A 115,343-nucleotide genomic window follows, 5' to 3' on the forward strand; every position below is an offset into this window, starting at 1 on the left:
AGGACTTCGGGGCGCGTCGGAGCGAACCGCCTCGGAGTACCGACCGGAATCCGCCGCCGCCACCGCGTACACCGCCAGCTCACCGGCCGGAGCACCACCGTCTTCGATATCGGTGGTGCGGGTACGGCCGACAACCTTCCACGAACCGTCCGGCTGCAATCGGGTGACGCGGTAGCTCACACCCGCGGTGGACGACGGCTCCCACCTGATCTCCACCGAGCCGCTCGGCAGGCGCGAGGCGCGCACCGCGCCGGGCGAGGCCAAAGGGGTGGCGGCGAGCGCTTCGAGCACACCGGGGTGGTCGACGCACATGTCGCGAGCGGCGAGCAACGTGCGGGAACGGTCGGCGGCCGGACCCGAATCAGCAGCCGCGACAAGGCGATCCACCTCGGCGACCGCACGCTCGGCATCGGCGATGAGCTGGTCCAGTCCCGACGCCGACCCGTTCGGCGGCGGCACGTCGGCCGCGGTGCGGCGCAACTGCCCGAGTCGGTCCAGCGCCTCGACGTAGCGTTTGGCGGCGACGGCGGCCAGCGCGACGCGCCAGTGCGTGGCGGCCTCCGACAGCACGCGCTCCACCTCGTCGGACACCGACCGGATCGGGGTGGCGCCATCACCGGCCGGGTCGAATTGCCGCGCCCGCGCGATGTGGCGGGCGGCTTCCTGCGCGCGGCCCGCCCGCAGCGCGGCGCGCGCCTCCTTCAGCGGCTCCTCCCACTGCCGACGTGACGGCGCGGGAGAACCAGCAGCGGGCGACCGGGAGTAGGAGCCAGGCCCGGGGGCCGGGGTTCGCGAGTGGGAACCGGGCCCTGGAGCTGGGGTTCGCGAGCGAGCCCCGGGGGTCTGCGAGTAGGAGCCGGACGCCGGTGCGGGTGCATGCGCGTGCGAACCTGGCGCCGCCGCCCCCTGTGAGAAGGAGTTCGGCCCGGTCGGTTCCCCCACGCGCGCACCGAGATCGGCGGCCAGTTCGGCCAGCAACGCGACTGCGCCCGCGTGATCGAGCCCGAGCTCGATCGCCTCGTCCCGCAGGAATTCGTAGTCCTCCCCCACGAGTTCGTCCTCGACGAGCACCGCCGCGCGCACCTTCGGCCGCAGTTCGGCCGCCACGTCCTCGCGGATCGCCGCGACGTACTCCGCCACCACGGCGCCACCCGGCTCCAGCAGATCCTGGACGTGCACGAGCAGTTCGTCCAGCACCGCGCGCATCCGCCCGGCGGGCAGTTCCCGCGCCCGCGCGCGCAAAGCTTCTGCGCGCAAACGGATCTCGCCGGTGTGGGTGGCTCGGGTGGGATCGAGACCGAGCAGCCCCAGCAAGGTCGGCGCGGGCGGGCCGTCGACCAGCCTTTCCCATTCGCCGAGTAGTTGCTTGATCTGTTTGCGCCGCTGGTCGGTGAGCACCGTGGCCGGAGCGGACGCGGCGGGCGCCGGGGCTTCCTGGATGACCCGATGCCTGCGCAACCGGGCGGCTATCTCGGCGGCGGTGAGCCCGCCCATCGCCCCGATCTCCTCGAGCCCGGCCACCTTGGCGGCGGGAATGCCGCCGTGGCGCTGCACGAGGCGGGAGATGGCGGTGTCGAGCATCTCGTAGCGTTCGGCGTCGCGCAGTTCGCGTTCCTGCCGGATCCGCAGGGCTTCGGCCCCCCGCGCCGACGCGTTGAGCAGCAGGTAGGACAGCCGGTCGTGGCTTTCCACCAGCAACCCGACGAGCACCCGGTACTTGGGGTGGTCACGTTGCTTCTGCCAGAACCCCCACACCTCGTCGACCCGCGCGGAAACCTCAGCGTCGCTGAGGGTTTCGGCCTCGTCCAGCGGAATGTCGTAGAGTTCGAACGGATCCGAGTGCTCGGGCCCGCCACGGCGCTCGACGGCGGCCAGGACGCGCTTGCGGTAGTCGTTCGGGTCGAAGGCGTGCATGGGGCGGCTCAGCTGTCGCGGCGGCGCGTGCGCTGCACCTGGTCGAGTTCGCGCGCCACTTCCGACTGCGAGAGCGTGGCCCCGGTCTGCGCCGACAAGGTGAGCGGCATATCGGCGTCCACGTGATGCGCCGTGACGTGCAGGACGCCGTCGAACCCCATCTCGAACGTCACGCGCACCTCGCTGCCCGCCGGATACCCGGGTGGGATGCCGCGAATACGGCCCTCCACAAGGACTTTCGTGTCCTCGGGGCGCACCGACGCGGCTTGGCCCTGCTGCTCGACGATGGTCAGCTCGATCTGGTCCTGATCTTCGCGGACCGTGCCGAAGGAGCGGCGGACCCGCACCGGCAGCGTCTGGTTGCGGTGCACCAGCCACGCCGCGGCCAGGCCGTAGTGCGAATCGAGCGCGAGCACACCGAATCCGCGCGACACCACCGTGTCGACCTGGATCTCCAGCATGCGCCGCACCAGGCTCACCGGCTGGCCGAACGACGCGGCGACCCGCGACACCGACTGTTCGAGATCGGCCGGTGCCGCCTCGTTCAGCGTGGCGCCGTCGCGCAGCCGGCCGCGGGTGACGAGGTCGGCGACGATGAGCCGCTCCATCTCCAGCTTCTCGCCGTAGAGCGCGGCACCGCGCGCCACCGACAGATCCGGGTCGCGCAGTTCGCCGACGAGGCCCAGTTCGTTCTTCAGCTCACGCGCCACCATCGGCATCCGCGAGGAGCCGCCGACGAGCAGCAGCCGATCGACGTGCGTGATGCCTCGTTTCGCGGCGGCCTCGAGGCAGTCGCGGGTGAGGTCGATGGTGCGGCGCAGGAGCGAGGCCGTCATGGACTCGAGCTGGTCGCGGGTGAGGGTGACGACCGCGCGGACGCCGTCGTGCGCGACGACCACCTCGGTGCTGTCGGCCTCACTGAGTTCACGTTTGGCGCGCTCGGCGGCCAGCACCAGCATCTGCGAACCGGCCGAATCGTCGAGCGGGTCCTCGGCGTCGGGGTTGGCGGCGCAGAACTGCTGCGACAGATACAGGGCGATGCGCTCGTCCCAGTCGGCGCCGCCGAGCTGGTGGTCGCCCTCCACGGCGAGCACCGAGATCCGGCGGTCGGCCAGTTCGATGACGGTGGCGTCGAAGGTGCCGCCGCCGAGGTCGTAGACGAGCACGGTCTCGCGGGCGCCGCCCTTGCCGACGTCGACGCTGCCGTCGAGCCTGCCGAAACCGTAGGAGAAGGCGGCGGCGATCGGCTCGGACAGCACGCCCGCGACGTCGAGGCCCGCGTAGGTGCCGGCCTGGATGGTGGCGCGGCGCTCCTCGTCTCCGAAGTAGGCGGGGACCGTGATCACGGCGCGGCGCACCGGCTCACCGCCGCCGAACTCCGCATCGGCGGCCAGGCTCTTGAGGATGAGCGCCGAGACGGCCGGGGCCGACCAGGTCTCCCCGTGCGCGGCGAACCGCCACTGCGCGTCACCCATCCGGCGTTTGACCAGCGAGCACACGTGCTCGGGGTCCAGCCGGGCCTGGCGGCGCGCGCCCTCACCCACCAGGTGATCGAACGCGGACGCGAACAGCACGACGGACGGAACCGTCGATTCACCGCTCATGCCGATGAGTACTTCTGGCCTGCCGTCGGCGTCGATTCGCGCGATCGCCGAATTGGTAGTGCCCAGGTCGATGCCGTAGACCCCCATGGGACGCGATGGTAGCAGTCCCCTCCGACACCGGCCCGTGACGGGCGAATCCGGCTGACGCGCAACCCGATCGGCGCGGCTACAGTGCGCCTATGACCGATCCCGTCGAGCAGACCCTCGCCCAACTCGCCGAACGCGTCGAGGACCTGACCCGCGTGGTCACCCGCCAAGCCGCCACCCTCGACCGCCTGGCCGACGAGGCGAAGGAGCGCGACCGCCGCGACCGCGCGGGGGCGGACCTGCCCTTGGTTGTGGAGCTCTTCGCCCTCCACGGCGACACTTCGGCCTGCGCCGCCACCGCCGAATCCGAGCGCGAACGCGCCGCCTTCGACGCCGTGACCACCCGCATCGAGCGCCTCCTCACCGGCCGCGGCGCCACCCTCCTCACCCCGGGCCCCGGAACAGCGTTCGACTCGCTGACCATGGAAGCCACAGACGTGGTGTCGACCACCGACCCATCCGAAGACCGCACCGTCGACGCGCTCATCGCCCCGGGCCTCACCGTCGGCACCCGCTCCCTCCGCCCCGCGAGCGTGGTGGTGCGCCAACTCGCCAAATCCGAGTCGGACTGACTGCGTACCGTCCCGACACGCCGCCACGAGCGTGAGGAGCACCGGGTCGTGGTGTCAGGCATCGCCGTTCACTCCGGACCATCCCCACGTGCGTGGGGAGCACCCCTGGATCACTCCGTGCGCGCCGGTCGCCAGGGGACCATCCCCACGTGCGTGGGGAGCGCCACAACGTCTGGGACGACTCACTGATGTTCATCGGACCATCCCCACGTGCGTGGGGAGCACGACCTCACACAAGCGACAGCATAACTGGAGGCGGGACCATCCCCACGTGCGTGGGGAGCACCCCGACGACGTGATGAGGTTGAACGCCTCCTTCGGACCATCCCCACGTGCGTGGGGAGCACGTGATGATCAGCGGTTCGACGTACAGGTGACCCGGACCATCCCCACGTGCGTGGGGAGCACGCACTGGGACCCACCACCCCCATCGGAACGGACGGACCATCCCCACGTGCGTGGGGAGCACTCCGGCAGGATGCGGGCGAGCAGCCCGTGCTTCGGACCATCCCCACGTGCGTGGGGAGCACACTTCCTGACCAGACACTCTACCGGTGGGTAACCCTATTTTCGACCACTACTCCGATTCGGCTTCCGGGAGGGCGGGGTGCTGGTGAGAGACGCGTCGGGGCGGTTCGTGAATTGTGCCGAGTTGGCGAAGTCTCGATGGGGTCGACTCTCGCACTCAGCGGATTCGTTCGTAGGAGTTCTCCGGTCGCTCGATCAAGCGAAAGTCGTGGACTGTCAGGGTCGGGGTCAGTTCTGGGTCGGTGGGGGCGCTGTTGGGGACTACCGTTCCGCGGACTTCGATCCAGGTGTCTTCGGGGAGGGGTTGGGGGAGGGCGGTGAGGTGGAGGCGGACGTAGCGGGCGTCGGCTACGCAGCAGCTGATGGCGACGCGGGCGAGGTCGAGGCCGTCGCCGTGTTCGGCGCGCAGGATGAAGCCGGAGAGGGTGATTTCGCGGCCGTCGAGGGAGTGGGTGGAGTCGAGGTTGGCGCGGTTCATCACCTCGATCAGGGTGAGGGTGGGGGCGGGTTCGGCTGGGAGGGGCGGGAATTCGCGCATTTCAGGGATCTCGGACACAGCTGCCGGGCGCGCCGAGCCGCCCGTCGGAGCTCCGTTCGCGCCCAGTGCGGGCGGTGTGAAGACCAGTAGGGCGATGACGGGGGCGAGAAGTAGCCATTGGACGCGCCCGTGTTCGTGGGAGTGGTCGGGTGATGTACCGGCGCCCTCGGCGGAGGCCGCTGCGTTGTCGGCTCCGTGAGCCGAGGCCTCCGCCGCGCCGATCCCACGGGCAGAGGTCACTGCCGCACCGACTCCGTGAGCAGAGGCCGCTTCCGCACCAGCCTTGCGGGTGGAGGCCGCCGCGGTGCCGGCCCCGCGGCCAGAGGCCGCGTCCATACCGACTCCGTGAGTAGAGGCCGCCACGCCAGCCCCGGAAGCGGAGGCGGCTCCTGTACCGACCGCGCGATCGGAGGCCGCCGTGTCAGCCCCGTCCGCCGAGCCGACTCCCGTACCAACCGCGCGATCGGAGGCCGCCGCATCAGCCTCGTACACCGAGGCGGCTCCCATACCAACCGCGCCGGCGGCGGTCGCGGAGTCTGCTCCGGCATCGGCCTCGTGGCCGGAAGCCGCTGCGGTAACACCCCGTTGGGCTGAGGACCCCACGGGTCCGTGCCGATGCACGAGAATCCCTGCCGGTCCGACCGCCGGCCCGATATCCGGTTCGTGCCAGGCGGATTCGTGAACCGGCGAACTCCCCAGCACCAGAGATCCATGGTGGTGTCCGCCCCCGAACCCCCTACGCCGAGAACGTTCGTCGACGATGTCGCGCACGATCGCATACACAGCGAGCCCGACGATCACCACCCCACTCACCAGCAGAAACGGATACAACCCTTCCTTCACATACCGCAGATACGTCCCATCCAGCGTGGTCCGCAGAACCGCCACGCCCACGATCAACAGCAGCAAATTCTGCGTCTCGCGCCTCATCGCGCACCGCCGAGCGTCACGTACCCGACCACCGTCGCGCACACAACGGCCACCACGAAGGTCACCGGTGCGAAACGCAGCGCGAACGCACGCCCGAAAGTCCCTGCCTGCATCGCGAACAGTTTCACGTCGACAGCGGGACCGACGACCAGGAACACCAGGCGCGGCAGCAGCGGCAGCGACGACATGCTCGCGGCGACGAACGCGTCGGCCTCCGAGCACAGCGCCAGCACCACGGCCAGGATCGCAAGCACCAGGATCGCCAGCAGCATCTGCGTGGCCAGCTGCTCGTACCAGTGCGGCGGCACGATCACGTGCAGGGCGGCGGCGATCGCGGCGCCCAGCACCAGGAACGCTCCGGCTTGCAGGAGGTCGTGACGCGCGGCCTCCACGAACACCGCCGCGCGGGTGCGCCCGCTGACGCAGTGGTCGGCACCGCCGCGCGGCAGCATCCACGATGGACTCCCGAACCGCGACCACAGCAACCCCATCACCACCGCCGTGGCCAGCGACGCGACGAACCGCCCCGCCACCATCCCCGGCTCACCGGGAAACGCGACGGCGGTCGACACCAGAACCACCGGATTCACGGCGGGAGCCGACAGCAGAAACGCCAAAGCGACGGAACTCGGCGCCCCCTGATCGATCAGCCGTCGCGCCACCGGCACCACACCGCACTCACACCCCGGCAGCGCGACCCCCGCCAATCCCCCGACACCGATGGCCGCCTTCTCATTGCGCGGCAACACCTTCCGCAACAGGTTCGGCGATATGAACGCGGCGATCACTCCGCTCACCACCACACCGAGCACCAGGAACGGGACAGCCTGCACGAATACGCCGACGAACATCGTCATGCCGGTCTGCAATCGCGCGCTCGGGTCGACCGCCGACATCAACCACGCCTGCGTCAGCACGCCCACGGCCAACAGGCCGATCAGGACATACGTGGAGGACACCTTGGTCCGCAGACCCCGCCCCGGTAGCTGCTCGAGCATGCCCACATCTTGCCAGGAATGAAAGTCGTTATCGAACGACGCGGCCGATCACGCCCGCCCGGCGGGCACCTCCGCGCCCACGCGCGCCCAGGCTCCCGACCGCGCCCGCCACACCACCGCGGCCAACCGCAGCAGCATGAACGCCGCCAACCCGGTCCAGATGCCGGCCAGTCCCCAGTCGAACGCCAGCGACAGCCAGATCGCGGGCAGAAACCCGAGCAGGGCGGAGGCGAGCGTCGTGGTGCGCAGGTAGGCGGCGTCGCCCGCGCCGAGCAGCACACCGTCGAGCGCGAACACCACACCCGCGACCGGGATCAGCGCGACGAAGAACCACCACGCCACACCGGCGCGCTCGAGCACGTCGGGGTCGTCGGTGAACAGGCGCGGGATCACGGCGTAGCCGGCGGCGAAGACCAGCGCCAGCCCCACCGCGAACACTTCCGACCACGCGGTGACGCGCCGGGCCAGCCGCCGCGCTCCCCCGGCGTTCCCGGCGCCGAGTGCCGCGCCGACCAAGGTCTGCGCCGCGATGGCGAGCGAATCCAGTGTGAGCGCGAGGAAATTCCACAGGTGCAGCACCACTTGGTGCGCCGCCACCGACGCCGCCCCGAAACGCGAGGCCACCGCCGCCGCCGACACGAAACAGGCTTGGAACGCCAGACTGCGCACGATCAGGTCGCGGCCGAGCACCAGCTGGGCGCGCATCACCGACCAGTGCGGCGCGAGCGGAACACCCGCGCGCAGCAGCGGACTCAGGAACAGCGCGGCCGTCACCGTCTGCCCGATCACGTTGGCGACCGCCGACCCGACCAGCCCGAGATCCGGCGCACCGAACAGCCCGTGCACCAGCAGCGGGCACAGCACCGCCGAAAGGCCCAGCCCGGCAACGACATACAACAGCGGACGGCGCACCTGCTGCACTCCGCGCAACCACCCGTTGCCCGCCATGGCGACGAGGATGAGCGGCACACCGAACAGCGCGATCCGCACCCAGTCCAGCGCCTCGGCCGCGATATCGCCCCCACCCGCGATGGCCGCGGTGACCGGCCCGGCCACGATCTGCATGACGATCAGAATCCCCGTGCCCATCAGCAACGCCAGCCACGTGGCCTGCACGCCTTCGGTCACCGCGCCCCGCTCGTCACCGGCGCCGTGCCGCCGCGCCGACCGCGCCGTGGTGCCGTAGGACAGAAACGTGAGCTGCGTGCTCACCACCGAGAGGATCAGTCCGCCGACCGCCAACCCGGCCAGCGCGAGCGCCCCCAGCCTGCCGACCACGGCGAGATCGAACAGCAGATACAGCGGTTCGGCGACGAGCACGCCGAGCGTGGGCAGCGCCAGCGCCAGCATCCGTTTCGGCCCGGCGTCGGACGGATCGGCTGCGGCCGCGCTGCCTTTCTCGATCTCATTGCTGCTCAACGATTCTCACCCCAGCGCCACGAGCAGCGCCCGGACCACATCCTCCGGCCCACCGTGGGTCGTGTACCCCGCCGCGTACCGGTGCCCACCCCCGCCGAGCGCCGTCGCGATCTCCGCGACGTCCACGCCGTCGCGCGCGCCCGGTCCGGTGTCGCGGGAGCGCAGCGAAACCGTCCAGCGGCCGTCCACGGTGCGAGATTCCTTGAACACGGCGGCGATTCCCGCCTCGGCGGTGGTGCGCACGATGTCGATGACGCTCTCGATCTCCTCCGGGCCCACGCCCGTCACGTCGTCGCGGCGCACGAACGCGTAGGCGAGGCCGGTGCCGCCGCGCGCGCCGGGCTCCAGCCGCGCCGAACCGAGCACGCGGGAAAGCATGGGCAGCCAGTCGAACGGGTGCGTGTCGAGCAAGGCGCGCGCGATCTCGGCGCCATCGATGCCGGTGGCGAGCAGCCGTTCGGCGAGCTGATGCGTGCCGGGACGCACCCAGCGGAACGATCCCGTGTCGGTGACGAGTCCGGCGTAAAGACAGTGCGCCACTTCGGCATCGATCGGTTCGCCCCACGCGTCGAGCAGCCGCGCGATCACGCTGGTGGTGGACTCCGCGCTGGGATCCACCAGGTTCAGCTGCCCGAAACGGGTGTTCGACCGATGGTGGTCGACCACCAGCGTGGTGCGCGCGCCGTCCAACCGGTCGGCGAGCGCGCCGAGCCGATTCGCGCTGCCGCAGTCCACCGCCACCACCAGATCCACGGCGCGCGGTACCTCGTCGGGCGGCACCAGATGCGTGACCCCGGGCAGCGTCCGCATGGACGCGGGCAGCTCGGCGGGCTCGGCGAACGACACCCACACCGGCACGCCCCGGCGATGCAGCACCAGCGCCAGCGCGAGCCCGCTGCCGATGGTGTCGGCGTCGGGCTGCACGTGGCACAGCACGGTGACCGATCGCGCACCGGTCAGCGCCTCGACGGCGGCGTCGAGGCCGGGATCACCGTTCGTCATCCGCGCCGCGCGCTACTCGTCGTCGTCGCGGTCGGTCTTGTACGGGTCGGCGTCGCCCGCAGGGGTGGCGTTGGCCGCCACCCTGGCCACCTCGTCGTCGGCCGCCTTGGCGCGCGCCAGCAGTTCCTCCATCTCGCGCGCGGCATCGGGCACCTTGTCCAGGACGAACGCCAGCGTGGGGGTGAACTTCACGCCCGTGCCCGCGCCGACCTTGGAACGCAGCACGCCCTTGGCCTTCTCCAGCCCCATCGCCGCCGCCTCGTAATCCGGTTCGGCGTCGATGGTTTCGCCCATCACCGTGTAGTACACCGTGGCCTCGCGGAGATCACCGGTGACCTTCGCGTCGGTGATCGTCACGAAACGCAGCCGCGGATCCTTCACCTCGTATTCGATCGCGGTCGCCACGATCGAGGAAATCCGCTTCGCGAGTCGGCGCGCCCTGGCTTGATCCACCATGGCCTGTTCCTCCTCACTTCGATGAGACGGCGGCGGAGGGCCCGCGTGCCGTCAGGTCAGTCTTCCGGTCCGAAGATGCGGCGGCGTACTGCCAGCAACTCTAACTCCGGACGGGCCGCCACGTGGCGTTCACATTTGTCCAGCACGGCCGTCAGGTGGTCCATGCCGGAGCTGACCATGGCCACCCCCAGCAACGTCCGCCGGTACCGGTCGTGTTCCCCCGCCTCGGCCACGCTCACCCCGAATTTCTGGAGCTCGGCCAGCACCGGACGGATCACCGACCGCTTCTCCTTCAGCGAGTGCACATCGCCGAGCAGGATATCGAACTCCAGCGCCCCCAGGTACACGCACACCTCTTCTTGTGTTGGTCGGACCGAGGCGAACGCCGCACCCCGCGTGGCCACCCCTAGCGGGGCGACCGCACGCCGGTGCGGCGTTCGGAACTCGGATCGGCCTCAGTCGCGCGGCTTTTCGCGCAGCTCGTAGGCCTCGATGATGTCGCCTTCCTTGATATCGGAGTAGGTCAGCGTCAGACCGCATTCGAAGCCCTCGCGGACCTCGGTGACGTCGTCCTTCTCCCGGCGCAGCGACGCGATGGTGGTGGTCTCCGCGACCACCACGTTGTCGCGCAGCAGGCGCGCCTTCGCGTTGCGCTTGACCACACCCGAGGTGACCATGCAGCCGGCGATATTGCCGATCTTCGAGGAACGGAAGATCGCGCGGATCTCGGCGCGGCCCAGCTCGACCTCTTCGTAGATCGGCTTGAGCAGGCCCTTGAGCGCCTTCTCGATCTCGTCGATGGCCTGGTAGATCACCGAGTAGTACCGGATGTCCACGCCTTCGCGGTTGGCCAGCTCGGTCGCCTTGCCCTCGGCGCGCACGTTGAACCCGATGATGATCGCGTTCGACGCCGAGGCCAGGTTGACGTTGGTCTCGGTGACGCCACCGACACCGCGGTCGATGACCCGCAGGCGCACCTCGTCGCCGACCTCGATGCCCATGAGAGCTTCCTCGAGGGCCTCGACCGTACCGGAGTTGTCGCCCTTGAGGATCAGGTTCAGCTCCGAGGTCTCCTTCAGAGCGGCATCCAGATCTTCCAGGCTGATCCGCTTGCGGCTGCGCGCGGCCAGGGCGTTGCGCTTGCGGGCGTTGCGGCGGTCGGCGATCTGCCGCGCGATGCGGTCCTCGTCCACCACCAGCAGGTTGTCACCCGCGCCCGGCACCGAGGTGAAGCCGACGACCTGGACGGGCCGCGACGGCAGGGCCGCCTCGACGTCGTCGCCGTGCTCGTCGATCATCCGGCGCACGCGGCCGTAGGCGTCGCCCGCGACGATGGAATCGCCGACACGCAGCGTGCCGCGCTGGATGAGCACCGTCGCCACCGGGCCGCGACCGCGGTCCAGGTGCGCTTCGATGGCCACGCCCTGGGCGTCCATATCGGGGTTGGCGCGCAGGTCCAGCGCCGCGTCCGCGGTGAGCAGGACCGCTTCCAGCAGGGCGTCGATATTGGTGCCCTGCTTGGCGGAGATGTCGACGAACATGGTGTCGCCGCCGTACTCCTCGGCCACCAGGTTGTACTCGGTCAGCTGCTGCCGGATCTTCTCCGGGTTCGCGCCTTCCTTGTCGATCTTGTTGACCGCCACCACGATCGGCACGTCGGCCGCCTGCGCGTGGTTGATCGCCTCCACCGTCTGCGGCATGACGCCGTCGTCGGCGGCGACCACCAGGATCGCGATGTCGGTGGCCTTCGCACCGCGGGCACGCATGGCGGTGAACGCCTCGTGACCCGGGGTGTCGATGAAGGTGATGAGCCGGTCTTCCTCGCCCAGATGCGTCATGACCTGGTAGGCGCCGATGTGCTGGGTGATGCCGCCCGCCTCGCCCTCGCGGACGTTGGCCTTGCGGATGGTGTCCAGCAGTCGGGTCTTGCCGTGGTCGACGTGACCCATGACGGTGACCACCGGCGGACGCTGCACGAGATCGTCCTCGCCGCCCGCGTCCTCGCCGTAGGTGAGGTCGAAGGATTCGAGCAGCTCGCGGTCCTCGTCCTCGGGGCTGACGACGTGCACGACGTAGTTCATCTCGCTGCCGAGCAGCTCGAGGGTCTCGTCGTTCACCGACTGGGTCGCGGTGACCATCTCGCCGAGGTTGAACAGCGCCTGCACCAGCGAGGCCGGGTTGGCGTCGATCTTCTCCGCGAAGTCCGACAGCGACGCGCCGCGGGCGAGCCGGATGATCTCGCCGTTGCCGCGCGGCAGCCGCACGCCGCCGACGGCGGGCGCCTGCATCGAGTCGTATTCCTGGCGCTTCTGGCGCTTGGACTTGCGTCCGCGACGCGGGGCGCCACCGGGACGGCCGAACGCGCCCGCGGCACCGCCGCGACCGCCGGGACCACCCGGGCGACCGCCGCCGCCACCGCCGGGACGACCGCGGAAGCCGCCGCCACCGGCCGCGGGAGCACCCGCACCGGCACCGGGCGCACCGCCGCCGCCACCGCGGTAGCCGCCACCGCCGCCACCGGGACGACCCGCGCCGGGCGCACCGCCCGGACGGCCGGGACGACCACCCGCACTCGGACCCGGACGGGCCGAACGAGCGGGCATGGCACCGGGATTCGGCCGCGGCGGCATCGAGCCGGGGCTGGGACGCGGACCGCCGGGACGGGCGCCGCCACCCTGCGCGGCCGCCGGGCGGGGACCGCCCTGACCGGCGCCGGGACGCGGGCCACCCTGGCCGGGGCCGGGACGCGGACCGCCCTGCGCGGGACCCGGACGCGGACCGCCGGGGGCGGGACGCGGGGCCGGGCGCTCACGCTCGGGAGCGGGCGCGGTGGAGTAGGGATTGTTGCCGACGCGCGGGGTCTTCGGACCGGGCTTGGGACCCGGGCGCGGACCACCCTGCGGACCGGCGGGACGCTGCTGCTGACCGGGACGCGGAGCGCCCGGGGCGGGCCGCTGACCGGTGGGACTCGGGGCCGCCTTGGCCGCGGGCGGCTGCGCCGGAGCCGCGGGAGCGGACTCACGGGCGGGCGCCGCCGGACCCGGCTTCGCGGACGGACCGGGGCGGGCGTCGGAAGGACGCGCCGTGGGAGCGGGTGCCGACGAGGCCGCGGGAGCGGCGGGGGTGCGCGGTCCGGGACGCGGACCACCGGGAGCCGGCTTCGCGGCCGGGCGGGCCGCCGTCGCGGGGCCCGGACGGGCCGCGGACTTGGTTCCGTTCGCGGGCGCCGACTTCGCCGCGAAGGATTCGCGCAGGCGGCGGGCGACGGGTGCTTCCACCGTCGAGGACGCCGACTTCACGAACTCGCCTTGCTCCTTGAGCGTTGCGAGTAGTTCTTTGCTCGTGACACCGAGTTCTTTGGCCAACTCGTGCACGCGGGCCTTGCCTGCCACTGCTCTCCTCACTGAGAGGTCGAGCAGCGCCACCGTTTCAGGGGACGGCGGCCCGCACGACCTCGGGTTATCTCCGATGGACGTTCATCGTTGGTACTTCACGGTGTGCTCATGAGTGCTCGTGCCTGTTCTCGAGGTACTGCTCCAGGGCTGAGATATCCAGTGTTCCGGACACTCGTAGTGCTCTGCCGATCGCTCGGCGCCGAACTGCCGTGCTCAGACAAGCCGAAAGGGGGTGCAACCAGGCACCCCTCCCGGGAAGTCTGCGCCGCGGATCGGGAACGATCATGACGATACGGGATCCGTCTCCGGATTCCCGATCTTGTGCCACGATCCGCAACAGGTCGGCGGCCAACTCGCGCTTCCGGCATCCCACGCACGTCCGCACCGGGGCCGAGCGCCGCGAGGGTGCGCGGTGTTGCTCGGTGGTGCGATCGGGCGTAGAAGCCGAAGGCTCGTGCTGAACCTTGGACCACTCTACCGCTGCCGCGTGCGGCGCGCCGCACCCCTCCCCCACAGATGTTGCCGACTTGTCATCGCCGGGCGTGGATCCGGTGTGCGCGGTGGGGACTCGGGTCAACTGCGGTGCGCCTCCGTCCGCATGCCGCCGCCCACGTCAGGGGCCGCGTCGCTGCGGATATCGATGCGCCAACCGGTCAGGCGGGCGGCGAGGCGGGCGTTCTGGCCCTCCTTGCCGATCGCCAGCGAAAGCTGGAAATCGGGCACCACCACGCGGGCCGCGCGGGCGTCGGCGTCCACGATCGTGACCGACACCACTTTCGACGGCGACAGCGCGTTGCCGACGAAGGTGGCGGGATCCTCGGCGTAGTCGATGATGTCGATCTTCTCGCCGGCCAGCTCGCTCATCACGTTGCGCACGCGCTGGCCCATCGGGCCGATGCACGCGCCCTTGGCGTTCACGCCGGGCACGGTGGAGCGCACCGCGATCTTGGAGCGGTGCCCGGCCTCGCGCGCCACCGCGACGATCTCGACCGAACCGTCGGCGATCTCGGGCACCTCCAGCGCGAACAACCGGCGCACCAGATTCGGGTGCGTGCGCGAGAGTGTGATCTGCGGGCCGCGCGGGCCGCGCGAGACACCCACCACGTAGCACTTGATGCGGTCGCCGTGCTCGTAGGTCTCACCGGGCACCTGCTCGGCCGGCGGGATCAGGCCCTCGGTGCCGTGCAGTTCACTGCCGATGCGCACCACCACGGTGCCGCGGGCGTTGGCGCGCGCGTCGCGCTGCACGACGCCGCCGACGATATCGCCCTCGTGGGTGGAGAACTCGCCGAAGGACTTCTCGTTCTCGGCGTCGCGCAGCCGCTGCAACACCACCTGGCGGGCCGTGGTGGCCGCGATCCGGCCGAAACCCTCCGGCGTGTCATCCCATTCGGACACGACGTTGCCGTCGGCGTCGACCTCGCGGGCCATCACGCGGACCACACCGGTCTTCTGGTTGATGTCGATCCGCGCGTTGGGCTGGTGGCCCTCGGTGTGGCGGTAGGCGGTCAACAGCGCCGACTCGATCGCGGATATCACCGTCTCGATCGAGATCCCCTTGTCGGCGACGATCGCGCGCAGGGCTTCGATTTCGATGTTCATTCCACGATCCCTTCGGTCGAACCGGACGCTGCTACGGGTACTGCATCGGTGGGGTCCGGGACGTCGTCCTGTCCCGGTGCCGGGCGGCCGGGAGCGACCCCGCCCGCGAGCTCCAGTTCCCGCGCCCCCGGCGGGGTGAACTCGACCTGCACCACGGCTTCGGCGATATCGGCCAGCGGCACGGTCACGCGGTGCGGATTGCGTTTGCCGCCGAGCACCAGCGCGACGGCATCCTCGCCCAGGGCGCCGATCCGCGCCTCGAACCGCGACGAGCCGCCGGGTTCGGGAGGCTCGGCGTCCGGGCGCAGGGTTATTCGGGCCTTGCGGCCCTGGGCCCTGCGCCAATGTCTGGCGGCGGTGAGGGGGCGGTCGATGCCCGGGGTGGTGACCTCGAGCAGGTAGGGCGTCTCCCCGAAATCGCCCGCGTCGTCGAGCACCGCCGACAGGTCCGAACTGAGGGTGGCGACGGCGTCCAGATCGGCGGTACCGTCGCTGTCGACCGTCACGATGACCCTGGCCTGCCCGCCCGTCGTGATGTCGACGCCCTCGAGGTCGAATCCTCGGCGTTCGACGAGTCCAGCGACGAGCTGGCTCACCCGTTCCTCCGTCGGCATGGGCATGTGGGCGGCTCCTGGTTCAGTTGTGACGCGGTCGGAATTTTCTGTACCGAAGGTCTAGCGTAACGCGCCACGAGAGTGTATAGGACCAGCGGGCCTGGTCATCGCGCCGGACACGGCGGGTCGCGCGCGGGTGTCGCGGTGCCACTTCCGCCGTGTACGGCCGGGGCGGGGTGGTCGGGGGCGTCGGGGCGGTCTGGCACGATAGTGCGGTGCCCATCCGTCTACCCCACCCGCCGCGCGCGGGGTTTCGCTCCGGCAGTCGCGCCGACCGGCACACCTCCGGGGGCCGCGTCGTTATCGTCCGTGACGAGTTCGCCTGTGCGGCAGCCGAACCCACGCGCCACAGCGTGTTCGATCGTCGGACCGCGTTCCGGGTCGCGGGGGCCGGCGCCGTGGGCGCGCTGGCCGTGGGAGCGGTCGCCGGGTGTACCGACGACACGATTCACGATCCCGATCCCCTTGCCGCGCAAGAGATCACGGCCCGGGCCGACGCCGCGGCCGCCACGGCGGCGATCGCGCTGGCCCCGGAGCGGCACGCCGCGCTCACCGCGATCGCGGCCGAACGCACGGCGCACGCCGACGCGCTGCGCGACGAGGTGGCGCGAGTGATCGGCGTCTACGGCGACGGCACCACGCCGGTGCACCGCACCCGCGAACTCACGCCCGTCTCGGCCGCCGCGAGCCCGGGGGCCACCGGCGCCCCGGTCGCACCGGCCGGCGTGGACGAGTTGCGCGCGCGGCTGACGAGTTCGCGGGATTCGGCCGCGCAACTGGCCGCCACCCTGTCCGGTTACCGTTCGGGCCTGCTCGCGTCGATCAGCGCGGCCTGCGCGGCCCACGCGGAGGTGCTGCTCGCATGACCGACGCCGAGAACCGCGCCCTGCTGGACGCCCTGGCCGCCGAACACGCCGCCGTCTACGCCTACGGTGTGATCGCGGCCTGGGCCTCGCCCGAACGCACCCGCCTGGTGTCCGAGAGCACCGCCGCGCACCGTGCCCGCCGCGACGCCACCGTCGACGCCCTCGAGGCCGCCGGGGTCACCGCTCCCCCGCCCGACCCCGCCTACACGATGCCCTTCCCGATCGAAGGGTCCATCGACGCCGCCCGCCTCGCCGCCACCGTCGAGAACGACACGGCCATCGCCTGGCGCGCCGTCGCCGAGCAGGGCGGCACCGAGCAGACCCGCCGCACCGCCGTCGAGGCGCTCACCGAATCCGCGCTCCGCCTCGCCCGCTGGCGCGTGATCCTCGGCGAGCCGACGGCGGCGTTCCCCGGGAAGCCCTGAGAACGCACCCCGGAGCCGTCTCGGGCTACTGCGGAGCCATCGCACCCACCGGGCGCCACCACGGAACCAGCCACACCCCCGGGCTCGACCACCGAACCAGCCACTCCCCCGGGCGTGGCTGCGGAGCTCTCGCGCGGGACGGGGGTAAACCGCGGGACGGGGGTGAACATCGCACCGCCGCAGCCGACCCCAGACCATCACACCGCCGTGCTCGACTACCCGGGCCGTAGGCACCATCGAGGGCCGGTTCATCGCCCAGCACCGCGGCGCCCAGCACGCGTACGGGTGGTTCCCGCCCAAGCGCTGCTGCCGGTCGCCGACATCACATGCCCGCGCCGGAACGTGTCCAACACAGGCGACAGCGGAGTCTCCCGATGTCAGCAGCGGCACCGGGTCATCCGGTCGAAGCCGAGCGGTCGGGCAGACAAGATCGTTCGGACGCGGAAGCTAGGCCCGGTCCGGCGATTCCACTCGGTCCGCGAGCCGCGCGTCCTCGGGGGCCGGCGGCTCCGGCCGGAAGCAGAGCCAGGTGCCGACGATCACCATGATCGAGGTGCCGAACGCGGCGACCCACCACATCGGCGAGACGAGGAACAGGATCACCGCGCACACGGTCATGGTGGTCACCGCCAGCCACTTGGCGCGGCGGCTGACGGCACCGTGCTCCTGCCAGTCACGGATCATCGGGCCGAACCGGCGATCGGTGAGCAGCCGGTGGTGCAGGCGCTCCGAACCGCGCGCGGCGGCATAGGCCGACAGCAGGATGAACGGCACGGTCGGCAGCCCGGGCAGCACCACCCCGAGCACACCGAGCCCGAACGCGGCATAGGCCAGTAACCACCAGGCCCACCGGAATCGCCGTCGCTCGGACATGCCCGAATTCTAGGCGCGGCCGCCCGATTCGGCCGCCCACGAGCGACCGGCCTCACACCCGATCCACCCGCGCGCCACCAGACCAGCCCGCTCGGCCTCGGCACCACGAGCACGCGTTCACCCAGCTGGTCGATGACACGAACTCTCGCCACCAGCCGCCACGGGCGCCGCCACCCGAACGGCCCCGAACGACGGCCGGACCGCGCCGCCCCGGATTCGCCCACGGCGACAACGCCACGCTGCGACCGCACCGCGCCACCACGCGCGCAGAATCGAGCGTCACCGGACCGCGCGAGGTGATGCGCTCAGCACCCACCGCCGCGCACCGGACATGGGCGGCAGCGGCGCACCGTCGCCGGGGCGGTCTACTCGCGCAGTCGGCATGCCACACGGCTCCTGCCCGACGCACCACCAAGCTGACACGCGCGCCGGGCCGTCACGCCCACCGGGCTCACCCCCGGAGTGCGCGAATCTCCTTGCTCAGGGCCGCATCTCATACGCGCCGTCATACGACGCGACCTGCGCCCACACGCGGTCGAAACGCTCCCGATCCGCGACCGGGGTGCGCAGGGCCGACAGCGCCCACTCCTGCTGCGCCGGGGTGGCGGAGGGCTTGCCGTAGAGGGTCGTGGCGTAGCCGTTGAAGTCGCGTACCTGGAAGTCGAAGATGCGGTCCAGCACGTCGACGTCGAGGCCGGTAAGGGCGGCCTGCTCCAGGATCAGCTGGCCGTAGACCACCAGGGAGAACAGGTGGCCGATGGTGAGCATGAAGTCGAGGTCCTGCTGCTGGTCGGCGTCGGGCGCGGCGGTGGCCAGCAGGGTGCGCAGGGCCTGGGCCTGCTCGTAGAAGCGCGCCACGTTCGGCACGTCGGAGTGCTTCTCGTACACCGGGCTCCAGTCGGCGAACTGCACCTTGCCCGCGCCGCGCGCCGGACCCTGCCGCCAGAAGAACTCGTCGTCGGCCGCGTCCTGGCGGGTGCCGACCTCCGGGTACTCCTTGGGGTTGAACAGGTAGTTGGGCATGAACTTCAGGATCTGCCCGACGTTCACGTGCACGGTGCCCTCGAGCCGGGGCAGCGTGTTGATGAGCCGCTGCACCTCGTTGAAGTAGGTGTTCTTCTCGAATCCCTTGGCCGCCAGCACATCCAGCAGCAGCGTGATCACCACTTCGCCCTCGGAGGTGACCTTGGACTTGGTCATCGGGTTGAACAGCAGGTAGCGCCGGTCGTCGAGGCTCGCGGTCCGGAAGTAGTCGACGGCGCGGTCGCTGAACAGCTTCATGGCCACGATGCGCGTGTAGGCGTCGACGAAATTGCTGCGCACGTGCGGGAAGTCGGTGACGCGCTTGCCGTAGAGGATGCGGTTGTTGGCGTGGGTGATGGCCTCGTAGAAAGAGTGCTCCACCATGCCGATACCGCCGTGGCACAGGTTGAACTTGCCGACGTTCACCGTGTTCAGCGCGGCCGAGAACGCTTCCGGGCCGGTGTGCAGGATGTCCTCGGCGCGCACCGGGTAGTCCTCCAGCCGGAACGTGCTCACGTACATCTGCTGGCGCACAACGTTATCGATGAGGTGGTAGTTCTCGTGCCGGCTGTCGGCCGCGAACCACACGTACCCCTCGGCGCCCTCCACGTCGGAGCGGCGGGAGAACACCGACACCATGCTCGCCACGTTGCCATTGCCGATGTAGTACTTGGACCCGTTGGCGCGGAACAGGATTCCGGCCTCGTGATCGGCGCTGCCCGGCTCGGTGGGGGTGAGCACCATATCGGTGTTGTAGATGTCGGCGCCGCGCTTCTGCTCCGAGAGCCCGAACGCCATGACCTGACCGTCGGCGAGGTCGGCGGCGGCGCGCCGCTTGGCGGCCTCGTTGTCGCTCTGCCAGATCGGGCCGAGGCCGAGGATGGTGACCTGTTCGGCGTACCAGTAGGCCAGGCCGTAGAAGCCGAAGATCTCCGACAGGGCCGCGTTGCGGGCGGCGTCCCAGCGGCGGTTCTCGTCGCCGTCGGCGTAGGCCGCCGGGGTGAGGAAGGTCGCGAACAACTTCTCCTTCGCGACGAAGTCGAGGAAGTCCGCGGTCCACACCGCGTTGTGGTCGTCGTCGAGCAGCTGCCGCTTGCCCCGGCTCTCGAACCACTCGATGGTGGCCTTCAGCAGTCGTCGCGTCTCGGCGTCGAACTGCTGCGGGTCGTAGGTGGCGGGGTTGAACAACAACGCATCGGTCATGCCGGTCAACTTACCAGTGGGTAACAGCCCCGCGCGCGCCCTTCCCGGGACGCTGACCAGCACTTTCACCTACGCGAGCGTAGGTTGACAGCCACTTTCCGACATCGGCGCAGGAAACGCCCCGCGCACTCCGGGCCTCGCGGTGCGGGAATTTCGCGCCGCCGGGATTTGTCGAAGCTGGACGGCAGTCGCGAGCCGGCCGGGCGACGCCGCGCGTCCGGGTGCGTGCGACTCCGAACCGGACCCGTCGCGGCCCCCGATCAGCGACCCTCCAGGGAGACGACATATGAGCACGAAGAGCACCCAGGTCCGACTCGCCAACCGCCCCATCGGCGAACCGAGCGACAGCGACTTCGAGTTCGTCACCGTCGAATTACCCGAGCCGGGGCCGGGCCAACTGCTGGTGCGCACCGTCTATCTCTCGCTCGACCCGTACATGCGCGGGCGGATGAGCACGGCGAAATCCTATGCCGCACCACTGGAATTGGGGGATGTGATCGTCGGCGGCACCGTCAGCGAGGTCGTGCGCTCGGAGTCGCCCGACTACGCGGCAGGCGACGTGGTGCTGGGCTACCCCGGGTGGCAGACGCACGCGGTGGTCGACGCCGCGACGGTCTCCCGCATCGACGCATCCGCGCCGATCTCCACCGCGCTCGGCGTCCTGGGCATGCCGGGGTTCACCGCCTACGCCGGTCTGCTGGAGATCGGCAAGCCGCGCCCCGGCGAGACCGTGGTGGTCGCCGCGGCGGCCGGACCGGTCGGCTCCGCGGTGGGCCAGATCGCGCGGATCCACGGCGCGCGGGCGGTCGGCATCGCCGGAGGTCCGGAGAAGTGCCGCCTGCTCATCGAGGAGTTCGGCTTCGACGCCGCGATCGATCACCGCTCTCCCACCTTCACCGAGGACCTGGCCGCGGCCACACCCGACGGGGTGGACGTGTACTTCGAGAACGTCGGCGGCGCCGTCACCGAGACGGTGCTCGAGCGGCTGAACATCTTCGCCCGGATTCCGGTGTGCGGCTTGGTCTCCGGCTACAACGCCACCGAGGCGCCCGTCGGCGTCGACCGGCTGCCCGGCTTCCTGCGGCGCGTGCTGACCCTCAGCCTGACCGTGCGGGGTTTCCTCCAGTCCGAGTTCGTCCCGACCCACCACGACGCCTTCGTCCGCGACATGAGCGGCTGGCTGCGCGACGGGAAGGTGCGCTACCGCGAGGACATCGTCGACGGGCTGGACCGGGCGCCCGAGGCGTTCCGCGGGCTGCTCACCGGGCGCAACGTGGGCAAACTGCTGGTGCGGGTGGGCGCGGAACCCGCGGGAGTACGTGACAACCGACCCTGAAACGCACAGCGCCCCGGCCCGTCGAACGGGCCGGGGCGCAACGCGCGATATCAGCCGCGAATCCGCGCGACCACGGTGGCGACCGCGTCGGCGGCGGGCACGTCCTCGGCCTCGCCGGTGAAACGGTTGCGCAGTTCCACCTTGCCCTCGGCCCAGCCGCGGCCGATGACCAGCACCCACGGCATGCCGAGCAGTTCGGCGTCCTTGAACTTCACGCCGGGCGAGGCGGTGCGGTCGTCGAACAGCACGTCCAGACCGTGGGCGTCGAGTCCGGCCACGACCTCCTCGGCGCCCGCGCGGGCGGCGTCGTCCTTGTTCGCGATGACGACGTGCACATCGAAGGGCGCGATCGCGGCGGGCCAGCGCAGGCCCTTCTCGTCGTGCTGCTGCTCGGCCACCACCGCGACCATGCGGGAGACGCCGACACCGTAGGAGCCCATGATGAGCCGCACCGGCTTGCCGTTCTCGCCGAGCACGTCCACCTCGAACGCGTCGGTGTACTTGTAGCCGAGCTGGAAGATGTGGCCGATCTCGATGCCGCGCGCCGACACCAGGGTGCCGCGCCCATCGGGCGAGGGATCGCCGTCGCGGACCTCGGCGGCCTCGATGGTGCCGTCGGGGGTGAAGTCGCGGCCCGCGACCAGGCCCACCACGTGCTTGCCGGGGCTGTCGGCGCCGGTGATCCACGCCGTGCCGGTCACCACGCGCGGGTCGACCAGGTAGCGGATACCGTTCTCCTGCAACGCCTTCGGGCCGATGTAGCCCTTCACCAGGAACGGGTTGGCGGCGAAGTCGGCCTCGTCGAGCAGTTCGACCTCGGCGGGCTCGACCGACGCGGACAGGCGCTTGTCGTCCACCTCGCGGTCACCGGGCACGCCGATGCCGACGATCTCGGTCTTGCCGTCGGGGTGGCGCAGCTTCACCATCACGTTCTTGAGCGTGTCGGCGGCGGTGGCCTCGCGGCCGAGGACGCCCGCCCGATTCGCCCACTCGACCAGCGTCGCGATGGTCGGGGTGTCGGGGGTGTCGTGGACGACGGCCTCGGGCTTGCCCTCGACCGGCTGCGGTTCGGGAGCGGGCGTGACCACCGCCTCCACATTGGCCGCGTAGCCGGACTCACGGCACAGCACGTAGGTGTCCTCGCCGACGGGGCTGTCGGCCAGGAACTCCTCCGACGCGCTGCCGCCCATCGCGCCCGAGGTGGCGGCCACGATCACGTACCGCACGTCGAGGCGGTCGAAGATGCGCTTGTAGGCGTCGCGGTGGGCGTTGTAGCTGGCCTTCAGGCCGTCTTCGTCGAGGTCGAAGGAGTAGGAGTCCTTCATCACGAACTCGCGCCCGCGCAGGATGCCCGCGCGCGGGCGTTCCTCGTCGCGGTACTTGGTCTGGATCTGGTAGAGCGTGACCGGCAGATCCTTATAGGAGTTGTACTCGCTCTTCACGGTGAGCGCGAACAGCTCCTCGTGGGTGGGGCCGAGCAGGTAGTCGGCGCCCTTGCGGTCCTGGAGGCGGAACAGGGCGTCGCCGTATTCGGTCCACCGGTTGGTGGTCTCGTACGGTTCGCGCGGCAGCAGCGCGGGCAGCGAGATCTCCTGCGCGCCGATGGCGTTCATCTCCTCGCGCACCACGTTCTCGACCTTGCGCAGCACGCGCAGGCCGAGCGGCAGCCACGAGTACACGCCCGGGGCGACCCGGCGCACGTATCCGGCGCGGACGAGAAGCTTGTGACTGGGTACCTCGGCGTCGGCGGGATCGTCGCGCAGAGTACGCAGGAAAAGGTGCGAGAGGCGGGTGATCACGGCTCTGAAGCGTAGTCCCTGGCCGCGCGGCGTCTGCAAGGCATTATCCCTTTCGCGGCCCGGCGGCGGGCGGCCGGTACCGTAACGGCTCGTGCTGGTGCTGCTTCCTCCCTCCGAAACCAAGTCCGACGGCGGCACGGGCGCGCCCCTGGACCTGGACGCGCTCGCGATGCCGCAGCTCACGGCGGTGCGCGACAAACTGGTCACCGAGGTGATCGCGCTGTCGGCCGACCCCGACGCGGCCCGCTCCGCGCTGGGGCTCGGCAAGGGGGCTGACGCGGAGCTCGCGCGCAACGCGGCGCTGCGCATCTCGCCGACCCGTCCGGCGCTGGAGCGCTACACCGGCGTGCTGTACGACGCGCTGGACGCGAAGTCGTTCACCAAGGCGCAGCGCGCCAAGGCCGACGCGCGGCTGGCAATCGGCTCGGCGCTGTTCGGCGCGGTGCGCGCGACCGATCCCATCCCGGCCTACCGCCTCTCCGGCGGGTCCAAACTGCCCGGCCTGCCCACGCTCTCGGCCGTGTGGCGCGACGACCTGCCCGCCGCGCTGCGCGCCGAAGCCGCCGACGATCTGGTGATCGACCTGCGTTCGGGCGTCTATCAGCAGCTCGGGCGGGTGCCGGGCGCGATCACCGCGAACGTCCTCACCGAGCACCCCGACGGTTCCCGCACCGTGGTGAGCCACTTCAACAAGCACCACAAGGGGTTGCTCGCCCGCGCCCTGGTGCTCACCCGCGCCGAGCCGGGCGATATCCGCGCCGTCGCCCGGGTGGCGGGCAAGGCCGGGCTGCGTGCCGAAATCGCTTCGCCTACGGAACTTCTCATCATCACCTGAGGGTTGGTCGCGGCGCGCACAGCCACGGGAACTTCCCCGGGCAGGTCCACCACCGCGGTGCCGTTTGTCGTTCGCGTACGTGGGTCCATCGCGCGGCACCCCGTTGCGATTCGATCGCGGCGATCCGAACGCGTGCGTCGCGAGGGTGTGACGGGAACGCTGGACCGGGTGCCCCACGCGAAAGCTGTTCCATGACACTGTCTCCCGACGGCGCACCTGTCGCCCTGATAACCGGTGCCGCGTCGGGCATCGGGCGCGCGACCGCCGAGCTGTTCGCCGAGCGCGGGTATCGGGTGGTGGCGGTGGACGTTTCCGAGGCGGGGCTCGCCACGTTTGGCGGCGATGTCGTCACGGTCGCCGGGGACGTCTCCGGCGAGGCGGTCAACCGGCTCGCGGTGGACACGGCGCTGTCTCGATTCGGCCGGATCGACACCGTCGGCAGCATCGAAGAACACGGCGTGGATCGACAGCGTCCGCCGGAGGGCGGCCCTGTGCGATCGGCCCCGCGTCGCCCGCGGGAATCGAGTCCGGTATCAGCCGGCGCGCCCCGAGAGCCGCGCCAATTCCGCCGCGAGATTGGCGCGCGCCACCGACTCATACCGTTCCCGCCCGGTGTCCGTGTGAAACAGCTGCGGCAGCGCGGCGAGGTTCGCCAGCACCGCCGACCGCCCCTTGCGGTACAGATCGTCCGGGACGTGCGCGTACTCCGCCCGCACCGCCGAAGCGTATGCGGCGTAAGCGGATTCGCCCGCCGCGAGGATCGCCAGGTCGGCGTCGCAGAGGACGCCGCCGTTGCGATCACCGGCCTCGGGGGCGTGGGCCGCGGTGACGAGCACCAACCGGACCACCTCGCGGACCAAGTCCTCGGGGAGCCCGAGTTCGCGCAAGGTGGTCTCCGCGAGTTCGGCGCTGCGCGCCTCGTTGTCGTCGCGGTCCACCGCGTAGATCGCGTCGTGGAAGAACGCGGCGTAGCGCACGGCGTCCGGGTCGTCGGCGCCGGCCGCGAGCTCGTCGATCACGCGCAGCATGGCCGCCAGGTGCTCGACCGTGTGATAGTGCCGGTGCGGTTCCCGATAGCGGCGCACCAGGTCCTCGCCCACGTGCTCGGTGCCGGGCCTGGCCAGCGCCGCCCATCGGGCGAGCAGATCCTCCTCGATCCCCATCGGCCCAGTGTCCCCGGCGATCCCGGCCCCGACAACGCCGCGGGAGTGTGCGATTTCCCACCGTCGACCGGCGGTTTCGAGCCGCCCGGCACAGGCACGGCACGGGCCCGCCGGATCCCTTTCGAATCATCGTGCGCGATACGGAATCCGCCCGTGCGCCACGTTGTTTCCACCAAGCGTGACATCGACACTCTCCGACGCACTCAAGAAGTACATCGACGATGAGAAGGTCTACGCGACCGTCGCCACCCTCGGCCCCGACGGTCACCCGCAGCTGAAGGTGATCTGGCTCAAGCGCGAGGGCGACGACCTGCTGTATTCCACCACCGCCACCCGCCAGCAGGCCAAGAACCTGGCCAAAGACCCGCGGATCACCATCTTGATCAGCCCGCCCGATCAGCCGCAGATCTACGCCGAGATCCGCGGCACGGCCACCGTGACCCCCGACCCGGACAAGCAGCTCCCCGACGAGCTCGCCCTGAAGTACACCGGTCAGACCTTCGACAAGATCAACCCGGACGCCGCGCAGGACGAGCGGGTGATCGTGCGGCTCACCCCGCGCAAGGTCGTCGGCCAGTTCTGACGGCCGCTCAGGCCCGCTGCGCCTCTTCCTGCGCGTGGTGGGCTTGGGCGACCTGCTGCGGCGTGAAGCGCAACGTGAGCGCGATCAGGCCGATCAGCACCGCGATGCCCGCGCACACCGCGAGGACGAACGTGTAGCCGCTGCCGAGCGCCGCGATCTCGGCCGGGTTCATCTCCGAGGCCTTGCCGGTGGTGCCGCCGAGCGACAGCGTGCGCGACACCGCGATCGGGGTGAGCACACCGATCGCCATCGGGGTGCCCAGGTTCATGAACATCTGCCCGACGGCGGCGAGCGGGCCGATATCGGACGGCGGCACGTTCACCAGCACGCACAGCGGCGCGACCACCATCGCGATGCCGACACCGAACCCGATGACGAGCAAGAGGATCAGCAGCGTCGGCAGATAGCTCACGTCGCCGTCGAGGGTGGAGCCGAACAGCAGGCCGATGGCGAGCACCGTCGCCGCGCCGGTCAGCAGCCAGCGCGGCGCGACGAGCATGGCGAGTTTGGAGGCCAGCGCGCCGCCGACGCCGATGCCGATGGTGAACGGGATCGAGGCCAGGCCGGCTTGCAGCGGGCTGTAGCCGATGACGTTCTGCATGAACTGGGCGACGAAGTACGTCATCGCGCCGAGCACGCCGCCGGCCAGCAGGATGAGTAGGAAGGTGGTGACGCGGTCGCGACTGTCGAACAGCGACCACGGCAGCAGCGGGTCGTTCACGTTGCGCTCCGCGAGCACGAAGATCACCAGCAGGATGAGACCGCCCGCGATCGACCCGATGATCACCGGACTGGTCCAGCCGAACTGCGGGCCTTCGGTCGCGCCGAAGACGATCGCCGCGCACGCCAGCGTGCCGAGCACAGCGCCCCGGATGTCCAAGGTGACGCGGTGGTGGCCGGTGTCGGCCAGGCAGTACACCGCGCCGAGCACGATGAGCGCGCCGATGGGGACGTTGATGAGGAAGATCCACCGCCACGACACCTCGGTGAGCGCGCCGCCCACGACGAGACCGCCCACCGAGCCGATGCCGACCATGGAACCGACGATGGCGATCGCCTGGTTGCGGGCCGGTCCGGGGGCGAAGGTGGTGGCCACCAGAGCCAGCGCGGCGGGGGCCGCGATCGCCGCGCCCGCACCCTGCACCGCGCGGGCCCCGATGAGCATGCCCGCCCCTTGGGCGAGGCCGCAGACCAGCGAGGCCAGCGTGAATACGCCGACGCCGACGATGAGCATGCGTTTGCGCCCGAACGCGTCACCGAGGCGGCCGCCGAGCAGCATGAGGCCGGCGAAGGTGAGACCGTAGGAGGTGACGGTCCACGCGCTACCCGCGCTGGACAGTCCCATCTGGTCCTGCAGGCGCGGCAGCGCGAAGATCACGACCGTGCCGTCGAGCACCACCATGAGCTGCAGCCCGCTCAGGACCAATATCGCGAGCCCGAAGGCCCGCTGCGTCACCGGATACTGCATCGTCGCCGCGGGTTTCTCGAGCACAGTGAGTCACTGTAAACCACGGTGCTGGTTACCCGATCCCACGGGCGAGCGGGAGGCGAGGGCGGTCCGCCGGGGCACGGCCGAGATCCCGCTACTCGGCCGAGAATCCCGCCGTCGGCCCGATGACGATGATCGCGGGCGGACGGATGCCCTCGTCGCGGACCCGCGCGGCGACGGTGCCGAGATCCGCGCGCAGCACGCGCTGGGTGCGCAGCGTTCCCTCCTGGATCACGGTAGCCGGGGTGTCGGCGGGCCTGCCGCCGTCGAGCAGCGCGGTGGCGAACTGCTCGGTCCGCTCCACTGCCATCATCAGCACCAGCGTGCCGCGCAGCCGCGCCAGCGCGGGCCAGTCGACCAGCGAGTCCGGATGATCCGGCGCGACGTGCCCGCTCACCACCACGAACTCGTGCGTCACACCGCGGTGGGTCACCGGGATGCCCGCGGCGGCGGGCACCGAGATGGGACTGGTGACGCCCGGCACCACCGTCACGGGCACGCCCGCCTCGACGCACGCCTCGAGTTCCTCGTACCCGCGGCCGAACACATACGGGTCGCCGCCCTTGAGCCGCACCACGAACTTGCCCGCCTTCGCGCCGTCCACGAGCGCGGTGTTGATCGCCTCCTGCGCCATCGCGCGGCCGTAAGGGATCTTCGCGGCGTCGATCACCTCGACGTCGGGCCCGAGTTCGGCCAGCAGTTCCGGCGGGGCGAGCCGGTCGGCGACCACGAGGTCGGCGCGCGCCAGCAACCTGCGGCCGCGCACGGTGATCAGGTCGGGATCGCCGGGGCCGCCGCCCACCAGCGCGACGCCGGGCGTCACGGGGATCGAATCATCGGTCACCACACCCGATTGCAGCGCCTCGAGCAGCGCGTTGCGCACGGCCGCGGAACGCCGGTGCTGCCCGCTGGCGAGCACGCCGAGGGTGAGCCCGTCGTAGCGGGCGGTGGCGGGGGTGACGGCGCTGCCGAGGCGGGCGACGTCGGCGCGGACGCAGAACACCCGCCGCCGGTCGGCCTCGGCGACGACGGCGGCGTTGGTCTCGGGTTCATCGGTGCACGCGATGGCGTACCAGGCGTCGGCCAGGTCGCCGTCGACATAGGCGCGCAGGGTGAGGGTGAGCTGACCGGAGGTCGCCATCCCCTCGACGGCGGGGGTCACCTCGCGGCTGATGACGTGCACGTCGGCGCCGGAGGCGATGAGCAGGCCGAGCCTGCGCTGGGCGACGGTGCCACCGCCGATCACGACGACGCGGCGACCGTTCAGGTCCAGCCCGACCAGGTAGTTCGGGTCGCCGGTCGGCTGCTGCTCGGGGGTGTCTGACGTGTTCGGCACAATCTTCGAGCCTACGGCGTGACCGGCCGGAACGAGCAATCAGCGCCCGGCCGACGCGCCGTGCCTCAGTTCTCGGGCGCGTTCTGCACCCAGTGGAACCGGTCGCCGCGCAGCGGCAGCGAGTCCAGATCGAACTCCTCGAGCGTGAGCGCGACCGGCCTGCCCTCGATCTCCCCGCGCAGCACGAGCCGGTCGGGGTCGGGACGGTCGTAGGTGAACACGGCGACCCGGGTGACTCCGTCCGCGGCGGAGTTCACGGTGATGGTGCGGGCTTCGGCGTCGATGTCGGTCACGGTGGGCACCATGGTGTCGTCCATGCGCTGGTAGCTGGTGAGCTGGGTGTCGATGATCAGTCGCTGCCACCGGTATTCGTCGGTGGTGAGCGGCGGCACCGGCGTACCCTCGACCGCGAACTCGGTGACGTCCCAGATGCCGTAGAGCTCGGGTTTCGGTGCGCCGTAGCCGTATTCGCGCCAGTTGACCCACGCCCCGTATCCGGCGCCGGCGCACACCCACAGCCCGAGCGCCACCTGAACCACGGCCGCGATCCGGTTGGCCCGCGCCGAGCCGAACAGCTTCGGCTGCACGGCGGGTTCCGTAACCCGTTGCAGCACAAGGAAATTCAGCAGACGCTTCGCTTGCGGCGCGAGCACGATCAGGCTCAGCAGCACCAGGTGGAAGGACAGGATCTTGACCGGCACGTCGTAGGTCATGTTCAGCACGAACACCTGCGCCATGCTCACCAGGCTCAGCAGCGCGCCCGCGGTGGCGGTGCGCGGCAGGAACAGCAGCAGACCGCCCAGGACCTCGGCCGTGCCGAGCAGCACCTGGTAGGCCGGGGACACGCCCACCTGGTTCCACAGCACGCCCATCAGGCTGAGGTTGCCGTAGGGCTCGAGCAGGGTGGTCAGCTCGGGGTAGGGCATCTGGTTCGGCACCGCTTTGACCGAGCCGTAGAGCAGCATCTGCCCGCCCAGGCACAGCCGCATCCCGGTCACGAACCACGCGGCCAGCGTCGGGTAGGCGGGACGCCGCCGGTCGGCGATCGACCAGACCGCCGTGACGAGCACGGCCACGGCGAGCACCGTCGCGACGAGCACCCAGAACACGGTCTGGTCGCCGCTGCCCGACATGTGCAGGACGGCCTCGACACCGAAGATGTGCTCGCCGACCCACTCGGTCAGCGGCGCGGTAGCCCGCATCTGCCACACAATCGCGTCGTCCGGCAACCAGCGAGCCGCGTAGCCCGTGAAGACGAACAGGATCTGCGCGAAGACGAGGCAGAACAACGTGAAATAGCTGAAGCAGAAACGGAATACGATCCGCGCGAGGGGATGCCACGGCCGCACCTCGACGGGGTCCACGTCATCGATCCGCTCCAGTACCTGCGTCGCGCTCATGGCCACCGCCACTCCTTCGTAGTCCACCCCGGGGCCCTTCGAACCTATGCGGAGGCGGCGCCTCCCCGCGTCCGGCGAGTTCCCGATTTCCGGGTCGGCCGGACGGTGTAGCGGGCGTCGCTCGAAAGGATGACCCACCCCCGAGTCAATCCCTGATGCCACCCAGTGGGCGGATCATCCGATCGCCCCCGACCCGCACCTAGAACGCGTTACAGTCGCGTAGTCCGGGAGGCAGCGCCGGACCGGGCGGTGTGACGCCCGAGGGACGAGGAGGACGACCATGGCCGACGAGCCGGACCCCACCGCGCAGCGCAGGCTCACCGTCAGCGACCGCGATCTCGACGAGGTGGGGGCCGATCTCTCGCGCTGGCTCGGTGCCCGGGTGGGCGCCGACGCCCCGCCGCGCATCAGCGCGCTGGCGAAGCCGCAGGGGTCGGGGATGTCGAGCACGTCGGTGTTCTTCGACGCCGAATGGCAGGCGGGCGGAGTCGCCGAGTCCGGTTCGTTCGTGGCCCGGCTCGCGCCGGAACCCGGGGCGTTCCCGGTCTTCGAAACCTACGATCTGGCGCGCCAATACCACGTGATGGAGGGCGTCGCCGCGGCCACGGATGTGCCGGTGCCGCAGCTGTGCTGGCTCGAGGAGGACGAAAGCCACCTGGGCACCACATTTTTCGTCATGCGCCGGGTGGACGGCCGGGTGCCCGCCGACAACCCGCCCTATGTCTTCTACGGCTGGCTCTTCGACGCCGAGCCGGCCGAGCGCGCCCGGCTGACCGAGCGGACCCTCGACATCATCGCCCGCATCCACGCGATTCCCGATGCGGCGCTGCGCTTTCCGATGCTGGACGGCCCCGGAGACGCGTTGCGCAGGCACGTCGACTGGCATCGCGCCTGGTACCGGTGGGCGCTGGCCGATGACGGATTCCCGATCCCGCTCATCGAGCGGGCATTCGACTGGTTGGACGCGCACTGGCCCGCCGATCCCGGACCGGAGGTGCTCTCCTGGGGTGACGCCCGTCCGGGCAACGTGATCTACGACGGCTTCGAACCGGTGGCCGTATTGGACTGGGAGATGGCCGGTCTGGGCCCGCGCGAACTGGACGTGGCGTGGATCATCTTCATCCACCGGTTCTTCCAGGATCTCGCCGAGCGATTCGACCAGCCGGGTCTGCCCGACTTCCTGCGCCGCTCCGAAGTGGTCACGAAATACGAAGAGCTGAGCGGGCATACAGTGCGCGACCTCGACTGGCACCTGGTGTACGCGGCGCTGCGGCACGCCATCGTGATGGCCAGGATCAAGCGGCGGATGATCCACTTCGGCGAGGACACCGACACCGCCGACCGCGACGACTACGTGATGCACCGCGCGAGCCTGGAAGCACTGCTCGACGGAACCTACGAATGGACGTGAGGACTACCATGGCCGGACCGGCTCCGCTGGACGAATACCCGATCCACCAGACACCGCTCTCGATGGCCAGGGTCGGCACCAGCGATCGGAACTTCTACGACCGCAGCTACTTCAACGCCCACGACCGCGACGGCGGCACCCTGCTCGTCACCGGCCTCGGCGTGTACCCGAACCTCGGCGTGACCGACGCCTACCTGGCGGTGCGCCGCGGCGACGAGGTGCGCTCGGTGCGCTTCTCCGACGCCCTCGGGGAGCGGAGCCTGGACATGCGCGTCGGCGACTACCGCATCGAAGTGATCGAACCGCTCCAGAAACTGCGCTTGGTGTGCGAAAGCGCGGATCTGGCATGCGATCTCACGTGGACCGGGGCATTCCCGACCGTGCAGGAGCAACCGCATCTGATCCTGAACGGGAACCGTCCGATCATCGATGCATCCCGGTTCGCGCAGGTCGGCTCCTGGGAAGGCGCACTGCACGTGGCCGATTCGGAGATCACGGTCGATCCCGCCGTGTGGACCGGAACTCGCGACCGCTCCTGGGGTATCCGCCCGGTCGGCGAATCGGAGCCGCCGGGGCGGGCTGCGGCCGAACCGTCGGGCGGGTTCTGGTGGTTGTACGTGCCGTTGCGGTTCGAGGAGTTCGCGATCGTCGTGATCGTGCAGGAGGAGCCGCACGGGCGGCGCACCCTCAACGACGCCGTGCGAGTGTGGCCGGACGGACGCGTCGAACAACTCGGCTGGCCGCGCGTGCACATCGAATACCGTTCCGGGACAAGAATTCCCGTCGGCGCCCGGCTCGACCTCACCACACCGGATGGAAAGCCCCTGGAAGTGGAGATCACGGCAGGTATCGGCATGCCACTGCACGTCGGCTGCGGGTACGGGGGCGACCCCGACTGGCTGCACGGGCAGTGGAAGGGCCGGGGTTGGTCGGAATCCCGGCTGTACGACCTGACCGATCCTGCCGTGGCCGGGCGCATCCCGTACGGGGTGATCGACCACGTGGCTCATGCCCGGTGCGGGTCGGCGGAAGGGTGGGGGTTGTTCGAGCACGCGAGCATTGGGCGTCATGATCCGAGCGGGTTCGCGGACTGGGGGTCGGTGGCGCCGTAGGGCGATTGTCGGTGGGTTCGCCGCGCTTACCGGACTTCGCCGCGGGGTGGTCATCCCGGCGGCACTGGGCGAGCAGGCTGCCGCAGGGTGGGCGGCGGACGCGTCGGGCGTGCGCGATGGGACGCCGACGGGCGGACGGTTGCCGATGCCACCGTCACGCCGTTCACGATCCGCTTGGCGCACAACAGCTCCCGAGCGCCGGAGGCGAGCAGCGCGGCCGCCTCGGCGACGCTGGCGGTGCCGGTCGCCACCTTCGTCCGGCTGTCGGGGTTCGGCACCGGGACCGCGTCGAGTTCGGTGGCGGAGTAGGTGCGCAGCGGGACGCCCAGCCGTCGTGCGGCCGCCACCAGTCCGGGATCGTTCGCCCGGCGGTCCACCGTTGCCAAGCACCGGATGGTCGCGCCGCGCGAAACCTCCGCCACGGCAGCGAGTATGTCGGTGGTGGAGGTGCCCGGGCGCAACCCCACTCCGACTGCCAGGCCGGATGATGGGTCGTGAGCGGGTGTCATGTCGCGTACCGCTGGTGTATGTAACCGCACTGCCCGACCGACCGGCTCACGACCGAACACTTGCCCGCGCGAACACCTCGGCCGCTGCGACGAAACGCACTATGGCCGCAGGGTTTCCAGCCGGGTGGGTGTGGAGGTAGCTGGCGTGGACGTTGCCCCGCAACGCGCCCTCCCGCACCCGCTCACCACTGCCGCCGTGCCACCCCCACGCGGGGTGGTCGTCGCCGTTCGCCACCAGTTCGGTGCGGTGGAATTCGTGCCCGCGCACGCGTTCCCCCGCCCGCCACAGCGCGGAGTCCGCCAGCGCGACGGCGTCGCGGTAGCCCAGGGTGAGACGGGGGCCGAATACCGCGTCCGCGTCGACCACACCTGCCATCGCGTGACCGTCGAGCGTGCGTGTCAGGTACAGCAGACCGGCGCATTCCGCGTGCACCGGCATGCCGTGCAGACTCCGCTCCCGCACCGCGGCCAGCAGTCGGGTGTTCGCGGCCAGATCGGCGGCATGCTCCTCGGGGAAACCGCCGGGCAGTACCAAACCCGCTGCGTCGTCGGGCAATTCGTCGCGCAGCGGATCGAAGACGACCACCTGCGCGCCCGCCCCGATCAGCAGTTCCCGATGCTCGGCGTAGCCGAAGGTGAAGGCGGGCCCACCCGCCATGGCGATTATCGGGGCAGAGCCGGGAGCGCGGTCGGGGGTCGGTGTACGGTCGCCGTCGGCCGATCGTTCGAACACATCCCGGACGAGATCGGTTGTACCGGTGGCTGATTCACCGGATCGCAGCTCTCCCACCACTCGCGCCGGGTCCCACGGTTCACCGACCGCGTTCCCCCGAGCCGCAGCCACGATCGCATCCAGATCCACATGCGCCGCAACGAGATCCGTCATCGCCTCGACCGCCACCACGGCGGCGGTGCCGTGTTCGACGGCCGGCACCAGCCCCAGATGCCGGGACGGCACCTCCAGCTCCGCCATGCGCGGCAGCACCCCGAACACCGGCAGGCCCACGCGCGCGCAGGCCGCGCGCAGCACTTGCTCGTGACGCGGGCTGCCGACCCGATTGAGGATCACCCCGGCCAGGCGGACACCGCTGTCATAGGTGGCGAAACCGTGCAGCAGCGCGGCGAGACTCTGGCTGTGACCGCGGGCGTCGACCACCAGAACGACCGGCGCACCGAGCAATCCGGCCACCTGCGCGGTGGAACCCTCCGCGACGGGACCCGCGTGGTTCTCGTCGATGCGCCCGTCGAACAGACCCATCACGCCCTCGACCACCGCCAGATCACACCCCGCGGCACCGTGCAGATACAGCGGCACAACGCGTTCCGCGCCGACCAGCACCGGGTCCAGGTTGCGGCCCGGCCGCCCGGCGGCGAGCCCGTGATAGCCGGGGTCGATGTAATCGGGCCCCACCTTGAACGGCGCGACGCGATGCCCGGCTCGGCGCAGCGCACCGATCAAACCTGTTGCCAGAGTAGTCTTCCCGCTGCCCGACGCAGGTGCGGCGATGACCACCGCGGGTGCGGCGCCCATCAGATCCCCGTCGCGCGGTTCACCATTCGATGCCCCGCTGACCCTTGCGGCCGGTGTCCATCGGATGCTTGACCTTCGTCATCTCGGTGACGAGGTCAGCGGCCTCGACCAACGCCTGCGGCGCGTCCCGCCCGGTGATCACGACGTGCTGGTTGCCGGGCCGGTGGGTGAGAGTCTCGACCACTTCGTCCACGTCCACCCACCCCCATTTCAGCGGGTAGGTGAACTCGTCCAGCACGTAGAAGCGGTGCTGTTCGGCCGCGAGCCGGCGCGCGATCTCCCGCCACCCCGCCAGCGCGGCGGCCGCGTGATCCTCTTCCGTGCCGTGTTTGCGCGCCCACGACCAGCCTTCGCCCATCTTGTGCCACTCGACGGCACCACCCGTCCCGGTCTCGTCGTGCAGCCGCCCGAGCGTGCGAAAAGCCGCCTCCTCCCCCACCTTCCACTTGGCGCTCTTCACGAACTGGAAGACCGCCACGTCGAAGCCCTGGTTCCAGGCGCGCAGCGCCATCCCGAACGCCGCCGTGGACTTCCCCTTCCCCGGACCCGTGTGCACCGCGAGCACCGGCAGATTCCGCCGCTGTCGCGTCGTCAACCCGTCGTCCGGGACGGTCTCCGGTACACCTTTAGGCATCGCCTCTCCTCACGTCGTTCACCGCGGAGCCACCATGCGGAAGCGCGGATCGACGTCGCGCGGTGTTCACGCCGCCCGCGCGGAATCGGTTCCGGCACGGACGATCTCGGCGACCGCGGAGCCGGTGAGCTCGGTCAGTCGCACGCACCCGCCCTGGAGCGCCCGCGCGAACTCGGCGGCGAGCCCGAGACGCACCATGCCGTGCTCGCAGTCCACCACCATCGAGGTCACGCCCTCGCCCGCCACCAGTCCGGCGGCGGTGCGCGCGCGGAGCACCGGGTCGGTGCCGCCGGTGGCGCGACCGTCGGTGAGCAGCACCAGCATCGGGCGGCGGCGCGGGTCGCGCACCCGCTCCCGCAGCACCACCTCGCGGGCCTTCAGCAGACCGGCCGCCAGCGGCGTCTTCCCGCCGGTGCGCAGGCCGGAGAGACGGCGGACCGCGATATCGACCGACGATGTCGGCGGCAGCACGAGTTCGGCGTCCTGGCCGCGCACCGTGATCACGGCGACCTTGTCGCGGCGCTGGTACGCGTCGCGCAGCAGCGCGACCACCGCGCCGGTGACGGCGGAGAGCCGGTCCCGCGCGGCCATCGAACCCGAGGTGTCCACCACGAACACCACCAGATTCCCTTCGCGCCCTTCGCGATACGCGCCGCGCAGATCTTCGGCGGTGAGCGCCAGCGGTCCGGCGAACCGGCCTCGGCTCACCTGGTGCGGGGCGGCGGCGAACACCGTCCCCAGAAGGTGCAGCCCCGTGCCGGGCTCGGTGGTGGAGCGCACGACGCGCCCGCTCTTGGTCTGTGCGCGCGAGCGACGGCCCGGCGCGCCCTCGCCGACGCCGGGCACTTCCCACCGGGGCGGCTTGGCGGCACTGGAAGCCGGTGCGCCCGAACGGCCTTCGCCCGAACGGCCCGAACCGGGACCGTCCGGTGGCGTGTCGGGACCGTCCGGACCATCGCCCGGGTCCTCCGGGTCATCGTCCAAAGACGGTGTGGCGCTGTCGTTCTCAGGACCCGGCTCGGGTTCTTCCGCGCGCGCCGCTTCCTCGGCCGCGTCGTTCATCGCCTGGTCGAGCTGCTCCTCGCTGATGCCCGGTTCGTCGAACGGGTCGCGCCGCCTGCGGTGCGGCAGCGCGAGTTCGGCGGCGACGCGCACATCCTCCTCGGTGACGCTGTCGGCGCCCCGCCACGCGGCGTGCGCGGTCGCGGTGCGGGCGACGACCAGGTCGGCGCGCATGCCGTCCACGTCGAACGACGCGCACAGAGCCGCGATGCGGCGCAGTTCCACGTCGTCGAGGCCGATCTGCGGCAGGCGGTCGCGGGCGGCGAGGATGCGGTCGGCGATCTCGCGGTCGGCGGCGGCGTAGCGCGCGGCGAAGGCGGCGGGATCGGCTTCGTAGTCGAGGCGGCGGCGCACCACGGCCATCCGGACGTCCACGTCGCGGGAGGCAGCCACGTCGACCGTGAGGCCGAAGCGATCCAGCAGCTGCGGGCGCAGCTCCCCCTCTTCCGGGTTCATGGTGCCGACCAGCACGAAGCGGGCCGGGTGGGAATGCGACACCCCGTCGCGTTCGATGTGCACGCGGCCCATCGCGGCGGCGTCGAGCAGCACGTCCACCAGATGGTCGTGCAGGAGGTTGACCTCGTCGACATAGAGCACGCCGTGATGGGCGGCGGCCAGCAGACCTGGCCGGAACGCCTGTTCCCCGTCCCGCAGCACGCGCTCCAGGTCCAGCGAGCCGACCACCCGGTCCTCGGTGGCGCCCACCGGCAGCTCCACGAGTTTCGCGGGCCGCGCACCCGTCTCGTCCACGACCGGCGGCAACAACTGCGCGAGCGCGCGCACGACGGTCGACTTCGCCGTCCCCTTCTCCCCCCGCACCAGCACACCACCGATCCCGGGGTGCACGGCACACAGGATCAGCGCCAGCTGCAACCGCTCCTGCCCCACCACCGCGGAGAACGGAAAACCGGCCTCGACCTCGGCACGGGACGAACGAAACGACGCTGCGGACTCGACATGGGACACGGACACACCCCCACCCTATGCCGCTACTTCCCTCGACCCCGATACCACCCCGCGGCGTCGGAGAAGGCGAGCAGTTGCTCCCCTCGCGCCCTCCCGGAACACGACACGTGTCGTAGCCTCGCGCCGTCCGGCGTCGGACCAGCGCCCACATGCGGCACAGCTCGCGAGACCACCCACAGTCCGACCGACGTTCACCCGCAGAGCAGATCCCAGCCTTTACCTGCGAGGTAATCGACACCCGCCCCTCACCACGACACAGTCGTGACATGCCCGACGAAACCCTCCCACCACGCCCCATGCGCGCCCTCGCCTACGGCCGGATCGCCCTCGGCCTCGCCGCCCTCGCGGCCCCACGCCGCTCCGCCCGCCTCGCCCGCGTCCACCCCACCCCCGAACTCACCTACATGACCCGCATCTACGGCGCCCGCGCCCTCGCCTTGGGCCTCGGCTACCTCACCGCGAGCCCCACCGACCGCCCCCGCTGGCACCACCTCGCCCTCATGGTCGACGCCCTCGACACCACCACCGGCGGCACCGAACTCACCCGCGGAACCCTCCCCCGTGGGCTCGCGGCGGGGTTCACCGGGCTGACCGGGGCGTATCTCGCGGTGGGAGCGTTTCAGTTGGCGGGTGCGCGGCGGGGGTAGGTGGAGCACGGCGCAATAGTTCCCGGACAAGCCCTGCAACGGGGCAAAGTGTTCACTATTCCGAATACCGCCGCAACAATTGAAAGTCGGTGAGATCACCTCAGTATTCTTTGTGCAAATTGATAGCTTCCACAAGAGCGCCGTTGTAGTCGACCTGTCCGCGCCGGATGAAACTGTAGAACAGGTTGATCGGAGGGTACAGTATATGGTCCAGAAGTTCTCGTGGCGCAATTGCCGCAACAGCAGGATCGGAATTCTGCAAAGTCGCCGTCAGCTTCTCGATCAGGCCCGGCCGCTCTGCCCAGTAACTCTGTAGTGTATCGACCCAATCGTAGACGTATTCATCGTACTCCTGACCAGATGCACGCAGCAGCTCTATCGGCACATCCGATAGCGAATCCAACTCGTCCTGATCACGGCACACGATCGCCAGCCAGAATGCTGACAGCCAGTTTCCGGCGTTTACAAAATACGCTGATCCGATCGACGAAAATGTGTGGACTTCGTGATTTATTCTGCACTCAACAGAATCTCCAGGTTCTGCAGTGGCTGCAGCGAATATAGTAGACCCGATCTGCGATGCGGGTACAACAGCCTCCCATGAATTAATACTCATCGCTTCTGGGTCAACCAGCAACTGCGCGCCCATGTTGGCCATTGCCGTGTTGAATGCAGTGTCGAAGAATTCACCGGTACTCGAGATTCTGCTGATCGCCTTCGGAATCCTGGCCCGAAACTTCTCTGCCTGCAAAACCGGATCATCCCGGGGTAACGTATGAGCTTGGATTCTCATTGACGCCTCCCATCAATATTGAACACGGACATCGTGACACATTTCGTTTGGCCACCGGTATCCCGAATGGAGACGCATGATAGGTCATCGGACCAGCCTCGATCACGTCAGCTGTCAAGATAGGAATTAGGAATTGCCATACTGTACAACTCACTTAAGTCGCTTACTTCGCGAGACTCCCCGGAGATGGCCTTACCGGAAACCGGATCATCCGGATACGTCGCCATCGCCTCCAGCGCTCGGAGCGGTGTCATACCTCCAGCATAAGCGCGGCCTATCCTATCCAGCCATACAAGCCCCGCCGCATACCCAGCATCTTCCGGCCAGTACGGCTCGAACGACATGGCGCTCCCTGCATCGGAGGCCCACAAGTATCCGAGTAGCCCGGGTTCACCGATAACGGGCATGTACACGACAGGGCCGTCGGTGGACCGGTTGAATCCGCTTTCAGCGTCATTCTTCTGAAAAATAGAGTTTCGTCGCCGAACTTCAAAGAACCATGTATCCGCGGGATCACCGTTCAATTTGAAATCGTTCAAGATCCCTGTTTCACTGGCGTTCGCAAAAAGCGTCGGAGTATCAGGATCGGCCTCGTCATCCATCAAGTCAGATATCCGATCCAACGCGGCCGTCAGACGAGGCGCATTGTAAGCATACACAAACTTTTGCGGGCGCCCTTTGAGATCGAAGGGCAACCAAGCATCAGTGAAGGTCTCGAAGGAGATGGAGAGATGCGGTTCATCCAGTTGCCGCGCCGACGCGACAAATCGTATTGCCTTCTCTTGCCTCTCTGATCGCCCTTCTGGACCGATCACGATCGTCGGTGTGCAGTACACGAAAGCTGTCACCGACCCGACCTCCCCCTCAATAGCCTTGGATCGCAGGTCTTCTACGACCCGACCCATGTCTGACTGCGACATACCCGCCGACAGTACGACTGTGCCGTCCCACAGAACAACGTTGGATCGACCGACCTGATTCACGATCACACGGGCCTCGACACTCTCGTCGGATAGCCGCAACCCTACAAGCACGTCAAGGACGCTTCTGGCACCAGAAAGTGCCGAAAGTTCCAGCACTTGATCGGCAGGTGTGTAGCGCCCCCACGTCCAGCGTGCGATCGACTCCGACTCAGTGATCACGACTCAGCCTCTCCCGGAGAAAAAATGCCATCAGCAGGGACACGAACAACGTGCCCATCCACAGTTCGGATAAGAATCTGCACATCAGCAGAAGAGTGCATCTGCCCCAACCGCTCAGCCACTCTGTGCATATTGACCTCCTCCAGGGTGCCCGCCGTGTCAACCACAAATACCCTGACGTCCGCACCCGAGTTCTGGAGCTGGTACATGTTAGCATCCACTTTTTGGAAGATCTTCTTCGGGTTCGCCACACTCTTCAGCTGGTACGCGTAGGTTCGGCCATTGTTGTCGCGAGCGAGAACGTCGATATCAGTTCCATCTCCGGTACGGACGCCCGGCTTCAGATCATTGCCTTCCCCCTTCAATTCGAACTCTATATCACGCACACCCGCTTCGAACAAACTCTGCCCCAGTCTAATCTGTTCGATTGCCGCATTCAGAGAAGTCTCGTCCCGCTTGGCCAAGTTCGCGATCTGGTCCGAGTATCCGCGACAATGACGCAGATTGCCACTCGCTATAATTTCTGCAATACGAGCACCATCAGGATGGCTGCACAAGTTTCGTATAATTCCTTCTACATTATCTGCTTTTATTCGCGCGCTCCCACCGTCTGGCAGCTTAAATTGATCGCGGAGCCGCTGCTCGGTTTCCCCGCCCGCAGCCAACGGTTTTGGTTCGTTCTCCGTTGAACGGGCCCATTCGATAACGTCCGGTCTCAAGTTGCGGTTGCTGTTGTCAACAGCATCATCGCCCATGTAGTCGATGGGGGTGTCGGGGGATGGGGGTGGGGTGTTGGTGGGGGTTTGGGGTGGGGTGGTGGGGGTTTGGCCTTCGGGGGTGGTGGTGGTCCAGGTGCCGTTGTTGCGGATGTGGGCGGGGCTGTCGGGTTTGTTGGGGGTGCCTACGGCGTCGGAGGGGGTGTGGACGGGGACGCCGAGTTCGTTGGCTATGTGGCGGGCCAGGTCAGGGTTGTTGCTGGTGTTGCAGGCGACGAGGCGGATCGGGGTGCCGGGGGTGTAGTCGGGATTGTTGCGGATGGCGTCGACGATTTGGTCGGGGGTGAGGTTGTTGAGGGGGTTGCCGTTTTGGTCGGCGTGGAAGATGACGTCGAAGTCGCCCTCGTTGCGGAGGTTTTGTTGGACGCGGCGGGTGGCGGGGTCGTCGCCGAGGGCGGTGCTGGTGGGGGTGTGGGTGACCCGGGGGGTGGTGGGTTTGGTGGGGTCGGTTGAGGTGTCGTCGTCGGGTTTGGTGGGGTTGTCGGGTTTGGTTGGGTCGGTGGGGGTTTCGGGTTTGGTGGTGTTGGAGGGGGTGGTCGGCTCGTTTTGGGTAGGGGTGGTCGGCCGGTCGGGGGTGGCGTCGGCCGGTTGGGTGTTCCACGGGGTGGAGTTCGGGTTGTATTCGGTTTGTTTGAACCAGTTTTGCCAGTCCTGGTAGGAGCGCTGGTTCGGGGTGTTGCTTTGGGGGGTGGCGTTGGGGAGGGGTTGTGTGGGGAGGTTTGGGGTTGCCGGGTTCGGAGGCTGGGCGGAGAGGGGGGCGCGGGTGTCCGGGAGGTTTTTGAAGGGGGTGTCCGGGCGGCTTTGGTTTGCCGGATTGTTCGGGTTCCCGGGGTGGTTCCGGTCGCCCGGTTGGTACGGGTTGGTCGGCTGGTTCGGGTTACCGGGCTGGTTCTGGTAGTCAGGCCGATTCGGGTTGGCCGGCTGACTCGGGTAGTCGGGCCGGTTGCCGTTGCCCAGCTGATTCGGGCCGTTCGGCTGGGTTCGGTTGTTCGGCTGATTCGGATTACCCGGTGTGTTCGGCTTGTTTTGGAAGCCGGGCGGAGGCGTAGGACGCGGAGGTGTGCCCGGCTGAGAAGGGTTGGGGTGGTGTGGATTCCCGGGGTTTGCGGGATTCGGGAAGCCCTGTTGGGGGCGGGTCGGGGAGGTGGGTTGGTTTTGCCAGGACGATTGGCCGGGCTGGTTGGGGTTCGGGGTGTTGGGGCCCGCAGGGAACGTCGGGTGGCCGGGGGTGTTCGCGGCCGGGCCGCGGTTGGGCGGGTAGGCGGAATTGCCCGGGTGTGCGGGAGGACCGGGCGGCGTGTTGGTTGGAGGGTTGGTGGCGATGTGGGTGCGTTCGGCGCGGATTTCGGCGTCTGTGGGTTGGTAGCGGCCGATGTGGGGGTTGTATTGGCCGGCGTAGAACGGGTCGCGCGGGATGGGGCGGCCGTCGTTGAAATGGGCGATGTATTTGTGGGTCGCGGGGTCGTGGCCGGGGCGGTTGGCTGGGCCGAGGGGGTTGGGCTGGCGTGGGGAATCGCCCGAGGGACGATCGCCATTCGGGTGGTTCTGCGGGTTCGCCGACTGGGACCCGGTCGGGCGCTGGGGGCCCGGCTGGTCCGACGGGCGCTGTGCGTTCGGTTGATGCTGCGAGTTGGGTTGGCCCTCAGGCGAGTTGGTTCGGCCCGGTGAGTTCGGTTGATTCGGCGATCCGGGGACCTGGGGATTCGAGGGGCGTTGGCCGTTCGGCTGGTTCTGCGAGTTCTGATGGCTCGCGGGAGTGTTCGAGCTGTCCCGTGAGGTCGGTTGGCCCTGCGGGTTGGGGTTGGTCGGCGACGCCGAGGGTCGGTCGTTCGGCTGGGCCTGCGGGTTCGCCGGGGTCCGGGAGTCGTTCGGGCGCTGCGGGTTCGACTGCGCCGGGGGGTTCGGCGGCTGGTGCTGCGCCGGCCGGCTCGGTGAGTTCTGCTGACTCTGAGCGGGATTCGGGTTTCGCGCGGGGTCCGAATGATGCTGAGGGTTCGGTTGGCCCTGCGGATGGTTCGGGGTGTTCTGGGTTCCCGGCGGGCTCTGGGCCGGGCGGGGTTGGGCTGCGTTGGGGGCCGCCGCTGCGGCTGGGGCGCCCACGCCGGGATCACCAGAGGTGGGGCGGGCGGTGTCGACGGGGGTCGAGGCCGGTGAGCCGGTGAATGGGGTGCCGGTGGTGGGTGGGGCGGTCATTGTGGAGGCCGCCGCGGTCGTGGTGTCCGTGGAGGACGGGGTGTTCGACGAGGGCGTGCCCTGGGCTGGCGTAGCGGGAACGCCCGTGACGGGAGTGCCGGTGGGCGTGCCGGGCGCGCTGTTTTCGGTATCCGAGGGGGGTGTGGTTGCGCGAGAAGGTGATTGGCCGGAAGGGGTGGTGTCGGCTGGGTTGGGCTGGGAGGTGCCGGTGGGCTGGCCCTGCGACGGAGAGCCCGTGGAGGGGGTGGACGGCTGGCCGCTCAGCGGGGCGCCGGTCGGTTGACCCGTGCCCGAGGGTTGGGCGGGATCCGAGGAGGTGGGTGTGCCGCTCGTCGGCTGTTGGGTTCCCGAAGGTTGGGACGGGGTGCCGTTGTCCGAAGGTTGGCCGGTCGAGGGTTGGTTCTGCTGCGAACCCGGCTGGGACGGGGACGGATCGGACGGAGAGCCCGGCGTCGGGTTCTGATTGCCCGAGGGCTGCGGTTGGTCGCCGGACGGGGTCGACTGCTGGCTGCCAGACGGCAGAGACTGCCCCGGGTCCGACGGAGAGCCCGGCGTCGGGTTCGACTGCTGGTTGCCGGAGGGCGACTGGCCCGAGTCACCAGGAGTCGTCGGCTGTTGGCTGCCGGACGGCTGCGACTGGCCGGGGTCGGTCGGTGAGCTCGGGGGCCGACTGGGCTGCTGGTTGCTCGCGGGATCGTTAGCCTCGGGGCCGCTCGGGGTGTTGGCCTGACCACCGGTCGGCTGTGGCTCCCCCGCTCCGCCCGGCGAATCCGGCGACGGCTGGCTGCCCGACGGCTGCCCCGGGTCCGATGGCGAGCTCGGTGACGGGTTCGACTGCTGACCACCCGAGGGCTGCGACTGACTCTGATCGCCAGGCGAGCTCGGGGGCTGATTGGACTGCTGGTTGCCCGATGGCTGAGACTGCCCCGGATCGCCCGGCGAGCCCGGCGACGGATTCGACTGCTGATTACCTGAGGGCTGCGACTCCCCCGGATCGCTGGGCGACCCCGACGGCGGATTCGACTGCTGACCACCCGAGGGGTTGGTCTGGCCGGGGTCGCTCGGTGGGTTCGACTGCTCGCCCCCGGACGGCTGCGACTCCCCCGCCCCGCTCGGCGAACCGGACGGCGGATTCGACTGCTGGTTGCCCGACGGCTGGGACTGCCCGGGGTCGTTCGAGGACCCCGGAGGCTGTGAGCCCGATGGCTGCGATTGCTGCGATCCCGACGGTTGTGTCGAACTGTCCTCGTCGTTCGATCCCGACGGCTGCGACTGACCGGGATCCTCCTCCCCGGAATTCTGGTCCTGGTTCGGCGAACCCTCCTCGCCATCCCCGGAGTTGTTGTTGCCGTTATTGTTTCCGCCGTCGTTGCCGTCACCCCCATCACCACCACTGTTGCCCAGCGATTCCATCGACGACTGCGCACCGCCCGCCAGCGACGACGTCAACGTGTCGGCGGACAGCACGTCCTCGAGGTTGAATTCCTCGCCGGTCAACGCCGCCTCGGTCGCGGCCGACGCCACCTCGCTGCCGAGCCCGGTCAGCGTGTCCTTCGCGCCGTCCTTCAACGCCTCGGTGAAGCGGTTGCCCGGCGCATCGCCGCCGTCCGAGCCGTCGCCGTCGGAGGAATCGTCATTGCCACTCGGGTTCGTGCTGTCGTCGTCTTGGGAGTTGTTGTCGCCGCTCGGCGACCCGTCTCCGTCCGAGTTGTTGTTCCCGCTCGGCGAGTTGTTGTTGTTCCCACCGGGTGAGTTGTTATTTCCGCCGGGCGAGTTGTTATTGCCGCTCGGGTTGGTACCGCTCGGATTCGTGCTGTCGTCTTGCGAATTGTTGTTCCCGCTCGGGTTGGTGCTGTCGTCCTGCGAATTGTTGTTCCCGGGCTGCGAGTCATCGTCGTTCTGCGAATTGTTGTTCTGGGAACCGTTGTTCCCATCACCATCCCCCGACCCGTTCCCGTTCCCCCCGTCGTTCCCGTCCCCGCCGCGCTGCCGACCCCCGCCGCCGCTGAACAACCCCTCCGTGGCCCCGCCGACACCCGCGGAGATCAGATTCTGCCCGGACTCGATCCACTCTTCCTTCGACAGCGGGTCCCGCCGGTCCGCCGCCACCTGGGCGAGCTTGATGCCCACGTCGAGGATCGCCTCCTCGAGCACCGCCTCCCACATGCCCCGCAGCGCGGCGCGCCCCGCCGCCTTCATCGCGGCCTTGGAGATGATCCGCTTGATCAACTGTTTGATCGCGACGCGGATCGCCACCTGCGTCGCCGCACGGGCCGCGGCACCGGCCGCCGCACCGGCGGGCGCGCCGACACCGGTCGCCATCGCGGCCAGCGCCGCCGCCATCTCGATGGCGAAGATCACCAGCGATGCGATGATCACCAGTTTGGTGTGCTCGATATCGGCCGCGCCGTCACCGATCTGATCGGCCAGCGTCTCGACGTGTTTGACCAGGCCGGCGAACGCCCCCTGCCCCTCCCCCAGCTTCTCCCAGTGCTGGCTCAGCGCCTCGGCGGTATCACCGTCGACGGCCGTCAGCGCCGCCTTGACGACGGTCGAGGCGTCGGCGCCGAGGTCGTTCAGGGAGTCGGCCAGCCCGGTCCAGGCGGTCTCCACCCGGCGCATCGCGGTCTCGTCACCCTCGGGCCAATCCCCTGCCCCCACAACGTATTTCGCGGCCCATTGCAGCGGCTCAGGAATCTCGATACCCACCCGATCGACCCCTCCGACGACTCCACCCGACCGTTACCGGGCACAAACATACCGACATCCCACTAGACGCAGCCAAACCCCCTACGGTTCCACCAACTTTCGCCGAATCCCCGACCCGCAGCTCGACCACTGCGGCGAGTACCGTCCGGCACTCGGCGCTGGACCCATCCACCGAACCTGCTCCCCGCACCGAGCGCGGGACCCCGAAGACGCTAGCCGGACCTCCGCGAGATGCGGCCGCCCACCGCCGACTCATGAGCGACGCGATGACCGCGCCCCGCCGCACAACCTCATAACCGACACGACCACCGCGCCCCGCCGAACGACGCAACTGCCGTCCCGCACTCACCCGACCGTTCGGCCCTATTCGCCGCCGGTAAGCGGCGCACGCGCACGCACGCCAACTCCCAGCACGTAACCCTGCCCTCGACCCCGGACCCCGGACCTTCCGCTCATGCTGCGGCGGACTGCGCTCCACCCGCCCCGCCCAACGGCAACTCAGCGGCCACCCGCTCCCGTCCTACGGAAGCTCGGCGCTCCACCCGCCCCGTCCCACGGCAGCTGGGCGGGCCCCCGGCACGCACTCACCGTCGCGGTCTTCGCCGACGGCCCACCACACCCCATCGATCCGGAACAAAGCCCCCACACCCGAACGTCCAGTACGTCGCGACGACGCCGCTCCCCGCGCCCGATACGCTGGACCCATGTCCGTGCGCACACGTCAACCCCTCGTTCCCGGCACTGTCTCGCCCGTCCGCGAGGTGCCGCGCTCCATCGAGCGTCCGGAGTACGCGTGGAAGAAGACGGCGAACGAGGGCCGCGAGCCGTGGGTGCAGACGCCGGAGACGATCGAGAAGATGCGGATCGCGGGCAAGATCGCGGCGCAGGCGCTGGAGGAAGCCGGGAAGGCGGTGGCGCCGGGCGTGACCACCGACGAGCTGGACCGCATCGCGCACGAGTTCCTGTGCGACCACGGCGCCTACCCCTCGACGCTCGGGTACAAGGGCTTCCCCAAGTCGTGCTGCACCTCGCTGAACGAGGTGATCTGCCACGGCATCCCCGACTCCACCGTGATCGAGGACGGCGACATTGTCAATATCGACGTCACCGCCTACATCCACGGCGTGCACGGCGACACCAACAAGACGTTCCTGGCCGGTGACGTGGACGAGGAGGTGCGCCTGCTCGTCGAGCGCACCGAGGAGGCCACCCTGCGCGCCATCAAGGCGGTGCGCCCCGGGCGCGCGCTGAACGTGATCGGCCGGGTCATCGAGTCGTACGCGAACCGGTTCGGCTACGGCGTGGTGCGCGACTTCACCGGGCACGGCGTGGGCCCCACTTTCCACAGCGGCCTGGTGATCCTGCACTACGACCAGCCCGCCGTGGAGTCGGTCATCGAGCCGGGCATGACGTTCACGATCGAGCCGATGATCAACCTCGGCGGCATCGACTACGAGATCTGGGACGACGGCTGGACCGTGGTCACCAAGGACCGCAAGTGGACCGCCCAGTTCGAGCACACCCTGGTGGTCACCGAGACCGGCTCGGAAATCCTGACCCTGCCGTGAGCCCGCGCGGCGCGCTGCTGGTGGCGGGCGCCACCTCCGACGCGGGCAAGAGCGTCGTGGTGGCCGGGTTGTGCCGGATGCTGGCGCGGCGCGGGGTGCGGGTCGCGCCGTTCAAGGCGCAGAACATGTCGAACAACTCCGTGGTCACCCTCGACGGCGGGGAGATCGGGCGCGCGCAGGCGTTGCAGGCGCGGGCGTGCGGGCTCGAACCGAGTGTGCGATTCAACCCGGTGCTGCTGAAGCCGGGCAGCGATCGGCGCTCGCAGCTGGTGGTGCGCGGCCGGGCCATCGGCACGGTCGGAGCGGCCGACTACATCGAGCACCGGCGCGAGCTGCGCGCCGTGGTGGCGGCCGAATTGGCCGCGCTGCGCGAGGAATTCGACGTGGTGATCTGCGAGGGCGCGGGCTCGCCCGCCGAGATCAACCTGCGCGCGACAGACCTGGCGAACATGGGTCTGGCGACGGCGGCCGCGCTGCCGGTGGTGGTGGTCGGCGATATCGACCGCGGCGGCGTGCTGGCGCACCTGTTCGGCACGCTCGCCGTGCTCGAGCCGGAGGACCAACGGTTGATCGCGGGCTTCGTGGTCAACAAGTTCCGCGGCGACATCGACTTGCTGCGCCCCGGACTGGACCGGCTGACCGAGCTCACCGGCCGGCCGACGCTCGGCGTGATCCCGTTCGCCGACGACCTCTGGCTCGACGCCGAGGATTCGCTCGGCACCGTCGCCGACGCGCCCGTGGGGCGGCCGGGACCGCCCGCGGGCACGGAATGGCTGACGGTGGCGGCGATCCGCCTGCCGCGCATCTCGAACTCGACCGACGTGGAAGCGCTGGCCTGCGAGCCGGGCGTGGCGGTGCGCTGGGTGCGCGACGCGTCGCGGCTGGCCGGTGCGGACCTGGTGGTGGTGCCGGGCAGCAAGGCGACCGTGTCGGATCTGGAGTGGTTGCGGCGCAACGGCATCGCCGACGCCCTGCGCGAGCGGGCGGCGCGCGGCGGTCCGATTCTCGGCATCTGCGGTGGCTATCAGATGCTGGGCAGGCGCATCACCGACCGCGTGGAGTCGGGGGCCGGTGCGGTCGACGGGCTCGGGCTGCTCGATCTGGATGTCGAGTTCGAGGATCCGAAAGTGCTGCGGCGCACCGAAGGTCGCAGCTCGACGGGAATTCCGTTGCAGGGGTACGAGATCCACCACGGACGCGTCACGCGCCATGCCGAAACCTCCTGGCTCGAAGCGGACGGTGCGCCGGAAGGCAGTGCGCGCGAAGCGATCTGGGGTACGCACCTGCACGGCTTGATGGAGTCCGACGAGTTCCGCCGCGACTGGCTGCGCACCGTCGCCGAGCGGGCCGGACGCGCGGGTTTCGCGGTCGCGCCGGACACCTCCGTGGCCGCTGTCCGCACCGCCCAGCTCGATCTGCTCGCGGACCTGATGGAAACCCACCTCGACCTGGAGCGGCTCGATCACCTGATCACCCACGGCGTTCCCCCGGACCTGCCGGTCCTCACCTCCGCCCTCGCCGATCCGGTGCCGTAACCGAGATCCGACGCCTTCGGCGTATTGCTTGGCAGCATGTGCCGGACCCACATGTGTGCACTGAGCTAGGTCCCCCTGAGGGGGGCCAACGCCCTCGGCGCCCAGCGCTGAGCCCACAGAGCCGTCCTCGACCACTCCAGCGGCTGCCCGGGGCGCCCCGGAAACCGCCCCGTCACCTCCCTCACACGCCCACCGCACACCCGCTCCCCCCGCGGTGTCCACCACCACCCGAAACCGCCCACTGTCCGAATCGTCACGAGTACCCGTTGCCCGCTGTCCGACACACGCGCGGCGTGTACCGTACTCGGGCATGGAGACTCGGCGGATCACGGTCGGTGACCGGACCTGGACCGTGCGGGTCGACGGTCCCGCATCGCGGCACACGGTGCTGCTGCTGCCCGACGTGGGCGACCCGGCGGACGTCTACGACCGGCTCGCGGCCCGGTTGCACACCTCCGACCTGCGCACCCTCGCCGTGGAGGCCGTCGACGACCTGGATCCGGCGGCGGTGCACACTCTGCTCGACGAACTCGGCGTGCCCTACGCGCACGTCGCCGGGCGCGGGGCGGGCGCGGCGCTGGCGTGGCGCACCTGCGCGGGACCGTTCGGCCGGTTCATCAGCCTGGTGGTGGCCGACCACGGCCACCCGGCGGCGCCCGACGGCGCGGGCCACGTGGCCGACGCCGACTGCCGCCCGCTGGAGCTGCCGGTCACCATGCTGGTGACCAAGCGGCTGCCGCGCAGCGTCGCCGACGCCTCGGGCCGGTTCGTCTACGGCGAGTTCCGGGTGGTGCAGGTCGACGTGGACAATGTCGCCGCCGAAGCCGACCAGGAACTGGCCACCGAGATCGTGCTACGCACCGGCCTCTGGTGACTTGCGCCGGTACTCGGCCAACCAGTCCAGCCAGCTGTCCAGCTCTTCGAACGCCTTGGCGCGCACCTCGGGCGCGGAGAGGAACACGTCGTGGCGCGCGTTCTCGATCGGCACGATATTGGTGCGGTCGCCCAGGCAGCCGGCCCAGCGCTGGATCTGCTTGACGTCGAGCACGGTGTCGGCGACGTCGGCGGCCGGACCGTACTGGCGCATGAACTTCGTGAGCCGCGAGCGCAGCAGCAGCGCGGGCACGCCGATGTCGAGGCCCTGGTGCAGCCGGAAATGCCCGCGCCGGATGGCGCGCAACCAGCCGAAACGGATGGGGGCGCCGGCCAGCGGTTTCCAGTCCAGGTTGTAGTCCCACTCGCCCGCGGCGTCCTTGTGCAGACTGTGGCCGTAGGTGCTGATCTCGGCGCCGGGCAGCGTGGCGGTCTTGCGGAACCGGCCCAGCGCGTCGATGAGCGGCGTGCCGACGGTCCGGTAGTAGGACGGGCCCTGCAGGTCCAGCCACGGGCTGTTGAGCACCACGCCCACGACGCCCGACGCGACGCTGCCGGCCCGGCGGTTGAGCCGGTCCAGCCACAGCGAGGTGACGAGCCCGCCGGTGGAGTGCGCCACGATGAGCACCGGCAGCCCGGTCTCTTCGCGGATGATCCGCAGCGCCTCGTTCAGTTCCTCGTCGTAGTACGCCAGGTCGGTGACGTAGTGCAGGCTCTGCCCGTCGCGCAGCGAGCGGCCGCATTTGCGCAGGTCCAGCGCGTAGAAGCGGTGTCCGCGACCGGCGAAGTGCTCGGCCAGGTGCACCTGGAAGAAGTAGTCGGTGAAGCCGTGCACGTAGAGGACGGCGGTCTCGGTGGCCGGGGCGCCCGCGTCGGGGGTGTGGCGCACCAGGGTGGCCACCACGTCCCCTTCGCCGTCGGGATCCGGGCCCAGCGGGATGGTGCGCTGCTCGAAACCGGCGCCCAGCACGTCGGCCCGCCAGGTGCCGACGCTGGAATCGGTGATCTCGGACACGCCCAGCGAGGTCTCGTTCGTCACGGTCTTCAATCTAGGCCAGCCGGGCTCCGCATTGAAGACCGCGCCCGACCTGCGGCGCGGGAGGAAGATATCTCACATTCACCGGGTTCGTTCTCGGATATCCCGTGGGTGAGGTGCACAATTGGGCTTAGGTGAACGGCGGGTAACCTTATCGCCCGCCGAGTCATGACAGGCTCGTCCACAACCGCACAGCGCCCGTAGGCAAGGCCCACCGCGCCTGGTGGCCGCGCCAGAAGTGACAAGGAAGTCGATCGCCCCGTGCCGAACACCGTGACTGAAAAGACCGATGTCGTACTCATCGGTGCCGGGATCATGAGTGCCACCCTCGGCGCGCTGCTCCGTCAGTTGCAGCCCGAGTGGTCGATCTCGCTGTTCGAACGACTCGACGCGGCCGCGGCCGAGAGCAGCGACCCCTGGAACAACGCAGGCACCGGTCACTCCGCCCTGTGTGAACTCAACTACAGCCCGCTCGAGGCCGACGGCACGGTCAACGTGTCCAAGGCCATCGACATCAACGAGCGCTTCCAGGTCTCGCGCCAGTTCTGGGCGTACGCCGTGGAGAACGGCGTGCTCGGCGATCCGTCCGGGTTCATCAACCCGATCCCGCACGTCAGCTTCGTGCACGGTGCCGACGACGTGGACTACCTGCGCAAGCGCTACGAGGCGCTGGCCCCGCACCCGCTGTTCGAGGGCATGGAGTACATCACCGACCCGGCGGAGTTCTCCCGCCGCCTGCCGCTGATGGCCAAGGGCCGCGACTTCGCCGACCCGATCGCGCTGAACTGGACCGACGGCGGCACCGATATCGACTTCGGCTCGCTCACCAAGGGCCTGCTCGCCCACCTGGGCGCGACGGGCGCGGATCTGGCGTTCGGCCAGGAGGTCCGCGATCTGTCCAAGCAGTCCGACGGCAGCTGGATCGTGAAGGTGCGCAACGTGCGCACCCGCGAAACCCGCACGGTGCACGCGAAGTTCGTGTTCGTGGGCGCGGGCGGCGGTGCGCTGCCGCTGCTGCAGAAGTCGGGCATCAAGGAGATCAAGGGTTTCGCGGGCTTCCCCGTGAGCGGCCAGTTCCTGCGCTGCACCAACCCCGAGCTGATCGCCCAGCACGACGCCAAGGTGTACGGCAAGGCGGCCGTGGGCGCGCCTCCGATGTCGGTGCCGCACTTGGACACTCGCGTCATCAACGGCAAGCCCGGCCTGCTGTTCGGCCCGTACGCGGGCTGGACCCCGAAATTCCTCAAGGACGGCAAGAACACCGACCTGTTCAAGTCGATCCAGCCGAACAACATCGGCTCCATGCTGGGTGTCGCGTTCACCGAGATGCCGCTGGCCAAGTACCTGGTGTCGGAGCTGCTGAAGTCGCAGGCCGGCAAGGTGTACACGATGGAGGAGTTCATCCCCCGCGCGCACGGCCACGACTGGGAGCTGATCACCGCCGGTCAGCGCGTGCAGATGATCCGCCGCAAGGGTGTGGGCGGCGTGCTCGAACTGGGCACCGCCGTGATCGCCGCCCAGGACGGCACCATCGCCGGTCTGCTCGGCGCCTCGCCGGGCGCCTCGACCTGCGTCACCGCGATGCTGGACGTGCTGCAGCGCTGCTTCCCGAGCGAGTACGAGCAGTGGGCGCCGCAGCTGAAGTCCATGGTGCCGTCGCTGGGCGTGAAGCTCTCGGAGAACAAGGCGCTGTTCCACGAGGTGTGGGACTGGACCAACAAGGCCCTCGAGCTCACCGGCAGCACCACCGAGCCGGAGCGGGCCGGAGTCTCCGCCGCGCGCTGAGCGCACGCGTCGTCCACGGAAACGCCCGGCCTCCGGGCGTTTTCGCGTTTCCGGGGACGAATCCGTGCGGGAGTCGTGACCCGCTTCACCCGCCGACGCGCGTGGGTCTGTGATAGCAATGAGCGATGATGTCAACGGTAGTTCTCAAACGGTCATGGGCGCAGGATCTCGACACCGCGACCCTGTATCAGCTGTTGAAACTGCGCGTCGAGGTCTTCGTCGTGGAGCAGAAATGCGCGTACCCGGAGTTGGACGGGCGCGACCTGCTGCCCGAGACGCGGCACTTCTGGCTCGACGACGAGGGTGAGGTCATCTCGACGCTGCGGCTGCTCGAGGAGCACGAGGACGGCGTCACCTCGTTCCGCATCGGCAGGCTGTGCACCGCCCCCGCGTCACGCGGCCACGGCTACACCACCCGCCTGCTGCAGGCCGCGCTGGCGGAGGCGGGCTCGGCGACGGTGCGCCTGAACGCGCAGACCTACCTGGTGGACCTGTACGCCAAGCACGGCTTCAAGCCCGACGGCGAGGAGTTCGACGACGACGGGATCATGCACATCCCGATGCGCCGGGGCTGAGCGGGCAGGCCGACGCCCGGCTCTCGGCATCGCCGACCCGTCACGCGGCACCGGACCGTCTCGCGCCACCGGACGGAATAGATTCGGACCACAGTCCGTTTATTTGACCGATCGAACAAGGCAACTCACGGATCGGATGTGCGCTGTGGAACTGGGACTGACGACCTTCGCCGAGCTGTACCCCACCGCGGACGCCCCCGCGCCCAGCGCGGCGCAGCGGCTGCGCGAGGTGGTGGCGGAGGCCGTCGCCACCGAGCGCGCCGGACTCGACGTCTACGGCGTGGGCGAACACCACCGGAAGGATTTCGCCGCCTCCGCGCCCGCCGTCGTGCTGGCGACGATCGCCGGACGCACCGAGCGCATCCGGCTGACCAGCGCGGTGACCGTGCTCAGCTCCGACGATCCGGTGCGCGTGTACCAGGATTTCGCCACGCTGGACGGGTTGTCGAACGGGCGGGCCGAGCTCATGGCCGGGCGCGGCTCCTTCACCGAGTCGTTCCCACTGTTCGGGCTGGACCTGTCCGACTACGACGAGCTGTTCGAGGAAAAACTCGCGCTGCTGTTGAAGATTCGCGACGACGAGCCCGTCACGTGGTCCGGCCGGTTCCGCGCGCCGCTGCGCGACACGATCGTCTACCCGCGCACCGAGGACCGGCCGCTGCCGGTGTGGATCGCGGTCGGCGGCAGCCCGGAATCGGTGGTGCGCGCCGGACTCCTCGGCCTGCCGCTGGCGATCGCGATCATCGGCGGGCAGCCCGCGCGGTTCAAGCCGCTGGTCGACCTCTACCACCGGGCGCTCGACGAGGGCGGACAGGAACGGCAGCCGGTCGCGGTGCACGCCCACGGCTATGTGGCCGACACCGACGAGCAGGCCGTGGCCGACTTCTACGAGCCGTACGCGCGGGCGATGGGCATCATCGGACGCGAACGCGGTTGGGGCCCGATGACCCGCGCGCAGTTCGACGCGATGCGCTCCCAGAGCGGTTCGCTGTTCGTCGGGACACCCGACTACGTCGCCGAGAAGGTGGCCGATCTGCGCGATACCCTCGGCCTCGACCGGTTCATGCTGCACACCAGTGTCGGCACCCTGCCGCACGAGAAGGTGGTGCACGGCATCGAACTGCTGGGCACCAAGGTCGCACCGCAGGTGCGGTGAGACCCGTTGCCTCACTCCACCAGTCGCGCCTCGAAGGCGATGCGGTCGCCGCGATAGAGCGAGCGCACCCGCTCGACGGAGACGCCGTCCGGGTCGACACTGCGCCGGTTGAGCAGCAGCAGCGGCATGGCCGTGCTGCACTCCAGCAGCGCGGCCTCGCGGGGTGAGGCGAGCACGGTCTCGATGCGTTCGGTTGCGGCGCCGAAGGTGACGCCGCGCTCGCGCAGCGCCGCGTAGAGCGAGGTGGTGGGGTCGTAGCCGTCGCGCAGGCCGGCGAAGCGCGGCAATGGCAGGAACGTGCTCTCCAGGCCGATGCGTTCCCCGTCGGCCAGTAGGACCCGCTCCAGGTGCATGACCGGAGCGCCGGGGGCGATATCGAGATCGCGAGCCGTGTCGGCGTCGGCGGGGAGGTCTTCCCAGCCCACCAGGATGCGGCCGGGCACGCGTCCGAGGCTCAGCGCACCCTCGGTGTAGGAGCGCAGCGAGAGCGGCTGCACCATCTTCGGACGCGACACCACGGTGCCCCGGCCCTGGCGGCGAACCCGCCCCTCCACCAACAGATCTCGCAACGCCTGGCGCACCGTCTCGCGCGCGACCGCGAACCGGACGGCGAGTTCCCGTTCGGAGGGCACCGGATCGCCTTCGGCGAGACCGTCGATCATCTGCTCCAGCTCGGTCCGCACGTGGTACGACTTGGGCAGCCGCCCCGGAATCGCGGAATCGCCGTTCGCCCTGGGCATTTCGGCGCGCGCGGCGCGCGCTGGTTCGGTCGCCTCCATGAGCCCAGCGTACCCGAGACTGGTCTATACCAATTATTAACCTGGCGTTTGCACAGGAAACACCCATTGGTCTAGACCATTGCCCACCATGGTTCCCATGCGATTGGTCATCATCGGCGGCGGCATCCTCGGCACGGCGCACGCCGTCGCCGCGATCCGCCGCGGACACGAGGTAGTCCAGCTCGAACGCGAGCCCGAAGCGCGCGGTGCGACCGTGCGCAACTTCGGCCTGGTGTGGGTGTCGGGACGCACCGACGCGGAGCTGGCGCTCACCCTGCGTTCGCGCGAGCTGTGGGAGGAGATCGGCGGCAAGGTCCCCGGCGTCGGCTTCCGGCCCGCCGGGTCGATCACGCTGGTGCGCACCCCCGAGGAGTTGGCGGTCGCCGAAGCCGCCGCGGCGGGCGAGACCGCCGAGGCGCGCGGATTCACGCTGCTCGAGCCCGGCGAGGTGCGGGCGCTGAATCCCGCGCTGCGCGGCAAATACCTTGCGGGACTGCACTGCTCGACCGATGCCGCGGTCGAGTCGCGCCAGGCGCTGCCCGCGCTGCGCGCCTACCTCACGGCCTCGGGGCGCTACGTCTTCCACGCGGGCACCGAGGCCAGGGCCGTCACCGACACCGGTTCCGGCGCGACGGTGCTCGACGATCAGGGCCGCACGCACGCCGCCGATCTGGTGCTGCACTGCCCCGGCGCGGCCCACTCGGGCCTCACCAAGGAACTGGTCGCCGACCTCCCGGTGCGCCGCGTGCGACTGCAGATGATGCAGACCGCGCCGCTGGGCGAGCCGCTGACCACCGCGATCGCCGACGGCGACAGCTTCCGCTACTACCCCGGTTTCGCCGGGCCCGAGGTGGACGCGCTCACCCGCGAACAGGCGCAGACCGCGACCGCCGCCGAGCACAAGATGCAGCTGCTCTGCGTGCAGCGCCTGCACGGCGGGCTGACCATCGGCGACACCCACGAGTACACCGAGCCGTTCGCCTTCGACGTGGACGAGGCCCCCTACGACCACCTCACGACGGTGACCGAGGAACTGCTCGGCCGCGAGCTGCCGCCGATCGTGCGCCGCTGGGCCGGTGTCTACAGCCAGAGCGTCGACCCCGGCGCGCTGGTGACCCGCGCCGCCGCGAGCGACCACATCCGGGTGATCACCGGCCCCGGCGGCCGCGGGATGACGCTCGGCCCCGCCCTCGGCGAGGAAACCGCCGACCTGCTCGGACTCTGAGGAGAACCCATGTCGCCCAAGACGATCGACCTCGCCGTACTGGATATGGCGGGCACCACCGTCGCCGACGACGGCCTGGTGGTGCGCGCCTTCGAGGCCGCCGCCACCGCCGCCGGACTGCCCGCCGAAGGCCCCGAGCGGGACAAGGCCCGCGCCTATGTGCTGGAGACGATGGGTCAGTCCAAGATCAGCGTCTTCCGCGCCCTGCTCGGCGACGACCGGGCACGCACCGCCAACGAGGCCTTCGAAGCGGCCTACGACGCGCTCATCGACGAGGTCGGCGTCACGCCGATTCCCGGTGCGGCCGAGGCGATCTCGGGCCTGCGCGCCGACGGCGTGCGCGTCGCATTGACGACCGGTTTCAGCCGCGCGACGCAGGATCGCCTGCTCGCCGCGCTGGACTGGGCGGACCTGGCCGACCTCACGCTCGCGCCCTCGGACGCCGGTCGCGGCCGCCCCTACCCCGATCTGGTGCTGACCGCGCTGCTGCAGCTGCGCGTCGACGCCGTCGACCGGGTCGCCGTGCTCGGCGACACCACCAGCGATATCGCGACCGGACTGGCCGCGGGCGCCCGGATCGTCGCGGGCACGCTCACCGGCGCGCACGACGAGGAGCAGCTGCGCGCCGCGGGCGCGACCCACGTGGTGCCCTCCGTCACCGAGTTCGCCGACCTGATCCGCGCCGAGCGCGGCTGAGGCTCCCGCGTTCACGCGGGCGAAACCCCTGTCCCGTCGACCATCGAACCCCCACGAAGCGAAAGATGCTGCCATCGTGCGTACTTCACCCACGCGCCTGTCCCGAGTCCTGAACAGAACCGCCCTCCTGGTCGCGGCCGCCACCACCGTCGCCGTCACCGGGGCCTGCGGCGGCACCGGCGCAGGCGGATCCGGCGGGGAGACGGTCACCGTCTACTCCGCCGACGGCCTCGACGGCTGGTACGCCACCCAGTTCGAGAAGTTCGAAGCCGAGACCGGCATCGCGGTCGACCTCGTCGCCGCGGGCTCGGGCGAGGTGGTGAACCGGCTGGAGAAGGAACAGTCCAACCCGCAGGCCGATGTGGTGGTGACGCTGCCGCCGTTCATCCAGAAGGCCGACAGCGCCGGACTGCTCGAGCCGCACGGCGTCGACACCGCCGCCTACCCCGACACCGAGAAGGACCCCGCGGGCAAGTACGTGAGCCTGGCGGGCAACTACCTGAACTTCATCGCGCACTCCTCGGTCGACGCGTCCGCCCTCACCTGGGACGACCTGCTGAAGCCGGAATACCGTGGCAAACTGCAATATTCGACGCCGGGGCAGGCCGGTGACGGCACCGCCGTGCTGATCCTGCTGCAGCAGTTGCGCGGCAAGCAGGGCGCGCTGGACTACCTGAACGCGTTGCAGGTCAACAATGTCGGGCCGTCGTCGTCCACCGGCAAGCTCCAGCCGAAGGTCGACAAGGGCGAACTGCTCATCGCCAACGGCGACATCCAGATGAACATGGAATCGATCACCGCCAGCGGCTCCACGTTCGACATCTTCTTCCCCGCCTCGCCCGGCGGCGCCAAGCACACGGTGGCGCTGCCGTACTTCATGGGCCTGGCGAAGGGCGCGCCCAACTCCGAGGGCGGGCGCAAGCTGATCGAGTTCCTGCTCAGCAAGGACGTGCAGCAGACGCTGGGTCCCGACGCGTTCGCGGTGTCGGCGCGCACCGACGTCAGCGGCACCGGTTCCGGCACCACGCCGGCCTCGCTGCTCGAGGGCGTGGAGATCGTGCGGCCGGACTGGTCGCGCGTGCTCGCCGAACTCGACGCCGACCTCGCCGCCTACAACCAGGCCATCGGAGGCTGACATGATCCGCGGCGAGACGCTCACCGAATCGTCCACGGTCACCGGGACTTCCGCGACCGGGGCCACCGAACCCGCCATCGTCTTCGACCGCGTCGGCGTGCGGTACGGCACCGGTCGCACGTCCACCGTCGCCCTGGCCGATTTCACGCTGCGCGTCGCCGCGGGCGAAACCGTCGCGCTGCTCGGGCCCAGCGGCTCCGGCAAGTCGACCGCGCTCAAGGCGCTGGCCGGATTCGTCCGGCCCACCTCGGGCGCGGTCCGGCTGGCCGGGCGCGACGTCACCCACCTCTCCCCCGCCAAACGCGGCATCGGCGTGGTGGTGCAGTCCTACGCGCTGTTCCCGCACATGAGCGTGGCAGGCAACGTCGCGTTCGGGTTGAAGGCCAATCGCGTGCCGCGCGGGGACATTCCGGCGCGGGTCACCGAGGCGCTGAGCATGGTGGGCATGGCCGACTACGCCAAGCGGCTGCCCCGGGAACTGTCGGGCGGACAGCAGCAGCGGGTGGCGATCGCCCGCGCGCTGGCGATCCGCCCGAAGGTGCTCCTGCTGGACGAGCCGCTGGCCGCGCTGGACGCGCAGCTGCGCCACTCCATGCTCGGTGAACTGCAACAGTTGCGAAAGGCCTTGCCGGACACGGCGATGCTGTACGTGACGCATGATCAAGCCGAAGCGCTGGCGCTGGCCGATCGCATCGCCGTCATGCGGGACGCGCGGCTGGTCGACATCGACACCGCGCGCAACCTCTGGCAGCGCCCGCCCAGCGACTTCACCGCCGCCTTCCTCGGTGGCGCGAACCTGGTGCCCTGCACGGTCAACCGGTCCTCGGGCGGGACCGCGCTGGTCACCGCGGGCGCGCACACCCTGCGCGCCGAGGCGCCGAAACCCGGTATCGGCGCGCTGGATTGGGAACCGGATTCACCCGCCCTGCTCTGCGTGCGGCCGCACACGGTGACGCTGACGGGGCCCGGCGAGCGGAATGCGTTGCCCGGCACCGTACTCAGCAACGTGTGGCGCGGCGCGGTGACGCGGGTGGAGATCGAGGTGGACGGACTCGGTGCCGCGCTCGCGGTGGACGTGCCCGGCCACGCCGAGCCGGAACCCGGTGCGGCCGTGGGCGTGCGCCTGCCCGACCCCGCCGGTGTGCTGATCCCCCGGCCGGTCGGCGGCGCGGCGGCTTCGGGCGACGCGGAGGATCCGGCATGACCGCGCTGCTCGACACGCCCGCACCCGAGACCGAACCGGACCCGGTACGCGAAGGCCGAAGGTGGCAGCCGGTCGCGTGGGCGCTGCCGCCCCTGCTCGTTGTCCTGCTCATCGCGGTCTACCCGATCCTGCGGGTCCTCACCGAATCCACGGTGACGCCCGACGGGCGCGGGCTGACGGTGTGGACCGACGTGCTCGGCTCCGAAGCGTTCCGGAACGCGTTGTGGCGCACCGTGTCCATCGCCGTCGCCTCCACCGCGGGCTGCCTGGTGCTCGGCACCTTCCTCGCCGTGGTCCTGGCGTTCGTGCCGTTCCCCGGATCGGCGGTGGTGGGCCGGCTCATCGACACCGTGCTCACCCTGCCGTCGTTCCTGGTGACGCTGGCGTTCACCTTCCTCTACGGCACGGCGGGCGCGGTGAACGCGCTGATCTCCGAGATCACCGGCCGCACGACGCCGCTGCTGGACTTCCTCTACACCCCGCTCGGCGTGATCGCGGCCGAGATCACCTTCTTCACGCCGTTCGTGGTGCGGCCCCTGCTCGCGGCCTTCGCCCAGCTGCCCCGCGAACAACTCGACGTGGCCGCGAGCCTGGGCGCCTCGCCGTGGCGGGTGCTGCGCCAGGTGGTGCTGCCCGAGGCGTGGCCCGCGCTGGCCGCCGGCGGCAGCCTGGTGCTGCTGCTGACGCTCAACGAATTCGGCATCGTGCTGTTCACCGGCGCCAAGGGCGTGCTCACGCTGCCCGCGCTGATCTACACGCGCGGCATCGTCACCTTCGACCTGCCCGGCGCGGCGGTGCTGGCCACCGTGCAGGTGGCGCTGTCGCTCACGCTCTACGCCCTCTACCGAGTCGTGTTCGCGCGCATGACCGCGCGGAAAGGACGGTGACCCGTGCTGGTCTGGACCAGGACCGGCCGCGCCGCGGTGCTCGCGGTGTTCGGTCTGGTGGTGACGGTCGTGTTCGTCGCGCCGATCGCGACGGTGGTCGCGGCATCGCTGGCGGGTAGCTGGACCGGGCCGCTGCCCTCGGATCTCGGATTCGCCAATCTCGGTGCGGCGCTGTCGGGCCGGGAGGCGGCGAGCCTGTCGGTGAGCTTGCAGACCGCGCTCCTCGCCGGCGCGCTCGCGCTGGTGCTGGGCACCTGGGCGGCGCTCGCCGCGCGGGAGGCGCCCGGCTGGCTGCGCCGCGCCACCGACGCGGTCTTCCACCTGCCGGTGGCGGTGCCGTCGGTGGCGATCGGGCTCGGCCTGCTCATCGCGTTCAACGAGCAACCGCTGCTGCTGGGCGGCACCCGATGGATCGTGATCCTGGCGCACACGGTGCTGGTGCTCGCCTACGCGTTCAGCGCGGTCTCGGCCGCGCTGGACCGGCTCGACCCCGCCTATCACCAGGCCGCGGAGTCGCTGGGCGCCGGACCGGTGCGGGTGCTGTGCCAGGTGACGCTGCCGCTGCTGCTGCCTGCGCTGGGCGCGGCGGCCGGATTGTCGATCGCGCTGTCGATGGGCGAACTGGGGGCCACGATCATGGTCTACCCCGCCGCCTGGCGCACCCTGCCGGTGACCATCTTCGCCCAGACCGATCGCGGCGAGGTGTTCGACGCCGCGGCCGGGACCACCTTGCTCGTGCTGGTCACCCTCGTCGCGCTGGTGGTGCTGGGACGGCTGAAAGGCCGCGCGGCACTGCGCTGATCCGCGCATAGGATCACAGGGTGTCTCTGCTGCCTCTGATCTTCACCGCGGGCTGGGCCAGCGGCATCAACGCCTACGCGGTGGTGCTGCTGTTCGGGCTCTTCGGACTCACCGGCGTCTCCGATGAGGTGCCCGAGGGCTTGCAGCGCACCGACGTGCTGGTGGCGGCCGCCGTGCTGTTCCTCATCGAACTGGTCGCCGACAAGGTGCCCTACCTGGACAGCTTCTGGGACGCGATCCACACGGTGATCCGGCCCGCCGCGGGCGCGGTGGTGGCGGCGCTGATCGCGGGATCGGACGACTCGCTGCCCCAACTGGCGGCGGCCGCGGTGGGCGGCACGACGGCCTTGATCAGTCATCTGGTCAAGGCCGGGCTGCGGATGGCGGTGAACACCTCGCCCGAACCGGCGAGCAATATCGTCACCAGCGCGGTGGAGGATCTGAGCGTGGCGGGCGTGATCACGCTGGCCGTGTTCTTCCCCGTCCTGGCCGCGATCATCGCGGGCGCGCTGCTGCTGATCGGGGTGACCCTGATCGTGTTGCTGGCCGGGCGGATTCGCCGCTACCGGCGACGGCGCCGGGAACGCCGCGCGGCCGCGACGTGAGCGCTGGGTTCCGGGCGGGCGTGCCGCGCCAGTCGACCGCGCGGCACGCCGGGCGGGGCGCCCCGTTGCGCCCGCCGTCTCCGGGGGCGACGAGTACTCGCCGCTCGGCGGGCGGTGTCGCCGGTCGGGCGGGACACCGCGGGCGGACGCGGCCGGGGCGGGCTACTGCTCGGGCAGTCGACGGCGGCCACCGGCCACGTCGGATACCAGATCAGTGTATCCGTCGACCAGTTCGGCCAGGTGGTACCAGTGCTTATGGGTGTTGTCGCTGCGCGGGCCGTCGACGTCGATGGCCTGGTTCGCCTGCGCCCAGCTGCGCGCCATGCGGTCCACGACCGCGCCGAGGCTCTCGGTGTGCAGCGACGCGCCGTGGCGGTGCTGCGGCAGCTCCTGCGCGATCCAGTCGTTGATGTCGTCCACCAGTTCGCCACGGCGGCAATCGATCTCGGCCACCAGCCGCGCGTCGCGCACCTCGGCGCGGCGGGCGTGCAGCTCCGCCAGCGCGTGCGCCGACCGCAACAGCTCACGGTCCTGGAAGCGGCGTCCCTGGAAGGCGCTCAGTATCTGGGGCGCGGTCGGCAGTGCCCCCACCGCAGGCGCGCTCACATCTCCCCCTCGACAACACCCGACACCAACGCTCTATTTACCAACATCATTGGCTCTCGATTCGGTTATTCCCGGACATCGGATCGGCTCGGTCACACCAAGGCTAGCTGGATCATGCGCGTACAGATGCAAGAACACAAGACTTTGAAACGCAATAGTGCGAACTAGGAAGTGCGCGCGGCGGTGGGTATCTGTTACCGACGGAACGCTGCCGCAGGTTGCCGCCTCATTGCGAGAAGCGGCCAATCCGCGCCGCCAGCGGGCGCGATTCATCAACCCCCCTGAACGATTTCGGACCCCGATCTGCCCGCGCGGGACGCGGGCGAACGCGACCCCAACATGTTTTGGCGGGGAACGACTTTCACCCTGTGGGACAGACACTGTCCAGGGCTAATCCGAAGCAAATGCGACTGACCGGTCGGATGAGCGCGGAGAAATCAGACCGGTCGGATGAATAACTCGGCGGCCATCGGGATTTCGTCCACCCGAGAAACACAGCGCCGCCCGGCCGAGAAGGGCCGGGCGGCGCGGTTGAGCGGGCGTCGTGCTCGGGAGTCAGCCGTTGAGATCAGCGGGTTCGGGCGTGCTGACGCGCGCCGGATTCACGGCGACGAACGCTTCGGCCGGGTCGTGCTGGAGCATCCGGCCGAACGTGCGGGTGGTGCTGGGCCACGGGTTGGTGACGCGGCCGCTGGCGTGCTTGTACCAACTCGAACTCGTCTCGGGCCACACCGATTTCGCGATCTCCTGGTCGAGCCAGCGCTGATGACGGCGGATGGCCTCGTCGCTGACCTCGATGGCGGCCGCGCCGAGCGAGTCCCGCCAGCGCAGGCACTCCATGATGTAGGCGATCTGATGCTCCTTCATCGACGGGTTGCTGCCCGCCGGGGTGAACGAGTTCGGGCCGGCGATGAGGAACACGTTGGGGAAGCCGCCGACCGCCAGGCCCATGAAGGCGTGCCCACCGGAGGCCCACTCCTCGTGCAGCAGCAGTCCGTCGCGCCCGCGCACCGTGATCGGGGTGAGGAACTCGGTGGCGCGGAAGCCGGTGGCGTAGATGATGACGTCGGCGAAACGGTGTGCGCCGTCGGCGGTTTCGATGCCGTCGGCGGTGATGCGGCTGATCGGATCGGTCACGAGCTTCACGTTGTGCCGCGACAGCGTCGGATAGAAGCGGCTGTCGAACACGATCCGCTTGCCGCCGATCGGATAGTCGGGCGTGACGGCCGCGCGCAGGCGCCGGTCCGTCACCTGGTGGCGCAGGTAGGCGCGCGCGAACCACTCGGCGGGCCGCGCCGACCAGCCGCGCCGCATGATGGGCGCCAGCACCGCGTCGGCGCCGTGGTAGAGCGCCTTGCGGTAGGCGCCGTGGGCGCCGGGCAGGTGCAGCGCCAGGCCGGTGAGCGCCCCGAACTCGCGCGAGGGCTTGGGCAGCAGCCAGTGCGGCGTGCGCTGGTAGACGTGCACGCGCCGCGCGCGATTCGCGATCTCCGGCAGCAGCTGCGCGGCCGAGGAGCCGGTGCCGATCACCGCCACCGCCCGGCCGTGCAGGTCCTGGTGGTGGTCCCATTGCGCGGTGTGGAACGCGGCGCCCGCAAACTTGTCGCGACCGGGGATGCGGGGAATGTTCGGGCGGTGCAACTGCCCGACGGCGAAGACCACGACGTCGGCGAGCACCCGCTCGCCGCCGCCGGTGGTGAGTTCCCAGCGCGCGGTCTCCTCCCGGTACTCCGCGGCGACCACGGCGGTGTTCAGCCGCATGTGCGGGAGCAGGCCGTACTCGGAGGCCACGCCGCGCAGATAGTCGAGAATCTCCTCCTGACCCGGATAGCGTTGCCGCGCATCACGATAAGGCGCGAAAGAGAACGAATAGAGATGCGCGGGCACATCGCACGAGCACCCGGGGTAGGTGTTCTCGCGCCATACGCCGCCCACATCGGCGCCTTTCTCGAGAATCGCGAACTCGGTGATGCCCGCCTCACGTAGCGCGACGCCCATCCCGATCCCACCGAACCCGGCGCCTACCACCGCCACCTTCAGATCCAGCACACCTCTGCCCTCCAACTTGTTGCCAGCCAACATTCAGCAATCACTATTCGTGTCTCGGACCAGACCAGATGGTTCCGAATTGCGGCGTGCCGAAAACGTTGCCAAGCCGTAGTACGGGCGGCGGGGATCAGGCGGGCGAGGGCTCGCAATCCACCCATTCCAGGTACCCGCTGCCCGAGATGGCGCGGCCGGACCAACTGCCGGAATAGGAGTAGGCGCCCACGTAGCCGCGGCCGTGACCCCAGCGCAGCGGCGTATCGACCTCGGCCTCGAGCGCGAGCAGGTCCGCTCCCCCGTCGCGGACCGTCCAGCGCATCCGGGCGGGCACCCGCATCTGCCGGCCCAGTTCGTCGACGGCGGGCTCGTCGCGGTGGGCGAGCACCTCGAAGGTCACGTCCTCGAAGACGCGGGCGCTGCCGCCGATTGTGCGCAGATACGCGAGCCGGCACGCGACCGCCCCGGCCGCGCGGACCTCGGTGAGCAGCAACTGATTACGCTCGTCCAGGTCGATGATCTGATAGGTGAAGAAGTCGGCCGGGAGCTTGTACCGCTCGGGCAGCGGGCGTTGCGAGAACGCCTGCGGGCTGATCGAACGCGCGTACTCGACCGTGCACAGGCCGCCGATCTCGGTGACGCCGGTCGCGTCGGTGAGGGTGCCGGTGTAGGTGGCGAGCAGGCTGAAGTGGTCGTACACGCGGCTGCGCACGAACCAGGACACCTGGTCGGTGGCGGTGATCGCCAGGTCGACGCCGAAATGCTCGTAGCGGCCGCGCACGGTGTAGGCCGGGTGGTCGCGGGTGATCGACAGATCCGAGCCCCATTCGAGCGCCGAACCATCGGGGGCGAAACGACATTCGGTCGCGATGTTGTAGGCGCGGTAATGATATTGGTCGTTGTGGGCGGTGGACGAGAGCACCGTCGCGGTGTCGCGGACATCCGGCGCGGCGAGGTGGTCGTTGTCGAAGATCATCGTCCCCGTGGGGCCGATGAGCGTCATCGTGTTCAGGTAGCGGTGCGGGGCGGGCAGATCGGGGACGAAGACGCCGTAGTGCGTCCAGAAGCGCCGCGAATCGTGGTGCGGACGCATCATCTCCGGCCGGGTGAACGGCCGCGTCGAGGCCCGCAGCCTGCGGTCGATGCGCGGGCGGATGTGGTCGACCACGAATCGGGTGGCCGAGCCGAGCAGTCCGTGCTGTCTGTCAGGAACGGGATTCGACGACATTGTCTACCTCCGGGTGTGCCACGACGGGGCGGCGTTCGGTGTGGACGCCCGCGAGACTCGGCGGGCGGCGGGCGTGCGGATGTCAGGTGGGCGATTCGCTCCGGTGGAGGGGATTTCATCGGGGCGTCCGATCACTACGACCGCTGAGGGCGCTCGAGTTGTCGGGCGTCGGGCGTCGGGCGTCGGGCGTCGGGCGTCGGGCGTCGGAATATGTTGTCGCGCACCATGTATCCGCGCGAACTCAGCGCGGTGCGTCCGCTTCCTGGGCGTCGGTGATGCGCGCGGTGATGATCTCGGCGAGGCGTTCGGCGTTCTGTTCGGGGATCCAGTGCCCGGCGCCCGCCAAGTGCTCGAAGCGATACGGACCCGTCACGTAGTGTTCGGCGAGTTCCGCCCCGCGCCTGGCGAGCGCGATGTCGCGGTCGCCCCACACATGCGTGGTGGGCACGGAGACCTTGCGCCGCAACGCGTCCGGGGAGCCGAGGGCCATGGCGCGGTACCAGTTCAGGCCGGCGCCGAAGGCTCCCCCGTCGACCACCGTGCGGCGCACTTCGGCGACGGCGTCCGCGTCCATCCCGGCACGCTCGAGCATCCGCTCCAGCAAGGCCGGGTTCCGCGCGACCACGCGCTCGGGCACCCACGGCACCTGGAACACGGCCATATACCAGGACTTCAGCGCCTGATCGCTGCTCAGCATCGACCGCAGGAACGCGGCGGGATGCGGCACCGACACCGAGGTCAGCGTGCGGACCAGTTCGGGACGGGCGGCCGCGAGCGACCAGGCGACGACCGCACCCCAGTCGTGCCCGGCCAGGTGGACGGGCCGACCACCGAGGGTGTCGATCAGCGCCACCACGTCGTCGACGAGCAGCGAGGTGCGGTAGGCCCACCGCCCGCGCGGGCGGGCGCCCGGCGAGTAGCCGCGCTGATCGGGCGCGATCGTCCGGTAACCGCGCTCGCGCAGGAGGCGGGCGGTCGGCTCCCACGACGACGCGGACTGCGGAAATCCGTGCAGCAGCACCACGATCGGGCCGTCCAGCGGTCCGTCGTCGAGCACATCGAAGGTGAGTCCGGCGTGGGTGTAGGTGCGCAAGCGGGCCGGGGTGGTCATCGCGAGGCCCGGGACGCGGTGCGGACGATTGCCATAGCGACACCTCTCAGAATGTGTTACCGATTGTCACACACATAATTGACTAATCGGTAATATACGAGCGGGGACCGGCCCCGTCAACAGTCCCAGGGCTGAATTCCCGCCGGAGCCGCCTCGCGAAACCCCGGTCGCCGCACGCAACCCGGTCAACCGCAGCCACGCCCTCGCCAATGCACCGCGCGCACCGCAGCCCGCCCGCGCCGAAGCCCGGACGCCGCCCGATCCCGGCCACCTCGCAGACCCGCCGCACAAACCCCGGCCGCCGCAGCGCAACCGCTCACCGCAGCGCAAACCGCTCACCGCAGCCCTGCGCTCGCCGAAGCCCAGCTCTTGGCGAAGCCCCGCCCGCACTGTAGGCCGCGCTCACCGAACCCCGCCCGCGCCGAAACCCTCAGCGCCGACGCGCCCGCAACCTCGCCATCACGGCCGAACCCGGTGGCGTGATCATCGCCGCCGCGATCGCCACCACCATCAGATACGCCGCCGCCACGATTGCCGCGGCACGAACAGCCACCCACCCGGTTCGCTTCACGAACTCCCCCTTGCCTCGCTCGTAGAAGGCAAGGATATCCGCCGGTCGCGCCGGGCAGAGCTGTTCCGAGAAACACTGGGCACCACACCATCTCGGCCGCCCGCTGAATCAGGGCGGCCCTAGGGGTGTTCCCTGATGCTGGTTTCGCCCGCCGATAGCTACGTTGAGTCCGACGATCCGCACCCCGAGGGAGGACCCGCATGGCTGTCGTGGCTCTGCTCGCCACCACCGCGCTCACGGCCTGGCTCATCGCGGGCGTGGCGCGGCGGGTGATCGGAGCGCCGGTGGGGTGGCCGCGCACGATCCTGGTGTCCGCGCTGTTCCCGACGGTCGGTTCGGCCGCGGCCAACGCCCTGGTGCGAGCCCTGGGCACCATGGACGAGGACGGCGGCGTCCGCGATGTCGCCGGTACCGCAGCGGTGGTGGTGCTGGTGTGGGCGTGGTTGTTCGTGGTGCTGCTCGCCGTGCTCTACGTCGCCGAGATCGTCGTGCCGACGGGTTCGCTGCCGGGCCCGATCACGCTGGTGCGGCGCTGGTACGGTACCCAGCAGGAGACGAAGCGCTATCTGCAACTGCTCGTCGTCCTGGTGCGGCGCGGACTGGGCGGATTCCTGCGCCGGGGCGCGTGGCGCGGGAACGGCGACGCGCACACCGTGGGCGCCCGGCTGCGCGACGCGCTCGGCGACGCCGGCGTCACCTACGTGAAGCTGGGCCAGATGCTCTCGGCGCGGCGCGATCTGGTGCCCGCCGGGATCGCCGACGAGCTCGCCACGCTCCAATCCGACGCCGCCCCGCTGGACTGGCCGGAGATCGCAGCGGCGCTGGAGAATTCGCTCGGCGGGCCGGTCGCGGAATTCTTCGCCGAGATCGACCGCACGCCGCTGGCCGCGGCGTCGGTGGGCCAGGTCCACGCCGCGCGCCTGACCGACGGCACGTCGGTGGTGGTGAAGGTACAGCGGCCGGGTGCGCGCACCCAGGTGGATCGCGACCTGCGCATTCTGCGCCGTCTGGCCCGGCGGGTGCAGCGCGACGCCGCGTGGGCGCGCGACATCGGGGTGGTCGACCTGGTCGAGGGGTTCGCGACCTCGCTGCACGAGGAACTCGACTACACGGTCGAACTGGACAACATGCGCAATCTGGCCGCGGCCACGGGGGATTCGCCGATCGTCATCCCCACGCCGTACCCGGAGCTGTCGTCGCGGACCGTCTTGGTCACCAACCGGGTGCGGGGCACCCCGGTCGGCTCGGCGGGGCCGTTCCTCGCGCTGATCGACCTCGCGGTCCGCCGCGACGCGGCCGCCACCCTGCTGGCGCAGGTGCTGCGGCAGATCCTGGTGGTGGGCGTGTTCCACGCCGACCTGCACCCGGGCAACGTCCTGGTGGCCGAGGACGGCACCCTGGCCCTGCTCGACTTCGGCGCGGTGGGCCGCCTCGACGAGACCGAGCGCCTGGCCATCGCCGCGCTGCTGCTCGCCATCGACAACGACGATTCGGTGGCCGCCACCGACGGGCTGCTCACGCTGCTGGGCACCCCGGACGGGTTCGCGCGCCGCGACTTCGAGCGGCGCTTCGGGCAGCTGATCGTGCGCTACCGCAACGGATTCGGCTCCGGCGGCAGCGGCGCGCTGTTCGGCGACATGGTGCGGTTGATCACCGGCGCGGGCTTCGCGATCCCCGGCCAGATCGCCGGGGTGTTCCGCACCCTCGCGTCGCTGGAGGGCACGCTGCTGCTGCTCGATCCCGGCTTCGATCTCATGACCGCGGCGCGCGAGGGCGGCGGCGGTGTGCTGACCGAGATCGCCCGCCCGGAACGGCTGGCGGCCCGGGCCCAGGGCCAGTTGCTGACGAGTCTGCCGGTGCTGCAACGCCTTCCGAGCCGAATCGACGCGCTCACCGCCGACCTCGCCGACGGCAGGTTCACCGTGGGCACCCGAATGTTCGACCATCCCGAGGACCGCGCATTCGTCACCGGACTGGTGCAGCGGGTGATCACCGCCCTCATCGCGGTGAGCTGCCTGCTGGGCGCGGTGGTGCTGCTCGTCCAGCGCGACGGCCCGTATCTGGTCGCCGAGGTGCCCGCCACGGCGGTGCTGGGCGGCTTCCTCGGACTGGCCGGCGGGATCCTGGCGCTGCGCAGCCTGATGCGCTGAGACGCGGCCGCGCCCGGGTGGACGCGGCCGGTCACCGGCGCGAGGTCAGACGGGATCGCCCAGGCAGAACGTGGTCTTCTCCTCGGTGAGCAGGAGCACCTGATCGGCCTCCTCCCCGCACAGCGTCTCGTCGGCCTGGCCGTCGATGCGCTGCACCACCCGGAAGCTGGCCTCCGGGGCACTGCAGGCCACGTACTTGTAGCCCGTCATCATGCTCTCGTTGTAGCAGAGGTCCTGCTTGAAGTTGGGCGCCAGGCACAGGAAGGCCGTGGTGCCGCCGTTGAGGGTCTCCTCGTAGGAGGTGTAGTCCTCGTGGCACTCGGTCTTCTGGTCGTGGACCTGCGCGACCCGGTACACCGCGGTGTCCGCGGCGCAGTCGACCGGCTCGGTCTCCGAGTTGATCATCGAGCTCTCGATGACGTTGATGCAATCGCCCACGTTGGCGCGGGCGGTGTCCGACTTGCCGGCGTCCTGCACGGCATCGGTGGCCTTCTCGACCGCCGAACAACCCAGGGTGGCGAGTGCCGCCACCGTGGCCAGGGCCAACGGCACCCGCTTCAGCAGGCCGGAACCGACGAACTTCATTCGTGTCACTTTCTTCGGAGGGCAGGGTGGGCGGCCGACCGGGATACCCCTCGTCACGCCGAATCCCGGACGACGCCGTGCCCTTCGACGCAGCCCCGCCAGGGGCGCGACCGGCCTCGAACACCACACCGCACCACGGGCGCCCGAGCATCCGGGAAACCACGGGATCGCCCCGGGCCCCGGTGAGCCGGGGCTAAGCTCTTCGCGGCGCGTTTGCTGTCAACCGGGGCGGAGGGACATGGTCGAGCGTTCGTTCGTGGGGCGCCGCGCCGAGCTGTCCGCACTCGGCGTTGCCGCGGAATCGCCAGGCCAGCCGTGGGTCGCGCTGGTCGAGGGCCCCGCGGGCATCGGCAAGTCGCGGCTGCTCGGCGCGTTCGCCCCGGCCGCCGCGCGGCACGGCGGGCGCGTGATCGCGGTCACCGCCACCGAGGACGAGCGGCCGCAACCGCTGCACGTGGCGTACGACATAGTGGAGCGGCTCGCGGACACGGGTGCCGATACCGCCGGTATCCCGGACGACGCCGACGCGACCCGGCTCGGACGCGCCCTGCGCAAACTGCTGACCGACACGGTGCTCATCGTGGACGACGCGCACTGGCTGGACACCGAATCGGTGCGCCTGCTGACCTTCCTGGTGCGCAACCGTCCCGCCGCGCTGCGGCTGGTGCTGGCCTACCGGACCGGGCAGTGCCCGCCCGCCCTCACCCGGGCGCTGTCGGCGACCGGCACGTCCGTCCGCACCGTCACCGTGCCGCCGTTCACCGAGCCCGAGGTCGCCGATCTGCTGCCCGAGGCCACGCCCGCCCGGCGCGCGAAGCTGCTCGCCGCCTCCGGGGGCAATCCGCTCTATCTGCTGCTGCTCGCCGACCTGCCGGACCGGGAGCCCGCGGACGACGACGCCTACGCCGGTCTGGACCGGACGGTGCGCGCCGAACTCGCCCAGCTGCCGCAGCCGCAGCGGCTGGTGGTCACCGCGGCGGCGGTGTGCGGGCCCGACACCGACCTCGAAATGCTCTGCGCCACTGCGGAATCGACGATGCCGGAGGTGACCGCCGCGCTCGACGCGCTGTGCGCGCGGGGACTGATGACGGTCGATGGGGGCACGATCTCCTTCAGCCATCCCCTGGTGCGCACCGCCGCGCACCGGCTGGCCGGCGCCGGGTGGCGCACGGCCGCGCACCATCGCGTCGCGGCGGTTTTGCGGGCGCGGGGTGCGGCCGCGCCGGCGCTGGCCCGGCACCTGGAACTCGGAATGCTCGGCGCCGACGAGGACGCCGCCGCGCACCTGCGGCTGGCCGCCGAACAGACACTGGCGACCGCACCCGCGACCAGCGTGCGCTGGCTCGATGCCGCGCGGCGCGCCGATCCCGCGCGCGGGAACCACCCCGGCGACACCTTGTTGCTGGGCCGGGCGCTGCTGCTCTCGGGTGCGGGCGAACGGGCCCGCGAGGTGCTGGAGCCGCTCGTCACGAGTACCGGACCGCACCGGCTGGAGGCGCTGCTGCTCTCGGCGCGGTGCGAACGGATGCTCGGCCGGGTGGACCGGGCGCGGGCGCTGCTGGCGACGGCCGCCGACCTGCCGCTGCTACCCGGCGACGGGCCGGTCCAGCTCGAACTGGCCATCCTGGAGATGCAGGACCATCAGGACGCCGAGGGCCGCGCGCGCCTGGGCGCGCTGTTCACCTCCGAGGCCGTGGCCGATCCGGCGGTGCGCGCGGCGGCCACCGCGCTGGGCTGCCTGGGTACGGTGTCGGAACTGCGGATCGAGGCCGCGCGCACCGCGTTCGCGGCCGCCGACCGCGCGTTCCGCGATCTGGACGACGATCAGCTGCGCGAGGTGGTGCACGCGGTCCCCGCGCTGGGCTGGTCCGGCTTCTTCCTCGATGCCCACGCGCGGGTGCTGCCGCACCTGGATCGCGCGGTGCGGGTGAGCGCGCGGTTCGGCCGCAGTTACGCCCTCGCCGAACTGCACACGGTGCGGGCCTACGTCCTGCACAAGTTCGGGCGGCCCGCCGACGCGCTGGCGGCCGCCGACGACGCGCAGGATTTCGCGGAACGGTTCGGCTACCCCGATCTGCTGCCGTTGGCGGGCGCGCTGAAAATCCGTGTGCGGCAGTGGACCTCGCCGGACGACGAGGTTCGGCGGCAGTGGTCGGAGGTGGCGGGGCTGCCTCGGCCGGTGATGCGGTGGTGGCGGCAGGTCGTCGAGTGGACGCTCAGCGATGTGGGCGTCGGCCTCGGCGTCGTCGATCCCCCCGACCTCCCGGCGGCCCTGGACGACCGGCCGGGCCCGATGCAGCCCACCCAACTGTCCCGCTACGCGAACATCCTGCTGGCGCAGGATGATACGGAGCGGGCGCACGAGCAGCTCCGCCGCGCCGAGGCGGTGGCCGACGATCTCGGGTTGGCGAGCCAGCGGGCCGCCGCCACCCTCGTCCGCGCCGAATACCTCTGCGCCACCGGCGATCCGGAGTCCGGCGAGCGCGTCGCGCGGGCGGCCGCGGCCGAGTTCGAGGCCGCGGACATGCCCGTCCAGCGCGGACTGGCGATATTGCTGGCCGCCGACATCGCCGGGCGCCGTGGCGAATTCACCCGCGCCACCGAACATCTCGTCGCGGCGCGGGACTTGTTCACCGCCGCGGGTGCCACCCGACTGATCACCGCCGCCACCTCGGCGCAGCGCCGTCTGGCGGGCAGCCGCGCCCCGGGCGCCGCGACGGAGCTGACGCCACGCGAGCGCGAGGTCGCCGAACTCGCCGCGCGCGGCCACGCCAACAAGGAGATCGCCACCCTGCTGTTCCTGAGCCCGCGCACCGTCGAGGACCACCTCAGCCGCATCCTGCGCAAGCTGGGCCTGACCGGGCGCGCCGGGATCGCCCACCGGCTGGCCGAACTCGACTCCGCGACCTGAACGGAGCAGGCCGCCACCGAGTGCGGACGGCTCACGCGCCGATCACACCGCAACCGCGTCCGGACGCACGCGGCTGACGCGCCGATTGCACATTGAAAACGCGGCGAGCCCGACCCGGCGAGGTTCCCGCACGCCCCGCGCGAATCGCCGTGCCGACCGGCCCGGCGGCGGTACGCTGGGGCCCGCTGCGGATCGCATCGGCGCGAAAGGATTCGGTGAACATGGCAGGAAAACGGACCGTTCTCACCGCAGGCCTGCGCCGCCTCGCCGCACTGCTGTTCGAGATGCGCGAGGGCGTCGGGCTGAGCAAGGAGGAGGTGAGCGGACGGACCGGGATCAACGTCACCACCCTGTATCGCATCGAGGCGGCCCAGGCCCGCCCCCAACGCCGCACCCTCACCGCGTTGCTCGACCTGTACGACGTGGAACCGGAACGCCGCAAGTACGCCGTCGATCTGCTCGCCGACGCCCAGAAGCCCGGCATGTCGCGGCCGTACGAGGCCAATCTCACCGAGGTCTACGCCGCCTACATCAACTTCGAGTCCGAGGCGCTGTCGGCGCGGCACTACGAGACCTCGTTCATCCCCGGCCTGTTGCAGACCAAGGAGTACGCCCGCGCCGTCGTCGACACCTCCATGCCGAAGGTGGAGAACTCGGTGGTGGACAACCGCGTGGAGGCCCGCCTGAACCGCTCGGCCGTGCTGACCAGGGACGAACCGCTGGAACTGTGGGTGGTGCTGGACGAGGCCGCGGTGCGCCGCGTCGTCGGCGGGCCCGCCACCATGCGCGGTCAGCTGGAGAAGCTGGCCGCGCAGAGCACCTACAAGAACATCATCCTGCAGATCCTCCCCTTCGACGCGGGCGCGCACCCCGGCATGCCCGGCGCGTTCACACTGCTGGACTTCAAGGACCCCAACGATCCCGAACTGGTCTACGTCGAGGGCATCGCGGGTGACGCGCTCGTGGAGGGGCACACCGAGGTGCGCCGATTCGGCGTCATCTTCGACCAGCTGCGCGCCATGGCGCTGAGCCCGCGCGACTCGGTCGCGCTGATCGAGCGGATCGCCGCCGAAATGCGCTGAACAGGCCGCCCGCGGCGAATCCCGCGCTGCCCGAGCCGATCACGCGCGAGCGCCCCGTGACACGGGCGTGACGCCGTACGAAGCGATGGGTAGAGTGAGCGCCGATGACCAGCATGGAAGCCCGTCTCGGCGAAGCTACCCGGACGGTGCCGCTCCCCGCTCCGTGGGACCTCAACGCGTATCTGGCCGCCGTGGCCGCCCATCGCGGACGCTCCATCTCGCTGCGTCCGGTGTCCGCCGCGATGCTCGCCGAGGACGGCTGTCGCGGTAAGGGACTCTGGGTGGCGCGCGGACACGACGACATCATCGTCTACGACGCCGACGCCACCGACCGCAACGCCGAGCACATCATCCTGCACGAAGTGGGCCACATGCTGCTCGGCCACGGCAAGGATCTGGCCGAACCCGCCACCCCGCTGTCGCCGAAACTGGCCGCGCTGCTGCCCTCGCTGGCGGCGCAGCACGTGCTGGGCCGCAACGAGTTCGGCGTCGAAGGCGAGCAGGAGGCGGAGGTGTTCGCCGACATGACGATGGTGTACGCCACGCTGCCGCGCCGCACCGCGCGCGGGTTCCGGCTGTTCCGTCGCGACCGCTAGGCCGTCGGCGCGCGCCGCGCCGCACCGCGCATCTCGTCCACCAGATCCTCGTATCTGTCGGCGGTCTCGACCACCTGCAACCACGCCTCGTAGAACACCGCGTCGGGCGCGGCGGCGAGCGGCAGGTAGGCCTGCGTGGTGAGCTGGGCGAGCCGGTCGACCACACCGCCCACCGTCTCGCGCCGCGCGCACGGGGCGGGCGGCACCGGCGTCACCAAGGTCATCCAGCGGTCGATCGCGCGCACCAGCTGGGTCCGGCGGCGCTCGAGTTTCGCCGCCTGGCGCACCGGTGTGCGCTCCCGCAGGGCGTGCAGCTGGGCGAGTTCGCCCGCCGCCTCGAGCACCGGGTGATCGTCGTGCGGAAGTCCCCGGCAGGCCGCGAGCAGCAACTCCTTGCCGGGGATCGTCCAGTCAGCCGCACCACCGCGCGTCATCTCACCGCCCTCCGCGACACCATCATCCACGGGCCGAGGGGTACGCGCACCGCCTCGGTACCGTCGCGCACGAGCGCGAAACTCGCGATATCCGAGGTGTACCACCGCGCGGCCCGCACCGCGACCCCCGGCCGGAAATCAGGACAGCCTGGCCTCACTCCGGACGAAACCGGGTGCACGTCGCGCGCGTCACCGCGCGCGGGTCTAGGCTGACCGCCGTGGTCGAACCGCAACCTCCCGTGGCCCCCCACCCCGATATCGCTCCGCTCGCCCCGCTGCTCGGAACGTGGCGCGGCGCGGGCCACGGCGAGTATCCGACGATCGAGGATTTCGACTACGTCGAAGAGGTCCGGTTCGGCCACCTCGGCCGCCCGTTCCTGACCTACCGGCAGCGCACCCGCGCCGCCGACGGCAGCAGGCCGATGCACGCCGAGACCGGTTACCTGCGCTGCCCGCGCCCCGACCACGTCGAGCTGATCCTCGCGCACCCGACCGGCATCACCGAGATCTGCGAAGGCGGGCTCACCATCGACGGCGACGAACTGCGCATGGAGTTCGACTCCACCAGCATCGCGCGCAGCAGCACCGCGAAACTGGTGACCGCGCTGGGCCGTTCGTTCCGCGTCGCGGGCGACACCATCGACTACACCCTTCGCATGGCGGCCGTCGGCGAGCCGCTCACCCACCACCTCGCCGCCACTTTGCACCGGGCCTGATCAGCGGAGCCGTGGGCCCCGCACCCGGGCTCGATCTCCGTCCGCACCCACCTCACACACCGCGCGCTCACCCCGACGAACCGTGCGCGACCGTCAAGCCCCAGGCTCCCGGCCGGAAATGACCAGGTCCGCCCGGCCGCTGTGCTCTCGGACACGTTCCTCTTGCCGCTTCGACGCTCCCCGTCCTATGGTCCCATTCAGCTAATTTATAGCTAACTTCGAGCGCGTCGCCGCGCCGCCACCTCACCCGTCCATCCCCGGAACGAGAGAGTACGAACCATGAAGCGATCCACCACGCTCCTCGCCACCGCCGGCATCATCACCGCCGGAACCGTGGCCCTTCAGCTCCTCGGCGGCGCGGGCACGGGCGGCTTCGACCCGTTCACCGATGTCTCGTTCGGCCACGTCGGCCAGCCGTTCACCCCGGCGGGCACCGGCGGACTTCAGTAGCCAGGAGGTAACGCGGCGAACATATCGCGGGTCACCGCGACCGCGTTGTCGGAACTGCCGCCCTTGACCAGCAGGGTCGCGAAGGCCATATCACCGCGATAGCCGACGAACCACGAATGCGACCCGCCGTCCACCTCGGCCTCACCGGTCTTGCCGTAGACCTCGCCCTGATCCCGGATCCGCTCCGCCGTACCGCCCGTCACCACCTTGCGCATCATCATGCGCAGCCCCTCGACCACCTCGGGCGCGAGCGCGGGCCGCTCCCCCTCCACCGTCGTCTCGCGCCCCGCGATCAGATAGGGCGTGGGCGCGGACCCGTTCGCGATGGCCGCCGCCATCAGCGCCATACCGAACGGGCTCACCACCACCTTGCCCTGCCCGATACCGTCCTCGGTGCGCTGCACCATGTCCTCGGCGGGCGGCACCGACCCCGACGTGGTGGGCAGGCCGACCACCGAATAGTCCTGGCCCACCCCGAAGCGCGCGGCCGCCACGTGCAGCGCATCGGCGGGCAGTTCGCTGGCCAGCTTCGCGAACGAGGTGTTGCAGGACCGTTCGTAGGCGGTCGCCATCGGCACGCTGCCCACGCTGAACATGTTGTAGTTGGGGATGGTCCGCTCCCCGATGACGATGCTGCTCGGGCAGGGCAGCACGGTGTCGGGGGTGGCGGTGCCGTGTTCCATCGCCGCGGCCGCGGTGACCGTCTTGAAGATCGAGCCCGGCGGGTACTGCCCGATCGTGGCGACCGGCCCGTCCCGGTCGGCCGCCGCGTTCTGCGCGACGGCCAGGATCGCGCCGGTCGACGGGCGGATCACCACCATCATGGTCTGTTCGGTGCGCGGTTCCACGGCCCGCTGCGCGGCGTACTGGATGAACCGGTCCACGCTCAGCGCGAACGACGGCGCGGGCCGCGAGGGCACCTCGGTGAGCACCGAGGTGTCCGCGCCGTTGGCATTGCGCGTCACCACGCTCCACCCGGCCTTGCCGTCCACCTCGGCGATGACCGACTTGCGGACCTGCGTCATGAGGTCGGGCGCGAACTCGCGGTCGGTGGCGACCATGTCCCACTCCTGGGTGAGCGTCACCCCCGGCAGGCCGATGAGGTCGGCGCCGACCCGGTTGTACTCGACCTCGGTGAGCAGCAGGACGGTGTAGGGGCCGGCGGCGGTGCGCGCCGAGTTCAGGACGGCCTCGGGGGTGAGGCGTTTGTCGAACGGGCGCAGTGCGGTGGACAGCCGGGTGGCGACCGCGCCCGCGTCGGTGGCCTGGGTGGCGTCGAAGGTCACGCGGGTGACCTTGCCGGGGACCAGGACGTCGCTGCCGCCCTGTTCGTTCACCCGGGCGCGCGGGGCGGGATTCGAGCGCAATTCCATGGTCTGGGTGTCGCCGAGTTCCGGATGGATGTTCGACGAGGTCCACCGCACCGTCCAGCGGCCGCCGCTGCGACCCATCTGCAACTGTCCGGTGTAGGTCCAGACGCGGTCCTTGGGCAGCTGCCACTCGTAGGTGTAGTCGACGGTGGCGGTGTCACCCGTCACGCGCGCCGCGCCCGTGCGGGCGGACAGGCTCTCGGCCTGCAAGTTCTCCCACGCGGAAGTCATTGCGGCCAGGGCCTTCTCGGGCTGGCTGGTCTGGTCGGCGGCGCGCTGCAGATCCCGGTCGGCGAAGGCGGCGACGAAATCGTCGGCCGCGGGCGCGGGGCCCTGCGGACCGGTCGAGCACCCCACACCGGCCACGGCCAGCACCGCCACGAGGAGCGGGAGGAACAGTCGAGTCGCCATAACGGCCCGATCGTAACGGCCCCGACCGATCGGACCGGAAAGGCGCGCTGAGCGGGGCGGCTGCCGAATTCTCCGGCGCGTCAGTCCAGCAGCACGGTCGCGAAGGTGGCGATCTGGCGGAACCCGACGCGACCGTATGCGCGCCGCGCCACGGTGTTGTAGTCGTTGACGTACAGGCTGGCCGTACGACCCGACGCGACCACCGCGTTCGCGACGGCTGCGGCACCCGCCGTGCCGAGGCCGCGCCCGCGGCGATCCGGGTGCACCCACACGCCCTGGATCTGCCCGGTGCGCTTGGACAGCGAGCCGACCTCCGCCTTGAACACGACCTCACCGTCGTCGAAACGTGCCCAGGCGCGGCCGGATTCGATGAGGCTCTGGATGCGGCGGCGATAGCCGCGCCCGCCGTCGCCGGCCCGCGGATCGACGCCGACCTCCTCGATGAACATCGCGATGGCCGCGCTCAGGTAGCGATCCAATTCGTCGGGGCGGGCGCGGCGCACCTGCGGATCGGCGGCGACCAACGCCGGCTGGGCGAGCGCGAGCAGCGGCTGGGTACCGCGCAGCTCCCGCGCCGGACCCCACTTCTCGCTCAGCATCTCCCACAGCGGCAGCGCGAGTTCCTGGCGGCCCACCACCGACGAGCACACGCGCGGCCACCGGCCCGCGCGATCGGCGAAGGCGCGCAGGGCGTCCTGATCACCGCGCAGCGGCACCAGGTTCGCGCCCGAGTAGCACAGGGATTCGGCGGGCCCGCCGCGACTCCACAGCTCCCCGGCGCCCGTGTTCGCGGCCAGCCCGAATTCCTGCAACCTGGCGGCGATCATGCACGAGGCGATCGGATCCGCATCCAGCACGCGCAGGACCTGCGCCAGATCCCGATTCGCGAGCTGCCGCGCGGGGGCGTACTTGGCCCGTCGCGTCGGCTCCAGCAGACTCCGCACACCGACAGCCTGCCACGAACCGGAAGGTTCCGGTACGGGTATTCGAAAACCGCAGGTGAGGTGGATCAGCCGACGGTGACGACGGGCTCGCCGCCCGGCGCGTCCTCGCCCATCTCCTCGGCGATGCGCAGGGCTTCCTCGATGAGGGTCTCCACGATCTGGTGCTCGGGCACCGTCTTGATGACCTCGCCCTTCACGAAGATCTGGCCCTTGCCGTTGCCGGACGCGACACCCAGATCGGCCTCGCGCGCCTCACCGGGACCGTTCACCACGCAGCCCATGACGGCCACGCGCAGCGGCACCTCCATGCCCTCGAGCCCCGCCGTCACCTCGTTGGCGAGGGTGTACACGTCCACTTGCGCGCGGCCGCAGGACGGGCAGGACACGATCTCGAGCTTGCGCGGGCGCAGGTTCAGCGACTGCAGGATCTGGCCGCCGACCTTGATCTCCTCGACGGGCGGCGCGGACAGCGACACGCGGATGGTGTCGCCGATGCCCTCGCTCAGCAGCGCGCCGAACGCGACGGCCGACTTGATGGTGCCCTGGAACGCCGGACCGGCCTCGGTGACACCGAGGTGCAGCGGGTAGTCGCACTGGGCGGCCAGCTGCCGGTAGGCCTCCACCATGATCACCGGGTCGTTGTGCTTGACGGAGATCTTGATGTCGCCGAAGCCGTGCTCCTCGAACAGGCTCGCCTCCCACAGCGCCGACTCCACCAGCGCCTCGGGGGTGGCCTTGCCGTACTTCTCCATCATCCGCTTGTCCAGCGAACCGGCGTTCACGCCGATGCGGATCGGGATGCCCGCCGCACCCGCCGCCTGCGCGACCTCTTTGACGCGGCCGTCGAACTCCTTGATATTGCCGGGGTTCACGCGGACCGCGGCGCAGCCCGCGTCGATGGCGGCGAAGATGTAGCGGGGCTGGAAGTGAATGTCGGCGATCACCGGGATGGGCGATTTGCGCGCGATGGTCGCGAGCGCGTCGGCGTCCTCCTGGCGCGGGCACGCCACCCGGACGATGTCACAGCCCGAGGCGGTGAGCTCGGCGATCTGCTGCAGCGTCGCGTTCACGTCGTGGGTCTTGGTGGTGGCCATCGACTGCACGGAGATCGGGTGGTCGCTCCCGACGCCGACACCGCCCACCATCAGCTGGCGGGTCTTGCGGCGGGGCGCCAGCACAGCCGCCGGAGCGGACGGCATCCCCAGTCCGATTGCGGTGGTCACTTTCGGCTGCCTACTTTCCTACGTCTGCGGGCCGTTCGATTACCGAGCTTAGTCGCGTGCGCGGGACCACCACCGTGTGACTCCCACGACAAGCGGCCGGTGTTGGCCCCACCCCGGATGCCCGCGACAGGATACAGGGCGTGGGCGAACTCAGGGAAACAGCCGGATCGGGTTGACGATGTCGGCGGTCAGGGTGAGCACCATGTACGCGCCGCCCAGCACCACCGCCACATAGGTCACGGGTAGCAACCTCAGATAGTCGACGGGGCCGCCGGGCGCCAGACCGCGCCAGCCGCGAATGGTGTTGCGGATCTTCTCGTACAGCACGACCGTGATGTGCCCGCCGTCCAGCGGCAGCAGCGGCAGGATGTTGAACGCGCCGAGGAAGAAGTTCAGGCTGGCCAGCATCAGGACGAACATCTCCCAGACGCCGGCCTCGGCGCTCTCGCCGCCGATGCGGCTGGCGCCGTAGATGCTGACCGGAGTCTCGGGATCGCGCTCACCACCGGTGACGGCATCCCACAGCGCCGCGACCTTGGCGGGCATCTGCGCCAGCGCCTGGAAGGTGCGCACGAACAGGTCACCGGTGAACGAGGCGGCCGCCGGGATGGCGGGCAGGAAGCCGTAGGGCTCCATCCGCGGCTGCTCCAGGATGACGCCGACAGAGCTCACGTCGGCGCTGGTGCCGTCCTCGGCGTAGCGGAGCACCTTCTGCGGCGTCACCGTGACCTGCAACGATTCGCCCGCGCGGCGCACGGTGTAGGTGATCGGGCCCTCGTGCTTGCGGGTCTCGGCGGTGAACTCGCCCCAGGTGCTCACGGCGACGCCGTTGACGGCGGTGACCTCGTCGCCGAGTTGCAGCCCGCCCGTCTGGGCCGGGCCCGCGCCCTCACAGGGCGCGAGCGTGCCGTCGGGCAACTCGTCGGACACACACTGCAGCGCGCCCACCACCGGCGCGCGGTCGGCGGCGGGCGGCGCGTCCAGCTGCGGCAGACCCCAGCCCACGGCCAGCACCACGATGAGTACGAAGCCGAGCACGAAGTTCATCGCGATGCCGCCCGACATGACGAACACGCGCTTCCACGTGGCCTGCCTGTACATGGCGCGATCCAGATCCTCCGGGGGCACTTCGTCGAGCGCCGTCATGCCGGAGATATCGCAGAATCCACCCAGCGGAATCGCCTTGAGCCCGTACTCGGTCTCACCGCGCTTGGTCGACCAGAGCGTCGGCCCGAAGCCGACGAAGTAGCGGCGCACCTTCATGCCGGTGGCCTGCGCCGCCCACATGTGTCCGCATTCGTGCAGGGCGACCGAGATCAGGATGCCGACCGCGAACAGCACGAAACCCAAGGCGAACACCATATTGCTCTCCAGTCCTCCTGCGTCGCGCAGCCCATGAATCGTCCCGCGCACGCGTCCGGCGCGGTCGCGAGCACCCCGACCACCCTAACGGGGCCGCGCCCGCACGCATGGCCCAGTCTGCCAGCACCCGCTTCGGCGGGCGCGTCGGCGTCCGGGCTCAGGCCCGCACGAGACCGCGCGCGAACTCGCGCGCCCAGGCGTCGGCGGCCAGCACATCGGCGAGGTCGCGCGGTTCGGCCCGCCATTGATCGGCGGCCTCCACGGCCCGCGCCACGGTGCGCACGATCCCCGGGAACGAGATCGCGCCGTCGAGGAAAGCCTGTACGGCGATCTCGTTGGCCGCGTTGTAGACCGCGGTGACGCTGCCGCCCGCCTGCCCGGCGCGGCGGGCCAGTTCGACCGCCGGGAACACCGCATCGTCCACGGGCTCGAAGGTCCAGGTCGCGGCGGTGCCGAAATCGCAGGCTGGCGCGGCGCCCGGCACCCGGTCGGGCCAGCCGAGGGCCAGCGCGATCGGCAGCTTCATATCGGGCGGACTGGCCTGGGCGAGCGTGGACCCGTCGGTGAAGGTGACCATCGAGTGCACGATCGACTGCGGGTGCACGGTGACGTCGATGCGGTCGTAGGGGATGCCGAACAGCAGGTGCGTCTCGATCAGCTCCAGGCCCTTGTTCACCAGCGATGCCGAGTTCAGCGTGTTCATCAGCCCCATCGACCAGGTGGGGTGTGCCTTGGCCTCGGCCGGGCTCACCGATTCGAGCATCTCGGCGGTCCACCCGCGGAACGGGCCGCCCGAGGCGGTCAGCACCAGCCGGCCCACCTCCTCGGCGCGGCCGCCGCGCAGGCACTGCGCCAGCGCCGAATGTTCGGAGTCCACCGGCACGATCTGGCCGGGCGCGGCGGCGCGCGTCACCAGGGAACCGCCCGCGACCAGCGACTCCTTGTTGGCCAGCGCCAGCCGGGTGCCGGATGCCAGGGTGGCCAGCGTCGGTTCCAGGCCGAGCGAGCCGACCAGCGCGTTGAGCACCACATCGGCCTCGGTGCGGCGCACCAACTCGGTGACGGCCTCGGGTCCGGCCAGCTCGATGTCCAGCGCCTCGGCGGCGGCCGGATCGGCCAGCGCGACGTTGCGCGTGCCCGTGGCCGCCATCTGCGCGGCGAACAGCGCGGTGTCGCCGCCGCGCGCGGCCAGGCCGACCACCTCGAACCTGCCGGGATTGGCGGCGATGACCTCGAGCGCCTGGGTTCCAATGGATCCGGTGCTGCCCAGCAGCAGGACTCTCACGATGTCGGACACCCCGTCATTGTGTCCTACCGCCGCACCCGCCCCGCGCGGCCCGACTTCCAACGACGCGGCGTCGTATGTCACGATATGCGGCACAAGTCCGAGTTCGTACCGATACCGGTACCCGAACAGCCGAGGAGCGATCGTGGCCGCCACGGATATCGAACCCGCCGACACCGAACGCGGCATCGTCACCAAGGTGGACCCCGCCGAAGTCCCCTCCGCCGCCTGGGGCTGGAGCGGTGAGGCGCCCCGCACCTTCCGCGTGGCGGCCTGGATCGTGGCGCTGATCCTGCTGGCCATGCTGATCGGCAACCACTCCGGCCAGGTCGAGAACCTGTACCTGGTGGGCTTCGCGCTGGCGATCTTCGGCATCCTGATCTACGACAAGATCTGGCGCCGCAAGCCGCGGTAGCGCTTCGTCGCGAACACGCCGGTCCGCGAACGGGATTCGCGGACCGGTCTCAGCGGCCCCGCCGCTTGACCTGCTTCTTCGCGGGTTTCGCCGTCGATTTCCGCGCCTTCGCCGGTTTCTTGGCGGCCGCCCCGCGCTCCTTGTTCTGCCTGCCCGCAGGCGCGCGCGAACTGCGTGCCGACCGTCCGCGCACCACGCCCACGAACTCCTCCACCAGATCGGTGGTCCGGTCGGCGGGCCAGGCCAGCGCGATCTCGGTGTCGGGATGATCGGTGACCGTCCGGTAGACGAGGTCGCGCCGCGCGTGCAACCGGGCGATCGAATGCGGGACGATCGCCAAACCCACACCGGCGGCGACCATTTCGAGGATCACCGCCGCCTGGTCCACATCGCTCGCGTCCTGCATCCGCTCGTCGGCCAGATCGGCCGCGCGTACCTCGGTGAACAGCGAGATCTCGTGTTCCTTGGGCACCACCACGACCGGGAGTTCGCGATACAGCGGAATGGCGTCGATCCCGTCGCGCTCGATCGGCAGCCGCACGAAGCACATGTCGACCAGGCCCTCGCGCAGCGCGGTCAGCTGGTCGGCCGCCGCGATCGGGACCGTCTCGAGCGGCGTCTCGGCGAACCGGTCCGCCCAGATCCGCTCCCACTTCGACACCGTCACGCCCGGTACGAATCCCACACGCAGGGACCGCGATTCGGGATCGGCGGGCGAAGTGCTCACAGCGCGAGCGAGGATCTCGCGCGCCGCCGCGAGGGTGTCCCGACCGGCCTCGCTGAGCTGGGTCGGCGTGACGTCCGGGGCGAACAGCTCCACCCCGAGTTCGTCCTCCAACTCGACAACCGTGCGGCTGAGCCGCTGCCGGGAGATGCCGAGCGCCCGCGCCGCCCGCGCGAAGTGCAGTTCCTCGGCCACCGCGACGAACCACCGCAGACTCTCGGCGTCGATCGACTCGAGCGGGCTGGTTCGCGCACCGGGTTCACTCACCCGACAAGCCTAGGACACCGCGCGCACCGGCCCGCGCACGCGGCCCAGTAGGCTCTAGCGGTGAGTTCCGACCAGAAACCGCAGATGATGAAGCCGCTGACGGCGGCCAACAAGCTCGGCATCCACCTGCCCGCCGCGCCCGAGGAGTTCCGGAACTCCCCCCTCTCCCGGGCCGATCTCGAGCGGCTGCGCACCGATCCCCCGGCCTGGCTCACCGAGCTGCGCCGCACCGGACCGTTCCCGCGCGACATCACCGCCCGCAAACTGGGCGTCACCAACAGCGGCCTGGCCCGCGCGGGCGTATCCGACGCGCTCACCGCCGACGAGATCGCCGCGCTGCTGGCCGACCCGCCGGAGTGGCTGGTGCGCGAGCGCGAGAATTACGCGGCAGTGCGGCAGGAGAACGAGCGGATCGAAGCCGAGCGGGCCGAGCGGCGCGCCGCGAGCAACCGGCCGCCGAAGAACCGCTTCGGCCCGGCGGAGGGCGGTCAGAGCGGGGCGTAGCGGACCTTCTGGATCAGCTCGGCCGAGGCCTCCGGGCCACCGTAGGCGGGTGAGAAGGTGAGGACCCAGCGCTCGCGCGACGGATCGTCGTACGTCGTGACGATCATCGGATAGGTGTAACTCCCGTACGACTGGTACTGGAACAGGCGGTCGGTGCGGTTGCCCACGATCATCGGCTGGCCGTCGGATTGCGCTGTCGCCGAGAATGTCTCGACCGCCTCGCGCGCGTCGGCCGCCGATTCGTAGGTGTAGAACGTGTAGGCCAGCTCGGCGTCGCCTTCGAGCAGGCACTCCCAGCGCGCCTGCCAGAAGTCGAACGCCGCGAGGTCGCCTTCCTCGTCGTAGAAGCTCTCCCAGCGTGACGCCGGGCGGCAGCTCGCGCCCTCGTACCCCTTCCCCGCGTTGTTATCGCTCGGCAGCATCTGGGGGAAGGCGGCCGAGAGGGCCGCCAGATCCTGGTGCCCTCGCGACCGGCCGGTCACCTGGGACACCCAGGTCGTCTCGTCGTTCCACGCCCACACGGCGACCGCCGTCACGAGCAGCACGATCACCAGGCCGAGGATGCCCAGCACCTTCATCGCACCGGACCGGCGCGGGGCCGGCGGGCGATAGGCCGGGTAGCCGGGCGCCGAACGCGCGAGGTACGGGTTCGCCGGTGCCTGCCGCGCGCGATACCCCGGGTACGGATCGGCATGCGGCACAGGTGATTCCTGTGGCACGCGAGCTCCGGAATGTACCCGAGGGTCCGCATGGGCTCCGGGTGGGTGCGAGGCGGGTCCCGGTCCGGCCGCGTAGTGACCAGCGGGTGCTTGTGCGGGATTCGCGCCGGGTGCCGGGGCGCGGTAGGCGGCGGGTGACTGCGCGACCTGTCCTCGATCGCCGGAGGCCGGTGGCCCCTGGTGGGCGGGGGCTTGATACGCGGACGGCGCGACCACCGGCATCGGACGCGGAGCCGATTGCGCCGCAACGGGATTCGGCCCGAGCATCGCCTGTCGCACGGCCTCGGCGAACTCGACGCAGGTCTCGAACCGCTCCGACGGGCGCTTGGCCAGCGCCCGGTGCAGCACCCCGTCTAGCGCCGGCGGCATACCGTGACGCACCGAGCTCAGCGCGGGCGGCGGTCTGCGCAAATGCCCCTGAATGACGGTGACGGCTTGCGGGGCCTCGAACGGCGCTTCACCGGTCAGCAACCAGAACAGCGTGCACGCCAGCGAATACTGGTCGGTGCGGTGGTCGAGTTGCGCGCCGGTGAGCTGTTCGGGTGAGGCATAAGCCAGGGTCGCGGTGAAAGTGCCGGTCTGGGTGAGATGCGCGGCGTCCTCACGCGGCCGGGCGATGCCGAAGTCGGTGAGCAGCACCCGCTCCTGGCCCGCCGAGCGGGCGAGCAGGATATTGGCCGGTTTCACGTCGCGGTGCAGCACTCCCATCGCGTGGGCGAAATCGAGCGCCTTCGCCGTCTCCAGCACGATCTGGGCGGCGCGCGGCGGCGGCAGCGTGCGGGGGTCCACCGTGGAGGCGTCCACGCCGTCGATGTACTGCATCGAGATCCACAGCTGTTCGTCGTCGATGCCGCGGTCGAAGACGGCCACGATATTGGGGTGGTCCAGCTGGGCGACCAGATCGGCTTCACGTTCGAAGCGGGCGCGGATCTCCTTGTCGGCGAACAGTTCCCGGTTCAGCAGCTTGAGCGCGGTGCGCCGGGGCAGCCGGGGGTGCCGCGCCAGGTAGACCGCGCCCATCCCGCCCTGGCCGAGCAGGCGTTCGATGGTGTATCCGGCGAAGACGTCACCTGGCTGAAGCAATGGTCCCCTCTGGACGCAGTTCCCCGGCGTGGTCCGCCGGGCCTCCGGTTCATCGGCCTCGACGCTACTACCCGCGTTCCGATCGCGCGGGGCCGGACAGAGGACGGCCCGGGATCCGCGCGTCGCGAACCCCGGGCCGGCGGGAGCGCCTTACTGGTTCTCGGGCGCGTTGATGCGGTTGTGGAAACCGATGCCGATGGCGATCGCGGCGGGCACACCGGTGAGCACCAGGCCCGCGGCCGCCCCGAGCGGGATGCCGACGGCGGCACCGGCGAGGCAACCGGCGATACCGGTCGCGCCACCCAGCGCGAGCACCGGGATACCCAGCACCAGGCCGCCGACCGCGCCGATGGCGCAGCCGCCGAAGCCACCGACCAGGGTGCCGACGAGGGTGCCGATGGCCGTGACGATGCCGAACTGCGTGGCGGCGGCCGAGACCGCGTCGTCGAAGGCGTCCTGGCGGACCACGTCGCGCAGCAGGCTCGACGGGCGCGCCGAGGCCGGGTCGGTGTTCGGGGTGAGCACGGCGCGCAGGCCGTCGACGCTCGCGGCGATCGGGTACTCGAGATCGTTCAGCGTGTAGCTCAGCGGGAAGCCGACCACCACGTTGCCCTGATCGTCGCGGACCTGGAGCTGGTTGTCGGCGGTGGTGAGCGAGCCCGCGTCGGTCTCGACGACGACCGAGTCGCCCTCGAGGGCGGTCTTCCAGCCGATGCTCGGCAGCACCTGGGCGATGCCCTGGTCGACACCCTCCAGGAAGGACGGGATGACGGGGGCGGGAGCGGGGGCCGGGGCGGCGTGGGCGGTGCCGGTGACGACGCCCAGCGCGGCAATGGCGAGGACCGAGGTCGCGGCGACAGTACGGAACTTCATCAAACTTCGTGCTTTCCCTAGTGAGCGCTGCCCGGTGCGGGCGTGGATTCCCGGTTCGGAAATCCCTGGTCAAGTGTCCACGTGTTTGTTGCTGAGAAGTAACGAAAAGTTTCGTAAGAACCCAAAACGGACGCGACCAGTACCGATCCACCTGGAGTGATAGCCGAACTACACCCGCACAGGCCCGCATTCCGGCAATCTCTCAGCGTTACTCATGATCTGCGCCACAGCGCCGCCCCGGGATCGTGTTCGCCCGCAGGGAATACCCCATAGGGGTATATTGCTGTTCGCGTCGACCGCACGGCGCCGCGATCGGAAAGGGCCGACCCGATGTTCACGTCACTGTTCGCCAACCGCGACTACCTGCGACTGTTCATCGCGCAGGTGTCGGCGCTGTTCGGCACCGGGCTCACCACGGTCGCGCTGGGCCTGCTCGCCTACGAACTCGCGGGCGCCGACGCGGCCGCCGTGCTGGGCACCGCGCTGACCATCAAGATGGCGGTCTACGTCACGGTCGCGCCGCTGGTGGCGGCGCACGCGCACCGGCTGCCGCGCAGGCCGTTCCTGGTGGGACTCAACGCGATCCGGGCCGGCGTCGTGCTCGCACTGCCGTTCATCGACCAGATCTGGCAGATCTACGTGCTGATCGCGGTGCTGCAGACCGCGTCCGCCGCGTTCACGCCGACCTACCAGGCCGTCATCCCCGACATCCTGCCCGACGAGCGCGAGTACACCAGGGCGCTGACGGCCGCACAGCTGGCCGCGACCATGGAGACCCTGCTCAGCCCCATGCTGGCCGCGGCGGCGCTGACCGTGATCAGCTTCCACTGGCTCTTCGTCGGCACCGCCGTCGGCTTCGTGATCTCGGCCGTGCTGGTGATCACCACCCGGATTCCCGATTCGACCGCGACCGCGGCGGGCACGTTCACCGACCGGATCGCCGCGGGCGTGCGGATCTTCCTCGCGACACCGCGGCTGCGCGGGTTGCTCGGACTGAATCTCGTTGTCGCGGCGGCGGGTTCGGTGATCATGGTGAACACCGTGAACTACGTGCGCGACACGCTGGGCGGGACGCAGTCCGGTGTGGCGATATTGCTGGCGGCCAACGGCCTCGGCACGATGGCCGTCGCGCTGACCCTGCCGCGCCTGCTGGATCGCGTGCCCGAGCGGCCGGTCATGCTGGCCGGTGGCGCGACCTTGCTCGCGGGGCTCGGCGCGGCCGTCGCGCTGTCGTTCGCGAGCGGCGGCGAGTGGCGATGGACGGCGGCGCTGGCCGTCTGGGCCGTGGTCGGCGCGGGGACGGCGGCGGTGCTCACGCCGACCGGACAGGTGCTGCGCCGGTCCTCGCACCCCGGCGACCGGCCCGCGCTGTTCGCGGCGCAGTTCTCGCTCTCGCACCTGGCCTGGCTGGTGACGTATCCGATCGCCGGGTGGCTCACCACGGCCGCCGGCCTGACCGTCACCTGGGCGACGCTCAGCGCGTTCGCCGTCGCGGGAATCGCCGCCGCCCTGCGTTTCTGGCCGAGCGACGACCCTACCGAGATCACCCACCTGCACGAGGTGGGCACCGTGGACCCGGACATCCTCGTCGACGCGGTCCGCGTCGACGACCGGTTCTACCAGCACACCCACCCCTACGTGATCGACCGCAACCACCGCCACTGGCCCACCACCGGCAGCAGCCCGGTGATGCTCGCGTAGCGCGGATCACATACCCACCCCTGGTATATACCCCCTAGGGGTATTAGAGTCCGAGACGGACCACGAGGAGAAGAGGACGATATGAACGCGCATACCGGACATCAGGACCACGGTGGACACGGTGCCGCGGGCGGGAGCGCTGATCGCCAAGTGGTGCAAGCCGATACGAGCGACGCTGCCGGTCACGGCGAGCAAGCCGATCACGATGCTCACGGTGCTCACGGCGGCCAGGGTGGTCATGCCGAGCACGGTGACAAGCGCGGTCATGGCGAGCACAGCGGTCATGGCGAGCACGGCGGTCATGGCGAGCACAGTGGTCACGCCGAGCACAGCGGTCACGGCGAGCATGACGGTCACGCCGAGCACAGCGGCCATGCCGAGCACAGCGGCCATGCCGACCACGGTTCTCACGCCGCCCACGACGGGCACGCCACCACCGAGTTCCCCGGCGGCCTGCTCATCACCCAGGACGGCTACACCCTCGCCCTGGACAACTCGATCGTGGAGCCGGGCGAGATCGACTTCCGATTCCGCATCCTCGGCCCCGACGGCACGCCGGTCACCGAATACGCGCCGCTCCACGACCGCGAACTGCACCTGATCGTCGCGCGGCGGGAACTCACCGGGTTCTGGCACGTCCACCCCGAGCGGGCCGCCGACGGGACCTGGTCGGTGCGCCTCACGCTGCCCGAGGCGGGCGCCTACCGCGTGTTCACCGATATCGCCCCGCGCGCCCTCGGCCGCACCCTCACCCTCGGCGCCGACCTCGCCGTCGCGGGTCACTATGCCCCGCAAGCGGTTCCGCCCCCGACCCGCACCTCCCTGATCGATGACTACGAGGTCACCCTCGACGGCGACCTGGTCCCCGGCGAGGGCCACCTGCTCACCCTCACCGTCCGCAAGGGCGGCGAACCCGTCACCGACCTACAGCCCTACCTCGCGGCCTACGGCCATCTCGTCATCCTCCGCGCCGGCGACCTCGCCTACATCCACGTCCACCCCAACGGCGAACCCGGCGACGGCACCACCGCCCCCGGCCCCACCATCACCTTCCACACCCTCGTCCCGGGCCCAGGCACCTACCGCCTATTCCTGGACTTCCAACACGAAAACACCGTCCGCACCGCGACTTTCACCCTGAAGGCCTGACCACACGCCCTACGCCCATAGCGCAGACACGCCCCTCACTCGAGCCCGGTCAATTCGAGCTCGACAGGCGCGGCGACCCCGATCTCGTGACGGCGTGGCGTGGCTCACCGCGCCACGCCGTCACGAATCTCGGCACCAAACGTTTTGTCATCGGCGAAATCGTTGAGCAGCCTCCCGGAGCCGACGGCCAGTCCCTCCGCGGGGATGCGGACGGCAGCTCACATCGCAGGGACACTCGACAGTGCGGACTCAGTTCTCGGCAGCCAACTGCCCACACGCTGCCGCGATCTCCTGACCGCGGGTATCGCGAACGGTGCACGGCACACCCTGCGCGTTGACGCGGCGCACGAACTCGCGCTCGACCGGCTTCGGGGCCGCGTCCCACTTGCTGCCGGGGGTCGGGTTCAGGGGGATCAGGTTGACGTGCACGCGCGAACCCAGCGCCTTGTGCAGCTTCTCCCCCAACATGTCGGCCCGCCAGGGCTGGTCGTTGATATCGCGGATCAACGCGTACTCGATCGAAACGCGACGGCCGGACTTGTCGGCGTAATAGCGTGCGGCGTCGAGAACTTCGGCCACGGGCCAGCGGTTATTGACCGGGACCAGGGTGTCGCGGAGTTCATCGTCGGGAGTGTGCAGAGAGACGGCCAAGGTGACCGAGAGATCTTCATCGGCCAACTTGCGGATCGCCGGCGCAAGACCCACCGTCGACACCACCACACTGCGCTGCGAAATCCCCAGCCCGTCGGGCGCAGGCGACGTGATGCGCCGCACTGCCGCCACCACCCGCTTGTAGTTCGCCAGCGGCTCACCCATACCCATGAACACGATATTGGACAGCCGCCCGGGCCCGCCCGCCACCTCGCCGTCCCGCAGGGCGGCCGCGGCGGCGCGCACCTGGTCGACGATCTCGGCGGTGGACAGGTTGCGGTTCAGCCCGCCCTGCCCGGTCGCGCAGAACGGGCAGGCCATCCCGCAGCCCGCCTGACTGGAGATGCACAGGGTGTTGCGGTCCTCGTAGCGCATGAGCACGCTCTCGAGCAGCGTGCCGTCACCGGCCTTCCACAGCGTCTTGCGCGTGCTGCCGTCGTCGCAGGCCACGTGCTTGACCACCGACAGCAGCGGCGGGAACAGCGCCTCGCCCACCTTGTCCCGCACGGGCGCGGGCAGGTCGGTCATCAGCGCGGGATCGGCCTGCAACCGCCCGTAGTACTGCCGCGCGATCTGGTCGGCGCGGAACTTCGGCAACCCGAGCTCCTCGACCGCCGCCCGCCTGCCGTCCGCGTCGAGATCGGCGAGATGCCGCGGGGGCATACCGCGGCGCGGGGCATCGAAAACCAGGGGGAGGGAGACGGTCATAGTTGTTCCAGTCTCTCATCCGCCCGCGCGCGGCGAATGCCCAGCCCACAACAGTGCGCGAGGACACACCGCTCAGTGCTTGGCCGCGCGCCGCAGTTGCAGGATGCGCACCCCGCCGACCAACGCCATCACCAGCGCCCCGGCGATCACCGACAGGAGCACCGTCACCCCGATCGGCAGGTGGAAATCCCAGAAGAACAGGCTCACCTCGACGGTGTCCAGGTTCTGCAGGATGAAGATCAACAGCACCACCAGGATCAGCGCGCCGACCACCAGTCCCACCCAGGCGTAGCCGGTCCGGGAGGAGAGGTCGGGCGCGTCCCCGGTCATGGCGGGCCGGGACTCGGGCGCGGTCTTGGGCGCGGCCTCGGGCGGCAGGTCGGCACCGCCCGCGTCGGGCTGGTACTCGGCGTTCGCAGACATGCCACGATCATGGACGATCGCTATCGCGCACACGCGCATTTGGCGTCATGTCGCGCCGGATCGAAATCCGTCAGATCAGGGTGCTCAACACCAGCCACGACACGAACGCCGACGGCAGCATCGAATCCAGGCGATCCATGATGCCGCCGTGGCCCGGCAGCAGCGTGCCCATGTCCTTGATGCCGAGCTCCCGCTTGATCTGCGATTCGATGAGGTCGCCGACGGTGGCCACCAGCACCAGGCCGACGCCGAGTACCACGCCGATCATCGAATTGGCCTGCAGCAGCAGGGTGACCGTGAGCAGACCGCCGATCACGCTGAACACCAGCGAACCCGCGAAACCCTCCCAGGACTTCTTCGGGCTGATCGAGGGCACCATCGGATGCTTGCCGAACAGCACGCCCGCCACGTAGCCGCCGACGTCGGAGCACACCACCAGGATCATGAACGTCAGGACCCGCAGGTTGCCGTCGGGTTCGAGCAGCAGCAGCGTCGCGAACGAGGCCAGCAGCGGAATCCAGGCCAGCGTGAAGACCGCGATCGCGGTGTCGCGCAAGAAGTTCCGCGGGGCGGTCTGCAATCCGTGGTCGAACAGCCGCCACACCATGCACACCAGCGCCGTCGCGGCGAACGCCCCCGCCACACCGCTGGCGCCCCACGGCCAGCCGAGCCAGAACACCGCCTGGCCGCCCACCATGAGCGGGATGCGCGGCACCAGCACGTCGGCCTCGCGCAGGCGCTTGGCCACCTCCCAGGTCGCCACACCCACACCCGTGGCCGCCACCGGGATGAACACCAGCGGCGCGAAGAGCAGGATCGCGATGAGCGAGAGACCGAGACCGAATCCGACGGCGAGCGCGGCGGGTAGGTTGCGCCCCGCGCGCGAGGCGGGCGCCGGGGTGGGGGCGGCGTCCACCTGCCTCCCGTCCGCGGCGTCGCCGGTGTGCCCGGCTGTCGCGTCGGCGCCGTCCACCGGCGTCGGCTCCTCGGCCGCACCGGTGGCGGCGGCATTGTCGGCCACGATTGTCCCGTCGCTCACTCGTCGTTCCGTTCGTCCCCCGCGCCCGGGCGGGCCCCTGACGGTCCTGCGTCAGACCTCGAGCAGTTCCGATTCCTTGTGCTTGACCAGTTCGTCGATCTGGCTCACGTATTTGGCGGTGGTCTTGTCGAGCTCCTTCTCGGCGCGCCCGACCTCGTCCTCACCCGCCTCGCCATCCTTCTGGATGCGCCCCAGTTCGTCCATCGCCTTGCGCCGCACGTTGCGGATCGAGACCTTGGCGTCCTCCCCCTTGGACTTCGCCTGCTTGACCAGCTCGCGGCGGCGTTCCTCGGTGAGCTGCGGGATGCTGATGCGCAGGATGTCACCGTTATTGGTGGGGTTGACGCCGAGATCGGAGTTGCGGATCGCGGTTTCGATCGCGCCCAGCTGCCCGGCCTCGTACGGCTTGATCACCACCATGCGCGGCTCGGGCACCGTGATGCTGGACATCTGGGTGATCGGGGTCGGCGATCCGTAGTAGTCGACGACGACCCGGGAGAACATGCCCGGGTTCGCGCGACCGGTCCGGATGGACCCGAGATCGTCCTTCGCCACCGAGACGGCTTTCTCCATCTTCTCCTCGGCGTCGAAGAGCGCTTCTTCAATCACGACCGTTTCCTCCACAGCGTCGTCATCGGCATGATCCGCGGGATTGCGGCGTCAGGACCGAACCAATGTGCCGATCTTCTCACCGGCTACCGCACGGGCGATATTGCCCTTCGTCAACAAATTGAACACCAGGATGGGCATCTGGTTGTCCATACAGAGACTGAAGGCGGTCGCGTCCGCGACCTTGAGGTCACGCTCGATGACCTCCTTGTGGGTGATCTCGGTGTACAGGGTGGCGTTCGCGTCGACGCGCGGGTCGGCGCTGAAGACACCGTCCACCGCCTTGGCCATCAGCACCACCTCGGCGCCGATCTCCAGCGCGCGCTGCGCGGCGGTGGTGTCGGTGGAGAAGTACGGCATGCCCATGCCCGCGCCGAAGATCACGACGCGGCCCTTCTCCAGGTGGCGCTTGGCGCGCAGCGGCAGGTACGGCTCGGCGACCTGGCCCATGGTGATGGCGGTCTGCACGCGGGTGTCCACGCCCTGCTTCTGCAGGAAGTCCTGCAGCGCAAGGCTGTTCATCACGGTGCCGAGCATGCCCATGTAGTCCGAGCGGGCGCGTTCCATGCCGCGCTCCTCGAGTTCGGCGCCGCGGAAGAAGTTGCCGCCGCCGATGACGACCGCCACCTGCACACCGGTCGCGACGACCTCGGCGATCTGCTCGGCGACCGTCTGCACCACGTCCGGGTCGAGTCCGACCGTGCCGCCGCCGAACATCTCGCCGCCCAGCTTGAGGAGCACCCGGCCATATCCTGGGCGATCGGTCCCCGGGTCGGTCATCGGCGCTCTTCTCCTTCGGTAGTCGGCGTCACTGGTGTTCGATATCGAGAGAATCGGGAATATCCGAAGCGTTCCCATCCTGCCTCATCGCCTGTCGCGCGCGATGCGGACCCCCGGCAACGCTCAGAACAACCCGACGGTGAAACCCTCGTCCTGTACTCCCCGGTAGCGCGCGCCCCCGAACCGGCGCAACCCGTCGTCGAGCACCGGGACGAACCCGGCCTCCTGTCCGAACGGTAGCCGGTATCCGCCGCGCACGCGGTGGAACTCCCACAGGTGCTCCATTTCCGGGTGCCGGTCGCGGAATCCGGGACCGGCCGGGAACAGGTCCAGCCGCACCATCGCCGTGGGCGGCAGCATTGTCGGACGGCGATTCACGGTCCGCGACACCGCGACCGCCGACAGTTCGCCCCACCCCACGGTCCAGGAGCGCCCGGCCGGATCGTCCCAGCTCAGCCCCTCCGGCCCGATGACCAGCCTGCGCGGTCTGGTGATCAGCCGCCACGCCAGCGCGCCGCCGAGCGCGATCAGCAGCAGGAAACCGCCGAAGAGCAACCCGAGCACCTTCGTGACGACACCGCCCGGCAGCCGGTCGGTGAGCGCGCTCAGCACGGCGAACGCGCCGAACGCACCGGCCACGGCGATGCCCGCCGCCGATTTGGCCTTGCTCTGGCGGGCGACGTCGAGCACGACCGGGGCGGGGTGAGGAAGCACGCAGGCAGCGTACGAGAGCGCACGGGCGCGGTGTAGCCCGGAGTCCCCGGGGCAGCCGTGCCGACAGCAGAATGCCTCCCGCGCGGTGGGCGCGGGAGGCATTCGTGCGTGAGCGTCAGGCGATCAGGCCTGGCCGACCTCGAAGCGGGCGAAACGGGTCACGGTGACACCGGCCTCGTCCAGCAGCTGCTTCACGGTCTTCTTGTTGTCGGTGACCGACGGCTGCTCCAGCAGGACGACGTCCTTGAAGAAGCCGTTGACGCGACCCTCGGTGATCTTGGGCAGAGCGGCCTCGGGCTTGCCCTCCTCGCGCGCGGTCTGCTCGGCGATGCGGCGCTCGTTCTCCACCACGTCGGCCGGGACCTCGTCGCGGGTCACGTACTTGGCCTTGAGCGCGGCGACCTGCATGGCGGCGGCACGCGCGACCTCGGCGGCGGCCTCGCCCTCGCCCTGGTACTCCACCAGCACGCCGACGGCGGGCGGCAGGTCCGAGGAACGCTTGTGCAGGTAGGTCGCGACCGGGCCCTCGAAGGACACCGCGCGGCGCAGCTCGAGCTTCTCGCCGATCTTGGCGGCCAGCTCCTGCACGGCCTGATCGGCGGTCTTGCCACCGAGGTCGACGGCCTTGAGCGCATCCAGGTCGGCCGGGCGGGACTTGGCGGCCGCGGCCACGATCTGGGCGGCCAGACCCTGGAACTCGTCGTTCTTGGCGACGAAGTCGGTCTCGGAGTTGATCTCGATCAGCACGCCGTCCTGCGCGGCGACCAGACCCTCGGCGGTGGCGCGCTCGGCGCGCTTGCCCACGTCCTTGGCACCCTTGATGCGCAGGACCTCCACGGCCTTGTCGAAGTCACCGTCGGTCTCTTCGAGGGCCTTCTTGCAGTCCATCATCCCGGAGCCGGTGAGCTCCCGGAGCCGCTTCACATCGGCGGCGGTGTAGTTCGCCATCGGGGGCGAGCCTCCTTAGTCAAAGTCGAATACCGGTCGGTGGTGATCACGCTGGCACGCCTTCGTGATCACCACCGCAACAGCGGGTTACGCGCGGGCTCAGGCCTCGGCCGGGGCCTCGGCGGCGCCGTCGGCGCCCGGGGCGGCCTGCGCCAGCAGTTCCTGCTCCCACTCGGCGAGCGGCTCGCCCGCGCCCGACTCCGGCTTGTCGTCACCGGAGGACAGGCCGGCGCGCGCCTGCACGCCCTCGGCCACCGCGGAGGCGACGACCTTGGTCAGCAGGGCGGCGGAGCGGATCGCGTCGTCGTTGCCCGGGATCGGGTAATCGACCAGGTCGGGGTCGCAGTTGGTGTCCAGGATCGCGATGACCGGGATGTTCAGCTTGCGCGCCTCGCCGACGGCGATGTGCTCCTTGTTGGTGTCGACGACCCAGATGGCCGAGGGCACCTTCTGCATGTCGCGGATACCGCCGAGGGTGCGCTCCAGCTTGTTCATCTCACGCGTGAGCATGAGGATTTCCTTCTTGGTGCGACCCTCGAAACCACCGGTCTGCTCCATGGCCTCAAGCTCCTTGAGGCGCTGCAGGCGCTTGTGCACGGTGGAGAAGTTGGTGAGCATGCCGCCCAGCCAGCGCTGGTTCACGTAGGGCATGCCGACGCGGGTGGCCTCGGCCGCGATGGACTCCTGGGCCTGCTTCTTGGTGCCGACGAACAGGACGGTGCCACCGTGGGCGACCGTCTCCTTGACGAACTCGTACGCCTTGTCGATGTAGGTCAGCGTCTGCTGCAGGTCGATGATGTAGATGCCATTGCGGTCGGTGAAGATGAACCGCTTCATCTTCGGGTTCCAGCGCCGGGTCTGGTGTCCGAAGTGGGCGCCGCTGTCGAGCAGCTGCTTCATAGTTACGACAGCCATGGCTCTCGCACTCTCTTTCGTTGCCGGTTGACGCGGCGGATCGGCGATCCACCGCCCTGGCGCCGCCGAATCGTCGGGCCCGCTCGTTGCCGATCGGGACCAGCCGGCGATTCCTCGTTCCGTACCGATGCCGCCGCGAACAGAGGGTCCGAAGAAAGGAGCTCTGGGTTACGACAGCGCCGAGACGATCGAGCACGGTGGCGCGCGAAGTCGGTCCATGCCTGGCACAGACCGCTCGACAAGTCTACGACCACGGACCGCCCGCACCGAAATCGCCCCGGGCGTGTGCGCCCGACCAGGAGAAATACCAGGTTTCCACAGGTGCCGGGGTTGTCCCCATTCCGCACATCGGCGCTTCCGCGAAGGCCTTCGGCGGCCGACTGTGGAGGCATGTACCGACTCTCGATCTCCTGCACGATGATGTTGCCGTTGCTGCTGTTGTTCGCGGTGGTCTCGGCGCGGCCCGTCTCCGCCGGTCCACCGCCGTGCGCGGGCTCGGGGTGCCCACCGGGGGTGGCGCGCGAACTGCCGTTCGTGCAGCGTGCGCCCTTGCCGCGCCCTGCGGTTCAGTTCCGGATTCCTCTTCCGTGGGGCGCGGTGCCGATCACCGGGTCGTCGGAGTTGTGCGGGTATCTGGCCACGCACGGAGTCCGTTGCGTTGTCCGGCGGTGAACCCGTGGTCGCGGCGGTGTGGCGATCAGCGGCAGCTCGACGGGTGGTCGATGCGCACCGGCAGGTCGGAGTCCACATCGCGATCTCGCCGACCGCAGAGGCGAACGAGCAGGCCGGAGCCGCCGGGCTTCGCGTGCCCACGGATTCTCGTCGGCGAGGGCCGCACTCACGACGGCCGGGCGGCCCGGACGGTCAGCGCGGCCGGCCTGGCTGACGAGCGGCAGCCGTCAGGACCTGCGGCACCTGCGCGTGCGGTCCCTCCCCGTATTGACGGTGATGCGCTCCGGATCTACGGGGACGTGCTCCGGCGCTGGACGAATGACGACGACCTGAACAACAGATCCGAACCGCGGATCGGCACCCCTCGGGGCACACGGCCGAATCCTCATTGGCAGGTCGGCGGCATATGCAGGTCGGCGCGCACATGCCCTACGAGCAGGAAGAAACCTCCGCGGCGGCGGGGCAGGCCGCGCAGCGCGACGCCGACAGGAAATGTGCGCGCCGTGCGTCAATGGTGCGGCGGGCAAACGGTGTGGCTGAGGGCGATGATCCTGCTCGGCACAGTCGCGATGGTGATGCTCGCCGAGCCGGTGAGCGCGGTGGCTGCGCCGAGTGGTGAGTTCGGGTGGCCGCTGCGGCCCCGGCCCGCGGTGGAGCGGCGGTTCGATCCACCCGACCAACCGTGGTTGCCGGGGCATCGGGGCGTGGATCTCGCCGGTGCGCCAGGGCAATCGGTGTACGCGGCGGGAAGTGGGATCGTCGTGTTCGCGGGAACAGTCGCGGGCAAAGAGGTGGTGTCGATCGACCATCCCGGCGGCCTGCGCACGACGTACGAGCCGGTGCGGGCCGAGGTTCCGGTGGGGCGGCGGGTCGCCCGGGGCACCCGGATCGGGACGCTCGAGGAGGGGCATCCAGGCTGCGCGGCGTCGGCCTGCCTGCACTGGGGTCTGCGCCGCGAGGCCGGAAGACGAGGGCGGCCGGAGTATCTGGACCCGCTCGGATTACTTCGCCTTGCACCGCTGCGGCTGTATCCGGTGGAGGCGCAATGAGGGTCCGCCTGGTCGATCGAAGGGCGCCGAAACCATCGAAGGCTCGGTCCGGGGCTCCGGGCGGAAGTGAACTTCGGGGATACTGACTGGCGGGCGAACCCTCGACCGTCCTCGCGGACGTATGCCCTGCCCGCCCGCGCCCACGCCGAACGGCGTTCCACGCGCTGCGCGATCCTGGTTGGTGAGCCTGCGCACCGCCACACAGCCACGGGGATGGGCATCGGCGGAGGCGGGATCTTCTGCCCGCGGGCGGTGTCGGGGTACGCGGCGGGTGCTGGTGCGGGCAGCGGATCGGTAAGGCGGCGCGACAGGCGCGAGTCACCGAATGGGCGACTTCCTCTCGGGCGATCAACGTGACCCGCGCCGATCAACGTTCGCGCTGTGACGAGGTGGTGGAAGGACCCTCGGAGGTAGGTGGAAGCGACCCTCGGAGGTACCGAGCCACACAGATGGGCGTGATCCGCTAGGCGCGGGCGGCGTTTCGGATGATGATCGGAGGATGGAGCACGCGACGAGTGAGCCGTCCTTCACCTATTCCGAGGTCGGGGCGACGGCGGGCACCGCACCGGCCGGCTACCACCGGTTCCGCCTGCGGCGGCGCATCGGGCACGGCCGGGAGCTCTTCGAGCGGGCGGGCGCGGAGATCCTCACGTACCGAATGCAGAAGGGCACCAACATCTTCGACAAGGCCGACACCCCGGTGGCGGAGCCCGGGACCGGGCTCACGGTGCGCCTCGGTGTGGGGCCGGTGGCGATCGTCGCCCCGTGCCGGGTGGTGTACGTGCTCGAGGAGGAGAACCGCCGCGGGTTCGCCTACGGCACCCTCCCCGGCCACCCCGAGTCCGGCGAGGAACTGTTCGCCGTCGAGTACGACCCCGCCGACGACTCCGTCTACGGGCTCGTCACCGCCTTCTCCCGCCCTGCCGCCTGGTACACCCGCCTGGGCGGCCCGGTCGTGCGCGCCATCCAGCGCTTCATCGCCGGCCGCTACATCGCCACCCTCCCCACCTCGACCTGACGGTCGGGCCCTCGGTCCGGCAGTCGGACCCTCGGCCTGACAGTCGACCCCACAGCCCGACAGTCGACCCCACAGCCCGACAGTCGACCCCACAGCCCGACAGTCGACCCCACAGCCCGACAGTCGACCCCACAGCCCGACGGTCAGCCCCACGGCCCGACGGTCAGCCCCACGGCCCGACGGTCAGCCCCACGGCCCGACGGTCGGGCCCTCGGTCTGGCGGTCGGTCTGGCGGTCGGCCGCGCAGGGCGGGTCCTCGGCCCGCGACGGCTGTCCCAGCGAGACGTCTGCTAACGCGGACCTGAAACGTCTCAGCCCACGCCAGCCAGGCGCCCTGTGCTCGCGCCGGAGTCGCGCTCAACCTCACCCCATCGATTCGGGGCCGCCTGCCGACGCGCAGGCCACCGCCCGATTCAAGCCGGAACCCCTCACCCCATCGGCTGACCGGCCGGTGCGCATGCACCAGCCAGGGATGCAGGCCCGCGCGGCTGGTGGCGAATGCCGCGGGGCCGGGACGCCAGGGGTCGGCACGGAACGCCCGCCGCGCGTCTTGGCACCGGGGCGCAGTGAACTTACTTGACGCTACAACTTCGGTCGACAGCGGCGGGCGCGGGTGCGACCATGGAGCGAGATCTCGCTCGACGGTTCCGCTCGATTCCTCGCGATCGACCACCAGGAGACCCGGATGGGAGCGCCCACACCGCTGTTGGACGTGCTCGTCGGTTGCGTCGGCGCGCTCACCGGGGATTTCGACATCATCGACTGGTCGCAGCAGCTCGTCGACGCGTGTGCCCACCTCACCGGCGGCGCGGCCGCGGGCCTGTTCCTCGCCGACCACCGCGACGCGTTGCTGGTCCTGGCGGTGACGGACGAACCGGCACGGGCGCTGGTGGAGTCCAGCGACGGACCGCCCGGGCAGGCTTACCGCACCGGAAGTCCCGCCGTGGCCGACGATCTCACGACAGCCGCGCTGGTGTGGCCCGAGTTCGCTTCGCGCGCAAGCGAACAGGGCTACCGCTCGGTGTACGCCATGCCGCTGCGCATCGACTCCGACGATCTCGGCGCGCTCACCGTCTTCGGCACCATCCCGGGCGCACTGGATCGCGCGGGCCGGCGCACCGCGCGCATCCTCGCCGATGTCGCCACACTCGGCATCGCCCAGCACATCTTGCGACCCCGCGTCGAACCGGTCCGCACCCGGCTGCCCGTGGCCTTGCACGACCGCGTGGTGGTCGAACGCGCGAAAGGCGTTCTCGCCGAACACGGCGGCGTCGACACCGAGGAAGCCTTCGCACGCCTGCGCAGCCACGCGGTCCGCACCGGCCAGCGCCTCTCCGACCTGGCCGGCGCTCTGCTCGCGGGCACCGTGCACCCCACGGCCATCCTCACCCCGCCCACTCCACGAGGACGCTGACGAACGAACACGATCAGCTCGGCACGCTCCGGACCCCGGGCCAAACCTCCTCTGATCCAAGCGAATTCACGCCGATCCGACGATTGATCAAGTCGCCGCCGCCCCGCGTTCACACGGCCGAACAGTCGGTGAAATCCTCCGCGATGGTCTAGACCAGAAAACCGTCAGCCTGAAATGGTCTAGACTATTAAGTCGATCATGGCAGGCAAGGCCAGGACGAAGACCAAGGTGATGGTGGCGGTCGCCGCCGCGCTGATGACCGGGGCGGGAGGCGCCGCCGCCCAGCCGGGTACCGGATCGTCGGGATCGCCCGGCACGGGAGACGACTCGGTCAAGGTGGTGGTCATCGGCATCGACGGCGCCATGTACGACAAGATCGTCGAGGCGAAGGCGCCGAATCTGCTGAAGCTGGCGAGCGAGGGCACGGTCGGACAGTCCTCCATCGCCCCGCACACCACCATCTCCGGCCCCTCGTGGTCGTCAGTGCTGACCGGCGTGTGGGACACCAAGCACGGCATCAAGAACAACAACTTCGACGCCACGCCGTTCGAGGCCTGGCCGACGGTGTTCACGCGCCTGGAGCAGACGAATCCGGAGCTGCGGACCCGGTCGGTCGCGACCTGGCCCAATATCGCGATCATCGCGGGCAGCGGCACCCCCGCTGACGCCAACGTCGTCAGCCCGTCGCAGCCGGGGATCCGACCGGCGCCGCCGTGGACGCGATCACCGGCGACACCAACGCCGCGGCCATCCGCGACGAGGGACCGGACTTCCTGTTCACCCATCTCGATCAGGTGGACGCCGTCGGCCACGCCCACGGCAGCGCGTCGACGCAGTTCCTCGACTCGCTGCGCAGCGTGGACCGGGAAGTCGGCAAGATCGTGTCCGCCGTCGACGCCCGCGCGGCGGCGCACCCCGGGGAGACCTGGCAGATCATCGTCACCACCGACCACGGCCACACGCCGACCGACGGGCACGGTGGCCAGACACCCGAGGAGACGGCGAATATCGTGATCGCCCGCGGCTCGGCGTTCACGGCCGGTGCGGCAACGGCGGATTCGCTGATCGACCTCACGCCGACGGCCCTCGATCTACTGGGCGTTCCGGCCGACTCGGCGCTGGACGGCAAGTCGTTCGCCCGGACCCGGCGGTGAGCACGCGCCACCGTTAGCTCCCGCGAGCCTGTTCGCTCCCGCCCGCGAGGCCTGTCTCCCCGGAGAATCGGACTCGTGGGCGGCCGCCTACCACGCCGGAGTCGGTTGCTCACCGGGCCAAGCACGACGGGCCGAACAATGCCTTCAGTTCCCCCATCAGGGCGGGTGAGGGTGTCACGCGGAATCGGGGGTCGAGTCCCAGCAGCTGTGGCCCCTTCCGGCCCACGAACTGGATCCGGACCTCGCAGGTTCCGGCGTGCCGTTCCAGGGTCTCGCGCAGGCCGCGCACGGTCGCCGGCGTGCACGCGGCGACGGGCACGGTCACCACGAGCGGGCCACCGGTCCCGGCGAGGTCGGGCACCGTGACGTGTTCGCCGAGCAGCGACCACCGGTCCTCTCGCACACTCACCCGCACCGAGACCAGCACCACCGCGTCTTCGACCAGCATCGTGCCCAGGGCGGCGAAAGCCGTGGGAAAGAACAGTATTTCGGCCCCGGCATCCAGGTCTTCCAGCCGGACGATCGCCCACGGCTCGCCCTTCTTCGTCACCCGGCGGTCGATCGCCGCGACGATCCCGCCCACCGTGCCCTTCCATCCGTGCGGCAGCCGCTTGTCCCCGATGTCGGCCAGCGACGCGTCACAGCGCGCCGCCAGCACGGGCGCGACGTCGTCGAGCGGGTGCGCGGACACGTACAGTCCCAGCATCTCCCGCTCGAAACTCAACAACCGGTCCCGCTCCCATTCGCGCTCCGGCACCGGAATGTCGAAGGCCGATACGACATCCGGCTCGGTCACGCCCGCGGAGAACAGGTCGAACTGGCCCCGGGCGGCGGCCTTCTTCGTGCTCATCGCCGCGTCCACGGCCTCGCCGAGGATCTCGGACAGCCCACCGCGCGGATGCCCCAGTGAATCGAAAGCCCCCGCCTTGACCAGGGATTCGACGACCTTCTTGGTGCAAGCCGCCGCATCGACCTCGGCGAGGAAGTGGGAGAAACCGCGAAAGGGGCCCCGTGCGCGGGCCCGCACGATCGCCTCGACCACCGGTTCGCCGACGTTGCGGACCGCGCCGAGCCCGAACCGGATCGCCTCGCCGGCGCAGGAGAATGTCGCGGCCGACTCGTTCACATCCGGTGGCAGCACCCGGATTCCGCGCTTGCGGCAGTCGGCCAGGTACACGGCGGACTTGTCCTTGTCGTCGCCGACCGAGGTGAGCAGCGCCGCCATGAACTCGGCGGGGTAGTTCGCCTTGAGGTAGGCGGTCCAGTACATGACCAGGCTGTATCCCGCCGCGTGCGATTTGTTGTAGGCGTAGCCCGCGAACGGCAGCACCGCCTCCCACAGCGCCGTCACGGCAGCGTCGCTGTAGCCGTTGTCCCGCATGCCTTTTCGGAAGTTCTCGAACTCCATGGCGAGCACCTCGGGCTTCTTCTTGCCCATCGCGCGGCGCAGCAGGTCGGCCTGGCCGAGCGAGTACCCGGCCACGCGCTGCGCGATCTGCATGATCTGTTCCTGGTAGACGATCAGCGCGTAGGTCTCCGACAGGATCTCGCGCAGCGGATCGTCGAGTTCGGGATGGATCGGTGTGACAGCTTCGCGGCCGTTCTTGCGGTCGGCATACGACCAGTGCGCGCCGACGCCCATCGGACCGGGCCGGTAGAGCGCGTTCGAGGCGACGAGATCGTTGAACTCCGTCGGCGCCATGCGCAGCAGCAGCTCCCGCATACCGGCCGAATCCATCTGGAAGACACCGAGATTGTCGCCGCGCGCGAGCATCGCGTAGGTCGGCGCGTCGTCGAGCGCGACCGCTTCGATGTCGAGCTCGATCCCCCGGTTCGCGCGGATGTTGTCGAGGCAGTCACCGATCACGGTGAGCGTGCGCAACCCGAGGAAGTCCATCTTGAGCAATCCGATGGCCTCGCACGACGGATAGTCCCAACCGGTGATGACCGCGCCGTCCTGCGGCCGCTTCCACAGCGGCACCACGTCCAGCAGCGGCTCGCTGGACAGGATCACCGCGCACGCGTGCACGCCCGCGCCGCGCACCAGCCCTTCCAGTCCGACGGCCGTGTCGTGGATGCGCCGCACATCCGGATCGGTGTCGATGAGTGCGCGCACAGCGGCGGCCTCGCCGTAGCGCTCGTGCGACGAATCGGTGATGCCCGCCACCGGAATGTCTTTGGCCGCGACGGCGGGCGGGAGCGCCTTGGTGACGCGGTCGGCCACCGCGAAACCGGGCTGACCGAAATGCACACGCGCGGCGTCCTTGATCGCCGCCTTGGTCTTGATGGTGCCGAAGGTGATCACCTGCGCGACCTTCTCCGCGCCCCAGCGCTCGGTGGCGTAGCGGATCATCTCGCCGCGGCGGCGGTCGTCGAAGTCGATGTCGATATCCGGTGCGGACGGGCGCTCCGGGTTCAGGAACCGCTCGAACAGCAGTCCGTGCTCGATCGGGTCGATATTGGTGATCGAGAGCGCGTAGGCGACCAGCGATCCGGCCGCCGACCCGCGCCCGGGGCCGACCCGGATGCCCACCCGTCGCGCGTGCGCGACCAGGTCGCCGACCACGAGGAAGTAGGCGGGAAATCCCTTGTCGCGGATGATGTCCAGCTCGAAGTCCGCGCGGTCACGATAGGTCTGCGGGACGCCGCCCGGGAGGCGCCTGCGCAGGCCGGCGTCGACCTCGCGGCGCAACCAGCTGTCCTGGGTGTGTCCCTCGGGCACGGGGAAGACCGGCATCCGGTCGCGCGCCGCCCACACGTCGTCGTACGACTCGACGCGTTCGGCCAAGGCCAGGGTGGCATCACAACCGCCGGGCACCTCGTCGTCCCACAGGGCGCGCATCTCGGCCGCCGACTTCAGGTAGTAGCCGTCGCCGTCGAATCGGAAGCGGGTGGGATCGGAGAGGGTCTTGCCGGTCTGCACGCACAACATCGCCTCGTGGGCAGGAGCCTGCTCGCGCCGCACATAGTGACAGTCGTTGGTCACCAACGGCGTCAGACCGACTTTCGCGCCCACCGCGAGCAGGTCCTCCCGCACCCGGCGTTCGATGCCGAGACCGTGATCCATCAGTTCGAGGAAGAAGTTCTCCAGCCCGAAGATGTCGCGCCAGCGTCCGGCGGCCTCATAGGCCGCGTCGAACTGGCCGAGCCGCAACCGGGTCTGCACCTCGCCCGACGGGCACCCGGTCGTCGCGACGATGCCCGCCGCGTGCTCGGCGATCAACTCGGCGTCCATGCGCGGCCACTTGCCCAGCTGCCCTTCGAACGACGCGAGCGAGGAGAGCCGGAACAGATTCCGCAGTCCGGTCGCGTTCACGGCGAGCATCGTCATGTGCAGGTACGCGCCCGATCCGGAGACGTCGTCGGACTTCTGCGACGGATCGCCCCAGCGCACGCGCTCGGTCGAGAACCGGGATTCCGGCGCGATGTACGCCTCGATCCCGATGATCGGCGTGACGGCCGACTGCCGTGACCGCCGATAGAACTCCGCCGCGCCGTACATGTTGCCGTGGTCGGTCATGCCCACGGCGGGCATGCCGAGCCGTTCGGCCTCGGTGAACAGCGCGTCGACCTTGGCCATGCCGTCGAGCATCGAGTACTCGGTATGGTTGTGCAGATGGACGAAGGATGCGCCGGTCATAGATCTCCCCTGTGCGGCCTGTCTCGCGCGAGAACGGAACGGAATTCAGGTGTTCCAGCGGATATTCACGCTGGAAACGAGGTCAATCCGACCAGCAAGAACGCCGCCCGTCGAACAAGGGACACGCACTCATGAACAACCAAACGTTGTACTTCGAGGGCCGATGACCGAACTCGACCTCGGCGCGCTCCGCGCGTTCACCGCCGCGGCGGAGGAGCGACAGTTCAGCCTCGCCGCCGCCGTGCTCGGCATCAGCCAGCAGGCGGTGTCGAAGCGGATCGCGAAACTCGAGACCGACCTGGGTGTGCCGCTCTTCGACCGGGTACCCGCCGGGATCGTGCCCACCAGGGCCGGCGCGCGGCTGCTCCCGCACGCGCGGTCGCTGCTGGCGCTCGCCGACGACGCGGTCGCCGCCGTGCGCGCCGACCCGCGCCCGCTGCGGGTGGCGATGCTGGGCGAGCGGCAGGCCACGATGCGCTCGGTGCGGTACTACCTCGACCGGCATCCCGAGACCGACACCGAGATCGTGCTGTCCAACGCGTTCAACACCTCGCGGGAGGCGCTGCTCAGCGGGCGCGCCGACGCGGCGTTCGCCCGCGCGCACGGCGGTCCGCGGCCACTTCCGCGGCGTATCCACGCGGTGGCGGCGTATGTGGAGCCGCTGCACCTGCTGGTCGGCCGCGAGCATCCGCTCGCGGGGAAATCAGCTGTCGCGCTGGACGATCTGCGGGACCACCCGGTGTGGGTGCCCGGCGCGTCGGTGCCGTCGGAATGGCGCGACTTCTACGAGCGCCTGGCGGAGGCCGGCGGCATCACGATCGACACGGCCGCGCGAGCGGAGCGGTTCACCGCCGTCGACACCAGCCGCGGGCCCGCGCCCATCACGGCGCTCGTGGATCTGATCGCGACCTCCGATCACCTCGCGACGTTCAGCGGCGACGGGTTCCATAATCCCTGGCATCCGCACTTGCGGCGGGTGCCGATCGTGGATCCGACCCCCGCGTACCCGCACGCGCTGCTGTGGGACAGCACCAACGGGCACCCCGGGCTGGCGCATCTCGTGGCGCACTTCGCGGAGCACTACAACCGCGACGAGGCGGCCGAGTGCTGGGTCCCCGACGCCGATCGCGCGCTGTTCGGCGTGGGGACCTGACCGCGCTCAGAGGTGGGATTCGAGGGCGTCGGCCTCGGCACGCAGGCGCCCGGCCCGGTCGGCGCTGCCGCTAGCGTCGTATTCGGTGGCGGCGGAACGGCGTTCGGCGATCTCGGCGCGGACGACGGCTTCGATGTCGGATTCGCTGAGGGTGCGCCGCGCGACCTCCGCGCTGCCCACGCCGACGGGGCTGCCCTCGAGGGCGCCGGCGCGCCGGTCACCGAGGTCGACGGCGCCGGCGTTGTCGATTGCGCCCAGCGCCGAGCGCAGCGCCGAGATGGCCGCTCCGTCGCGCGCTTTGATCGCCGCGGGCAGCGCGGCGCGAAGCCGGTCCCGTAAGGGCAGGGTGCGGTAGGTGGACATGGATTCCTCCGATCGTGCGCCGGGCGGCGGGACGAGCCCGCCCGGAAGGGTGGTCAGGGCGTGACGATCGCGAAATCCGGGTCGGGTTCGTCGAGCATGCTCACCAGCGCGGCGAGCGTGGTGGGGTCGCCGTCGATCACGATGTCGCCCGCGGCGACGGCGACGCCGAAGTCCTCCCCCGCGAGCAGCACGCGGATCAGCGTGGGACGGGTGAGCGTGAACTCGGTGTCGGGAGCGGGCAGCGGCACCTCGGCGGGCTTGTCGTAGTGGCTGAGCCTGCCGTTGCGCAGTTCCACCCGGTGGACGCGCTCCTCGTCGGTGAAGCGCCAGTCGGTCACCACCCGGGCTTCCCACGCCTTCGGGCCGTCCACGCGCAGCGCCAGCGCGTCGAAGATCTGCTCGACCGTGAGCGCGGCCAGCACCGACGGCGCGTCGGTGCTCGTGGGCGTGCCGAACGATCCGTACCGCAATTCGTAGGCGCCGCTGAGGTAGAAGTTGCGCCAGGTGGCGTTCTCCGCGCCGTAGCCGAGTTGTTCGTAGGTGGCGGCGAGCAGATCCTTGGCCTCGTCGTTGTGCGGATCGGCGAACACCACGTAGTCGACGACCTGCGCGACCCACCGGAAATCGCCGTCCGCGTACGACTTGCGCGCCTTGCGCAGCACCTCCTCGGCGCCGCCCATGAATTCCACGTGACGGCGGGCGGATTCGACCGGCGGGTGCGGCCACAGGTGCGCCGGGTTGCCGTCGAACCAGCCCAGATAGCGCTGGTAGATCGCTTTGACGTTGTGGTTCACCGAGCCGTAGTACCCGCGCGCGTGCCACGCCCGCTCCAGCGCGGGCGGCAGCGCGAGCTGTTCGGCGATCTCGGCCCCGACGTAGCCCTGGTTCAGCAGGCGCACCGTCTGGTCGTGCAGGTACCCGTACAGATCCCGTTGCAGGCCGAGGTATTCCACCAGCCGGTCGGTACCCCACACCGGCCAGTGGTGCGAGGCGAACACCACGTCGGAGCGGTGGCCGAACAGGGTGATCGTCTCGGTGAGGTAGGCCGCCCACGCGTGCGGGTCGCGCACCTGCGCGCCGCGCAAGGTCAGTAGGTTGTGCAGGGTGTGGGTGGCGTTCTCGGCGGTGCACAGCGCCCGGTGGTCGGGGAAGTAGAAGTTCATCTCCGCGGGCGCCTCGGTGCCCGGGGTGAGCTGGAAGATCATCCGCACACCGTCGACGGTGAGCTCCTGCCCGGTCTCGGTGATGTCGACGGTCGGTGCGATGAGAGTGACCGAGCCGAGCGAATTGGTCTGGCCGAGACCGGCACCCACCTGTCCCAGCGGACCGCGCGGCAACACCGCCCCGTACATGTAGGCGGCGCGGCGCGCCATGGCCGGGCCCGCGAAGACGTTCTCCGACACGGCGTGTTCGAGGAAGCCGACGGGCGCGATCACCGGAATCCGGCCCGACGTGGCGTCCTCCGGCGCGGCGACGGCCAACGCGCCGCCGAAGTGATCGACGTGCGAATGGGTGTAGACCAGCCCGGTGACCGGCCGGTCACCGCGATGCGCGCGATACAGCCGGAGCCCGGCCGCGGCCGTCTCCAGGGACACCAGCGGGTCGATGACGATCACGCCCCGCTCCCCTTCGACCAGCGTCATGTTCGACAGGTCCAGTCCCCGGATCTGATAGATCCCCGCCGTCACCTCGAACAGGCCCTGCTTCGCCGCGAGGCCGGACTGCCGCCACAGGCTCGGGTGCACCGAATCGGGGCAGGGTTCACGCAGGAACGCGTAGGAGTCGTTGTCCCACACCACCGAACCGTCCTCGGAGGTGACCGCGCCCGGTTCCAGCGCCGCGACGAACCCGCGGTCGGCGTCGGCGCGGTCGGTCTCGTCGGTGAAGGGCAGTTCCTCCGCCGCGCGCCGCTGCCGGGCGACGATCGCGTCGCTCGGCCGGGTCACCTCACCCATCGTGTCCTCCTCGATCCGTGCCGTTACCCGTCCACAGCCCCCGATCCGCTCAGCCCGGTGGTTGCACCGCCCCCACATAGGTCGCGACACCGCCGGCGAACAGCACGGCCACCGTCGTCGCGGCGACGACGCGGTTCGCCCGGTCGCGGTGCCCGGTGCGCAGGCGGTGGCTGCGCACCATGCCGGCGACGGCGACGGCGACCAGCGTGAGCGCGGCGGCGATCGGGGCGAGCGCGGCGCCGCGCCACCCGCTGGTGAGCGCGTAGGCGACGAACAGCGCGGCCACGACCACCGCGCCGAGCGCGGTGCGCCGCCAGGCGAGCGCGGTGCGCTCCGGGACCAGAGTGGAATCGCGGATGCTCATCGCAGCAGCACCGCCACGCCCGCGAGGACGGCGACGACCCCGACGCCCGCCGAAAGTATCGGCACCAGCAGGGTTTCCGGCAGCGGATCACCGCGCCGCATGGCCCGTCCGACCCGCCGCCAGTTGAAGTACGCGCCGACGGCCACGATCACCGCGAGCACGACGCAGCTCACGGCCAGCGCGCGGCGCAGCCCCGCGAGCTCGAAGCTCTGCACCAGGGTGTGCACGGCGACGCCACCGGCCAACAAGCCGAGCGAGGTGCGCATCCACGCGAGGAACGTGCGTTCGTTGGCGAGGGTGAAGCGGTAGTCGATGACGTCCTCGCCGTCCTCCGATTCCGAACCCACGTCGGGCAACGTCATCGCGCACCCACGGGGAATTCGAACGCCGGCTCGCCCAACCATGCGCGGGCCACCTCCGTGGTGACCACACCGTCGCCAGGATGCACGGGAATCACTCCGTCTCTGGTCCGTTCCGGGCCGCGGGCAAACCGACCGCAACGCCAGACTAACGGCAGACCGGACGGCCGTCCACGAGCCTCGCCGACGCGTCCACCATGCCGGTGACCACCGGTTTTCACGCCGCTTGCGGGCCGGTGAACTGCGCATCGGCATGCGGGCGCGCGTGACCCGCCCACGTTTCAGGACCGCCGACGCCGTCCCGAGGAACCCTCTGTGGTCAGCGGGCGAGGGCACCACCGGATCCGCGGTGCGTGCCACCACGCCGTCGCGCTCGAGGTGGCGCGGGGTGCGAGTGAGCGTCTGGTGGTGCAGGCCGTCGATCTCACGGCCCGGTTCGATGATCCGCTCGCGGCCGACGCCCGTGCTGCCGGACTGCGCCGGAGTCCTCCGCCCATCGGATACCGGGGTCGCCCGGTTCTGGTCCGCCCGATCGCGTTCGGGCACCGTAGGAGTCGGCGCCCCGCCTTCGTTCAGGCGCGCGGGTGGGCCTGGTCGTGCACCTTCTTGAGTCGTTCGATCGACACGTGGGTGTAGAGCTGGGTCGTCGCCATGCTGGCGTGGCCGAGGAGTTCCTGCACGACGCGCAGATCCGCCCCGCCCTCCAGCAGGTGCGTCGCGGCGCTGTGGCGCAGGCCGTGCGGGGCGATGCTCGGCGCCCCCGGGATCGCCGAGACGACCTCGTGTACCACGGTTCTCGCCTGCCGCTGGTCGAGGCGCTTGCCGCGGCGGCCGAGGAGCAGGGCGCGGCCCGAGTGCGCCGTCGCCAGCGCCGGGCGGCCGTGGTGCAGCCACTCCCCCATCGCCTGATCGGCGGGGCCGCCGAACGGGACCGAGCGCTCCTTGTTGCCCTTGCCCAGCACCCGGATCAGCCGGCGTTCCCGGTCCACGTCGTCGATGTCCAGCCCGCACAGCTCGCCCACCCGGATGCCCGTCGCGTACAACAGCTCCACGATGAGCCGGTCCCGCAACGCCATCGGATCGTGCTGGGCCGCACCGGATTCCGCCGCGTCCATGGCCTCGATCGCCTGTTGCCTGCCGAGGACGGCGGGCAGCGTGCGGTGCGCCTTCGGCGCGCCCAGCCGCAGACCCGGGTCGGCGCTCAGCCGTCCGGTGTCGGTCAGCCACGCCGTGAACGTCCGCGCCGAGGACGCTCGCCGCGCCATCGTGGTGCGGGCCGCGCCCTTGGCCGCCAGCTCCGCCAGCCAGGACCGCAGCAGGCCCAGATCCAGTTCCCGCACCGACGAATCCGCCGACCGCGTGTACAGGTGCGCCATCAGCGACCGCGCGTCCCCCAGGTAGGCGCGCACCGTGTGCTCCGACCGGTTCCGCCCCAGCCGCAGATGCCGTCCGTACTCGGTCAGCAGCGCTTCCAGATCCTCCGGCAGTGACTCCACCCCACCACCGTCGCGTCCACCGCACCGCTTGGCAAGCCCACGCGCCGAACCTCCGCCACCACGGTCGGAAGCCGCGAAGATCGCGTCCACCGGCTCGTACGGCCGCGCGATCGGCACAGCGATCCGCTCCCGGTGCACATCGGTCACCGCTTTCGGACTCGCGGCGCGCGTCCACCCGCGGTCGATCCCGCAAGTCCGCACAGCTGCGCTCGTCGTGAAGACCGGTCTGGATGCCGGGAGCATCGTGAACCGGCGGACGCCAGCCGTTGCGCGCGAACGACCACCGGTCTCGCGCCACGGTTGCGGGCGCCGCACCCGCCACCGAGCATGCCTGCGCGAGCGCGCGCCACAACGTCGCGCCGAAGACGGTCAGAACGTTCATCAGCCGGTCCTCCCGCGCACGCTTCGGCTGGGCTCGGTTCGGTGCCAGCCCGTTTCGTCCAGGCCGACCAAGCCCGCGAGTTCCATCGCGACCAGCGCGGCGCGGATGGTGTGGAGGGGCAGGCCGGTGGTGCGGAGGAGTTCGTTGGGGAGGCGGGAGCCGACGGCGGGCAGGGCCGCGTAGACGGTGGCTTGATCGCCCGCGAGGCCGGCCGGGATGTCCGGGGCCGCGGGCGCGACACCCGGCAGCGCCAGGTGCAGCGGGCCCGCTTCGTCGATCACGTCTTCGGCCGAGGTGACCAGGTGTGCTTCGCCGTCGCGGATCATGCGGTGACAGCCGGTGGACGACAGCGAGGTGACGGGCCCGGGGATCGCCAAGGCCGGGCGGCCCAGGCGGCGCGCCCATTTCACGGTGTTGCGCGCACCGCTGCGCAGCCCGGCTTCCACGACGAGCACGCCGTCGGCGAGGGCCGCGATGAGGCGATTCCTGGCCAGGAAATGATGCTTGCGGGCGGGTACGCCGGGTGGGTATTCGCTGACCACCAGGCCGGTGTCGGCGATCGCGCTCAGCAGGCGGTCGTGCTGGGCCGGGTAGGGCCGGTCGACGCCGCAGGCCAGCACCGCGATGGTGGGACCGCCCACGGCCAGCGCCGCGCGGTGCGCCATCGCGTCGATGCCGAACGCCGCGCCGGAGACGATGGTCCACCCTTGTGCCGCCAAGTCGCCGGCGATCTCGGCGGCTACGCGATCGCCGTACCCGGTACTGCACCGCGCGCCGACCACGGCCAGCGCGCGCTCACTGGATTCCAGCAGCGACCGCGGCCCGCGCACCCAGAGCACCAGCGGCACCGCGCCTTCCGCGTCCCGACCCGTGTCGAGCTGGCCCAGCCCGAGCAGGCGCCATGCGGGCCACTCCGGGTCGTCGGGGGTGACCACCCGGCCACCGATCCGCGCCATGGTTTCGAGATCCGCTGCCGCCGAATCGATCCCGCGCCGCTGCCGCGTGGGTCCGCGCAGCGATCCAGGCAGCTCGCGCTCCCGCACCGCGCGGGCCGCCTCCACCACGCCGACCGATTCGATCAACGCCGACAGCGGCGCACACGGCCCCTCCACCACACGCGAGAGGTACACCCACGCCAGCCGCCGCTCCTCGACGGCACCGGCCGTGGACCCCGTACCGGGCGGGACCGCTTCGACGGTCGCCCCGATCTCGGCGTCACGCCGCCCGCCCGCGCCCGACACCGCCGAGGCTTCCCCGCGATCTTCCGTCACCACGCACTCCGCGACAGCACCCGCATCACGCCCAGCACCGCGCACCGCCGCAGGAACACCGCGCCCACTCTCTACCCCGCACTCCGCACCAGAGTCCACCCCGCACCGCACATCGCCACCGGACACCAACCCGACACCACCGCGCCCGCCTCGCACCCCGCACTCCGCGACAGCGACCGCCTCGCACCCCGCACCCGCACCAGGCACCGCGGCATCACCGCGCCCACCCGCTTCCCCACACTCCCCACCAGCGTCCACCCCGCACCTCACGCCACCACCGGCCATCGCGGCACCATCGCCGCGCCCACCCGACACGCAGCGCGCTACGGCCTCCTCATCGCATCGCGCGACCTCACCGGACGTCACCCCGCCCGCACCCCGCCCGCCCGGCACCATGCACTCCGCAACGGCTTCCCCACCGCACGCCACACCCTCACCCGACACAGCCCCGGCACCCTCACCGCTGCTCACTGCGCACCTCGCTGCCGGAAGTTCAACGCCAGCATGACGTCCTGGGCGCTGGGCACGTCACCGCCGCGCAGGTCGCAGATGGTCCAGGCGACGCGGATGGCGCGGTCGGCGCCGCGCGCGGACATCCGGCCGGTGCGCAGCGCCGCCTCGACAGGGGCGACGGATTCGCGGGGCAGGCGGAAGCGTTGGCGCAGTGCGTGTCCGGGCACCTCGGCGTTGGTGCGCCAGCCGAACTCGCGCCAGCGGTGCAGCGCCGCCGCGCGGGCCGCGCCGACGCGTTCGCGGACCACGGCGCTGCTCTCGGCGGCCTCCGAACTGAACGTGGCGCCGGCCTGGCCGTGCATCTGCACCCAGATGTCGATGCGATCCATCAGCGGGCCGGACAGCTTGCCCAGGTAGCGGCGGCGGGCCAGTGGTGCGCAGATGCAGTCCACGTCGCGCGCGGGCGCGCAAGGGCACGGGTTGGCCGCGAGAACGAGCTGGAAGCGGGCCGGGTACCTGGCCACGCCGTCGCGCCGCGCGATCCTGACCTCGCCCTCCTCCAGCGGAGTGCGCAGGGCCTCCAGCACTTTCGTGCCGATCTCCGCGCACTCGTCCAGGAACAGAACGCCGCGATGGGCGCGGCTGACCGCACCCGGGCGGGCCGCCGGAGAACCGCCGCCGACCATGGCGGTAGCCGACGTCGAGTGGTGCGGGGCGACGAACGGCGGTGCGGTGACGAGCGGGTGGTCCCCCGACAGCGCGCCGGCCACCGAGTGGATGGCCGTCACCTCCAGCGCCTCGGCCTCCGACAACGGCGGGAGCAGACTCGGAAGCCGCTGCGCCAGCATGGTTTTCCCGATCCCGGGCGGCCCGGTGAGCAGCAGGTGGTGGCCGCCCGCCGCGGCCACCTCGAGCGCCCATCGCGCCTCGTCCTGCCCCACCACCTCGCTGAGATCGCCCTGCGCGGTGACGACGTCGGGCACCACGCCGTCGGGTTCGGACAACTCGCCCTCACCTCGCAGCCACGCGATCACCTGCCGCAGGCTGGGCGCACCGAGCACATCGATGCCGTCCACCAGCCCCGCCTCGCCGAGCGCGGACTCCGGCACGATCGCGGCCGTCCAGCCCGCGTTGCGCGCCGCGATCACCGCCGGCAGTACGCCGCGCACGCGGCGCACCCGCCCGTCCAACGCGAGCTCTCCCAGCAGGACGGTCTTCGCCAAACGCTCCGAAGGCACCGAACCGGCCGCGTCCAGGACGGCGATGGCGAGCGCCAAGTCGTACACGCTGCCGTTCTTGGGCAAGGTCGCCGGGGACAGCGCGAGCGTCACCCGCCCGTCGGGCCACTTCTCGCCGGTGTTGGCGACGGCCGCGCGGACCCGGTCGCGGGATTCGGCGAGCGCGGTGTCGGGCAGCCCGACCAGGTGCACCGACGGCAGCCCTTGCCCGATATCGGCCTCGATCTCCACGAGTTGACCGTCCACCCCGGTGACCGCGACGGAGTGGGCGCGCCCGAGCGCCATCAGAACACCGCCTCGAGGTGCCGGACCTCGGGCTGGCGCCCCCGGATGATCAGCACCGAGACCACGTCGAACCGGATGCGCCGCCACGGCCCGTCCTGTTCGGCCAGCCAGAGCAGCGCCAGCCTGCGGATGCGCTGCTGTTTGGCGAAGGTGACCGCCTCGGCGGGTGTGCCGAAACCGAAACCGGTCCGCGTCTTCACCTCGACGAAGGCCGTGGTGTCGGAGGTGCGGGCGATCAGATCGAGTTCGCCGTACCGGCAGCGCCAGTTCCGCGCGACGATCTCCATCCCCGCGGCCACCAGATACCGGGCCGCGAGTTCCTCCCCGTATGCGCCGAGCGCCTGTTTGTCTGCCACCCGACGAGCGTCGCCCACCGGCCCGGACCCGGCACCGCGCCGACCTGGGCGAACATCAGCCCTGTGGACGGCCGTGGATCTGTGGA

98 protein-coding genes, 2 pseudogenes and 1 CRISPR repeat array (1 of these 101 running past the window's edge) are annotated in these 115,343 nt (G+C 70.3%); of the genes and pseudogenes, 39 read left to right on the top strand and 61 right to left on the bottom strand.

All coding sequences use genetic code 11. The annotated features are described in order from the left end of the window. Positions 1-1,914: the 5' portion of a hypothetical protein gene (locus tag DFR74_RS03130; RefSeq protein ID WP_067512915.1), read on the bottom strand. The gene continues 1,260 nt to the left of window position 1, outside the view; the window shows 1,914 of its 3,174 coding nt (coding positions 1-1,914); the start codon lies at positions 1,912-1,914; its stop codon lies off the left edge, out of view. Between the two features lie 8 nt (positions 1,915-1,922). Further along, positions 1,923-3,605: an Hsp70 family protein gene (locus tag DFR74_RS03135; protein WP_067512913.1), complete on the bottom strand. Its 1,683-nt coding sequence runs from the start codon at positions 3,603-3,605 to the stop codon at positions 1,923-1,925. Positions 3,606-3,697: 92 nt separating this feature from the next. Between DFR74_RS03135 and grpE the strand changes: the two genes are divergently transcribed. Next, positions 3,698-4,177 (top strand): nucleotide exchange factor GrpE, encoded by a 480-nt coding sequence (grpE, locus tag DFR74_RS03140; RefSeq protein ID WP_067512911.1) that lies wholly within the window; start codon positions 3,698-3,700, stop codon positions 4,175-4,177. A gap of 74 nt (positions 4,178-4,251) precedes the next feature. After that, positions 4,252-4,707: a CRISPR direct-repeat array (repeat unit 29 nt; unit sequence CGGACCATCCCCACGTGCGTGGGGAGCAC). A gap of 155 nt (positions 4,708-4,862) precedes the next feature. Here the strand turns inward: grpE and DFR74_RS03145 are convergent. The 10 genes from DFR74_RS03145 to rimP form a co-directional block, all read right to left on the bottom strand. After that, positions 4,863-6,173: a TIGR03943 family putative permease subunit gene (locus DFR74_RS03145; protein WP_084538056.1), complete on the bottom strand. Its 1,311-nt coding sequence runs from the start codon at positions 6,171-6,173 to the stop codon at positions 4,863-4,865. Then, positions 6,170-7,171, bottom strand: coding sequence for a permease (locus tag DFR74_RS03150; protein ID WP_067512907.1), 1,002 nt, complete (start codon positions 7,169-7,171; stop codon positions 6,170-6,172). The genes DFR74_RS03145 and DFR74_RS03150 overlap by 4 nt, the downstream gene beginning before the upstream one ends. 48 nt (positions 7,172-7,219) lie before the next feature. Further along, the gene (locus tag DFR74_RS03155; protein ID WP_067512968.1) at positions 7,220-8,521 is read right to left on the bottom strand and encodes an MATE family efflux transporter; all 1,302 of its coding nucleotides are present in this window, start codon (positions 8,519-8,521) and stop codon (positions 7,220-7,222) included. Positions 8,522-8,596: 75 nt separating this feature from the next. Beyond that, positions 8,597-9,592 carry a DHH family phosphoesterase gene (locus DFR74_RS03160; RefSeq protein WP_067512905.1) on the bottom strand — a complete coding sequence of 332 codons (996 nt, stop codon included), beginning with the start codon at positions 9,590-9,592 and terminating at the stop codon, positions 8,597-8,599. A gap of 12 nt (positions 9,593-9,604) precedes the next feature. Beyond that, positions 9,605-10,048 carry a 30S ribosome-binding factor RbfA gene (gene rbfA / locus DFR74_RS03165; protein WP_067512903.1) on the bottom strand — a complete coding sequence of 148 codons (444 nt, stop codon included), beginning with the start codon at positions 10,046-10,048 and terminating at the stop codon, positions 9,605-9,607. A 56-nt stretch (positions 10,049-10,104) separates the two neighbouring features. Further along, positions 10,105-10,395, bottom strand: coding sequence for a DUF503 domain-containing protein (locus DFR74_RS03170; RefSeq protein WP_067512966.1), 291 nt, complete (start codon positions 10,393-10,395; stop codon positions 10,105-10,107). Between the two features lie 108 nt (positions 10,396-10,503). Continuing rightward, the gene (gene infB, locus DFR74_RS03175) at positions 10,504-13,440 is read right to left on the bottom strand and encodes a translation initiation factor IF-2 (protein ID WP_113974927.1); all 2,937 of its coding nucleotides are present in this window, start codon (positions 13,438-13,440) and stop codon (positions 10,504-10,506) included. A gap of 109 nt (positions 13,441-13,549) precedes the next feature. After that, positions 13,550-13,828: a YlxR family protein gene (locus DFR74_RS03180; RefSeq protein ID WP_084538040.1), complete on the bottom strand. Its 279-nt coding sequence runs from the start codon at positions 13,826-13,828 to the stop codon at positions 13,550-13,552. A 188-nt stretch (positions 13,829-14,016) separates the two neighbouring features. Next, positions 14,017-15,045, bottom strand: a complete 1,029-nt coding sequence (nusA, locus tag DFR74_RS03185; RefSeq protein ID WP_067512685.1) for a transcription termination factor NusA — start codon at positions 15,043-15,045, stop codon at positions 14,017-14,019. Beyond that, the gene (gene rimP / locus DFR74_RS03190) at positions 15,042-15,665 is read right to left on the bottom strand and encodes a ribosome maturation factor RimP (protein ID WP_067512687.1); all 624 of its coding nucleotides are present in this window, start codon (positions 15,663-15,665) and stop codon (positions 15,042-15,044) included. Before rimP ends, nusA begins: the two co-directional genes overlap by 4 nt. Positions 15,666-16,012: 347 nt before the next feature. Between rimP and DFR74_RS03195 the strand changes: the two genes are divergently transcribed. Both DFR74_RS03195 and DFR74_RS03200 read left to right on the top strand, forming a co-directional pair. Beyond that, the gene (locus tag DFR74_RS03195; protein ID WP_067512691.1) at positions 16,013-16,525 is read left to right on the top strand and encodes a hypothetical protein; all 513 of its coding nucleotides are present in this window, start codon (positions 16,013-16,015) and stop codon (positions 16,523-16,525) included. Then, positions 16,522-16,950: a ferritin-like domain-containing protein gene (locus tag DFR74_RS03200; protein WP_067512693.1), complete on the top strand. Its 429-nt coding sequence runs from the start codon at positions 16,522-16,524 to the stop codon at positions 16,948-16,950. Before DFR74_RS03195 ends, DFR74_RS03200 begins: the two co-directional genes overlap by 4 nt. A 447-nt stretch (positions 16,951-17,397) precedes the next feature. On the opposite strand, the gene DFR74_RS03205 is transcribed toward DFR74_RS03200, so the two are convergent. Together DFR74_RS03205 and DFR74_RS03210 are read right to left on the bottom strand one after the other, a co-directional pair. Beyond that, positions 17,398-17,823: a YbaN family protein gene (locus DFR74_RS03205; protein WP_067512694.1), complete on the bottom strand. Its 426-nt coding sequence runs from the start codon at positions 17,821-17,823 to the stop codon at positions 17,398-17,400. A gap of 480 nt (positions 17,824-18,303) precedes the next feature. Further along, entirely contained in the window at positions 18,304-20,049 is a 1,746-nt protein-coding gene (locus DFR74_RS03210; protein WP_067512695.1) for an acyl-CoA dehydrogenase family protein, read from the bottom strand. 286 nt (positions 20,050-20,335) lie between these two features. Between DFR74_RS03210 and DFR74_RS03215 the strand changes: the two genes are divergently transcribed. Then, positions 20,336-21,385: an NADP-dependent oxidoreductase gene (locus tag DFR74_RS03215; protein ID WP_067512697.1), complete on the top strand. Its 1,050-nt coding sequence runs from the start codon at positions 20,336-20,338 to the stop codon at positions 21,383-21,385. Between the two features lie 50 nt (positions 21,386-21,435). Here the strand turns inward: DFR74_RS03215 and DFR74_RS03220 are convergent, their stop codons facing one another. Continuing rightward, positions 21,436-23,184, bottom strand: a complete 1,749-nt coding sequence (locus DFR74_RS03220) for a proline--tRNA ligase (RefSeq protein WP_067512699.1) — start codon at positions 23,182-23,184, stop codon at positions 21,436-21,438. A gap of 91 nt (positions 23,185-23,275) precedes the next feature. On the opposite strand from DFR74_RS03220, the gene yaaA reads away from it, so the two are divergent. Then, complete coding sequence (gene yaaA / locus DFR74_RS03225; RefSeq protein WP_067512701.1) at positions 23,276-24,019, top strand: peroxide stress protein YaaA; 744 nt, start codon at positions 23,276-23,278, stop codon at positions 24,017-24,019. A 191-nt stretch (positions 24,020-24,210) separates the two neighbouring features. After that, positions 24,211-24,444, top strand: a pseudogene (locus DFR74_RS03230) (SDR family NAD(P)-dependent oxidoreductase); the annotation flags it as partial. 108 nt (positions 24,445-24,552) lie between these two features. Here the strand turns inward: DFR74_RS03230 and DFR74_RS03235 are convergent. Then, a complete protein-coding gene (locus DFR74_RS03235) occupies positions 24,553-25,182 on the bottom strand; it encodes an HD domain-containing protein (RefSeq protein WP_067512703.1) in 630 nt (209 codons plus the stop codon). Positions 25,183-25,360: 178 nt separating this feature from the next. Here DFR74_RS03235 and DFR74_RS03240 point away from each other — a divergent pair, with 178 nt between their 5' ends. After that, positions 25,361-25,765 carry a PPOX class F420-dependent oxidoreductase gene (locus DFR74_RS03240; protein ID WP_067512705.1) on the top strand — a complete coding sequence of 135 codons (405 nt, stop codon included), beginning with the start codon at positions 25,361-25,363 and terminating at the stop codon, positions 25,763-25,765. Positions 25,766-25,772: 7 nt separating this feature from the next. Here DFR74_RS03240 and DFR74_RS03245 read toward each other — a convergent pair whose 3' ends face one another. The 3 genes from DFR74_RS03245 to DFR74_RS03255 form a co-directional block, all read right to left on the bottom strand. Further along, the gene (locus DFR74_RS03245; protein WP_067512762.1) at positions 25,773-27,233 is read right to left on the bottom strand and encodes an MFS transporter; all 1,461 of its coding nucleotides are present in this window, start codon (positions 27,231-27,233) and stop codon (positions 25,773-25,775) included. 115 nt (positions 27,234-27,348) lie between these two features. Next, positions 27,349-28,590, bottom strand: coding sequence for a uroporphyrinogen-III C-methyltransferase (gene cobA, locus DFR74_RS03250; protein WP_067512707.1), 1,242 nt, complete (start codon positions 28,588-28,590; stop codon positions 27,349-27,351). 65 nt (positions 28,591-28,655) lie between these two features. Continuing rightward, positions 28,656-29,990, bottom strand: coding sequence for a DoxX family protein (locus DFR74_RS03255; RefSeq protein WP_067512764.1), 1,335 nt, complete (start codon positions 29,988-29,990; stop codon positions 28,656-28,658). A 280-nt stretch (positions 29,991-30,270) separates the two neighbouring features. Here DFR74_RS03255 and DFR74_RS03260 point away from each other — a divergent pair, with 280 nt between their 5' ends. Beyond that, complete coding sequence (locus DFR74_RS03260) at positions 30,271-31,401, top strand: phosphotransferase family protein (RefSeq protein WP_067512714.1); 1,131 nt, start codon at positions 30,271-30,273, stop codon at positions 31,399-31,401. Beyond that, positions 31,392-32,513, top strand: coding sequence for a hypothetical protein (locus DFR74_RS03265; RefSeq protein WP_407675079.1), 1,122 nt, complete (start codon positions 31,392-31,394; stop codon positions 32,511-32,513). The genes DFR74_RS03260 and DFR74_RS03265 overlap by 10 nt, the downstream gene beginning before the upstream one ends. A 50-nt stretch (positions 32,514-32,563) precedes the next feature. Here the strand turns inward: DFR74_RS03265 and DFR74_RS03270 are convergent, their stop codons facing one another. The 4 genes from DFR74_RS03270 to DFR74_RS03285 all read right to left on the bottom strand — a co-directional run bounded on the left by DFR74_RS03270 (position 32,564) and on the right by DFR74_RS03285 (position 37,221). Then, a complete protein-coding gene (locus DFR74_RS03270) occupies positions 32,564-33,022 on the bottom strand; it encodes a cobalamin biosynthesis protein (RefSeq protein WP_084538041.1) in 459 nt (152 codons plus the stop codon). A 46-nt stretch (positions 33,023-33,068) separates the two neighbouring features. Next, on the bottom strand, positions 33,069-34,553 hold the full coding sequence (locus DFR74_RS03275; RefSeq protein ID WP_067512721.1) for a cobyrinate a,c-diamide synthase: 1,485 nt from the start codon (positions 34,551-34,553) through the stop codon (positions 33,069-33,071). A 19-nt stretch (positions 34,554-34,572) separates the two neighbouring features. Beyond that, positions 34,573-35,187, bottom strand: coding sequence for a cob(I)yrinic acid a,c-diamide adenosyltransferase (cobO, locus tag DFR74_RS03280; RefSeq protein ID WP_067512722.1), 615 nt, complete (start codon positions 35,185-35,187; stop codon positions 34,573-34,575). Between the two features lie 66 nt (positions 35,188-35,253). Further along, positions 35,254-37,221 carry a magnesium chelatase subunit D family protein gene (locus tag DFR74_RS03285; RefSeq protein WP_411719587.1) on the bottom strand — a complete coding sequence of 656 codons (1,968 nt, stop codon included), beginning with the start codon at positions 37,219-37,221 and terminating at the stop codon, positions 35,254-35,256. A gap of 260 nt (positions 37,222-37,481) precedes the next feature. Between DFR74_RS03285 and DFR74_RS03290 the strand changes: the two genes are divergently transcribed. Then, positions 37,482-37,862: a hypothetical protein gene (locus tag DFR74_RS03290; RefSeq protein WP_067512724.1), complete on the top strand. Its 381-nt coding sequence runs from the start codon at positions 37,482-37,484 to the stop codon at positions 37,860-37,862. Positions 37,863-37,962: 100 nt separating this feature from the next. Here DFR74_RS03290 and DFR74_RS03295 read toward each other — a convergent pair whose 3' ends face one another. The 3 genes from DFR74_RS03295 to DFR74_RS35280 form a co-directional block, all read right to left on the bottom strand. Next, positions 37,963-38,655, bottom strand: a complete 693-nt coding sequence (locus DFR74_RS03295; protein WP_084538042.1) for an immunity 49 family protein — start codon at positions 38,653-38,655, stop codon at positions 37,963-37,965. Positions 38,656-38,762: 107 nt separating this feature from the next. Continuing rightward, positions 38,763-39,797 carry a hypothetical protein gene (locus DFR74_RS35275; RefSeq protein ID WP_147265727.1) on the bottom strand — a complete coding sequence of 345 codons (1,035 nt, stop codon included), beginning with the start codon at positions 39,795-39,797 and terminating at the stop codon, positions 38,763-38,765. Then, complete coding sequence (locus DFR74_RS35280; RefSeq protein ID WP_147265728.1) at positions 39,794-45,475, bottom strand: WXG100-like domain-containing protein; 5,682 nt, start codon at positions 45,473-45,475, stop codon at positions 39,794-39,796. Before DFR74_RS35280 ends, DFR74_RS35275 begins: the two co-directional genes overlap by 4 nt. Positions 45,476-46,179: 704 nt before the next feature. Here DFR74_RS35280 and map point away from each other — a divergent pair. From map to DFR74_RS03345, 3 genes are all read left to right on the top strand, one after another. Beyond that, on the top strand, positions 46,180-47,043 hold the full coding sequence (map, locus tag DFR74_RS03335) for a type I methionyl aminopeptidase (protein ID WP_067512735.1): 864 nt from the start codon (positions 46,180-46,182) through the stop codon (positions 47,041-47,043). Beyond that, positions 47,040-48,578: a cobyric acid synthase gene (locus DFR74_RS03340; protein ID WP_067512737.1), complete on the top strand. Its 1,539-nt coding sequence runs from the start codon at positions 47,040-47,042 to the stop codon at positions 48,576-48,578. The genes map and DFR74_RS03340 overlap by 4 nt, the downstream gene beginning before the upstream one ends. 310 nt (positions 48,579-48,888) lie before the next feature. Further along, complete coding sequence (locus tag DFR74_RS03345; protein WP_067512739.1) at positions 48,889-49,452, top strand: hypothetical protein; 564 nt, start codon at positions 48,889-48,891, stop codon at positions 49,450-49,452. Here the strand turns inward: DFR74_RS03345 and DFR74_RS03350 are convergent. Continuing rightward, positions 49,432-50,490: an alpha/beta hydrolase gene (locus DFR74_RS03350; RefSeq protein WP_084538047.1), complete on the bottom strand. Its 1,059-nt coding sequence runs from the start codon at positions 50,488-50,490 to the stop codon at positions 49,432-49,434. The two genes, DFR74_RS03345 and DFR74_RS03350, sit on opposite strands and share 21 nt — an antisense overlap. A 258-nt stretch (positions 50,491-50,748) precedes the next feature. On the opposite strand from DFR74_RS03350, the gene mqo reads away from it, so the two are divergent. The 3 genes from mqo (at position 50,749) to DFR74_RS03365 (ending at position 54,003) form a co-directional block, all read left to right on the top strand. After that, on the top strand, positions 50,749-52,272 hold the full coding sequence (gene mqo, locus DFR74_RS03355; RefSeq protein ID WP_084538044.1) for a malate dehydrogenase (quinone): 1,524 nt from the start codon (positions 50,749-50,751) through the stop codon (positions 52,270-52,272). Between the two features lie 125 nt (positions 52,273-52,397). After that, positions 52,398-52,847: a GNAT family N-acetyltransferase gene (locus DFR74_RS03360; RefSeq protein WP_067512741.1), complete on the top strand. Its 450-nt coding sequence runs from the start codon at positions 52,398-52,400 to the stop codon at positions 52,845-52,847. A gap of 145 nt (positions 52,848-52,992) precedes the next feature. Beyond that, on the top strand, positions 52,993-54,003 hold the full coding sequence (locus DFR74_RS03365) for an LLM class flavin-dependent oxidoreductase (protein WP_067512742.1): 1,011 nt from the start codon (positions 52,993-52,995) through the stop codon (positions 54,001-54,003). Between the two features lie 11 nt (positions 54,004-54,014). On the opposite strand, the gene DFR74_RS03370 is transcribed toward DFR74_RS03365, so the two are convergent. Then, a complete protein-coding gene (locus DFR74_RS03370) occupies positions 54,015-54,743 on the bottom strand; it encodes a GntR family transcriptional regulator (RefSeq protein ID WP_067512772.1) in 729 nt (242 codons plus the stop codon). 136 nt (positions 54,744-54,879) lie between these two features. On the opposite strand from DFR74_RS03370, the gene DFR74_RS03375 reads away from it, so the two are divergent. The 7 genes from DFR74_RS03375 to DFR74_RS03405 all read left to right on the top strand — a co-directional run bounded on the left by DFR74_RS03375 (position 54,880) and on the right by DFR74_RS03405 (position 61,335). Continuing rightward, the gene (locus DFR74_RS03375; RefSeq protein WP_067512744.1) at positions 54,880-56,007 is read left to right on the top strand and encodes a TIGR03364 family FAD-dependent oxidoreductase; all 1,128 of its coding nucleotides are present in this window, start codon (positions 54,880-54,882) and stop codon (positions 56,005-56,007) included. A gap of 9 nt (positions 56,008-56,016) precedes the next feature. Beyond that, on the top strand, positions 56,017-56,703 hold the full coding sequence (locus tag DFR74_RS03380; RefSeq protein WP_067512746.1) for a phosphonatase-like hydrolase: 687 nt from the start codon (positions 56,017-56,019) through the stop codon (positions 56,701-56,703). 76 nt (positions 56,704-56,779) lie between these two features. Then, complete coding sequence (locus DFR74_RS03385; protein ID WP_198161860.1) at positions 56,780-57,838, top strand: 2-aminoethylphosphonate ABC transporter substrate-binding protein; 1,059 nt, start codon at positions 56,780-56,782, stop codon at positions 57,836-57,838. A 1-nt stretch (position 57,839) separates the two neighbouring features. Then, positions 57,840-59,042 (top strand): ABC transporter ATP-binding protein, encoded by a 1,203-nt coding sequence (locus tag DFR74_RS03390; RefSeq protein ID WP_067512748.1) that lies wholly within the window; start codon positions 57,840-57,842, stop codon positions 59,040-59,042. After that, the gene (locus tag DFR74_RS03395; protein WP_067512750.1) at positions 59,039-59,929 is read left to right on the top strand and encodes a 2-aminoethylphosphonate ABC transporter permease subunit; all 891 of its coding nucleotides are present in this window, start codon (positions 59,039-59,041) and stop codon (positions 59,927-59,929) included. Before DFR74_RS03390 ends, DFR74_RS03395 begins: the two co-directional genes overlap by 4 nt. A gap of 3 nt (positions 59,930-59,932) precedes the next feature. Beyond that, complete coding sequence (locus tag DFR74_RS03400) at positions 59,933-60,730, top strand: ABC transporter permease (protein ID WP_067512752.1); 798 nt, start codon at positions 59,933-59,935, stop codon at positions 60,728-60,730. A 20-nt stretch (positions 60,731-60,750) separates the two neighbouring features. Continuing rightward, positions 60,751-61,335 carry a DUF4126 domain-containing protein gene (locus DFR74_RS03405; protein ID WP_067512754.1) on the top strand — a complete coding sequence of 195 codons (585 nt, stop codon included), beginning with the start codon at positions 60,751-60,753 and terminating at the stop codon, positions 61,333-61,335. 162 nt (positions 61,336-61,497) lie between these two features. On the opposite strand, the gene DFR74_RS03410 is transcribed toward DFR74_RS03405, so the two are convergent. From DFR74_RS03410 to DFR74_RS35805, 5 genes are all read right to left on the bottom strand, one after another. After that, a complete protein-coding gene (locus DFR74_RS03410; protein ID WP_067512776.1) occupies positions 61,498-61,857 on the bottom strand; it encodes a DUF4254 domain-containing protein in 360 nt (119 codons plus the stop codon). 639 nt (positions 61,858-62,496) lie between these two features. Continuing rightward, positions 62,497-64,023: a flavin-containing monooxygenase gene (locus tag DFR74_RS03415; RefSeq protein WP_084538046.1), complete on the bottom strand. Its 1,527-nt coding sequence runs from the start codon at positions 64,021-64,023 to the stop codon at positions 62,497-62,499. Between the two features lie 94 nt (positions 64,024-64,117). Continuing rightward, on the bottom strand, positions 64,118-65,212 hold the full coding sequence (locus tag DFR74_RS03420) for a DUF6670 family protein (protein ID WP_067512756.1): 1,095 nt from the start codon (positions 65,210-65,212) through the stop codon (positions 64,118-64,120). Positions 65,213-65,453: 241 nt separating this feature from the next. Continuing rightward, positions 65,454-66,323, bottom strand: a complete 870-nt coding sequence (locus DFR74_RS03425) for an alpha/beta fold hydrolase (protein ID WP_195126270.1) — start codon at positions 66,321-66,323, stop codon at positions 65,454-65,456. A gap of 430 nt (positions 66,324-66,753) precedes the next feature. Continuing rightward, entirely contained in the window at positions 66,754-66,894 is a 141-nt protein-coding gene (locus tag DFR74_RS35805) for a hypothetical protein (RefSeq protein ID WP_157115868.1), read from the bottom strand. Positions 66,895-67,094: 200 nt separating this feature from the next. Here DFR74_RS35805 and DFR74_RS03430 point away from each other — a divergent pair, with 200 nt between their 5' ends. Further along, the gene (locus DFR74_RS03430; protein ID WP_067512758.1) at positions 67,095-69,044 is read left to right on the top strand and encodes an ABC1 kinase family protein; all 1,950 of its coding nucleotides are present in this window, start codon (positions 67,095-67,097) and stop codon (positions 69,042-69,044) included. A gap of 45 nt (positions 69,045-69,089) precedes the next feature. Here DFR74_RS03430 and DFR74_RS03435 read toward each other — a convergent pair whose 3' ends face one another. Beyond that, positions 69,090-69,629: an LppU/SCO3897 family protein gene (locus tag DFR74_RS03435; protein ID WP_067512760.1), complete on the bottom strand. Its 540-nt coding sequence runs from the start codon at positions 69,627-69,629 to the stop codon at positions 69,090-69,092. A gap of 238 nt (positions 69,630-69,867) precedes the next feature. Here DFR74_RS03435 and DFR74_RS03440 point away from each other — a divergent pair, with 238 nt between their 5' ends. The 3 genes from DFR74_RS03440 to DFR74_RS03450 all read left to right on the top strand — a co-directional run bounded on the left by DFR74_RS03440 (position 69,868) and on the right by DFR74_RS03450 (position 74,218). After that, complete coding sequence (locus DFR74_RS03440; protein ID WP_113974930.1) at positions 69,868-72,540, top strand: AAA family ATPase; 2,673 nt, start codon at positions 69,868-69,870, stop codon at positions 72,538-72,540. Between the two features lie 221 nt (positions 72,541-72,761). After that, positions 72,762-73,622 (top strand): helix-turn-helix domain-containing protein, encoded by an 861-nt coding sequence (locus DFR74_RS03445; RefSeq protein ID WP_084538154.1) that lies wholly within the window; start codon positions 72,762-72,764, stop codon positions 73,620-73,622. A 104-nt stretch (positions 73,623-73,726) separates the two neighbouring features. Continuing rightward, positions 73,727-74,218 carry a hypothetical protein gene (locus tag DFR74_RS03450; protein WP_067513843.1) on the top strand — a complete coding sequence of 164 codons (492 nt, stop codon included), beginning with the start codon at positions 73,727-73,729 and terminating at the stop codon, positions 74,216-74,218. Here the strand turns inward: DFR74_RS03450 and DFR74_RS03455 are convergent. After that, positions 74,215-74,682, bottom strand: a complete 468-nt coding sequence (locus DFR74_RS03455; RefSeq protein ID WP_232331907.1) for a hypothetical protein — start codon at positions 74,680-74,682, stop codon at positions 74,215-74,217. The two genes, DFR74_RS03450 and DFR74_RS03455, sit on opposite strands and share 4 nt — an antisense overlap. Before the next feature lie 188 nt (positions 74,683-74,870). Here DFR74_RS03455 and DFR74_RS03460 point away from each other — a divergent pair, with 188 nt between their 5' ends. Together DFR74_RS03460 and DFR74_RS35810 are read left to right on the top strand one after the other, a co-directional pair. Continuing rightward, positions 74,871-75,368, top strand: coding sequence for a peroxynitrite isomerase (locus DFR74_RS03460; RefSeq protein WP_067513850.1), 498 nt, complete (start codon positions 74,871-74,873; stop codon positions 75,366-75,368). Between the two features lie 279 nt (positions 75,369-75,647). Next, positions 75,648-75,818 (top strand): hypothetical protein, encoded by a 171-nt coding sequence (locus tag DFR74_RS35810; RefSeq protein WP_157115886.1) that lies wholly within the window; start codon positions 75,648-75,650, stop codon positions 75,816-75,818. Here DFR74_RS35810 and DFR74_RS03465 read toward each other — a convergent pair. From DFR74_RS03465 to dxr, 5 genes are all read right to left on the bottom strand, one after another. After that, positions 75,812-77,599: a penicillin-binding transpeptidase domain-containing protein gene (locus tag DFR74_RS03465; RefSeq protein WP_067513842.1), complete on the bottom strand. Its 1,788-nt coding sequence runs from the start codon at positions 77,597-77,599 to the stop codon at positions 75,812-75,814. The genes DFR74_RS35810 and DFR74_RS03465 overlap by 7 nt on opposite strands. Before the next feature lie 80 nt (positions 77,600-77,679). Further along, entirely contained in the window at positions 77,680-78,543 is an 864-nt protein-coding gene (locus DFR74_RS03470) for a GNAT family N-acetyltransferase (protein WP_084538150.1), read from the bottom strand. A gap of 65 nt (positions 78,544-78,608) precedes the next feature. Continuing rightward, entirely contained in the window at positions 78,609-79,766 is a 1,158-nt protein-coding gene (gene ispG / locus DFR74_RS03475) for a flavodoxin-dependent (E)-4-hydroxy-3-methylbut-2-enyl-diphosphate synthase (RefSeq protein WP_067513841.1), read from the bottom strand. A gap of 150 nt (positions 79,767-79,916) precedes the next feature. Then, a complete protein-coding gene (locus DFR74_RS03480; RefSeq protein ID WP_067513840.1) occupies positions 79,917-81,128 on the bottom strand; it encodes a M50 family metallopeptidase in 1,212 nt (403 codons plus the stop codon). A gap of 157 nt (positions 81,129-81,285) precedes the next feature. Then, the gene (dxr, locus tag DFR74_RS03485) at positions 81,286-82,425 is read right to left on the bottom strand and encodes a 1-deoxy-D-xylulose-5-phosphate reductoisomerase (RefSeq protein ID WP_067513848.1); all 1,140 of its coding nucleotides are present in this window, start codon (positions 82,423-82,425) and stop codon (positions 81,286-81,288) included. Between the two features lie 133 nt (positions 82,426-82,558). Between dxr and DFR74_RS03490 the strand changes: the two genes are divergently transcribed. Then, a complete protein-coding gene (locus DFR74_RS03490) occupies positions 82,559-82,828 on the top strand; it encodes a DUF2631 domain-containing protein (RefSeq protein ID WP_067513839.1) in 270 nt (89 codons plus the stop codon). Between the two features lie 49 nt (positions 82,829-82,877). Here DFR74_RS03490 and DFR74_RS03495 read toward each other — a convergent pair whose 3' ends face one another. Continuing rightward, on the bottom strand, positions 82,878-83,819 hold the full coding sequence (locus tag DFR74_RS03495; protein ID WP_067513838.1) for a LysR family transcriptional regulator: 942 nt from the start codon (positions 83,817-83,819) through the stop codon (positions 82,878-82,880). A 60-nt stretch (positions 83,820-83,879) separates the two neighbouring features. Between DFR74_RS03495 and DFR74_RS03500 the strand changes: the two genes are divergently transcribed. After that, complete coding sequence (locus DFR74_RS03500) at positions 83,880-84,323, top strand: DUF5997 family protein (protein ID WP_067513837.1); 444 nt, start codon at positions 83,880-83,882, stop codon at positions 84,321-84,323. Here the strand turns inward: DFR74_RS03500 and DFR74_RS03505 are convergent. Continuing rightward, positions 84,308-86,125: a serine/threonine protein kinase gene (locus DFR74_RS03505; RefSeq protein ID WP_067513836.1), complete on the bottom strand. Its 1,818-nt coding sequence runs from the start codon at positions 86,123-86,125 to the stop codon at positions 84,308-84,310. The two genes, DFR74_RS03500 and DFR74_RS03505, sit on opposite strands and share 16 nt — an antisense overlap. Positions 86,126-86,275: 150 nt before the next feature. Continuing rightward, positions 86,276-86,998, bottom strand: a complete 723-nt coding sequence (locus tag DFR74_RS03510) for a hypothetical protein (protein ID WP_067513835.1) — start codon at positions 86,996-86,998, stop codon at positions 86,276-86,278. A gap of 330 nt (positions 86,999-87,328) precedes the next feature. On the opposite strand from DFR74_RS03510, the gene DFR74_RS03515 reads away from it, so the two are divergent. Beyond that, a complete protein-coding gene (locus DFR74_RS03515) occupies positions 87,329-88,699 on the top strand; it encodes an MFS transporter (RefSeq protein WP_067513834.1) in 1,371 nt (456 codons plus the stop codon). A gap of 6 nt (positions 88,700-88,705) precedes the next feature. Here DFR74_RS03515 and DFR74_RS37750 read toward each other — a convergent pair whose 3' ends face one another. Further along, on the bottom strand, positions 88,706-89,128 hold the full coding sequence (locus DFR74_RS37750; protein ID WP_325050969.1) for a hypothetical protein: 423 nt from the start codon (positions 89,126-89,128) through the stop codon (positions 88,706-88,708). 72 nt (positions 89,129-89,200) lie between these two features. On the opposite strand from DFR74_RS37750, the gene DFR74_RS03520 reads away from it, so the two are divergent. After that, positions 89,201-89,848 carry a hypothetical protein gene (locus DFR74_RS03520; RefSeq protein ID WP_324192295.1) on the top strand — a complete coding sequence of 216 codons (648 nt, stop codon included), beginning with the start codon at positions 89,201-89,203 and terminating at the stop codon, positions 89,846-89,848. Between the two features lie 249 nt (positions 89,849-90,097). Here the strand turns inward: DFR74_RS03520 and rlmN are convergent, their stop codons facing one another. From rlmN to rpsB, 8 genes are all read right to left on the bottom strand, one after another. Then, positions 90,098-91,207 carry a dual-specificity RNA methyltransferase RlmN gene (gene rlmN, locus DFR74_RS03525; protein ID WP_067513833.1) on the bottom strand — a complete coding sequence of 370 codons (1,110 nt, stop codon included), beginning with the start codon at positions 91,205-91,207 and terminating at the stop codon, positions 90,098-90,100. 72 nt (positions 91,208-91,279) lie between these two features. Further along, positions 91,280-91,630 (bottom strand): LapA family protein, encoded by a 351-nt coding sequence (locus DFR74_RS03530; RefSeq protein WP_084538151.1) that lies wholly within the window; start codon positions 91,628-91,630, stop codon positions 91,280-91,282. A gap of 70 nt (positions 91,631-91,700) precedes the next feature. After that, the gene (locus DFR74_RS03535; RefSeq protein WP_411719591.1) at positions 91,701-92,603 is read right to left on the bottom strand and encodes a phosphatidate cytidylyltransferase; all 903 of its coding nucleotides are present in this window, start codon (positions 92,601-92,603) and stop codon (positions 91,701-91,703) included. Between the two features lie 117 nt (positions 92,604-92,720). Next, positions 92,721-93,278 carry a ribosome recycling factor gene (frr, locus tag DFR74_RS03540; protein WP_067513845.1) on the bottom strand — a complete coding sequence of 186 codons (558 nt, stop codon included), beginning with the start codon at positions 93,276-93,278 and terminating at the stop codon, positions 92,721-92,723. Between the two features lie 51 nt (positions 93,279-93,329). Next, the gene (pyrH, locus tag DFR74_RS03545) at positions 93,330-94,058 is read right to left on the bottom strand and encodes a UMP kinase (protein ID WP_067513831.1); all 729 of its coding nucleotides are present in this window, start codon (positions 94,056-94,058) and stop codon (positions 93,330-93,332) included. Between the two features lie 123 nt (positions 94,059-94,181). Further along, positions 94,182-94,772, bottom strand: a complete 591-nt coding sequence (locus tag DFR74_RS03550) for a hypothetical protein (RefSeq protein WP_084538148.1) — start codon at positions 94,770-94,772, stop codon at positions 94,182-94,184. A 123-nt stretch (positions 94,773-94,895) separates the two neighbouring features. Next, positions 94,896-95,720 (bottom strand): translation elongation factor Ts, encoded by an 825-nt coding sequence (gene tsf, locus DFR74_RS03555; protein WP_067513829.1) that lies wholly within the window; start codon positions 95,718-95,720, stop codon positions 94,896-94,898. A gap of 99 nt (positions 95,721-95,819) precedes the next feature. Next, positions 95,820-96,635, bottom strand: coding sequence for a 30S ribosomal protein S2 (rpsB, locus tag DFR74_RS03560; protein WP_067513828.1), 816 nt, complete (start codon positions 96,633-96,635; stop codon positions 95,820-95,822). Between the two features lie 1,241 nt (positions 96,636-97,876). Here rpsB and DFR74_RS03565 point away from each other — a divergent pair. The 5 genes and pseudogenes from DFR74_RS03565 to DFR74_RS03585 all read left to right on the top strand — a co-directional run bounded on the left by DFR74_RS03565 (position 97,877) and on the right by DFR74_RS03585 (position 101,942). Continuing rightward, positions 97,877-98,356, top strand: a complete 480-nt coding sequence (locus DFR74_RS03565; protein ID WP_232331908.1) for a M23 family metallopeptidase — start codon at positions 97,877-97,879, stop codon at positions 98,354-98,356. Positions 98,357-98,855: 499 nt separating this feature from the next. Beyond that, positions 98,856-99,374, top strand: coding sequence for a DUF1990 family protein (locus tag DFR74_RS03570; RefSeq protein ID WP_067513826.1), 519 nt, complete (start codon positions 98,856-98,858; stop codon positions 99,372-99,374). 685 nt (positions 99,375-100,059) lie between these two features. Next, complete coding sequence (locus DFR74_RS03575) at positions 100,060-100,788, top strand: GAF and ANTAR domain-containing protein (protein ID WP_067513844.1); 729 nt, start codon at positions 100,060-100,062, stop codon at positions 100,786-100,788. 363 nt (positions 100,789-101,151) lie between these two features. Further along, positions 101,152-101,265, top strand: a pseudogene (locus DFR74_RS37905) (alkaline phosphatase family protein); the annotation flags it as partial. 236 nt (positions 101,266-101,501) lie between these two features. Continuing rightward, the gene (locus tag DFR74_RS03585) at positions 101,502-101,942 is read left to right on the top strand and encodes an alkaline phosphatase family protein (protein ID WP_067513824.1); all 441 of its coding nucleotides are present in this window, start codon (positions 101,502-101,504) and stop codon (positions 101,940-101,942) included. Between the two features lie 109 nt (positions 101,943-102,051). On the opposite strand, the gene dnaE is transcribed toward DFR74_RS03585, so the two are convergent. Further along, entirely contained in the window at positions 102,052-105,582 is a 3,531-nt protein-coding gene (gene dnaE / locus DFR74_RS03590) for a DNA polymerase III subunit alpha (RefSeq protein ID WP_067513823.1), read from the bottom strand. A gap of 163 nt (positions 105,583-105,745) precedes the next feature. Between dnaE and DFR74_RS03595 the strand changes: the two genes are divergently transcribed. Continuing rightward, the gene (locus tag DFR74_RS03595) at positions 105,746-106,735 is read left to right on the top strand and encodes a LysR family transcriptional regulator (protein WP_067513822.1); all 990 of its coding nucleotides are present in this window, start codon (positions 105,746-105,748) and stop codon (positions 106,733-106,735) included. A 6-nt stretch (positions 106,736-106,741) separates the two neighbouring features. On the opposite strand, the gene DFR74_RS03600 is transcribed toward DFR74_RS03595, so the two are convergent. From DFR74_RS03600 to DFR74_RS03635, 8 genes are all read right to left on the bottom strand, one after another. Beyond that, positions 106,742-107,098, bottom strand: coding sequence for a GatB/YqeY domain-containing protein (locus DFR74_RS03600; RefSeq protein WP_067513821.1), 357 nt, complete (start codon positions 107,096-107,098; stop codon positions 106,742-106,744). A 53-nt stretch (positions 107,099-107,151) separates the two neighbouring features. Then, positions 107,152-109,053 carry an alkyl/aryl-sulfatase gene (locus DFR74_RS03605; protein ID WP_067513820.1) on the bottom strand — a complete coding sequence of 634 codons (1,902 nt, stop codon included), beginning with the start codon at positions 109,051-109,053 and terminating at the stop codon, positions 107,152-107,154. A gap of 49 nt (positions 109,054-109,102) precedes the next feature. Continuing rightward, positions 109,103-109,417 (bottom strand): DUF202 domain-containing protein, encoded by a 315-nt coding sequence (locus tag DFR74_RS03610; protein ID WP_113974931.1) that lies wholly within the window; start codon positions 109,415-109,417, stop codon positions 109,103-109,105. After that, positions 109,414-109,779 carry a YidH family protein gene (locus tag DFR74_RS03615; RefSeq protein ID WP_067514122.1) on the bottom strand — a complete coding sequence of 122 codons (366 nt, stop codon included), beginning with the start codon at positions 109,777-109,779 and terminating at the stop codon, positions 109,414-109,416. Before DFR74_RS03615 ends, DFR74_RS03610 begins: the two co-directional genes overlap by 4 nt. A gap of 569 nt (positions 109,780-110,348) precedes the next feature. Next, on the bottom strand, positions 110,349-111,272 hold the full coding sequence (locus DFR74_RS03620; RefSeq protein ID WP_195126129.1) for a tyrosine recombinase XerC: 924 nt from the start codon (positions 111,270-111,272) through the stop codon (positions 110,349-110,351). A gap of 381 nt (positions 111,273-111,653) precedes the next feature. Beyond that, complete coding sequence (dprA, locus tag DFR74_RS03625; RefSeq protein WP_067514145.1) at positions 111,654-112,862, bottom strand: DNA-processing protein DprA; 1,209 nt, start codon at positions 112,860-112,862, stop codon at positions 111,654-111,656. A gap of 530 nt (positions 112,863-113,392) precedes the next feature. Further along, positions 113,393-114,901 carry a YifB family Mg chelatase-like AAA ATPase gene (locus tag DFR74_RS03630; protein WP_067514123.1) on the bottom strand — a complete coding sequence of 503 codons (1,509 nt, stop codon included), beginning with the start codon at positions 114,899-114,901 and terminating at the stop codon, positions 113,393-113,395. Further along, the gene (locus tag DFR74_RS03635; protein ID WP_067514124.1) at positions 114,901-115,257 is read right to left on the bottom strand and encodes a YraN family protein; all 357 of its coding nucleotides are present in this window, start codon (positions 115,255-115,257) and stop codon (positions 114,901-114,903) included. Before DFR74_RS03635 ends, DFR74_RS03630 begins: the two co-directional genes overlap by 1 nt. Between the last annotated feature and the right edge of the window lie 86 nt (positions 115,258-115,343).

The organism is Nocardia puris (genome assembly GCF_003315035.1).
Classification (GTDB): Bacteria; Actinomycetota; Actinomycetes; order Mycobacteriales; family Mycobacteriaceae; genus Nocardia; species Nocardia puris.

Excerpts from the sequence above, each read along its gene's own strand:
- DFR74_RS03135 (WP_067512913.1), bottom strand. The coding sequence starts at position 3,605 with ATGGGGGTCTACGGCATCGACCTGGGCACTACCAATTCGGCGATCGCG.
- grpE (WP_067512911.1), top strand. The coding sequence starts at position 3,698 with ATGACCGATCCCGTCGAGCAGACCCTCGCCCAACTCGCCGAACGCGTC.
- DFR74_RS03145 (WP_084538056.1), bottom strand. The coding sequence starts at position 6,173 with ATGAGGCGCGAGACGCAGAATTTGCTGCTGTTGATCGTGGGCGTGGCG.
- DFR74_RS03150 (WP_067512907.1), bottom strand. The coding sequence starts at position 7,171 with ATGCTCGAGCAGCTACCGGGGCGGGGTCTGCGGACCAAGGTGTCCTCC.
- DFR74_RS03155 (WP_067512968.1), bottom strand. The coding sequence starts at position 8,521 with ATGCTGGCGCTGGCGCTGCCCACGCTCGGCGTGCTCGTCGCCGAACCG.
- DFR74_RS03160 (WP_067512905.1), bottom strand. The coding sequence starts at position 9,592 with ATGACGAACGGTGATCCCGGCCTCGACGCCGCCGTCGAGGCGCTGACC.
- rbfA (WP_067512903.1), bottom strand. The coding sequence starts at position 10,048 with ATGGTGGATCAAGCCAGGGCGCGCCGACTCGCGAAGCGGATTTCCTCG.
- nusA (WP_067512685.1), bottom strand. The coding sequence starts at position 15,045 with ATGAACATCGAAATCGAAGCCCTGCGCGCGATCGTCGCCGACAAGGGG.
- rimP (WP_067512687.1), bottom strand. The coding sequence starts at position 15,665 with ATGCCCATGCCGACGGAGGAACGGGTGAGCCAGCTCGTCGCTGGACTC.
- DFR74_RS03200 (WP_067512693.1), top strand. The coding sequence starts at position 16,522 with ATGACCGACGCCGAGAACCGCGCCCTGCTGGACGCCCTGGCCGCCGAA.
- DFR74_RS03205 (WP_067512694.1), bottom strand. The coding sequence starts at position 17,823 with ATGTCCGAGCGACGGCGATTCCGGTGGGCCTGGTGGTTACTGGCCTAT.
- DFR74_RS03210 (WP_067512695.1), bottom strand. The coding sequence starts at position 20,049 with ATGACCGATGCGTTGTTGTTCAACCCCGCCACCTACGACCCGCAGCAG.
- DFR74_RS03215 (WP_067512697.1), top strand. The coding sequence starts at position 20,336 with ATGAGCACGAAGAGCACCCAGGTCCGACTCGCCAACCGCCCCATCGGC.
- DFR74_RS03235 (WP_067512703.1), bottom strand. The coding sequence starts at position 25,182 with ATGGGGATCGAGGAGGATCTGCTCGCCCGATGGGCGGCGCTGGCCAGG.
- DFR74_RS03245 (WP_067512762.1), bottom strand. The coding sequence starts at position 27,233 with ATGCAGTATCCGGTGACGCAGCGGGCCTTCGGGCTCGCGATATTGGTC.
- DFR74_RS03255 (WP_067512764.1), bottom strand. The coding sequence starts at position 29,990 with ATGAGCGCGACGCAGGTACTGGAGCGGATCGATGACGTGGACCCCGTC.
- DFR74_RS03260 (WP_067512714.1), top strand. The coding sequence starts at position 30,271 with ATGGCCGACGAGCCGGACCCCACCGCGCAGCGCAGGCTCACCGTCAGC.
- DFR74_RS03265 (WP_407675079.1), top strand. The coding sequence starts at position 31,392 with ATGGACGTGAGGACTACCATGGCCGGACCGGCTCCGCTGGACGAATAC.
- DFR74_RS03270 (WP_084538041.1), bottom strand. The coding sequence starts at position 33,022 with ATGACACCCGCTCACGACCCATCATCCGGCCTGGCAGTCGGAGTGGGG.
- DFR74_RS03275 (WP_067512721.1), bottom strand. The coding sequence starts at position 34,553 with ATGGGCGCCGCACCCGCGGTGGTCATCGCCGCACCTGCGTCGGGCAGC.
- cobO (WP_067512722.1), bottom strand. The coding sequence starts at position 35,187 with ATGCCTAAAGGTGTACCGGAGACCGTCCCGGACGACGGGTTGACGACG.
- DFR74_RS03290 (WP_067512724.1), top strand. The coding sequence starts at position 37,482 with ATGCCCGACGAAACCCTCCCACCACGCCCCATGCGCGCCCTCGCCTAC.
- DFR74_RS03295 (WP_084538042.1), bottom strand. The coding sequence starts at position 38,655 with ATGAGAATCCAAGCTCATACGTTACCCCGGGATGATCCGGTTTTGCAG.
- map (WP_067512735.1), top strand. The coding sequence starts at position 46,180 with ATGTCCGTGCGCACACGTCAACCCCTCGTTCCCGGCACTGTCTCGCCC.
- DFR74_RS03345 (WP_067512739.1), top strand. The coding sequence starts at position 48,889 with ATGGAGACTCGGCGGATCACGGTCGGTGACCGGACCTGGACCGTGCGG.
- DFR74_RS03360 (WP_067512741.1), top strand. The coding sequence starts at position 52,398 with ATGATGTCAACGGTAGTTCTCAAACGGTCATGGGCGCAGGATCTCGAC.
- DFR74_RS03370 (WP_067512772.1), bottom strand. The coding sequence starts at position 54,743 with ATGCCCAGGGCGAACGGCGATTCCGCGATTCCGGGGCGGCTGCCCAAG.
- DFR74_RS03375 (WP_067512744.1), top strand. The coding sequence starts at position 54,880 with ATGCGATTGGTCATCATCGGCGGCGGCATCCTCGGCACGGCGCACGCC.
- DFR74_RS03380 (WP_067512746.1), top strand. The coding sequence starts at position 56,017 with ATGTCGCCCAAGACGATCGACCTCGCCGTACTGGATATGGCGGGCACC.
- DFR74_RS03390 (WP_067512748.1), top strand. The coding sequence starts at position 57,840 with ATGATCCGCGGCGAGACGCTCACCGAATCGTCCACGGTCACCGGGACT.
- DFR74_RS03395 (WP_067512750.1), top strand. The coding sequence starts at position 59,039 with ATGACCGCGCTGCTCGACACGCCCGCACCCGAGACCGAACCGGACCCG.
- DFR74_RS03415 (WP_084538046.1), bottom strand. The coding sequence starts at position 64,023 with ATGTTGGCTGGCAACAAGTTGGAGGGCAGAGGTGTGCTGGATCTGAAG.
- DFR74_RS03420 (WP_067512756.1), bottom strand. The coding sequence starts at position 65,212 with ATGTCGTCGAATCCCGTTCCTGACAGACAGCACGGACTGCTCGGCTCG.
- DFR74_RS03425 (WP_195126270.1), bottom strand. The coding sequence starts at position 66,323 with ATGACCACCCCGGCCCGCTTGCGCACCTACACCCACGCCGGACTCACC.
- DFR74_RS03430 (WP_067512758.1), top strand. The coding sequence starts at position 67,095 with ATGGCTGTCGTGGCTCTGCTCGCCACCACCGCGCTCACGGCCTGGCTC.
- DFR74_RS03435 (WP_067512760.1), bottom strand. The coding sequence starts at position 69,629 with ATGAAGTTCGTCGGTTCCGGCCTGCTGAAGCGGGTGCCGTTGGCCCTG.
- DFR74_RS03440 (WP_113974930.1), top strand. The coding sequence starts at position 69,868 with ATGGTCGAGCGTTCGTTCGTGGGGCGCCGCGCCGAGCTGTCCGCACTC.
- DFR74_RS03445 (WP_084538154.1), top strand. The coding sequence starts at position 72,762 with ATGGCAGGAAAACGGACCGTTCTCACCGCAGGCCTGCGCCGCCTCGCC.
- DFR74_RS03450 (WP_067513843.1), top strand. The coding sequence starts at position 73,727 with ATGACCAGCATGGAAGCCCGTCTCGGCGAAGCTACCCGGACGGTGCCG.
- DFR74_RS35810 (WP_157115886.1), top strand. The coding sequence starts at position 75,648 with ATGAAGCGATCCACCACGCTCCTCGCCACCGCCGGCATCATCACCGCC.
- DFR74_RS03465 (WP_067513842.1), bottom strand. The coding sequence starts at position 77,599 with ATGGCGACTCGACTGTTCCTCCCGCTCCTCGTGGCGGTGCTGGCCGTG.
- DFR74_RS03480 (WP_067513840.1), bottom strand. The coding sequence starts at position 81,128 with ATGGTGTTCGCCTTGGGTTTCGTGCTGTTCGCGGTCGGCATCCTGATC.
- DFR74_RS03510 (WP_067513835.1), bottom strand. The coding sequence starts at position 86,998 with ATGAAGTTCCGTACTGTCGCCGCGACCTCGGTCCTCGCCATTGCCGCG.
- DFR74_RS03515 (WP_067513834.1), top strand. The coding sequence starts at position 87,329 with ATGTTCACGTCACTGTTCGCCAACCGCGACTACCTGCGACTGTTCATC.
- rlmN (WP_067513833.1), bottom strand. The coding sequence starts at position 91,207 with ATGACCGTCTCCCTCCCCCTGGTTTTCGATGCCCCGCGCCGCGGTATG.
- DFR74_RS03530 (WP_084538151.1), bottom strand. The coding sequence starts at position 91,630 with ATGTCTGCGAACGCCGAGTACCAGCCCGACGCGGGCGGTGCCGACCTG.
- pyrH (WP_067513831.1), bottom strand. The coding sequence starts at position 94,058 with ATGACCGACCCGGGGACCGATCGCCCAGGATATGGCCGGGTGCTCCTC.
- tsf (WP_067513829.1), bottom strand. The coding sequence starts at position 95,720 with ATGGCGAACTACACCGCCGCCGATGTGAAGCGGCTCCGGGAGCTCACC.
- rpsB (WP_067513828.1), bottom strand. The coding sequence starts at position 96,635 with ATGGCTGTCGTAACTATGAAGCAGCTGCTCGACAGCGGCGCCCACTTC.
- DFR74_RS03565 (WP_232331908.1), top strand. The coding sequence starts at position 97,877 with ATGGTGATGCTCGCCGAGCCGGTGAGCGCGGTGGCTGCGCCGAGTGGT.
- DFR74_RS03570 (WP_067513826.1), top strand. The coding sequence starts at position 98,856 with ATGGAGCACGCGACGAGTGAGCCGTCCTTCACCTATTCCGAGGTCGGG.
- DFR74_RS03575 (WP_067513844.1), top strand. The coding sequence starts at position 100,060 with ATGGGAGCGCCCACACCGCTGTTGGACGTGCTCGTCGGTTGCGTCGGC.
- dnaE (WP_067513823.1), bottom strand. The coding sequence starts at position 105,582 with ATGACCGGCGCATCCTTCGTCCATCTGCACAACCATACCGAGTACTCG.
- DFR74_RS03595 (WP_067513822.1), top strand. The coding sequence starts at position 105,746 with ATGACCGAACTCGACCTCGGCGCGCTCCGCGCGTTCACCGCCGCGGCG.
- DFR74_RS03600 (WP_067513821.1), bottom strand. The coding sequence starts at position 107,098 with ATGTCCACCTACCGCACCCTGCCCTTACGGGACCGGCTTCGCGCCGCG.
- DFR74_RS03605 (WP_067513820.1), bottom strand. The coding sequence starts at position 109,053 with ATGGGTGAGGTGACCCGGCCGAGCGACGCGATCGTCGCCCGGCAGCGG.
- DFR74_RS03610 (WP_113974931.1), bottom strand. The coding sequence starts at position 109,417 with ATGAGCATCCGCGATTCCACTCTGGTCCCGGAGCGCACCGCGCTCGCC.
- DFR74_RS03615 (WP_067514122.1), bottom strand. The coding sequence starts at position 109,779 with ATGACGTTGCCCGACGTGGGTTCGGAATCGGAGGACGGCGAGGACGTC.
- DFR74_RS03630 (WP_067514123.1), bottom strand. The coding sequence starts at position 114,901 with ATGGCGCTCGGGCGCGCCCACTCCGTCGCGGTCACCGGGGTGGACGGT.